The 96,746-nt window shown below is 69.7% G+C and carries 83 protein-coding genes, 1 tRNA gene and 13 pseudogenes; 41 read left to right on the forward strand and 56 right to left on the reverse strand.

Annotated elements, in window-relative coordinates; translation table 11 throughout:
* Nucleotides 1-378: 378 nt before the first annotated feature.
* Both ACFY3J_RS32150 and ACFY3J_RS32155 read right to left on the reverse strand, forming a co-directional pair.
* Nucleotides 379-936, reverse strand: coding sequence for a hypothetical protein (locus tag ACFY3J_RS32150; RefSeq protein WP_390842288.1), 558 nt, complete (start codon nt 934-936; stop codon nt 379-381).
* Between the two features lie 525 nt (nt 937-1,461).
* Nucleotides 1,462-1,593, reverse strand: a complete 132-nt coding sequence (locus tag ACFY3J_RS32155; RefSeq protein WP_384187976.1) for a hypothetical protein — start codon at nt 1,591-1,593, stop codon at nt 1,462-1,464.
* Between the two features lie 775 nt (nt 1,594-2,368).
* Here ACFY3J_RS32155 and ACFY3J_RS32160 point away from each other — a divergent pair.
* Nucleotides 2,369-2,851 (forward strand): annotated as a pseudogene (locus ACFY3J_RS32160) (transposase); the annotation flags it as partial.
* A gap of 681 nt (nt 2,852-3,532) precedes the next feature.
* Here the strand turns inward: ACFY3J_RS32160 and ACFY3J_RS32165 are convergent.
* The 4 genes from ACFY3J_RS32165 to ACFY3J_RS32180 form a co-directional block, all read right to left on the reverse strand.
* Nucleotides 3,533-4,129 carry a hypothetical protein gene (locus ACFY3J_RS32165; protein ID WP_390842289.1) on the reverse strand — a complete coding sequence of 199 codons (597 nt, stop codon included), beginning with the start codon at nt 4,127-4,129 and terminating at the stop codon, nt 3,533-3,535.
* A 1,015-nt stretch (nt 4,130-5,144) separates the two neighbouring features.
* The gene (locus ACFY3J_RS32170; protein ID WP_390842290.1) at nt 5,145-6,461 is read right to left on the reverse strand and encodes an acyltransferase; all 1,317 of its coding nucleotides are present in this window, start codon (nt 6,459-6,461) and stop codon (nt 5,145-5,147) included.
* A gap of 737 nt (nt 6,462-7,198) precedes the next feature.
* Nucleotides 7,199-7,888, reverse strand: coding sequence for a hypothetical protein (locus ACFY3J_RS32175; RefSeq protein ID WP_390842291.1), 690 nt, complete (start codon nt 7,886-7,888; stop codon nt 7,199-7,201).
* A gap of 2 nt (nt 7,889-7,890) precedes the next feature.
* Nucleotides 7,891-8,412, reverse strand: coding sequence for an RNA polymerase sigma factor (locus ACFY3J_RS32180; protein ID WP_384187986.1), 522 nt, complete (start codon nt 8,410-8,412; stop codon nt 7,891-7,893).
* Nucleotides 8,413-8,971: 559 nt separating this feature from the next.
* Here ACFY3J_RS32180 and ACFY3J_RS32185 point away from each other — a divergent pair.
* The gene (locus ACFY3J_RS32185) at nt 8,972-9,232 is read left to right on the forward strand and encodes an alcohol dehydrogenase catalytic domain-containing protein (RefSeq protein WP_384183401.1); all 261 of its coding nucleotides are present in this window, start codon (nt 8,972-8,974) and stop codon (nt 9,230-9,232) included.
* Between the two features lie 609 nt (nt 9,233-9,841).
* On the opposite strand, the gene ACFY3J_RS32190 is transcribed toward ACFY3J_RS32185, so the two are convergent.
* The 5 genes and pseudogenes from ACFY3J_RS32190 to ACFY3J_RS32210 form a co-directional block, all read right to left on the reverse strand.
* Complete coding sequence (locus ACFY3J_RS32190) at nt 9,842-10,507, reverse strand: TioE family transcriptional regulator (RefSeq protein ID WP_384183398.1); 666 nt, start codon at nt 10,505-10,507, stop codon at nt 9,842-9,844.
* Nucleotides 10,483-10,647 (reverse strand): annotated as a pseudogene (locus ACFY3J_RS32195) (amidohydrolase); the annotation flags it as partial. The pseudogene ACFY3J_RS32195 and the gene ACFY3J_RS32190, both read right to left, overlap by 25 nt.
* Before the next feature lie 21 nt (nt 10,648-10,668).
* Nucleotides 10,669-11,463: an amino acid ABC transporter ATP-binding protein gene (locus tag ACFY3J_RS32200; RefSeq protein WP_384183395.1), complete on the reverse strand. Its 795-nt coding sequence runs from the start codon at nt 11,461-11,463 to the stop codon at nt 10,669-10,671.
* Entirely contained in the window at nt 11,460-12,305 is an 846-nt protein-coding gene (locus tag ACFY3J_RS32205) for an amino acid ABC transporter permease (RefSeq protein ID WP_384183392.1), read from the reverse strand. The genes ACFY3J_RS32200 and ACFY3J_RS32205 overlap by 4 nt, the downstream gene beginning before the upstream one ends.
* Nucleotides 12,302-13,150, reverse strand: a complete 849-nt coding sequence (locus ACFY3J_RS32210; protein ID WP_384183430.1) for a transporter substrate-binding domain-containing protein — start codon at nt 13,148-13,150, stop codon at nt 12,302-12,304. The genes ACFY3J_RS32205 and ACFY3J_RS32210 overlap by 4 nt, the downstream gene beginning before the upstream one ends.
* Nucleotides 13,151-13,301: 151 nt before the next feature.
* On the opposite strand from ACFY3J_RS32210, the pseudogene ACFY3J_RS32215 reads away from it, so the two are divergent.
* Together ACFY3J_RS32215 and ACFY3J_RS32220 are read left to right on the forward strand one after the other, a co-directional pair.
* Nucleotides 13,302-13,427, forward strand: a pseudogene (locus ACFY3J_RS32215) (alanine--glyoxylate aminotransferase family protein); the annotation flags it as partial.
* A 461-nt stretch (nt 13,428-13,888) separates the two neighbouring features.
* Entirely contained in the window at nt 13,889-14,878 is a 990-nt protein-coding gene (locus tag ACFY3J_RS32220; RefSeq protein WP_384183389.1) for an NAD(P)-dependent alcohol dehydrogenase, read from the forward strand.
* A 397-nt stretch (nt 14,879-15,275) separates the two neighbouring features.
* On the opposite strand, the gene ACFY3J_RS32225 is transcribed toward ACFY3J_RS32220, so the two are convergent.
* Together ACFY3J_RS32225 and ACFY3J_RS32230 are read right to left on the reverse strand one after the other, a co-directional pair.
* Entirely contained in the window at nt 15,276-15,971 is a 696-nt protein-coding gene (locus ACFY3J_RS32225; RefSeq protein ID WP_390842292.1) for an NAD-dependent epimerase/dehydratase family protein, read from the reverse strand.
* Between the two features lie 253 nt (nt 15,972-16,224).
* Nucleotides 16,225-17,208, reverse strand: coding sequence for an aldo/keto reductase (locus ACFY3J_RS32230; RefSeq protein WP_384183385.1), 984 nt, complete (start codon nt 17,206-17,208; stop codon nt 16,225-16,227).
* Between the two features lie 100 nt (nt 17,209-17,308).
* Here ACFY3J_RS32230 and ACFY3J_RS32235 point away from each other — a divergent pair, with 100 nt between their 5' ends.
* Both ACFY3J_RS32235 and ACFY3J_RS32240 read left to right on the forward strand, forming a co-directional pair.
* A complete protein-coding gene (locus ACFY3J_RS32235; protein ID WP_384183382.1) occupies nt 17,309-17,896 on the forward strand; it encodes a TetR/AcrR family transcriptional regulator in 588 nt (195 codons plus the stop codon).
* 123 nt (nt 17,897-18,019) lie between these two features.
* Nucleotides 18,020-18,634, forward strand: coding sequence for a dihydrofolate reductase family protein (locus tag ACFY3J_RS32240; protein ID WP_390842293.1), 615 nt, complete (start codon nt 18,020-18,022; stop codon nt 18,632-18,634).
* A gap of 163 nt (nt 18,635-18,797) precedes the next feature.
* Here ACFY3J_RS32240 and ACFY3J_RS32245 read toward each other — a convergent pair whose 3' ends face one another.
* The 6 genes and pseudogenes from ACFY3J_RS32245 to ACFY3J_RS32270 all read right to left on the reverse strand — a co-directional run.
* Nucleotides 18,798-20,015, reverse strand: coding sequence for a SpoIIE family protein phosphatase (locus tag ACFY3J_RS32245; RefSeq protein WP_390842294.1), 1,218 nt, complete (start codon nt 20,013-20,015; stop codon nt 18,798-18,800).
* A gap of 305 nt (nt 20,016-20,320) precedes the next feature.
* Nucleotides 20,321-20,618 (reverse strand): annotated as a pseudogene (locus ACFY3J_RS32250) (ATP-binding protein); the annotation flags it as partial.
* 102 nt (nt 20,619-20,720) lie between these two features.
* Nucleotides 20,721-22,286, reverse strand: a complete 1,566-nt coding sequence (locus ACFY3J_RS32255) for a protein kinase (RefSeq protein ID WP_390842295.1) — start codon at nt 22,284-22,286, stop codon at nt 20,721-20,723.
* Nucleotides 22,287-22,530: 244 nt separating this feature from the next.
* Nucleotides 22,531-22,785 carry a hypothetical protein gene (locus ACFY3J_RS32260; RefSeq protein ID WP_384183372.1) on the reverse strand — a complete coding sequence of 85 codons (255 nt, stop codon included), beginning with the start codon at nt 22,783-22,785 and terminating at the stop codon, nt 22,531-22,533.
* 354 nt (nt 22,786-23,139) lie between these two features.
* On the reverse strand, nt 23,140-24,384 hold the full coding sequence (locus tag ACFY3J_RS32265) for an MFS transporter (protein ID WP_390842296.1): 1,245 nt from the start codon (nt 24,382-24,384) through the stop codon (nt 23,140-23,142).
* Between the two features lie 364 nt (nt 24,385-24,748).
* A pseudogene (locus ACFY3J_RS32270) lies at nt 24,749-25,000 on the reverse strand (ABC transporter ATP-binding protein); the annotation flags it as partial.
* A 60-nt stretch (nt 25,001-25,060) separates the two neighbouring features.
* On the opposite strand from ACFY3J_RS32270, the pseudogene ACFY3J_RS32275 reads away from it, so the two are divergent.
* A pseudogene (locus tag ACFY3J_RS32275) lies at nt 25,061-25,567 on the forward strand (ATP-binding cassette domain-containing protein); the annotation flags it as partial.
* Between the two features lie 116 nt (nt 25,568-25,683).
* Here the strand turns inward: ACFY3J_RS32275 and ACFY3J_RS32280 are convergent.
* The 3 genes from ACFY3J_RS32280 to ACFY3J_RS32290 form a co-directional block, all read right to left on the reverse strand.
* Nucleotides 25,684-25,806, reverse strand: a complete 123-nt coding sequence (locus tag ACFY3J_RS32280) for a hypothetical protein (protein WP_390842297.1) — start codon at nt 25,804-25,806, stop codon at nt 25,684-25,686.
* A gap of 153 nt (nt 25,807-25,959) precedes the next feature.
* On the reverse strand, nt 25,960-26,085 hold the full coding sequence (locus ACFY3J_RS32285) for a hypothetical protein (RefSeq protein WP_384183364.1): 126 nt from the start codon (nt 26,083-26,085) through the stop codon (nt 25,960-25,962).
* 424 nt (nt 26,086-26,509) lie between these two features.
* On the reverse strand, nt 26,510-27,466 hold the full coding sequence (locus ACFY3J_RS32290) for a LysR family transcriptional regulator (protein WP_384183361.1): 957 nt from the start codon (nt 27,464-27,466) through the stop codon (nt 26,510-26,512).
* A gap of 107 nt (nt 27,467-27,573) precedes the next feature.
* Here ACFY3J_RS32290 and ACFY3J_RS32295 point away from each other — a divergent pair, with 107 nt between their 5' ends.
* The 6 genes from ACFY3J_RS32295 to ACFY3J_RS32320 are packed head-to-tail and all read left to right on the forward strand — an operon-like array spanning nt 27,574 to nt 34,325.
* A complete protein-coding gene (locus tag ACFY3J_RS32295; RefSeq protein WP_384183358.1) occupies nt 27,574-28,446 on the forward strand; it encodes an FAD binding domain-containing protein in 873 nt (290 codons plus the stop codon).
* A gap of 1 nt (nt 28,447) precedes the next feature.
* On the forward strand, nt 28,448-28,969 hold the full coding sequence (locus ACFY3J_RS32300) for a (2Fe-2S)-binding protein (RefSeq protein ID WP_384183355.1): 522 nt from the start codon (nt 28,448-28,450) through the stop codon (nt 28,967-28,969).
* Nucleotides 28,966-31,338: an aerobic carbon-monoxide dehydrogenase large subunit gene (locus ACFY3J_RS32305; RefSeq protein WP_390842298.1), complete on the forward strand. Its 2,373-nt coding sequence runs from the start codon at nt 28,966-28,968 to the stop codon at nt 31,336-31,338. Before ACFY3J_RS32300 ends, ACFY3J_RS32305 begins: the two co-directional genes overlap by 4 nt.
* A gap of 9 nt (nt 31,339-31,347) precedes the next feature.
* Nucleotides 31,348-32,274, forward strand: coding sequence for an XdhC family protein (locus tag ACFY3J_RS32310; protein ID WP_384183349.1), 927 nt, complete (start codon nt 31,348-31,350; stop codon nt 32,272-32,274).
* Complete coding sequence (locus tag ACFY3J_RS32315; RefSeq protein ID WP_384183346.1) at nt 32,267-33,175, forward strand: AAA family ATPase; 909 nt, start codon at nt 32,267-32,269, stop codon at nt 33,173-33,175. The genes ACFY3J_RS32310 and ACFY3J_RS32315 overlap by 8 nt, the downstream gene beginning before the upstream one ends.
* Nucleotides 33,168-34,325: a VWA domain-containing protein gene (locus ACFY3J_RS32320; RefSeq protein ID WP_390842299.1), complete on the forward strand. Its 1,158-nt coding sequence runs from the start codon at nt 33,168-33,170 to the stop codon at nt 34,323-34,325. Before ACFY3J_RS32315 ends, ACFY3J_RS32320 begins: the two co-directional genes overlap by 8 nt.
* A 178-nt stretch (nt 34,326-34,503) precedes the next feature.
* Here ACFY3J_RS32320 and ACFY3J_RS32325 read toward each other — a convergent pair whose 3' ends face one another.
* From ACFY3J_RS32325 to ACFY3J_RS32340, 4 genes are all read right to left on the reverse strand, one after another.
* Nucleotides 34,504-34,902: an iron chaperone gene (locus ACFY3J_RS32325; protein ID WP_390842332.1), complete on the reverse strand. Its 399-nt coding sequence runs from the start codon at nt 34,900-34,902 to the stop codon at nt 34,504-34,506.
* 142 nt (nt 34,903-35,044) lie between these two features.
* Nucleotides 35,045-35,713 carry a glyoxalase gene (locus tag ACFY3J_RS32330; protein WP_390842300.1) on the reverse strand — a complete coding sequence of 223 codons (669 nt, stop codon included), beginning with the start codon at nt 35,711-35,713 and terminating at the stop codon, nt 35,045-35,047.
* A 5-nt stretch (nt 35,714-35,718) separates the two neighbouring features.
* Nucleotides 35,719-36,249 carry a helix-turn-helix transcriptional regulator gene (locus tag ACFY3J_RS32335; RefSeq protein WP_390842301.1) on the reverse strand — a complete coding sequence of 177 codons (531 nt, stop codon included), beginning with the start codon at nt 36,247-36,249 and terminating at the stop codon, nt 35,719-35,721.
* Nucleotides 36,250-36,483: 234 nt separating this feature from the next.
* Nucleotides 36,484-36,894 (reverse strand): VOC family protein, encoded by a 411-nt coding sequence (locus ACFY3J_RS32340; RefSeq protein ID WP_141367730.1) that lies wholly within the window; start codon nt 36,892-36,894, stop codon nt 36,484-36,486.
* A gap of 472 nt (nt 36,895-37,366) precedes the next feature.
* On the opposite strand from ACFY3J_RS32340, the gene asnB reads away from it, so the two are divergent.
* On the forward strand, nt 37,367-39,208 hold the full coding sequence (gene asnB / locus ACFY3J_RS32345; RefSeq protein ID WP_390842302.1) for an asparagine synthase (glutamine-hydrolyzing): 1,842 nt from the start codon (nt 37,367-37,369) through the stop codon (nt 39,206-39,208).
* A 139-nt stretch (nt 39,209-39,347) separates the two neighbouring features.
* Here asnB and ACFY3J_RS32350 read toward each other — a convergent pair whose 3' ends face one another.
* From ACFY3J_RS32350 to ACFY3J_RS32360, 3 genes are read right to left on the reverse strand one after another with little or no spacing between them, the layout of a single operon-like run.
* Entirely contained in the window at nt 39,348-39,920 is a 573-nt protein-coding gene (locus ACFY3J_RS32350; RefSeq protein ID WP_390842303.1) for a DUF6529 family protein, read from the reverse strand.
* Nucleotides 39,920-40,426, reverse strand: coding sequence for a hypothetical protein (locus ACFY3J_RS32355; protein WP_390842305.1), 507 nt, complete (start codon nt 40,424-40,426; stop codon nt 39,920-39,922). The genes ACFY3J_RS32350 and ACFY3J_RS32355 overlap by 1 nt, the downstream gene beginning before the upstream one ends.
* Nucleotides 40,423-40,683, reverse strand: coding sequence for a plastocyanin/azurin family copper-binding protein (locus tag ACFY3J_RS32360; protein WP_390842306.1), 261 nt, complete (start codon nt 40,681-40,683; stop codon nt 40,423-40,425). The genes ACFY3J_RS32355 and ACFY3J_RS32360 overlap by 4 nt, the downstream gene beginning before the upstream one ends.
* Before the next feature lie 492 nt (nt 40,684-41,175).
* Between ACFY3J_RS32360 and ACFY3J_RS32365 the strand changes: the two genes are divergently transcribed.
* From ACFY3J_RS32365 to ACFY3J_RS32395, 7 genes are all read left to right on the forward strand, one after another.
* A complete protein-coding gene (locus ACFY3J_RS32365; protein ID WP_384183322.1) occupies nt 41,176-41,778 on the forward strand; it encodes a sigma-70 family RNA polymerase sigma factor in 603 nt (200 codons plus the stop codon).
* Between the two features lie 25 nt (nt 41,779-41,803).
* Complete coding sequence (locus ACFY3J_RS32370; protein ID WP_384183319.1) at nt 41,804-42,601, forward strand: anti-sigma factor family protein; 798 nt, start codon at nt 41,804-41,806, stop codon at nt 42,599-42,601.
* Between the two features lie 561 nt (nt 42,602-43,162).
* Complete coding sequence (locus ACFY3J_RS32375; RefSeq protein WP_384183316.1) at nt 43,163-43,585, forward strand: ATP-binding protein; 423 nt, start codon at nt 43,163-43,165, stop codon at nt 43,583-43,585.
* Nucleotides 43,586-44,235: 650 nt separating this feature from the next.
* Nucleotides 44,236-44,661, forward strand: coding sequence for a hypothetical protein (locus ACFY3J_RS32380; protein WP_390842307.1), 426 nt, complete (start codon nt 44,236-44,238; stop codon nt 44,659-44,661).
* A gap of 2 nt (nt 44,662-44,663) precedes the next feature.
* Nucleotides 44,664-44,945, forward strand: a complete 282-nt coding sequence (tatA, locus tag ACFY3J_RS32385) for a Sec-independent protein translocase subunit TatA (protein WP_384183311.1) — start codon at nt 44,664-44,666, stop codon at nt 44,943-44,945.
* Between the two features lie 387 nt (nt 44,946-45,332).
* Complete coding sequence (gene tatC / locus ACFY3J_RS32390; RefSeq protein WP_384183309.1) at nt 45,333-46,271, forward strand: twin-arginine translocase subunit TatC; 939 nt, start codon at nt 45,333-45,335, stop codon at nt 46,269-46,271.
* Between the two features lie 666 nt (nt 46,272-46,937).
* Entirely contained in the window at nt 46,938-49,025 is a 2,088-nt protein-coding gene (locus tag ACFY3J_RS32395) for a copper resistance protein CopC (protein ID WP_390842308.1), read from the forward strand.
* Nucleotides 49,026-49,050: 25 nt separating this feature from the next.
* Here ACFY3J_RS32395 and ACFY3J_RS32400 read toward each other — a convergent pair whose 3' ends face one another.
* The 5 genes from ACFY3J_RS32400 to ACFY3J_RS32420 form a co-directional block, all read right to left on the reverse strand.
* Nucleotides 49,051-49,194: a hypothetical protein gene (locus tag ACFY3J_RS32400; RefSeq protein WP_390842309.1), complete on the reverse strand. Its 144-nt coding sequence runs from the start codon at nt 49,192-49,194 to the stop codon at nt 49,051-49,053.
* 452 nt (nt 49,195-49,646) lie between these two features.
* A tRNA-Met gene (locus tag ACFY3J_RS32405) sits at nt 49,647-49,720 on the reverse strand.
* 733 nt (nt 49,721-50,453) lie between these two features.
* On the reverse strand, nt 50,454-50,660 hold the full coding sequence (locus tag ACFY3J_RS32410; protein ID WP_141367736.1) for a cold-shock protein: 207 nt from the start codon (nt 50,658-50,660) through the stop codon (nt 50,454-50,456).
* A 484-nt stretch (nt 50,661-51,144) separates the two neighbouring features.
* Complete coding sequence (locus ACFY3J_RS32415; RefSeq protein WP_384183300.1) at nt 51,145-52,056, reverse strand: hypothetical protein; 912 nt, start codon at nt 52,054-52,056, stop codon at nt 51,145-51,147.
* Between the two features lie 533 nt (nt 52,057-52,589).
* Nucleotides 52,590-53,531 carry a YcxB family protein gene (locus ACFY3J_RS32420; protein WP_390842310.1) on the reverse strand — a complete coding sequence of 314 codons (942 nt, stop codon included), beginning with the start codon at nt 53,529-53,531 and terminating at the stop codon, nt 52,590-52,592.
* A gap of 68 nt (nt 53,532-53,599) precedes the next feature.
* On the opposite strand from ACFY3J_RS32420, the pseudogene ACFY3J_RS32425 reads away from it, so the two are divergent.
* Nucleotides 53,600-53,887, forward strand: a pseudogene (locus tag ACFY3J_RS32425) (glycosyltransferase); the annotation flags it as partial.
* A 146-nt stretch (nt 53,888-54,033) separates the two neighbouring features.
* Here the strand turns inward: ACFY3J_RS32425 and ACFY3J_RS32430 are convergent.
* From ACFY3J_RS32430 to ACFY3J_RS32455, 6 genes are read right to left on the reverse strand one after another with little or no spacing between them, the layout of a single operon-like run.
* The gene (locus ACFY3J_RS32430) at nt 54,034-56,937 is read right to left on the reverse strand and encodes a glycoside hydrolase family 3 C-terminal domain-containing protein (RefSeq protein WP_390842311.1); all 2,904 of its coding nucleotides are present in this window, start codon (nt 56,935-56,937) and stop codon (nt 54,034-54,036) included.
* A gap of 40 nt (nt 56,938-56,977) precedes the next feature.
* A complete protein-coding gene (locus tag ACFY3J_RS32435) occupies nt 56,978-57,988 on the reverse strand; it encodes a LacI family DNA-binding transcriptional regulator (protein WP_390842312.1) in 1,011 nt (336 codons plus the stop codon).
* A gap of 32 nt (nt 57,989-58,020) precedes the next feature.
* Nucleotides 58,021-60,309, reverse strand: coding sequence for an alpha-xylosidase (yicI, locus tag ACFY3J_RS32440; RefSeq protein ID WP_390842313.1), 2,289 nt, complete (start codon nt 60,307-60,309; stop codon nt 58,021-58,023).
* 11 nt (nt 60,310-60,320) lie between these two features.
* Nucleotides 60,321-61,148 carry a carbohydrate ABC transporter permease gene (locus tag ACFY3J_RS32445; RefSeq protein WP_390842314.1) on the reverse strand — a complete coding sequence of 276 codons (828 nt, stop codon included), beginning with the start codon at nt 61,146-61,148 and terminating at the stop codon, nt 60,321-60,323.
* The gene (locus tag ACFY3J_RS32450; protein ID WP_390842315.1) at nt 61,145-62,113 is read right to left on the reverse strand and encodes a carbohydrate ABC transporter permease; all 969 of its coding nucleotides are present in this window, start codon (nt 62,111-62,113) and stop codon (nt 61,145-61,147) included. The genes ACFY3J_RS32445 and ACFY3J_RS32450 overlap by 4 nt, the downstream gene beginning before the upstream one ends.
* Nucleotides 62,110-63,402, reverse strand: coding sequence for an ABC transporter substrate-binding protein (locus tag ACFY3J_RS32455; RefSeq protein WP_390842316.1), 1,293 nt, complete (start codon nt 63,400-63,402; stop codon nt 62,110-62,112). Before ACFY3J_RS32455 ends, ACFY3J_RS32450 begins: the two co-directional genes overlap by 4 nt.
* A gap of 1,004 nt (nt 63,403-64,406) precedes the next feature.
* On the opposite strand from ACFY3J_RS32455, the gene ACFY3J_RS32460 reads away from it, so the two are divergent.
* From ACFY3J_RS32460 to ACFY3J_RS32470, 3 genes and pseudogenes are all read left to right on the forward strand, one after another.
* On the forward strand, nt 64,407-64,823 hold the full coding sequence (locus ACFY3J_RS32460) for a hypothetical protein (RefSeq protein ID WP_390842317.1): 417 nt from the start codon (nt 64,407-64,409) through the stop codon (nt 64,821-64,823).
* Between the two features lie 484 nt (nt 64,824-65,307).
* The gene (locus ACFY3J_RS32465) at nt 65,308-65,730 is read left to right on the forward strand and encodes an SsgA family sporulation/cell division regulator (protein WP_384183278.1); all 423 of its coding nucleotides are present in this window, start codon (nt 65,308-65,310) and stop codon (nt 65,728-65,730) included.
* 199 nt (nt 65,731-65,929) lie between these two features.
* Nucleotides 65,930-66,145, forward strand: a pseudogene (locus tag ACFY3J_RS32470) (MarR family transcriptional regulator); the annotation flags it as partial.
* A 215-nt stretch (nt 66,146-66,360) separates the two neighbouring features.
* Here ACFY3J_RS32470 and ACFY3J_RS32475 read toward each other — a convergent pair.
* The 4 genes and pseudogenes from ACFY3J_RS32475 to ACFY3J_RS32490 form a co-directional block, all read right to left on the reverse strand.
* Nucleotides 66,361-67,491: a PP2C family protein-serine/threonine phosphatase gene (locus tag ACFY3J_RS32475; RefSeq protein ID WP_384183276.1), complete on the reverse strand. Its 1,131-nt coding sequence runs from the start codon at nt 67,489-67,491 to the stop codon at nt 66,361-66,363.
* 125 nt (nt 67,492-67,616) lie between these two features.
* Nucleotides 67,617-68,867, reverse strand: coding sequence for a hypothetical protein (locus ACFY3J_RS32480; RefSeq protein ID WP_384183435.1), 1,251 nt, complete (start codon nt 68,865-68,867; stop codon nt 67,617-67,619).
* Nucleotides 68,868-69,152: 285 nt separating this feature from the next.
* A pseudogene (locus tag ACFY3J_RS32485) lies at nt 69,153-69,409 on the reverse strand (transposase); the annotation flags it as partial.
* 112 nt (nt 69,410-69,521) lie between these two features.
* Nucleotides 69,522-70,760 carry an IS256 family transposase gene (locus tag ACFY3J_RS32490; protein ID WP_390842318.1) on the reverse strand — a complete coding sequence of 413 codons (1,239 nt, stop codon included), beginning with the start codon at nt 70,758-70,760 and terminating at the stop codon, nt 69,522-69,524.
* Nucleotides 70,761-71,080: 320 nt separating this feature from the next.
* Between ACFY3J_RS32490 and ACFY3J_RS32495 the strand changes: the two genes are divergently transcribed.
* From ACFY3J_RS32495 to ACFY3J_RS32505, 3 genes are read left to right on the forward strand one after another with little or no spacing between them, the layout of a single operon-like run.
* Nucleotides 71,081-71,605 carry a transposase gene (locus ACFY3J_RS32495; RefSeq protein WP_390842319.1) on the forward strand — a complete coding sequence of 175 codons (525 nt, stop codon included), beginning with the start codon at nt 71,081-71,083 and terminating at the stop codon, nt 71,603-71,605.
* Nucleotides 71,497-72,354 (forward strand): phenylacetate--CoA ligase family protein, encoded by an 858-nt coding sequence (locus tag ACFY3J_RS32500; RefSeq protein ID WP_390842321.1) that lies wholly within the window; start codon nt 71,497-71,499, stop codon nt 72,352-72,354. The genes ACFY3J_RS32495 and ACFY3J_RS32500 overlap by 109 nt, the downstream gene beginning before the upstream one ends.
* Nucleotides 72,351-73,319: a hypothetical protein gene (locus ACFY3J_RS32505; protein WP_384183271.1), complete on the forward strand. Its 969-nt coding sequence runs from the start codon at nt 72,351-72,353 to the stop codon at nt 73,317-73,319. Before ACFY3J_RS32500 ends, ACFY3J_RS32505 begins: the two co-directional genes overlap by 4 nt.
* Before the next feature lie 1,190 nt (nt 73,320-74,509).
* On the opposite strand, the pseudogene ACFY3J_RS32510 reads toward ACFY3J_RS32505, so the two are convergent.
* Nucleotides 74,510-74,692 (reverse strand): annotated as a pseudogene (locus tag ACFY3J_RS32510) (transposase); the annotation flags it as partial.
* A gap of 169 nt (nt 74,693-74,861) precedes the next feature.
* A complete protein-coding gene (locus tag ACFY3J_RS32515; RefSeq protein WP_384183269.1) occupies nt 74,862-75,353 on the reverse strand; it encodes a MarR family winged helix-turn-helix transcriptional regulator in 492 nt (163 codons plus the stop codon).
* Nucleotides 75,354-75,461: 108 nt separating this feature from the next.
* On the opposite strand from ACFY3J_RS32515, the gene ACFY3J_RS32520 reads away from it, so the two are divergent.
* Nucleotides 75,462-75,875 carry an organic hydroperoxide resistance protein gene (locus ACFY3J_RS32520; RefSeq protein ID WP_384183266.1) on the forward strand — a complete coding sequence of 138 codons (414 nt, stop codon included), beginning with the start codon at nt 75,462-75,464 and terminating at the stop codon, nt 75,873-75,875.
* 241 nt (nt 75,876-76,116) lie between these two features.
* Nucleotides 76,117-76,788 (forward strand): annotated as a pseudogene (locus tag ACFY3J_RS32525) (DUF2625 family protein); the annotation flags it as partial.
* Here the strand turns inward: ACFY3J_RS32525 and ACFY3J_RS32530 are convergent.
* Nucleotides 76,738-77,415, reverse strand: coding sequence for an IS5 family transposase (locus tag ACFY3J_RS32530; protein ID WP_384183263.1), 678 nt, complete (start codon nt 77,413-77,415; stop codon nt 76,738-76,740). The pseudogene ACFY3J_RS32525 and the gene ACFY3J_RS32530 sit on opposite strands and share 51 nt — an antisense overlap.
* Before the next feature lie 673 nt (nt 77,416-78,088).
* Complete coding sequence (locus ACFY3J_RS32535) at nt 78,089-78,460, reverse strand: winged helix-turn-helix transcriptional regulator (RefSeq protein WP_384183260.1); 372 nt, start codon at nt 78,458-78,460, stop codon at nt 78,089-78,091.
* A gap of 77 nt (nt 78,461-78,537) precedes the next feature.
* Between ACFY3J_RS32535 and ACFY3J_RS32540 the strand changes: the two genes are divergently transcribed.
* Both ACFY3J_RS32540 and ACFY3J_RS32545 read left to right on the forward strand, forming a co-directional pair.
* The gene (locus ACFY3J_RS32540) at nt 78,538-78,948 is read left to right on the forward strand and encodes a RidA family protein (protein ID WP_390842322.1); all 411 of its coding nucleotides are present in this window, start codon (nt 78,538-78,540) and stop codon (nt 78,946-78,948) included.
* 130 nt (nt 78,949-79,078) lie between these two features.
* Nucleotides 79,079-79,498, forward strand: coding sequence for a DUF2809 domain-containing protein (locus ACFY3J_RS32545; RefSeq protein ID WP_384183426.1), 420 nt, complete (start codon nt 79,079-79,081; stop codon nt 79,496-79,498).
* Between the two features lie 1,173 nt (nt 79,499-80,671).
* On the opposite strand, the gene ACFY3J_RS32550 is transcribed toward ACFY3J_RS32545, so the two are convergent.
* Nucleotides 80,672-81,505 (reverse strand): PIG-L family deacetylase, encoded by an 834-nt coding sequence (locus tag ACFY3J_RS32550; protein ID WP_384183254.1) that lies wholly within the window; start codon nt 81,503-81,505, stop codon nt 80,672-80,674.
* Nucleotides 81,506-82,108: 603 nt separating this feature from the next.
* Between ACFY3J_RS32550 and ACFY3J_RS32555 the strand changes: the two genes are divergently transcribed.
* Nucleotides 82,109-82,522, forward strand: coding sequence for a hypothetical protein (locus ACFY3J_RS32555; RefSeq protein WP_390842323.1), 414 nt, complete (start codon nt 82,109-82,111; stop codon nt 82,520-82,522).
* A gap of 33 nt (nt 82,523-82,555) precedes the next feature.
* Here ACFY3J_RS32555 and ACFY3J_RS32560 read toward each other — a convergent pair.
* A pseudogene (locus tag ACFY3J_RS32560) lies at nt 82,556-83,118 on the reverse strand (ATP-binding protein); the annotation flags it as partial.
* 273 nt (nt 83,119-83,391) lie between these two features.
* Here ACFY3J_RS32560 and ACFY3J_RS32565 point away from each other — a divergent pair.
* Together ACFY3J_RS32565 and ACFY3J_RS32570 are read left to right on the forward strand one after the other, a co-directional pair.
* Nucleotides 83,392-83,747, forward strand: a pseudogene (locus ACFY3J_RS32565) (TetR family transcriptional regulator); the annotation flags it as partial.
* Between the two features lie 475 nt (nt 83,748-84,222).
* Nucleotides 84,223-84,483: a hypothetical protein gene (locus ACFY3J_RS32570; RefSeq protein WP_384183249.1), complete on the forward strand. Its 261-nt coding sequence runs from the start codon at nt 84,223-84,225 to the stop codon at nt 84,481-84,483.
* 726 nt (nt 84,484-85,209) lie between these two features.
* On the opposite strand, the gene ACFY3J_RS32575 is transcribed toward ACFY3J_RS32570, so the two are convergent.
* Nucleotides 85,210-87,579, reverse strand: coding sequence for a FlgD immunoglobulin-like domain containing protein (locus tag ACFY3J_RS32575; RefSeq protein WP_390842324.1), 2,370 nt, complete (start codon nt 87,577-87,579; stop codon nt 85,210-85,212).
* 857 nt (nt 87,580-88,436) lie between these two features.
* Nucleotides 88,437-89,717, reverse strand: coding sequence for an MFS transporter (locus ACFY3J_RS32580; protein WP_390842325.1), 1,281 nt, complete (start codon nt 89,715-89,717; stop codon nt 88,437-88,439).
* Between the two features lie 611 nt (nt 89,718-90,328).
* Here ACFY3J_RS32580 and ACFY3J_RS32585 point away from each other — a divergent pair.
* Entirely contained in the window at nt 90,329-90,748 is a 420-nt protein-coding gene (locus ACFY3J_RS32585; protein WP_390842326.1) for a hypothetical protein, read from the forward strand.
* A 304-nt stretch (nt 90,749-91,052) separates the two neighbouring features.
* Here ACFY3J_RS32585 and ACFY3J_RS32590 read toward each other — a convergent pair whose 3' ends face one another.
* The gene (locus ACFY3J_RS32590) at nt 91,053-91,283 is read right to left on the reverse strand and encodes a class I SAM-dependent methyltransferase (RefSeq protein ID WP_390842327.1); all 231 of its coding nucleotides are present in this window, start codon (nt 91,281-91,283) and stop codon (nt 91,053-91,055) included.
* Between the two features lie 227 nt (nt 91,284-91,510).
* Here ACFY3J_RS32590 and ACFY3J_RS32595 point away from each other — a divergent pair, with 227 nt between their 5' ends.
* The 5 genes from ACFY3J_RS32595 to ACFY3J_RS32615 all read left to right on the forward strand — a co-directional run bounded on the left by ACFY3J_RS32595 (nt 91,511) and on the right by ACFY3J_RS32615 (nt 93,958).
* Nucleotides 91,511-91,759, forward strand: coding sequence for a hypothetical protein (locus tag ACFY3J_RS32595; protein ID WP_390842328.1), 249 nt, complete (start codon nt 91,511-91,513; stop codon nt 91,757-91,759).
* 633 nt (nt 91,760-92,392) lie between these two features.
* The gene (locus tag ACFY3J_RS32600; RefSeq protein ID WP_384183232.1) at nt 92,393-92,653 is read left to right on the forward strand and encodes a hypothetical protein; all 261 of its coding nucleotides are present in this window, start codon (nt 92,393-92,395) and stop codon (nt 92,651-92,653) included.
* Nucleotides 92,654-92,797: 144 nt separating this feature from the next.
* Nucleotides 92,798-93,133: a hypothetical protein gene (locus ACFY3J_RS32605; protein WP_390842329.1), complete on the forward strand. Its 336-nt coding sequence runs from the start codon at nt 92,798-92,800 to the stop codon at nt 93,131-93,133.
* Complete coding sequence (locus ACFY3J_RS32610; protein WP_390842330.1) at nt 93,130-93,507, forward strand: hypothetical protein; 378 nt, start codon at nt 93,130-93,132, stop codon at nt 93,505-93,507. The genes ACFY3J_RS32605 and ACFY3J_RS32610 overlap by 4 nt, the downstream gene beginning before the upstream one ends.
* Nucleotides 93,508-93,574: 67 nt before the next feature.
* Nucleotides 93,575-93,958: a hypothetical protein gene (locus ACFY3J_RS32615; protein ID WP_384183225.1), complete on the forward strand. Its 384-nt coding sequence runs from the start codon at nt 93,575-93,577 to the stop codon at nt 93,956-93,958.
* A 299-nt stretch (nt 93,959-94,257) separates the two neighbouring features.
* On the opposite strand, the gene ACFY3J_RS32620 is transcribed toward ACFY3J_RS32615, so the two are convergent.
* The 3 genes from ACFY3J_RS32620 to ACFY3J_RS32630 form a co-directional block, all read right to left on the reverse strand.
* Nucleotides 94,258-94,482, reverse strand: a complete 225-nt coding sequence (locus tag ACFY3J_RS32620; RefSeq protein WP_384183222.1) for a hypothetical protein — start codon at nt 94,480-94,482, stop codon at nt 94,258-94,260.
* A 76-nt stretch (nt 94,483-94,558) separates the two neighbouring features.
* On the reverse strand, nt 94,559-95,587 hold the full coding sequence (locus ACFY3J_RS32625) for a S66 peptidase family protein (protein ID WP_390842331.1): 1,029 nt from the start codon (nt 95,585-95,587) through the stop codon (nt 94,559-94,561).
* 185 nt (nt 95,588-95,772) lie between these two features.
* Nucleotides 95,773-96,177: a hypothetical protein gene (locus tag ACFY3J_RS32630; protein WP_384183217.1), complete on the reverse strand. Its 405-nt coding sequence runs from the start codon at nt 96,175-96,177 to the stop codon at nt 95,773-95,775.
* Between the last annotated feature and the right edge of the window lie 569 nt (nt 96,178-96,746).

The raw sequence follows: 96,746 nt of genomic DNA on the forward strand, positions 1-96,746 counted from the left end.
GCGCCATGTGCTTTGCTTACGGTCACGGGCCAGGTGACGGGAGTCGCACCGGATATGCGGGTTGCGCGCCTTCGTCACTCGTTCGGGCTCACCCGGCCACTGCGGCGGGGCCGGTGGCCGTTGCTGGGGAACGCCGCCAACTGGAGTGCGTTCCAGCGGGAATCCCCTTGGGAGTGAACCGGTGAAGTGGGAGGACGCCGGAGTGGGCGGCCTCGCAGCGCTTTCTGGCGGGTTCTAGGATGGCGTGCAAGGTGCGTGGACCTTGGGGCAAGGGGCAGGTGGGCGCCGCGTACCGGGTGCCCTGGGGGTTTGAGGCCGGAACCCCGGCCCGATTACGGCGGGCCGGGGTTCTATGTGGTGCTCATGGTGCGGTTGGGTTTAGAAGTCGAAGTCTTCACCGTGGTGGCGCTTGACCACCCGGAAGCTGCCCACCACTCCGTCCTTGACGTGGACACCCTTGGTGTGGTGAACCTTGACGCCGTTGGCTTCGCTGTGGGGGCCGACGGTGGCGACGGGGGCGCCGTTGTCGCAGGTCGCGCCGCGGAAGAACTCGACGGTCCGCTTGCTGTCGTTGCGGATGTTGAAGCTCTTGGAGCCCAGGCCGCTCACCACGGTGATGCAGCCGTCGGGGTGGGCGGAGAACGACCGCTCGTTGATGAAGATTCTGCCGATCTCGTGGTGGCGCTTGCCACCCTCGCCGCGCTCGCCGCGCTCGCCACCTTCGCCGCCTTCGCCGCCGCGGCCGCCGCCTTCGTTGCCCTTGCCCTGTCCGGACTCGCCGCCCATCGGGGCGTAGGCCGGGGCGGGGGCCTGCTGGACGACGGCCGGGGCCGCCTCGGGTGCGGGGGCGGCCGTGGCGTAGGTGATGCCGGTCACGGCGAGTGCGGCAGCGGCGGCGACGGCCGCGGTGACGACCTTGGAACGGGTCATGATCATGGTGTCTTGCTCCTTCTCAGAGAGGCCGGCTTTGGAAGCCGGTGTGTGAATGAACGTACTGACCGCCCCCAAGGCTGTCATTTCGGGCATATCGGAATGGCTGGTGAGGGGGAGCCGAATGGGGTACCCAGAGCACCCGCAGACCCGCCTCTCTGACTGCTGACGGCACGTCAATCTGTCGAAAATCCTGGGCAGATTGATGAGGGATTAGGCCTTCAAGGTGATCTCTGATGCCTGATCACCCGTGCGGCAGCGGGTCGGCTGGAAAAGCCGGTGCGAAGGGCTCACCAGATTTCGGGGGCTGGGCCATCGTGCCGTGGTCAGGGGGTGAGGGGCCGAAGGGCCGGAAGGTCGAGCCTATGACGGCCCCTCACCCGGCGGGCGTCGGTGTTCGGCAGGTCCGCCGATGGGAGTGCGGTCACTCCGCCGTGATGCCGCGGGCAGGAGCCGCTTGTCCGTGCGCTGAAGGCAGCAGGTGAGGTCGGGGTGCCGCTGCTCGGCGTCGTTATCCTGCTACGGGCACGTTCATGGAGCGGCGGTCTCTACTGGCCGGGGGCCGACGTCGGGGGTGCTGGTGAGCGTGGCCAGGTCGGCGCCGGTGAACGGGTCCGGCGCGTCGATCTCATGACTGTGCAGCGGTCGGGCGGGCGTGAGCATGCCGGTCCGGGGCGCGGGTCATCAGAGTCCGCCAGTGCTCGGGCTGCAAGGTGGGTCGGCACCAGCACCAGGGTTTCGGTCGTGGGGCGGGCTGCGCAGACCTGCTGCATCCTCCTTCTCCGGAGCGGGTCCGGGTCGAGGAGCGGGGGCTTCGTTCAGCCACACCACGGTATGCGGGGCGATGTCCGCGATTGTCGGCCAGGGTCGCGTCGGATGGCCCACTCGCCCGGCCAGATCCTGCCCCTCTCGTGGGGCCCGGCAGCCTCCGGCGGGACGGCACGGTGGCCACGGGCACGGCGTCCGCCTGCCGGGGGCGGCGAGGACGGGTCGCTGATGCAGGGGTGGACGGTGTCCGTCTCGGTCGGCTCCGGCCAACTCGTCATCATCGAACGGCGTTGTCGGCGGTGGTCTCATCCAGGTTGGAAGCGCCGGCTGCCTGCCTGCCAAGTGCACCTCGCACAGCAAGTCCTTCAGCTCCCGAAGCGCGAGGGAGAAGCGCTCGCATGAGTTGACGGCTTGTCGCAAGGAGTATCTGTTTGAAATGTTGATCAAGGTCGTGGAGTGATTCCGAGGTGGCTCGTGGGGATCTGACAGACGACCAGGAGGAGCGGCTGGAGCCGTTGCTGCCGCCGCCGACGAAGATGGACCGGCGGCCGAGGGACCGCCGCGACGCGATCTGGTGGCGGCCGCGAACGGTCTGGCAGTCGAGTCCGACGATCACGCGCTGGCCGCTCGCGCGGCGGCCTGACCGCCATACTCCATCCGGCCGTAGCTGCTTCCGGGCATGTCGCGCTGCCGCACTCACTACGCCCGCAATCTGCTGAGCCAAGTTCCGAAATCGGCCCAGCCGTGGGTGGCCACCCTGCTGCGGACCGTCTTCGAACAGCCCGACACCGACGCGGTGAAGGCCCAGATGACACACGTCCTGGACGCCTTGGAGGCCAAGTTCCCCAAACCCGCCGCCCAGCATGACCTCCTGGCCTTCACCGCCTTCCCCCGCGGGATCTGGCGGCAGATCTGGTCGAACAATCCGCAGGAGCGGCTGAACAAGGAGATCCGGCGTCGCATCGACGTGGTCGGCATCTTCCCCGACCGCACCGCTGTGATCCGGCTCGTCGGTGCGGTCCTGGCCGAGCAGAACGACGAGTGGACCGAGGCCCGCCGTTACATGGGACGAGAACTCCTCGCCAAAGCCGGCCTCCACCCGATCGAGTCAGAAACCGACGACACCGTCCTGCCCACCGAACTCACCGCATAGCCTCAAAGACGAGATCACCGAGTGGCCATCGATACACCACTCCAGCGGACGTGACATCGGCCCGACGAGATAGGCCTCAAGTAGGGGCAGTTCGGCTTGCACGCCATCATGGTGGACTCTCTCACGGTGGGAGAGTCCAACGCTGTATCCATTGCCCCCAAGGTCCCCTATCCCTCTTCGCCGTCGTCATAGCTTGGGACGTCCGGATCGCGCAGCGGGTGCAGGCCCTGGCCGGGCCGCTGCCTGAAGCCCCAGCCCGCCGGGCGGCTACCGCCGAGTGGTCCGCTCGATCATGACCGGCCCGGGCCGGCTCCCCGGTCGGCGGCGATATGCGGGGGCCGGGGGAGGGGCCCCGGATGTGCGGCTTTCGCCCTACGTCACCCGTTCGGGCTCACCTGGGCGCCGCGGGCAAGACCAGTGGACGCTATTGGAGAACACCGCCAACTGGGGGTGTTTCAGCGGGAGTCTGCTCGGGGGTGAACCGATGAGGTGGGAGGTGGCCGGCGCGGGCAGCCCCGCAGCGCCTTCGGGCCGGTTTTAGTATGCGTGAAAGGCGCGTGGACCGTGAAGCAACGGTCGGGTGTGGGCGCCACGTGCCGGTGCCCGGGGGGACTGAGACCAGAATCCCGGCCCGATTGCGGCGGGCCGGGATTCTAGATGGTTCGCTTGATGAGGCTGGGTTTAGAAGTCGTCGAAGCCGAAGTCGTCGAAGTCGAAGTCGCCCTTGTGGTGACCGACCACCCGGATGCTGGCCACGATTCCGTCCTTGACGTGGACGCCCTTGGTGTGGTGCACCTTGACGCCGTTGGCTTCGCTGCGGGGGCCGACCGTGGCGACGGGGGCGCCGTTGTCGCAGGTCGCGCCGCGGAAGACCTCGACGGTCCGCTTGCTCTCGTTGCGGATGTTGAGGCTCTTGGAGCCCAGGCCGCTGACCACGGTGATGCAGCCGTCCGGGGCGGCGGAGTACGTCCGCTCGTTGATGTGGATCCTGCCGATCTCGTGGTGGCGGCGCTTGCCGTGCTCGCCGCGCTCGCCGCGCTCGCCGTGCTCGCCGCCTTCACCGCCTTCGCCGCCGCGGCCGCCGCCCTCGTTGCCCTTGCCCTGTCCGCCCTCGCCGCCCATCGGGGCGTAGTCCGGAGCGGCTGCCTGCTGGGCGACGGCCGGGGCCGTCTGGGGGACCGATGCGGGAGTGGCGGCGGCGTAGGTGATGCCGGTCGCGGCGAGTGCGGAAGCGGCGGCAATGGCCGCGGTGACTGCGGTGGAACGGGTCATGATCATGATGCCTTGCTCCTCTCTCTGAGGGGCCGGCTGTGACAGCCGACGTGTGATTGAACGTAATGACCGCCCCCAAAGCTGTCATTTCGGGCGCATCGGAAGGGCTGGCGTGGGGGAGCCGAACGGGGTACCCAGAGCACCCCCAGACCCGGCTCTGCAAGTGCTGACGGTCTGTCAATCTTCTTAAAAGGTCGGACAGATTGATGAGGCATTAGGCCTTCAAGGTGATCCCTGACGCCTGCTCACCCATGCGGCAGCGGGTCGCCTGGAAATGCTGCCGCGGACGACTCATCAGATTCCGGGACGGGCGGGCCGCGGACCGGATCACGGCAACCCGCCCTGTCAGGTCCTTGTGCCCAAGCCGGCCGCCATCCGGTTTGGACCGGGCCACCGTTCCAAGGGGGTGAGGGCCCCAAGGCCGGGCCCCATGACGCCCCCTCACCCGGCCCGCGTGCTCGCGCGATCCATCCAGCCCGCAGTATCGGCGCAGGTCACACCGCCATCCAGCTGACGAGCCCGTGCACAAGCGACGGTGACACATCGACAGCCCGGACGAGGCTCGCTTGCCCACGCCAGCACCTCAACTCGAGTTCCCTCACCGCGTACGGCTTGTGACCCCGGGCGAACTGCATGCGTGCGGTGCGCAACGTGCGCACGATCGCACGTTTATGCCGTCCTACCCGGCTCTTGCCGCGGCAGCCCAATGTCCGGCTGGAGCGATGGCACAGCGTGCCGACCTGCCCCCTATAAAACGTCGCAGGCCAGGCAGGCAGTGCGCGGACTGCGCGTTCGCGGAACCGGCGCAGTACCAGCTACGCCCTGTCGGAACGGGCCCCGGGGCACGGGACCTCCTTGGAGTGCCGATCCGGCGGCGGTGCGCGGTCGGCAGGGTGCCCGGCAGGCCCTGGCCCGCAAGGACGTCACGGCGTCCGTGGCCGCCTCCCACTTGCCGTCGTCGACAAAGATCGGGGCAACCACCGGCTGAGACCGCAGATACAGGGGGTCCCCGTGAGCCGGCTCAGGCAGCCTCCTTCAGGGTGTCCTCGTGCTGCGCGGGATGATCGGGTGCTGTCCGGCCCGGCAGCAGCAACAGACCCATGCCCAGGGCCAGGCCCAGCGAGGGCAGGAACGGGAACCGCCCGTCGTACGCGAAACCCCGCACGGCGAAGCGGGACAGTGCGGCGACGCTCACGGCGAGGCCGAGCCACGGCATCCAGGAACTGCGCCGGTCGGCGTCCGGACGGGTCCGTTCGTACAGTGCGGCCAGTTTCCGCTCCAGCGGTCGCAGCGCCGCCACGAAGCCGGCGAGAACGAGCCCGAGCACCAGCAGCCACGGCACCCGCAGCGCCCACCATCCAGCGGACCCGAAGGCGGGCTCAGGTGCGAGGGCGGTCAGGTAGAACGCGGCGGCCACGACCAGCACCGGCAGCATGTGCCACAGATACAGCGTCATGCTCGCGCCACCGACCGGCTGCACCAGACGCCACACCCACTCGCGGTCCAGAAGCCTCCGCGCAGCCGGCGCGACGAGAAGACACACACCGACCTGGGCCACTACCCAGGCCAGCATCGCCACCGACGGTGGGTTGGTGTTGCTGGGTACCTGCCCAGTCACAAAGATCAGACTGACCGGGAACGGCCCGAGAGCGATCAGCGCAGTGAAAGCCGCCCCACCTCCCACCGCCATCACGGCCGGCTGCAGCCGACGACGAGTCAGCAGACCGTCCCGCCAGCAGAAGCCCAACTGATAGGCCACACCCCACACGAGCACATAGTCAGCCAGACCGACATACGGAGCGTGCACCGTCACCACCAGTGCATCAACGGCCGCGGCTACCGCGCCCATGACGACGGCAACGCGCAGACCCCAGCGCCGGTGCGCCGCGTGCAGCAGCGGCGTCAGGGCGCTGAGCAGCAGGTACACCGGAAGGAACCAGAACTGCATGGCCATCGCCCAGCCCACGAGTGCAAGCGTGCCCGGGTCCACACCGACCGCCGCACAGATGCCGACGGCGAGCAGCACAAGACCGCTGTAGGCGCCCGTCGGAAGCAACAGCCGCAAGGCGCGCCGCCCCACCCAGCCAGTCGCGGAACCACCCGCCGCGCGGGCTCGGGACCAGGAGCCTCCCGCGGCGTGGCCGCCGGCCAGGAAAAACAGCGGCATGATCTGAAAGCCGAGAGTCAGCCACTGGGTCCAAGGAACTGTCGCCAACAGCTCAGGCGCGGTGATCCGTCCGTCGCTCTCCCTGACCAAGCCGGTGATCAGCCAGTGGCCGAGCACCACCAGGACGATTGACCACGCGCGCAAGAAGTCGACGTAACGGTCTCTGCCCATGCCTCGCCATGCTGCCGGAAACCCGACGTCCACGCCGCGAGAACTCCAGGCCGCAACCATTCCGTGCCCGATACGACACTCTCCACCACCGAACGACGGCTCGGCACGCACCGCCCAGTGGCTGTGACCAGCCACATCACGATGCCGCCGCACAACAGTACGGGGGTACCGTACGCAGGTCGTCCTCCATCACGACGAACGGCGCCATGTCGGGAGCGGTGTTCTCGTACGACGCCCCGACCGCGGGGAGTTCGATTTCGTGGACATCGGCGAGGGCGCGGGTTTCGCGGATCCGCGAGTGTCTTGATGTTCGGTCTGAGTGTGCTGGCGCTGGCCCGGCGCTGACGGTGGTGTGACGAAGTCGGGTGGGGCGTCACAACCGATGCCCGAGACTTCCGGTACTCGTGCAGGACCCTGCGCTGGGGGCGGTGGTGGTGCGTCGAGCCTCTGGTGGCAAAGCCTTGCCCTGTACGTGAGCCGCGTCGACTACGTGTGTGTCCGCTGGCGTCCTTGTCCGCATGGTGCGGTTCCCGGTCCTGTCCGCCGCGGCGGACAGGACCGGGAACCGGGGGAACATTCTCGGTCATCAGGAGCGTGGAGCTGGAGGCCTCACGGCGGGAGGCGAAACCGGTGTACAAGCCCGGCACCTCGGCGGCGGGTCCCCGGCACATCGCCCAGGCGGCCCTCGGCGGAGCGACCGGCCAGTTGCTCGGCCTGCCGCAGCCGAACGGCCACGGTCATCCGGCGCCGCTGCACTTGAGGCCCCGGGCTTCCGGCATCGCCCGCTCGACGCTCTGGCGTCCTTCCTCGAGGGCGTCGCGGGCGGCCCCGGAAGGGCTCTCGCCGTAGGGCGGATCGCCCGCGCGGTAGGTCTCGGGGCCCTCTCCGGGAATGCTCGACACCAGGACGAGCATGCGCACCCCGGTCTTGTAGTACGCCCGGACGTTCGCGCCCTCGTCGGTGAAGGACAGCTGCCGCTCGCCGCCCGCGGGTTTGTAGTAGCGGTCCACGTCCAGCACGATCCGGTACCGGTCGTGCCCGCCCGCCGACTCGACCCGTTCCACCGTGCCCTCGGCGACGGTGCTGGAGCAGGCGATGATCCCCTCGTACGTGAGCTTGGCGGCGGACTCGCCGTTCATCGTCCCGTTGTGCGCCACGAGGTATGCCGTGCCTGTTCCCAGCAGCGCCACGGCTACGGACGCCACGAGGGCGAACAGCCGTCGGCGACCGCGCCGTCGGCTGCGCACCCGGGAGGATTCCTCCCGTCCGGGAGCCTTTTGGGCCAGCCCGTCCCCGATCCGGCGCAGTTGTTCCCGGACGGCGGCCATGTCGCGTTCCGCGTTCGCGTACCGGTCAGCCGAATCCCCCGCCTGCGCGGGTGAGGGTTCGCCCAGCAGGACCGCCATCAGCTCGTCGTTCTTCTCCACCCTCACATCGCCTCTTCCACGTGCAGCCGCTCACGCAGGAGTTTCGCCGCCGCGTACAGCCTGCTCTTCACCGTTCCCAGGGGGATGCCGAGTTGCTCGGCGATCTGCGGCACCGACAGGTCCGCGTAGTAACGCAGGACCAGAACCTGCCGATGGGCGGCGGGCAGAGCGTCGAGCCCCTCGGCGACAGCCAGAGCCTGCACGCTGTTCTCCGTGCCGTCCTGGACCCGGTCGCCCGGTGCGCTGAGCAGGCCGAGCCGCGCGCTGACACGTTCCTGCCGGTGCCGGGTGCGGTGCCAGTCCACCGCGAGGTTCGAGGCCACCACCGCGGCCCAGGCTCCCACGTCCCGCGGCGGGTCCTCGCCCCGCGCCCGGCGCTCCAGCAGGCGCAGCCGCACCTGCTGGAGGCCGTCCTGCAGGTCGTGCTGCGGAACTCCTCCGAGGGCCAGGACGGCGCGGACCCGGTCGGCCTGCGCCGCGTCCAGCGGGTCCGCCTCCGCGCCCCGCGGTCTCCTGATCGGCAACAGTGCTCTCCCTCAGTCGTGTTTCTCCTAGGACGCGGGAGCATTGCAGATCGTTCGATCGTCACTCGCAGCCGAGTTCGCGCGCCGCGGGCAGTGCCCGCGCGATCCCGGCCCGTTCGCGGGAGATCGGTGCGTCGGGCGACGACCATGTGATCCGGGAACGCCGCCTGCTGCGCAAGAGCGACGCCAGTGCCATGAGGCGGTGAGGACCAGGAGTTCTGCCCTGGGGAAGCCTTGGCGGAGCAGCAGCTCTCCCGGGCGGTGGTTGTCCTGAGCCACCGAGGATCGATCTGCGCCACTGAAGTTGATCAACGGTTGAGTTCGTGTCGTCGAGGTTCGTTCGTAGGATGAGGTGTCCTGACGGGTGCACGGTAGGGAGACTGCTGGCTGCCGTTGCCGGCTCGCCCGGACCGCTCGCCGAGGTCCTGGCCCTACGTGATGTGGACGGGCCTGCGGCTCCTGGCACGGGTGAGGTCGTGGTGCGCATGGTCGCGTCGACCGTCAACCCTCGGACGAGGTCACCGTCTCGGGTGCCTACGGGTCGCGGACTTCGTTTCCCATGGTCCCGGGGTTCGAGGGCGTGGGGGTGATCGACGCTGCCGGTCCGGGGGTGCCCGCTGCGGCGGTGGGCCGGCGTGTCCTGCCGCTGGGGTCTGCCGGGGCCTGGCAGCAGTACAAGCGACTCGATTGTTCCGGGTGTGTTCCTGTGCCGGACGATCTTCCCGATGAGGTCGCCTGCTTCGCCTACATCTATCGTGGTGTCGCACCGGTCGGGGTCGTGCGGGGAACACCGGGGCGGACTGTGGCCGAGCCGTCCTGATGGCGGGCCGTGATCCGGACGAACGAGCCCGGGTGGCGCGAACAACTGCGGTCGGTGATCGGCCCCCACGGCGTCGATGCGGCCTTCGACTGCGTCGGTGGCGGCGTGGGCGAAGAGGTGTTCTCGCTGACGGCCGGCGGCGGCGTGTTCGTCCACTACGGCCTGCTGTCGGGAACGCCGCTCTCGGCGGAGTGCCTCACCGGCCGCAGGGACGTACGCGTGGAGCTCTTCCGGCTGCGCGACATCGTTCAGAAGGACGGCGGCCGGCACCTGTCCGGGCTGTTCGCACCGGTCTTCGAGAGTGCGCCGCGGACGCCTGCGCACGGCCGTAGGGAAACGCATCGGGCTCAGCGAACTCGCCGACCACCTCAAAGACCCGGCAGCCGGACCCGCAGGGAAGATCCTTGTCGAGCCGCAGAGGTGACAACCGCGGCGGACCCGGCCGGCGCCGTTCCCGGCGGAGGCACCCAGGCGGGCAACGCCCGAGAACCTGGGTGGACTTGACCTGCCCAGTTCGAGGATGGAGCGACAGACCAAGACCGTCCCCGCAACGCGGCACTCCTGGATATGTCTGCCCTGGGAGTCTCTCTTCAACTGACGGCCATGGTCTCATCCGCGCTTGCGGAGGTACGCCTCCAGCTCGGCGGCCCCGGTCAGCATCGCCCGCCCGCGGGCGGACAGCCGGCCGTGCCAGTCGCTCAGTGCGGCCTCCAGCGGCTCCAGCCCGCCGGCCGCCCGCACTTGGGCGATCAGCGGGGCGATCTGCTCCAGCAGGTAGCCGCCGCGCCGGAGTTGGTGGGCCAGCCGGGCGTCCCGTACGTCGGCCTCGTCGTAGACGCGGTACCCGGTCCGCGGGTCGCGGCGTGGGCGCACCAGCCCGGCACGCTCCCATGCGCGCAGCGTCGCGGGCCGGATGCCGAGCTTTTCCGCCAGCGGTCCGATGAACGTGCCGCCGGGCCTGGACACCGTGGCCGGCTCGGTCGCCGTGGTGGGCTCCAGGTCACGGAGGGCGCGCTCCACGGCTCGGAGGGTCCGCCGGTCGTCGAGGAGTTGTGCGTGGCTCTCGTCGATGAGTCGGAACGCCTCGTCGGCCGCGCCCTCGTTCACCGCCCGCATGATCGACGTCGCCGTCCGGTGGCCGTGGCCGGGCACCAGGGCAACAAACGCGCGCAGGGCCCCCGCGTGCAGCGAGGTATAGGTGCGGTAGCCGTGGGGTGTGCGACCGGCGGCCGGGAGGATGCCGGCTTCCCGTCGACCAGTCCCGGCAGGGCCCAGTCCTCGACGGTACGGACGTCACGGGCGCCGACGGGCCGGTCGTACGAGATCCGGCCGCCGACCCCCCACAGCTCGTCGCGGACCTCCTGCCGTCCGACGAGCATCCGTCCCTTCACGCGCAGCACCGCGCGATCGCTCATGTACCGCACCTTGATTCGGCGCTATCCGCTCTTGCCCACCCGGTCCGCCTTCTCCTCCTCGACCTGCGCCTTCGCGGGGTCCAGGAGCCGGGACAGAAAATGCCGGGTGCGTTCGTGAGCGGGGTTCCCGATGACCCGGTCCGGTGTGCCGTCCTCGACGATCACCCCGCCGTCCATGAAGACGACCCGGTCGGCGACCTCCCGCGCGAAGCTCATCTCATGGGTGACGACCATCATCGTCATGCCCTCGTCGGCGAGCATGCGCATCACGGCGAGGACGTCGCCCACCAGTTCAGGGTCGAGCGCGGAGGTCGGCTCGTCGAAGAGCATCACCTCGGGGCCCATGGCGAGCGCGCGGGCGATGGCGACGCGCTGCTGCTGACCGCCGGAGAGGGAGGAGGGATAGGCGTCCGCCTTCTCGGACAGGCCCACGCGCTCCAGGTTCTCGGCGGCGACCTCCGCGGCCCGCGCCTTGCCCCGACCGAGGACCCGGCGCTGCGGCAGTGTGAGGTTCTCGGTCACCGTGAGGTGGGGGAAGAGGTTGAACTGCTGGAACACCATGCCGATACGGCGGCGTACGGCGTCGATGTCCACATCGGGGTCGGTCACCTCGGTGCCGCCGACGAAGACCTGGCCCTCGGTGGGCTCCTCCAGGAGGTTCACACAGCGCAGCAGGGTCGACTTGCCGGAGCCGGAGGGGCCGATGACACAGACCACCTCGCCCTGGCCGATCTCCAGGTCGATGCCGCGCAGCACCTCGTTGTCCCCGAAGGACTTGTGCAGGCCGCGGACGAGTATCTCGGGGACAGTGCTCACTTGACGGCTCCCTGGGCCTTGGCCTCCATGCGGCGCACCACGAATCCGAGCGGGATCGTGACCAGTAGATAGCACAGGCCCGCGACCAGGATCGGCGTGGAGTTGGCGGTCTGGCTGGCCAGATCTCGGCCGAACTTGGACAGTTCGCGCTCCTCCAGCGTGACGCCGAGGAACAGCACCAGCGAGGAGTCCTTGAAGAGCAGGACGAGTTCGTTGGTGAGCGGCGGAAGGATGATCCGGAACGCCTGCGGAACGATGATGGAGATCATGGCCCGGGCCGGCGAGAAGCCCAGCGAACGGGCCGCCTCCATCTGTCCCTTGGGCACGGCCTGGATGCCCGCGCGGATCGTCTCCGCCATGTACGCGGCCGAGACCAGTCCGAGCGCGAGGGCCACCTTGCCGTACGTTCCGCCGATGATCTCCGTGCCGGGAAAGGCCAGTGGCACGGCCACACCGACGAAGATGAAGATCAGCAGGGCGGGCAGACCGCGGAAGATCTCGATGTAGACCCCGGCGACCCAGCGGTAGGGGCCCACGGACGACAGCCGCATCAGCGCGATGACCATGCCGAGGACCAGGCCGACGACGAAGCCGGTCAGGGTGAACAGCACGGTGTTCTTCAGCGCCAGGGTGATGACGTCCGGGAACATCCGCCGCGCGATGTCCGCCTGCGCGAACTGGTTCCGCAGCCGGCCCCAGTCGGCCGTGGCCGCGAAGGCGATCACGGCGGCGACGAAGACGGCGTACTGGGCGCCGCGCGAGAGCGTGCGCCGCCGGCTCCGGGTCAGACGCCTTCTGCGGGGCCGGACTTCGGCGTCGGCGGTGCCGGTGGTGTCGCTCATGAGGCGGACGGCGAGGCGGCGGACGGGGTGTACGGGCCGATCCACTGCTCGTACAGCTTCTGGTAGGTGCCGTCGGCCTTCGCGTCCTTGATCGCCTTGTTGACCGCGGCGAGGAGTTCGGAGTTGCCCTTCTTCACCGTGAAGCCGTACTGCTCACCGGTGTCGAGGTTGCCGACCACCTTGAAGGCGTCGGCGTTGGCCTTGTCCTTGAGCCAGCCCTGGACCACCGGGTAGTCGATGACGACCGCCTGGACCTGTCCGGTGCGCAGGCCGTTCAGGACGGCGTCGGAGGACTCGAAGGAGACGGGGTCGAAGCCCTCCTTGCGCACGTAGTCCTCCCCGGTGGTCTGCGCCTGGGCACCGAGCTTCCTGCCCTTGGCCTTTACATCGGCCAGGGACGTGACGCCGCTCTTCTTGTCGACCAGGACGGCCTGGGTCGCGTCGAAGTACGGGTCGGAGAAGTCGACGTTCTTCTTGCGCTCGGCGGTGATGGTCATGCCCGCGGCGGCCAGATCGCACTCGCCGGAGTTGAGGAACGCGCCGGTCTTGAAGTTCTCGAAGGGCGTGTCGAGGATCTGCTGCTTCACCCCGAGGTCCTTGGCGACCAGGTCGATCAGGGAGACGTCGAAGCCCTGGACCTTGCCGTCGATCTCCGACTGGAAGGGCGGGTACGGCAGATGCGTGCAGGTCGTGAGCCGGCCCGCCTTGACGAGGTCGACGCCGCCGTCGGCCGACTTGCCCGTGCCGCCGCTGCCGCTCGACGTGCAGCCTGACACGAGCACCGCCCCGGCCGTCGCGGTGATGGCGGCCAGGATGCGGACCCGGCGTCCGAGGAGCGTGTTCACGGGGGACCTCTCTGTGGGGGACATGCGCATGCAGATTATAAGGAGATCTTTGACCCTCTCAAAAAGAACCTGAGACATAGGTGATTCCGGGCGCGTATCGCCCTCCCGGACGTCACCGGCCGAATGAGGAAAGGGCCCCGCTGGTTACCCTCCATTCCGTCCGTCCTTCGGCGACTGGCTGTGGGACTGCGGGGCCACGGTGGACGGCCTGGCGGTGCCGTTCCGCACGGCGGTCACCGCGGAGCAGGTGCGCGCGGCCCGCGCCGAGCACCCGGACCAATCCGCTGCCGCCGGGGATGTCCCGGCCGGACGCAGCGGTGGACGGCGACCGGACATGGCGTGGCAGCCGGGGAGTGACGCCCGCTTGGTGGTCGATCTCGGGGCCCGGAGTACGGAGCACGGTGCGGTGGGTGGAGGCGGGGTGGAGGACGGGGGCGGCCCCGGCGGCCCGCGTGGAGTTCAGCAGTGACGGCGTCCACTACCAGTGGGCGGGGACCCCGGACGGTCACGGGCGGGTGCGCAGACTCACGCGCACGAACTCGGCCCGCTGCGTCGCGGTGACGGGACGTGGCACGCCACAGACGCGCGACGGACTGGTACGGCTCGCCGTGAGCCGAGCGCCCCGTCCCGCCGGTCGGCGGCCATTGACGGCTGTACCGCGTACGCCTACCTTGCCCTCACCCGCGCGGCGGACATGTGTCGGTCGTGACGGGGCCCGAGGAAATGGGGGGCAGGGCGATGAAGGCAGTGCTCCAGGAGCGGTTCGGGCCGCCGGACATCCTGCGGCTGCAGGAAGTCGACCGGCCCCGGGCCGGGGCCGGCCAGGTGCTGGTTCGTGTGCACGCCGCCGCGCTCAACCCCTACGACTGGCACATGATGCGCGGCGACCCCTATGCGGCGCGGCTGATGGGAGGCATGGGACTGAGCCGTCCGAAGTGCCGGGTGGCCGGCATCGACGCGGCCGGAGTGGTGGAGGCTGTCGGCGCCGGCGTAGAAGGGCCCCGGCCCGGCACTCCGGTACTGGGCTTCTGCGCGGGGGCGTTCGCCGAATACGCCTGCGCCGCAGCGGAGTTGGTGGTGCCCAAACCCGAGCGTCTGTCCTTCGAGCAGGCCGCGGCGGCGCCGATGGGGGCGGTGACCGCACTGCGCGGCATCCGGACGGTGGGCCAGGTCCGGGCCGGGCAGCGGGTGTTGGTCAACGGGGCGGGCGGCGGAGTGGGCACCTTCGCCGTACAGATCGCGGCCGGCCTGGACGCGGAGGTCACCGGGGTGTGCAGCGCCGGCAGCACCGAACTGGTGCGCTCACTGGGCGCCGCGCACGTCATCGACTACGCCCGCGAGGACTTCACCGACGGACGCGCCCGCTACGATGTGATCCTGGACAACGTGGGCAACCTTCCGCCGGGCCGACTGCGTCGGGCGCTCACCCCGACCGGAGTCCTGGTGGCCAACGGCGGCGGCTCACCCGGCCGGGTGTTCGGGGCGATCGGCTCCATGCTGAAACTGGCCGCGGTCAACGCGGTCACTCGGCACAGCCTGCGCCCGATCATCCCGGCGACCCCTGGCGGCCCGGCCCACGAGGACCTGCTCGCCGTGACCGCGCTCATCGAGGCCGGTCAGGTCACTCCCGTGGTCGGCAGGACCTACTCCCTGGCCGATACGGCCGAGGCCATGCGCCATGTGGAGGAGGGGCACTCCCGCGGCAAGACCGTGATCACTGTGCGCTGACGTACGAGCTGCCGGTCCTGCTCGTGCGCTGCCGACGATGCGGTGGTGCGCAGAGCCACGGCCGTGAGGCCGAGGGTGAGCAGGACGAGCGCGAGGGCCACGACGTCCGCACCGGACAGGGCCTGCGCTTCAGCGCGGAGCCGACCAGCAGGACGACGGCGAGGAGCGGCACCAAGTCAGGCGACGGAGGGGGCGCGCCCCGGTCCAGTCGAGCGCCCCGGTCCAGTCGACCATCAGGCCGTGTTCGGCGAACAGCCAGCCGCCCTCCTGCTTGACGAGCTCGCTGACAACAGTCGCGTCGGCGCGATGTTCTGGACATCGGGAAGGGCGTGGCCGCGCGGCCACACCCACCCGTGGATCACGTGAACACCCCCGGGCGCAGTGAAGTGGCGGTCGATCACCCCGTCTTCGTCGCTGTGGCTCCGCTCTCGGCGCCCAGTCGGTTGATCTCCGGGCTGTACAGGACCCGTTGCTCGACCGCTCCGGGCCGGGTGACGGCAAGTATGGCGCGGCCTATGTGCTCGGTGGTTGTGGTGTGCCCGGGAGAGAGGCGGTGCAGCAGCGGGTAGAGCCAGGAGGTGAGGGAGTAGAGCACCCGGTACGCCGGCGTCCTGGAGACGGCTCCGTGGCGGGGGAGGATGTAGCCGGGGCGGAACATGTACGCGTGCATCGGCATGGCCAGCAGAGCGTTTTCGGTGCGGCCCTTGACGCGGGCCCACATGGTCCGGCCGCGTTCGCTGCTGTCGGTGCCCTCTCCTGAGACATAGGTGAAGGTCAGTCCGGGGTTGGACGCGGAGACGGCACGTGCGGCGGCGAGGGTGTAGTCGTAGGTGATGCGGGTGTACTCGGCCTCGCTGCGGCCGGCGGAGGAGATGCCGAGACAGTAGAAGCAGGCGTCGTGACCGGCCAGTTGTCCGTGGATGGCGGACAGATCGGTGAAGTCCTGGTGGATGACTTCCTGCAGCTTGGGATGGCTGATGCCCAGCGGGTTGCGGACCACCACCAGCACACGTGTGACGGCGGGGTCGAGGAGACAGGCGCGCAGTACGCCCTGTCCGATCATGCCGGACGCGCCGAAGATGACGATTTTCACGGGCAGACTCCAGGTAGAGGGTGAAGGTTCAGGTCCGCGATACCGCGGTGGCGATCGACGACGGTGGCCCGCCGGCGCTCACGGTCAAAGCCGGCGCCGGCGGGCGTGAGCGGGGTGTCGCTCAGGGAAAGCACGGGCATGAGGTCACGCAGTTCCCCAGCGGGCAGCGCATCGGAGACGAGGCCGTCTCGATCCGCCCGCCCTCCAGGCAGCCGCGGCGCGTCGTCCAGTTCAGTGGGGCGCTGGTCGGGTCTCAGCCGTTGAGCGTGCCCATGAACTCGGGTGCGTAGCGGTCGCCGATGACCACACCGTGCGGGGCCACCGTCTCGATCGCGGCGACGTCCTCGGCGGAGAGGGTCACATCGGTCGCGGCGATGTTCTCCTCCAGGTAGCGGCGGCGCTTGGTGCCCGGGATGGCGACCGCGCCCTGATGCTGGACCCAGGCGAGGGCCAGTTGGGAGGGCGTGACGTCCTTGGCGGAGGCGATGCGGCGCACCTCGCGGACGACGTCGAGGTTGCGGTCGAAGTTCTTGCCCTGGAAGCGGGGGTCCGTCCGGCGCCAGTCGTCCTCGGCGAAGTCGTCGGGGCTGGTGATGGCGCCGGAGAGGAAGCCACGCCCCAGCGGGGAGTAGGCGACCAGCCCGATTCCCAGTTCTCGCAAGGTGTCGAGCACGCCGTTGTGTTCGATGTCGCGTTCGAAGAGCGAGTACTCGGTCTGGACGGCGGTGAGCGGGTGCACGGCGTGGGCACGCCGGATCGTCTGGGCGGACGCCTCGCACACGCCGATGTGGCGCACCTTGCCCTCGGCAACCAACTCGGCCAGCGTGCCGACAGTCTCCTCGATGGGCACCTTGGGGTCGATGCGGTGCAGGTAGTACAGGTCGACGTGGTCCGTGCCCAGGTGCCGCAGCGAACGATCGAGTGCCCGGCGTACGTACTCGGGCCGGCCGTTCAGGTCGAGCACGTTGCCGTCGTCGGTGATCTCCACGCCGGTCTTGGTGGCGAGGACGGCCGCATCCCGGCGCCCGGCCAGCGCCTTGCCGAGGAGCTGCTCGTTGGCGAAGGGGCCGTAGCTCTCGGCGGTGTCCAGCAGGGTGACGCCCAGCTCCAGCGCGCGGTCGATCGTGGCCAGCGCCTCGGTCTCGTCGATGGCGCCGTAGAACACGCTCATGCCCATACAGCCAAGGCCCTGCATGCCGACGGTCAGCCCCGGGCGGCCCAGTGCGCGGTGTTCCATAAGGGTTCCTCCGATAGGTATCTAACTGGATAGATACATACCGTAGGGCGACCGCTCACTGGTGTCAATAACTAGATAGTTACTTGCTATGGTGGCGAACATGCCACGGAACTCCAGCGCCACCAAGGCCAGGCTGCTCGACGCCGCCTTCACCGAATTCGCCGCCTACGGCATCGCCGGCGCCCGAGTGGACCGGATCGCCGAGGCGGCGGGTGCGAACAAGCGGCTGATCTACGTCTACTTCGGCAACAAGGAGCAGTTGTTCGACGAGGTGCTGCAACGGGCGATGACAGAGGGTGCCGAGTCGGTGCCGTTCGACGTCGAGGACCTGCCCGGATACGCCGGCGCGATCTTCGACCACCTCGTCGCCCGTCCGGACCTGATGCGCCTGCGACTGTGGAGACTACTGGAACGCCCCTCGGTCGCCGGACTCGAACCGGACGCTTTCCGGCGCAAAGCCGCGGAAGTGGCCCACGCGCAGCAGCGTGGCGATCTCGCCCCGGAGATACAGCCGGACGATCTCCTGACCATGGTCCTCGCCATGGCCCAGGCGTGGTTCTGGGCCGCCGAGGACGTCGACCCCGGACAGGTCAGCCAGTCCTGGTCGCCAGAGCGACTGGCCCTGCACCGCTCGGCAGTTGTCGAGGCCGCCCGCCGGATCAGTCAGGGAACTGCTGAGGGCTCGTAACGCGATCCGGTCGTTCGCCGGCAGTCACCCAGCGCTCCACCAGCCCGATGAGACGCTGCGTGTCCATCCTGGACAGCCGCAGGTGAGCGATGAGTTCGGGCGGCGGATCGGGTCTGCCCTGGCATGACTCGAATCATCGCTGACATCTCGGTCTCCCTCGACGGCTTCGTCACCGGGCCCGACCCCGGCCCGGACAACGGTCTGGGTACCGGCGGCGAGGCCCTGCACACCTGGGCGTTTTCCGACGACCCCGACGACCGCCGGTATCTGCGCGAGGGGACCGCCCGCTCGGGCGCCGTCGTCCTGGGCCGCCGGCTCTTCGACGTCGTCGACGGGCCGAACGGCTGGGACGACAAGACCGGCTACGGGGCCGGCGAGGTCGGCAGGCCCGCGTTCGTCGTCGTGACGAACTCGCCGCCGGAGTCGGTGCGGCTCACCGACCTCGACTGGACGTTCGTCACCACCGGTCTGCCCGATGCCGTCACCGCCGCGCGCGAGCGCGCCGAGGCGGCGTCGTCGGCCGGCGGCAACGACCTCGACGTCGTCCTCATGGGCGGCGGCGCCACGATCGGCTCGGCGCTCGACGCCGGCCTGGTCGACACTCTGACGCTGCACCTCATGCCCGTCGTGCTGAGCGCAGGGACGCCACTGTTCACCGGCGGAGCGCCGCGCACGCTGGTGCGGCGAAGCGTGACCCCGACATCGACCGCGACGCACCTGACCTACGACCTCCTCTGACGACGTCGTTGCGGATCTTTACATCGAGTAGTCAACGGCGCCCCCGGTGGGGCACGGTTCGTCATGTGTTCAGTCGCTCCTGACCATGTGCGACTCCGTTCACGGATCGATTCCTCGTGCATGCGGTGCCGGACAGATCGCCGGCTGATCCGCACCGACCCGCTCAACGTGTCATGCCGGGATCGGAGATGGTCTCCGAGTCGGGTGCCTGGTCGCCTTCTCTGGCGGGCCGAGCAGGAGGACGGTCGGCTTCCTCGGCAGACACCGGCCGACGGCTGCGTTGGACGGCAACCATGGCCGCGTCGTCGGCCAGGTGTCCGCCGGCGTGGGCGAGCAAGTCGGTGCGCAGGTGATGGACCAGCGCGGAGGGGCTGTGGTGGCCCCAGGAGCCGGCGCGTTCGGCCAGCGGGTAGAAGACGCCCTGGGCATCCCGTGCCTCGATCACCCCGTCGGTGTGCAGCAGCAGTGTGTCTCCGGGTTCGAGCGCGAAGGTGTCGACGCGGTAGCGGTGGCCGGTCAGTGCGCCCAGTCCCAGCGGTGGCGCGGGGGAGGCGGCGTGCAGTGTGGAGACATTCCGGCCGTGCAGCAGCACGGGGGGCGGATGCCCGCAGGTGACCATGTGCACCTGGGGCAGCGCGTCGGGGATGTCGAGGATGGCGGCGGTGATGAAGGACTCCCCGGCCGCCCCCGCCTCGGTGGAGTCGGTCAGGTTCCAGTACACGCTGTGGTCCAGGTAGGACGCGAGGTCGGGGAGGGTGGCCTGACGGTGTGCGCCTTCACGGAAGGCTCCCAGCAGCAAAGCGGCGTCGCTGATCGCGGTCAGGCCCTTGCCCATCACATCGCCGATGATCAGCCGGGTACCCGTGGGAGTGCGGGCGGCCGCGTACAGGTCGCCGCCGATCAGGGACTCCTCCTGCGCCGCCATGTACACCGATCCCACCCGCAGCGGACCGAGCCGCCGCGGCAGTGGCCGCAGCACCACCCGCTGCGTGGCCTCCGACACCATCCGCACCAGCGCCAGCTCACGGGCGTGCCGCTCGCGCAGATATCGGAAGACGGTCACGATCACCGACACCACCAGCAGGGCGATGAACTGCGAGCCGAAGGACATCGTGCCGCCCAGCAGGTGGCCGCTCTGAAGACCGATGACGAGCATGCCCACCACAGCCAGGGCGGCAATCGCCCCGGTGACGAGGGTGGAGGCGAAGGACGCAGTGAGCGCGGGCGCCACGATCAGTAGCGACGGGCCCAGCGGCAAGCCATCCGGGGTCAGCACGTCGACCAGCACGATCGCCACGATCAAGCCCAGCGGAAGCGCCAGCAGAGCGTCACCAGCCTGCCGTGAGCGAGGGCGGTGTGAAAGCCGCTGCCGCAGGCGCATATTTTCTACTTACACCCTCCCGGGCGGCACCGCAGGTGCATGCAGCACCCACGGACCCGGGTGACCGTTCCCAGACGGCCGGATTCACCCTGCTCGGCGGCCGTGCCGCCGATCTCGGACTGGCCGAGCACCGCCACTGTCACAACGATTGCCGAGAAGACGGCGATCGCGGCAGCGATGGAGAGGACCCGACGCGACGGCCGCCGGTGCCCTCGTGTTGCCCTCGTGTGTAGCCCGTCGCGAACAGGTCCTGGGACGGGCTTCGTGCCCGTCTCACTGCACGGGTGCTGCGTCGGCCAGAAGGGGTCGGCGCCGTCCGGCGCGCCGGGGAGGGCCTGTTCGGTCCAGATGATCTTGCCGCGGGGGGGTGTAGCGGGTTCCCCAGCGCTGGGCGAATTGGGCCACGAGGAACAGGCCGCGTCCGCCCTCGTCGGTGGCGGTGGCCCTGCGCAGGCGGGGAGAGGTGCTGCTGCCGTCGGCAACCTCGCAGATCTGGGTGCGATCGCGCAACAGGCGCAGGCGGATGGGCTCGGTTCCGTAGCGGATCGCGTTGGTGATCAGTTCGCTGATGATCAGCTCGGTGGTGAAGGCGATCTCCTCCAGGGGAACTGCGCTCCGGGAGCACAGGAGGAACGGGGGCGACAGCTATGGGGCGCGGCTGTGAGGGGCCTTGATGGCACCGTCGTAACGGCCTCCCGCATCACACTAGGAACGGGTACAGCGGCCGGTCGGCCGGTCGGCGGGCGGGCGGCACTGGAGGGGGAAGTCGGCCGCGCTCGAGCTCAGGTAGCGGCCGATGCACGCGTTGGCCGTGGTTCTGCCGCGCGCGGCGCAGAAGACCAGTGCGGAGCGTCCGTCGGTGAAGGGGCCCGGGACGTGGATCACCCAGTAGCCCGGGCGTAATGACGCGTAGTCGTCGCTGCGGAGCACCTCCGCTTCGGGCACCGACCGCCGAATCGTGGCGAGCCGTTTGTCACGGTCGGCGATGCCCGCGCTGACGGGATCGGAGTAGAGCTGGGCGATCCAGTGGCCGTCAGGCAGGGGAGGCCGTTCGACCGGGGCGGCCGAATGCGTCGCTTCAGCGGTTGGCTGTCCCGTCGGATCCGTCCTCGCGCCCGATGTCGCGTCCTTTGCCGGGGCCGGCGGCGCTTCGGCAGTCCGCTCGGGCGGGGAACTCGCCGCAGTGGTCGCCGGCTGCGTGGACGTCGTCCTCGGCGAGGTGCCCACCGCACTGCTCGACCCGTCGGTCCCCGGACCGCGAAGTGTGAGCACCAGCGCGGTCGTCACGGCCGTGGCGGCCACCAGCACCGCCGCGGTCACCACGATGACGGCCGGTTTTCGGTTCCGCGGAAGACCGGGCGCGAGGGCGGATCTCGGGGTGTCCACCTGGGTGGGCGGATACCCGCGAGGAAGCGCCGGAGCCGGTGGCACCGACGTGGTGACCGTCGGCTGCTCCCAGTGAGGCGCCGAGCCGGACTCCACCCGCGCGAGCATCGCGTCCAGCTGCTCGGCGTCCGAGCGGGCCGCCGGGTCGCGTACCAGCAGAGCCTGGAGCACGGGGGCAAGGGCGCCGGAGCGCACCGGCGGCGGCACGGGTTCTTCGAGCACCGCGGCGAGGGTGGCGAGTGTCGTGGCACGCCGCAGCGGGCTGACGTCCTCGACGCTCACATACAGCAGCAGGCCGAGCGACCACAGGTCGGACGCGGGATCGTCGTCGCGGCCGCGGATGCGTTCAGGAGCGATGTACTCGGGCGATCCGACGAGTTCGTCCGTCGCTGTCAGCGAGGTCGAGCCCCGCATCCCCGCGATGCCGAAGTCGGTGAGCACGGCCGTTCCGTCGGCGCGCAGCAGAACGTTGGCGGGTTTGACGTCCCGGTGGTGGATGCCGACCGCGTGGGCGGCCCGCAACGCGGACAGCACCTGCCGTCCCAGGCCGGCCGCCTCCACGGGCGTCAGCGGGCCGGCCGAGAGCCGTTCCTGGAGGGAGGGCCCGGGCACCAGCTCCATCACGAGCCACGGGTGGGGATCCGTATCGACGATGTGATGGATGGTCACGACGTTCGGGTGATTGAGCCGGGCCAGCGCCCGCGCCTCGCGCAGCACGCGCTCACGCGAGACGTCCGACACCTCCGCGTCCGACCGAACGGCCTTGAGCGCGACCTCCCGGTGCAGCACCGTGTCTTTCGCCCGCCACACCGTCCCCATTCCGCCGCTGCCGAGCTGTTCGATCAGCTGGAAGCGTCCGCCCACCAGGTCTCCCCCTGCACCCATGCGCAACAGGTTAGGGACGGTGCGAGATTACGGAAGGCGGTTGTACCCGGTATCACGCCGAGGCCCGGCAGTGGGCATCGTCTGGGTCGATCGCGGTGTTGGAGCTCTGCTCCCGCCCGCACCTGGCTGATGAGAGCGGGTGTGACCGAACGGACCGGCCTCCGGCGCGTCTTTGAAGGGACGTGCCGGAGGCCGGTCGGATCGCCGTCGCTCCTATCGGTGGGCGTCGGCGGTGGTTGCGGGGTCAGCGGCGGCAGTCACGGTGGGCGGGCTGCTGCCAGACACGGGTCCAGTAGCCGTCGCGCCCGGCGTGGTGGTGCCGGTCCTGGTATCCCGGGTGCCACAGCCGTGCCCAGTGGCCCGGCGCCTCCACGCAGTGGCGCGATGGCGTCGGCGGCTGGTGGTGTTGCGGCGCGGCCGATGCGGTGCCGACCGTGCCGACGACCGCGCCCGCGGCCAGGGCCACCGTCGCTGCCCCGAGGGCCGCAGCTCTCTTCAACCCGTTGATCATGTTCAGGCCTTTCTGTGCGAGTCGGGGCTGACACCCCGCCACTTCCCGGACCGTTTCAGCCAGGAACGCGCCGATCGTCCACCTTGTGGCACCCGCTAAATACTGAAAAACACTGTCTATTATGAAATGCAAATGAATTTCTCATACGGCTCAAATGTTCATATATGTGTGTCAGGTGTAGTGCGTCATGAGCCGACTCCAGGGCGATCAGCGTGCGCCCGTGCGCCTGAGGGAGCCCTCCCATGCGCGTCATGGAGGCCAGGGCGCGAGCTTTCCCGGGCCGTGGGCTTGATCAGGTCGAGCGTGTGATCGGGACGTGAGCGACAGCGCCGTGGCGGCCCGTCAGGTGCGGCTCGGTGCCGGTTCCGGCTTGGCGAGAGGCGCCGCCGCGCGGCGGGGGAGCAGCAGCGGGGTGGCCAGCAGGAGCACGCCGGCCAGGCCGATGGCTGTGCGCGGGCCGAGGAGGCCGCCCAGCACACCCCATGCGGCTGTCAGGAGCGCGGTTGTGGCTTTGGTCGTTACCGTCCAGGCGGTCAGTGTGCGGGTGACCCGGTCGGTCGCGGTGCGTTCGAGGCGGTAGGTGGCGGAGACGGGGTTGAAGACTCCGCAGCAGAAGATGAGCCCGAGTTCGACGCCCATCACCAGCAGCAGCCCTGCGGTGCCCGGCCCCAGGAAGGCCAGGCCGATGGGCCACAGTGCGCGCAGCGTCCCGGTCACGACCAGGACTTGGCGTTGCCCGTACCGGGTGACGAGTGGTCGGGACAGCCGTGAACCGAGCAGTCCGCCGATCGAGGGTGCGGCGAAGGCGAGGCCGTACTGCCACGGTGCGAACCCGAGTCGGCCGAGCATCAGGACGGCCAGCAGCGGCTGGGCGGCCATCACCAGGGCGTTGAACAAGGCGGTGTTGAAGAACAGCGGGCGCAGCGTCGCGTCGGCGAGGATGTACCGCCAGCCGTCGAGCAGGTCCCCGGGCCGCATGCGCGCGGCCTCCCGGCGTTCGGGCCGCGGCTCGTGCCCGCCCATCGCGCGGATGCCCAGGGCCGAGAGCAGGTAGCTGACCGCGTCGGCCACCACCGTCGCCACCGGGCCGAGGAGCCCGATCGCGGCGCCGCCCAGCGGCGGTCCGATGATCGTGGTCGTCCAGGACGTGGACTCGAATCGGGCGTTGGCGACGAGCAGGTCCTCGGCCGGCAGCAGCGTCTTCAGGTACGCGCCGGAGGCGGCGCGGAAGGTGATGTCGGCCGCCGCGACGACGACCGAGACCAGCAGGAGCTGAAGGACGGTGAGGACGCCGAACGCGAACGCGGTGGGGATCGTCAGCAGCGCCGCGAACCGCACCAGGTCCGTCGCGATCAGCACCGGCCGCTTGCGGCGGAACTCCACCCACGGGCCGAGCGGCACCGCCGCGGCCGCGCCCACCGCAGCACCCACGGAGGAAAGCGCGGCGACTTCGGCCGGTCCGGCGTGCAGCACCCGGATGGCGATCAGCGGGAACGCGCCGAAGGCGAGCCACGTGCCGAGCGCGCTGGTCCCGTACGCTCCCCAGAGCCACCCGAACCGCCGGCCCAGCCGGTGCCCGTTCCTCATGCCCGACGCCCCTCGTCACTCACCCGCACAACCGATCCGTGATCGGAAGTATCAAAGCGAGCACCATGCCCGGGGATCAAACAACCACAGGACGCCTAAGCCACAACCAGCGGTTGTGACCACAGGGTGTCGCCATGGACCTCCGCACCGTCCGGACCTTCGTCGCCACCGCCGACGCGGGGCCGCGGCTCGTGGGGCAGGCTGAACGCCGCCGATCATCGATGTTCACCGTGATCATCGGGGCTGTGTGGACTCCTGAAGATCGTGCGGTCGCGCACCAGCTCGCCCGGCGCGGTGCTGCGCGAGGCGGTCCACGCCGTCCGTATGCCGGGTACGGCCCGCGGATGGTGTGAGGCCACCGTGCTCACACAGCGCGCAAGGCCGGCGTGTCGTCCGTCCGGTCGCCCGCGGTCGGCTCCGGCAGCAGCACCGCCAGCCTCGCGTACGTCCCTTCACGGGCCAGGAGTTCCGTGTGCGTGCCCGCTTCCACCAGGCGCCCGGATTCCACCAGCAGGATGCGGTCCGCGTCCGCCGCCAGACTCAGATCGAGCGTGATCATGATCGTCGTACGGCCTGCCATCAGACGGCGCAGTGGCTGGACGACCCGTCGTCCTGCGCCTGCGGGCGAAGGTCTTCCGCCACGTCCAGGACCTGCCGCCGCTCGGCGGTGACCCACCCGGCCCGACCCGTCGCCCCCTGGCCGGTGCGCGGCCGGGTCACCTCCCACGAGGTGTCCTTCCGCTACGGTGCGGAGCGCGCGTCCCTGCGGGACGTCACGTTCGCCGCGTGCCCCGGCGAACTGGTCCTGGTCACGGGCCCGAGCGGCGCGGGCAAGTCCACGCTCTCCAAACTCCTCACCCGCTTCTACGACCCCACGGCGGGCGTGATCCGCCTGGACGGCGTCCCGCTGACGGACCTGCCGCTGGAGTTCCTGCGCGAGAACGTGACCCTGCTGCCCCAGGAGACCCTGGTCCTCAGCGGCACGATCCGCGAGAACATCGAGGCCGGCCGCGCCGGTGCGAGCCGCGAGGAGATCGAACGCGCGGCCAGGGACGCGGCAGCGCACGACTTCATCGCCGCGCTCCCCGACAGCTACGACACGCACATCGCCCCGGGCACGGCGGCCCTGTCCGGCGGACAGCACCAGCGCATCGCGATCGCCCGCGCGATGCTGCGCTCCGCCCGCATGTCGGGATCAGCTCCTCTTCGGCTCGTGGGGTTGCCGTCGTTCGGTCATCGGTGACATGGCCGAGGCGGGGCCCCGGAGGCGTTCCGGTGACCCCGCCTCGTGGCGAGTCGTCAGCGCTGGTGGCCGACCGGGCGGCACCGCTCGTGCTTCTTCCGGGTGTCCTTCTTGGGGGCGTGCTTCTTCGGGGCCGGCTTCTCGGTCCTCTTGATGGGGGTGATCTTGCGGAAGCTCATGGGATTCTCCCTTTCCGTGAATGGTCGGACAGCGTCCCGGAGTGAATTTCTTGCCGACCGCTTACCAGGTTTGAACTGAATTCGTAACACCGGCGCCGGCCGGTTCTCCCGGTCAGGTTCGGCCCGGCGGGCCGGGTGCCCTGCGAAGGTGACTCAGCCCTGGTGCTCGCGTTCGCGGCCGATGGGGTGCTTCCGCGCGTTCCTCTTCGGGGCCGGCTTCCTGGGCTCCGGTACGGGCTTTCGGTGCTTCTTGACCGGGACGATCTTGTGGAAGCTCATGGGCTTCTCCTCACTTGCCTGCGGGTGGATTCCCTCTGCCGCGAACGGTGTTCGCTTTCGACATGAAAGACATTATGGGATCCGCAGACCGGGAAAGGGTAATTCGGATGAGACCTCGATGAAATGCGCCTGAGTCAATTTTCAGACGATTCGTGGAACTGGAGCGCTACTCACCCAGAATTTATTATCGACCTCAGCTGGAATTTACCGAGGTAATTATTTGAAGAAGATTTGGGCTCGTTGGCAATGTGTGAGTGAGGTGGTGGGGATGCGTGGACCTGCGCCGCCCGGCGCGGGAGGCTGTGCGGCCGCCGGCAGTGCACGCGCTGGTGGAGGGCCGGGACCGGGTAGAGGTCGCGGCCCTGGCCCAGGTGTCGGTCGGAGCCGTGGACAACTTTCCGAGCCCCGCAGGAACCCTGCTCTCTCACGCGCCCCAGAGCGTGACGTACACCGGGGGCCGGAACCGGGAGGGCGGGACGCCCACGCCGGGCGCACGCATGATGCGGGTCGCTGCGGGCGTGTGCAGGAAGTGCAGGAACGCGTCGGTGGCCGGGGAACGATGCTCGGCCTGCAGGACGGTGGCGTGCCAGGTGGCGTCCGACGGCGTGGCCGGGGTCTCCAGTACGCGCAGCTCGTCACGCCGGATGCGGGGCGACACCAGGTGGGCCAACGCCGGTGCCACCCCCGCGCCCTCGGCGGCAGCCGCCCAGGTCGCGGCCTGGTTGGGGAACACCCACACGTGTCCTTCGGCCGCTCCGAGCCGACGTAGCAGCCGCCCGGAGTCCGCGTCCGGATCGGTCCCGGAGGAATCGACCAGCCACGACCACCGCGAAGGCGGACCGGGCGGCCGCGGCGACCTGGCGCCGATCACCACGACCAGCTGGGTGCGGAACAGTGGCTCGCTGACCAGTTCGCCCCCATGGCCGGCGCCGAGATACGGCCCGAGCGCGACATCGACCAGCCGGTTCTCGACCAGCACACGTATCTCGTTGCCGGCGGCCACCCCGAAGGAGGTCTCGGTCCGGTGCCCTGAGCGGCCGGCGAAAGCCTCCACGAGCGAGGGCAGTACGAACTCGGCCAGCGTGCTCGTGGCGACGACCCGCAGCTCGTCGGGCGCACCCCGTGCCGCCCGTACCGCCGCCTCGGCGTCCGCGCTCAGCGCGACCATCTGCGACGCGACCGGCAGCAGCCGCGCGCCCGCGGGCGTCAGACGCATCCCACCGGCGCCGGTGCGCCGGATGAGCGGATCGCTGTAGTGGGTGCGCAGCGCGGTGAGCGCCTGCGATACGGCGGACTCGCTCACGCCCAGGGCTCGCGCCGCGGCGCCGACCGAACCGAGCCTTGCGACCAGCACGAAGGTGCTGAGCTGTGTGACGGTCACTACCCGATTTTCCTGCGTTTGGACAGATAAGTGAATGCTTATCGACCCATTGCTCGGCCGGTGCGGAAGAGCGCAGCCTGAAGGGCACGGCGTTTCAGGAGGGCCCGATGCAGGTTCCAGCTGCCTTCCAGTACGAGACGGCAACCAGCGTTGAGCACGCGATCGAGCTGCTCACACGCTACGGCCCCGAGGCCCGGGTGGTGGCGGGCGGACACAGCCTGCTGCCGATGATGAAGCTGCGGCTGGCTCAGCCCGAAGCCCTGATCGACATCAACGGCCTCGGCGAGCTGGCGCTGATCCGGGTGGACGGGCACGACCTGGCCGTCGGAGCGATGGTCCGCCACGCGGAGCTGCTCGCCTCGCCGGTCGTCGGCGAGCACTTCCCCATCCTGCGGGACGCGGAACGGGTCATCGCCGATCCGCTCGTACGCAACCGCGGTACCGTGGGCGGCTCGCTGTGCCAGGCCGATCCGTCGGAGGACCTGTCCGCGGCGTTCTCGGCCCTGCGGGCGACCCTTGTCGTTCAGGGCCCCGGTGGCAGGCGCACCATCGGGATCAGGGAGTTCTTCCTCGGTCCGTACGAGACCGCGCTGGACGAAGCGGAGCTTCTGGTGGAGATCCGAGTGCCCATCCGTTCGCATGCCAGCGCCTACCGCAAGGTCGAGCGCCGGGTCGGCGACTGGGCCGTCGTCGCCGCGGGAGCGGTGCTGGAGATCTCCGGCGGGGTCATCACCGAGGCCGGGATCGGGCTGACCGCGGTGGGTGCCCCACGGTTCGTGTCCGAGCAGGCCGAGGACTTCCTGCGCGGCGGACGGCCGGACGACGAGGGCTTCGCGCAGGCAGGCCGGATCGCCGCGCGGGAGTGCAGGCCGACGGCCGACCAGCGCGGCCCGGTCGACTACAAGCGGCATCTGGCCGGGGAGCTCACCACGCGGGCGCTGCGCGTCGCCGCCGCACGTGCCCAGGGGGAGGAGGCGTGACATGAGGATCACCGTGACCGTGAACGGCGAGCAGTACACGAGGGACGTGGAGCCCAGGCTGCTGCTCGTGCACTTCCTGCGCGACGAACTCGGACTCACCGGCACCCACTGGGGCTGTGACACCTCCAACTGCGGGGTGTGCACCGTCTGGCTGGACGGGACGCCGGTCAAGTCCTGCACCGTGCTCGCGGTGATGGCCGACGGCCATGAGGTGCGGACCGTCGAGGGACTGGCGGACGGGACCGAACTCGATCCGGTGCAACAGGGATTCATCGCCTGCCACGGGCTGCAGTGCGGCTTCTGCACGCCGGGGATGATGATGACCGCCCGCTGGCTGCTCGACCACAACGCGGATCCGTCCGAGGAGGACATCCGGGAGGCCATCTCCGGACAGATGTGCCGCTGCACCGGTTACGAGAACATCGTGCGTTCCATCCGCTGGGCTGCCGAGCACGGAGGCGGGGCGCGGACCGCGGACGCGGCCACCGAGTCGGCGCCCGGCCGCGAGGAGGTGCGGGCATGACGACCACCGAGCAACGGCCGGTCGGTTTCGGACGGATGCCCCGCAAGGAGGACGCACGGTTCGTCCGCGGCCACGGGACCTACGTCGACGACGTACGGCTGCCCGGGATGCTGTACGGCGCGATCCTGCGCAGCCCGCTGGCGCACGCCCGGATCGTGTCCGTCGACACCAGCGCCGCCGAGGCGCACCCGAAGGTCAAGGCCGTGATCACCGGGGAGACCCTGGCCGGTCTGGGGCTGGCCTGGATGCCCACGCTCTCGTACGACACGCAGGCGGTGCTCGCCACCGACAAGGTGCGCTTCCAGGGCCAGGAGGTCGCCTTCGTCGTCGCCGAGGACCGCTACGCCGCCCGGGACGCCCTCGAGTTGATCGACGTGGAGTACGAACCGCTCCCCGCGGTCGTCGATGCCCGCCGGGCGCTCGACCCGGACGCGCCGGTGATCCGCGACGACAAGGACCAGCAGACCGACAACCACATCTTCGACTGGTCGGCGGGCGACAAGGAGCGAACCGACGAGGTCTTCGCGGCCGCCGACGTCGTGGTGGAGGAGGACATGCTCTACCCGCGGGTGCACCCGGCGCCGCTGGAGACCTGCGGCACCGTGGCGGACATGGACGCCATCACCGGGAAGCTGACGGTGTGGTCCACCACCCAGGCCCCACACGCCCACCGCACGATCTACGCGATGGTGGCGGGCATCCCGGAGCACAAGATCCGAATCATCTCCCCGGACATCGGGGGCGGCTTCGGCAACAAGGTCGGCATCTACCCCGGTTACGTGTGCGCGGTCGTCGGCTCGATCGTCACCGGCAAGCCGGTGAAGTGGGTGGAGGACCGCTCGGAGAACCTGATGAGCACCTCCTTCGCCCGTGACTACCACATGCACGGCGAGATCGCTGCGACGAAGGACGGGAAGATCCTGGGCCTGCGCGTCCATGTCATCGCCGATCACGGCGCGTTCAACGCCACCGCACAGCCCACGCAGTTCCCGGCCGGCTTCTTCGGCGTCTTCACCGGCTCGTACGACCTGGCCGCCGCGCACTGCGCCGTGACCGGCGTCTACACCAACAAGGCCCCCGGCGGCGTCGCCTACGCCTGCTCGTTCCGCGTCACCGAAGCCGTGTACCTGGTCGAACGGATGGTCGACGTGCTCGCGAACACGCTCGGCACGGACCCGGCCGAGCTGCGGATGCGCAACCTGCTGCGGCCCGGGCAGTTCCCGTACAGGACGCAGACGGGGTGGGAGTACGACTCCGGCGACTACCCGCGCGCCCTGCGGCTGGCCATGGACATCGCGCACTACGAGGACCTGCGCCGGGAGCAGACCGAAAAACGCCGGCGCGGCGAGCTGATGGGCATCGGGGTCAGCTTCTTCACCGAGGCTGTCGGCGCGGGCCCGCGCAAGCAGATGGACATCCTGGGACTGGGCATGGCCGACGGTGCCGAGCTGCGGGTCCACCCGACCGGCAAGGCCGTCCTGCGTATCTCCGTGCAGACCCAGGGGCAGGGCCACGAGACGACGTTCGCGCAGATCGTCGCCGAGGAGCTGGGCATCCCGCCCGAGGACGTCGAGGTGGTGCACGGCGACACCGACCAGACCCCGTTCGGGCTCGGCACCTACGGATCCCGCTCGACGCCGGTGTCCGGAGCCGCGGCCGCCTTGGTCGCCCGCAAAGTGCGCGAACGCGCGAAGATCGTCGCCTCCGCGATGCTCGAGGTGAGCCCGGACGACCTGGAATGGGAGAAGGGCCGGTGGTACGTCACGGGCGACCCCGACCAAGGACGGACGATGGCCGAGATCGCGCTCGCCGCACACTCCAACCTGGAACTCCCGGAGGGGGTCGAGGGCCACCTGGACGCGACCTGCGTCTACAACCCGCCGAACCTGACCTTCCCGTTCGGCGCATACATATGTGTCGTCGACGTGGACGCGGACACCGGCCAGGTGAAGGTCCGCCGGTTCATCGCCGTGGACGACTGCGGCAACCGGATCAACCCCATGATCGTCGAAGGTCAGGTGCACGGCGGACTCGCCGACGGCCTCGGCATGGCGCTCATGCAGGTGATCGCCTTTGACGAGGACGGCAACTGCCTCGGCGGGTCGTTCATGGACTACCTCCTGCCCACCTCGGTCGAATGCCCCTCGTGGGAGCTCGGCGAGACCGTCACCCCCTCCCCGCACCACCCCGTCGGGGCAAAGGGCGTCGGCGAGTCCGCAACGGTGGGCTCGCCCGCCGCGGTGGTCAACGCCGTGGTTGACGCGTTGAAGCCGCTTGGCGTACGCCATGTCGACATGCCGCTGACGCCCGCCGCGGTGTGGCGGGCCGCCCAGGGCCGACCGCTGCGCACCGACATGGCCATCACCTGAGGCCCCGTGATGACGAACACCGAACTGCTGACCCGCGCGGACGAGCTCCGGCACGGCCGTACCCCATTCGTCCTGGCCACCGTCGTCCACGTGGAACGGCCCACGAGCGCCAAGCCCGGGGACAGCGCACTCGTGCTGCCCGACGGCACCGTCGAGGGCTTCGTGGGCGGCAGCTGCGCCGAGACGACGGTGCAGCTGCAGGGCCTGCGCGTACTGCGGACCGGCGAGTCGCTGCTGCTGAGAATCACGCCCGGCGCGGACACCGGCGCCGAAGGCCCGCAGGAGCCTGCCGAAGGCCTGGTCACGGTGGCCAATCCCTGCCTGTCGGGCGGGACGCTCGACATCTTCCTGGAGGCCAACCTCCCTCCGGCGCTGGCGTACGTCTACGGACACGCCCCCATCGCCCGCGCTCTGCTCGACCTCGGTCGTGTGCTCGGCCTCGACGCCCGACCGGCCTCGCCCGGGAAGCCGCTGCCGCCTGATCTGGACGTCGTCGTCATCGCCACGCACGGCCGCGACGAGGAGACCGTACTGATCGAGGCCGCACGCGCCGGGGTCCCGTACATCGGGCTCGTGGCCGGCCCGAAGCGCGGCGCGGCGGTGCTCACCGCACTGGATCTCACCGAGGAACAACGCGCGCGCATTCACACCCCGGCCGGACTGGACATCGGTGCGCGGACTCCGGCGGAGATCGCGCTGTCGGTGTACGCCGAGATCATCGCACTGCGGCCGCAGGCGGCCCGAGCCGCGCGCCCCGGAGCCGAATCCGCCGCGCCGCGGACCCCGGCCGAGGACGTGGATCCCGTGTGCGGCATGACCGTGGCGATCACATCGGACACCCTCGCACTGGACCGGGCCGGCAGCAGGGTGTACTTCTGCGGGCCGGGGTGCCGGCACGCCTTCGCCGACGACCCCTTCCGTTACGCGCATGCCTGACCTCGACCCCCTCGTACCCGATGTTCCCGCCCTGCGCTCGCACCTCGACACGGTCGGCTACCTGGCCGACGACGCTCTGGCCACGGCGCTGCTGCTGGCCGTGCGCATGCGGCAACCCATCCTGCTGGAGGGCGAGCCCGGCGTCGGCAAGACCGAGGCGGCCCGCGCGCTCGCCGCCGTGCTCGACACCCCGCTGATCCGGCTTCAGTGCTACGAGGGACTGTCCTCGGCCGAGGCCCTCTACGAGTGGAACTACCCACGGCAACTACTGGCCATCCGGCTGGCCGAGTCCCGCGGGGAGCCCCTGCGGGACGCCGATCTGTTCACCGAGGACTACCTGCTGCCACGGCCGCTGCTTGCCGCGATCTGCCACCCGGGACCACGGCCGGCGGTGCTGCTCGTCGACGAGGTGGACCGCGCCGACGACGAGTTCGAGGCGTTCCTGCTGGAACTGCTCGCGGACGCCGCGGTCACCATCCCCGAACTCGGCACCCGGACGGCTGTGGTGCCGCCGGTGGCGGTACTGACCTCCAACCGCACCCGTGATCTGCACGACGCGCTCAAACGCCGCTGCCTCTACCACTGGATCGACTACCCGGACACCGCACGAGTCGCCGCGATCATCCGCAGACGGGTACCGGAGTCGGCCGAGTGGCTGGCGGAGCGCGTGGCGCGCGGGGTGGCGCGCCTGCGTGCCCGCCAGGAACTCACCAAGCCGCCCGGCATCGCCGAGGCGATCGACTGGGCGGGCGCGCTGCACACGCTGGGCTTCTCCGTTCTCGACGCCGACGCCGCCGACCGCACCCTGGGGGCGGTCCTCAAGTACGCCGAGGACCTGGAGGCCGTGCGCCGGACCGGACTGGCGGAGCTGGTCGACGCGGAGGCCCGCTCCGATGGATGACCTGCCTGAACTGCCTGAACTGGTCGCCTCGTTCACCGCCGCCCTGCACGAGGCGGGGATCGCGGCGGGCCCCGACCGTACCCGGAGTTTCGCTCGGGCGCTCACCCTGCTGGCGCCGTCGACGACGCGCGAACTGCGGCACTGCGCGCTCGCCACCCTGGTGTCGGACCCCGAGCAGATCGAACTGTTCGACAGGGTCTTCCACGAGGTCTTCGGCGGCCCGGCCGACCGCGGGGCACAGCGCGGGCAACCCGGCGACCCGCCCCGATCGCTCCCGAAAACCGTTCCCGGCCGCGTCCCCGGCACCCGGAAGGACACAGCGGACGGACGAGGCCGGGATGCCGACGCACAGCCGCGGACGGCTCCCGTGCCCCTCGCCGCCAGTCCGCTCGACCGTCTCGCGGGCCGCGACTTCGCGGACCTGTCCGCCGAGGAACTGGCGCGGCTCTCCGAGGTGATGCGCACCCTCGTGCTGCGCACTCCGACCCGGCCGTCCCGCCGACGCCGCACAGCGCACCACGGTACGCGCATCGACGTGCGCCGCACTCTCTCCGCCAGCCGGCGAACCGGCGGATACCCGCTGCGGCTGCACCGCTTCGCGCCCCGCGACCGCCCCCGCGACCTCATCGTGCTCTGCGACATCTCCGGATCGATGGAGCCCTATGCCCGCGCGATGCTCCAACTGCTCTACTGTGCCGCCCGTGCCACCCGCGCCGAAGTCTTCACCTTCGCCACCCGGCTCACACGCCTCACGCCCGTCCTGCGGCGGGGCGGGCCGGACGACGCCCTGGCACGGGCCGGACGGGCGGCTCCGGACTGGTCCGGGGGCACCCGGATAGCGGACTGCCTGGCGGAGTTCAACGAGCGGTTCGGCCGGCGCGGCATGGCGTACGGCGCCGTGGTCACCCTCATCTCCGACGGCTGGGACACCGGCGTGCCCGCCGACCTCGCCACCCAGATGGCGCGACTGTCCCGGGTCGCCTACCGCGTCGTATGGGTAAACCCGCGCACGGCAAGCCCGCGCTACCGTCCGCTGGTGGCCGGCATGGCTGCGGCACTGCCCTACTGCGACGCCGTCGTCAGCGCCCACAACCTCGCGGCCCTGGACGACTTCACCGCCGCGCTCTACGCCCGGCGCCGCCGCCGATGACTCCGCACCCTGCCCGTCCCGTGCCCGTTGTCCGCGACGCGGCACGGCGGGACGCGGAAACGGGGACGCCGGCCGCATGCTCGCCGAGCGCGGGGCCCAGGTGGTGGGCGTCGAGCTGACGGATGGCATGGCCTCATTCGCCCGTGGGAAGGAAGCCGCGGTTCCGCCCCGGTTGGCCTCAGCCCACCGCCTTCTTGACGAGCGTCCTGATGCGCTGTTCGTCGGCTGCGGTCAGCTCCGCCAGGGCGTAGGCGGTCGGCCACATGGCGCCGTCGTCGAGAGCCGCCTGGTCGCTGAATCCGAGCGTGGCATACCTCGACTTGAACTTCTGCGCGCTCTGGAAGTGGCAGATGACCTTGCCGTCTCTGGCGTAGGCGGGCATCCCGTACCAGAGCTTGGGTGTGAGGTCCGGAGCGGCGGCCTTGACGACGGCGTGGATCCGCTCGGCGAGGACCCGGTCCGCCTCCGGCATCTCGGCGATCTTCGCAAGCACGTCCCGCTCCGCAGCCGCCTCCTTCTCAGCCCGCGAACCGCGCCGCGACACCGTCCGCTTCTGCTCCTGCGCGTGCTCCTTCATCGCGGCCCGCTCCTCGGCAGTGAACCCGTTGTACCCCTCGGCGTCCGTGCCGGAGTTCTCGGCAGACGACTTCGTGTGCTGCACGGCAGATTTCCTCTCGTTCAGGGATGAGGCAGGTCGTGGCGGGAGTTCAGGTCCGGAGTTAGGCCAGTGCAGACGCCGTGGACGGCGCGGGGGTGCGCGACGTGGCGGCTTCCCAGGCGAATCCGTCAGGGTCGGTGAAGGGGCCGGCGGTGCTGCCGAGGACGATGCGGTGCGAGCCGGCGCCGTCGGCGGGGACGCCGAGGTCCTTGGCCAGGCCGCGGCGCTTGTACAGTGCCAGCTTGACGGGGCTGGTCTCGTCGGAGGCGAACTCGGCGTACTTGCCGCCGAAGCTCCTGGCCACGGTCAGGCCCCGGCCGACGTAGAACTGCTTGCTGACCTTCACGTCCTCGACACCGAGCAGGAGGACGATCTCGTCGATCTCGCGGGTGGCTGGGCCGGTGTCCTTCTTCGCCGAGGTCGCGACCTTCCAGATCGTCCCGTCCGGGGCCTGGACGACGCCGCCGTAGCCCCACAGCGACTTCGCGGCGGGCTTCAGCACCGTGGCGCCGGCGTCCACGGCGGCGCCGAGGAAGCTGTCGACGGTGGCGGGCCGGGACACCGTGAGCGCCAGGGTGAAGCCACGGAATCCGGCGGAGTGCGCCTCGGACGCCCGTAGGCGTACGTGCGTGTCCACTCCGAAGGCCGTGCAGAAGCGGTGGGCGGCCTCCGGGTCGGCCACCTCGAGGGTGACGGATGCGACGGACGTGTGGGATGCGGTGGTTGCCATGGCCATCACGCTAGAGGCAGCTCGGCGGCCGGGGCTTCTCGATTCCTGACCGGTCTCGTCACCTGCTTCGCCACACACGCCGGCATCCCCTCCACGGTGACCGCGGGCCCCGCATCACCGGCCGTACTCGCGGCATCGGCACGGTCGGCCGCCACGCCCGCCGCATCCGCCGCGCGGCGCCGGAAAGCCCCGGGCGACATGCCGACCAGCTCGGTGAAGCGGGTGGTGAACGTGCCCAGCGACGCGCAGCCGACCGCGAAGCAGACCTCGGTGACGCTGAGGTCGCCCCGCCGCAGCAGCGCCGTCGCGCGCTCGATGCGACGCGTCATCAGGTACGCGTACGGCGACTCACCGTAGGCGGCCCGGAACTGCCGGCTGAGGTGCCCGGCGGACATGTTCACCCCGCGGGCCAGCGCCTCCACGTTCAGCGGCTGCGCGTACTCCCTGTCGATCCGGTCGCGGACGCGCCGGAGCCGCGCGAGGTCGGTCAAGCGCTGCGCCTCGACGCGTGCGCGCCGCCACTCGGGATGACACATGGGACAACTCCCCCTTCTTTCCTCTTCCATCGACGCCTGCCGGCGCCTGGGATGCCTGCTGGGGCAGGCACCCCAGGCGCTCGGTGATGCGGGCCGGCCCACTGGCGCCGGCCAAGGCTGCGGACGCGGCCCTGGTGCACGGCCGGCAGCGCGGGCGCCTCTGCGATGGTGCGCCGTGTTCCTGGCAGATGGTCGCGTTGCCGGCCCGCGAGGCCGCGTCGATGGCCGCGCGGCTCAGCGAAGCTCCTGGATGCGAACCAGGTTGCCCGCGGGGTCGCGGAAGGCGCAGTCACGGATGCCGTACGGCTGCTCGGTCGGCTCCTGGACGACCTCGGTGTCACCGGCCTGTACCTTCTCGAACGTGGCGTCGAGGTCAGGGGTGGCCAGCAGGATCCAGCCGTAGGTGCCTTTCGCCATCATCTCGGTGATGGTACGGCGCTCGTCCTCGGTGACTCCCGGGTCGGCGGCCGGCGGCGCCAGGAGGAGGGACGTGTCGGGCTGACCGGCCGGGCCGACCGTGATCCAGCGCATCCTGCCCTGCCCGACGTCGCTGCGGACCTCGAAGCCGAGAACGTCGCGGTAGAAGGCGAGGGACGCGTCCGGGTCGTCGTGCGGCAGGTAACTCGTGTGAATGGTGATGTCCATGGCGAGCAGGCTAGGGCCCGCTCCGTGCCTCGCGCTTCTCGATTCCTGATATCCGGCGGTGGATCCAGGACAAGGGCGAGGGACCGTCGGTGCGGCAGCTTGCCCACGCTGTCTGGATGCGTAACACCACGTTCGTCGCCTATCACCGCGCTCGTCGCTCATCACCTGGCCAACCTGTAACGGTCCGCAGGACAACATCGCGATGGAGACCGCCGTGCAACCCCGGCGGCACCGATGCCAAGGCCTTCACCAAGCTGGACATCCGCGCAGGAATGCCCCGGCGGGGGCTGCGAACACTCGCGGCACGAGCCACCTTGCCGCCTCCCGCATACGTGGCGATACCCAGGGACCGTCCCCGCGCCGCAGCCCGTCCGCCCGTGCGAGCTGCGCCGGTCGGCGGTCCTTGTTACGGTCCTGTAGGGGGTGCCATCCACGGTGCTGGATGCTTCTCCACGGCAAGGAGCGCCACCTCATGTGCGGAATCTCCGGTTGGGTGTCCTACCAGCGCGACCTGCGACCGGAACGCCCCACCGTCGAAGCCATGAACGCCACGATGGCCTGCCGCGGACCGGACGCACAGGGCCTCTGGCTCGACACGCACGCCGCTCTGGGCCACCGTCGGCTCGCCATCATCGACCTGCCCGGCGGCGTCCAGCCGATGAGTGAGCACACCCCGGACGGCGATGTCGTGCTGGTGTACTCGGGAGAGGCGTACAACTACACCGAGTTGCGTGGCGAGCTGCGCCACCGCGGCCATTCCTTCCACACCGACAGCGACACCGAGGTCGTACTGCGGGGCTACCTGGAGTGGGGGGCCGACCTTCCCGAGCACCTCAACGGCATGTTCGCCTTCGCCGTCTGGGACGGACGGACAGACCAGCTGCTGCTGATCCGCGACCGCATGGGTATCAAGCCCCTGTACTACTTCGCCACCGACGACGGCGTACTGTTCGGCTCCGAACCCAAAGCCATCCTGGCCAACCCCGTCGTACCCCGCACCGTCGGCCTCGACGGGCTGCGCGAACTGTTCTCCATGGCCAAGACCCCCGGCCACGCCATCTGGGCGGGAATGCGGGAAGTGGAGCCCGGCACCGTGGTGACCGTCGAGCGCGCCGGCCTGCGCACCCGTCCGTACTGGCAGCTCAGCGCCGCCGAGCACACCGATACCCGGCAGGACACCATCGCGCGGGTGCGCGAGTTGCTGGAGGACACCGTGCGCCGCCAGCTGGTCTCGGACGTGCCGCGGTGCGTCCTGCTCTCGGGCGGCCTGGACTCCAGTGCCATCACCGCACTGGCAGCGCGGCAACTCCGCGGAAAGGAAACCGTCCGCAGCTTCGCCGTCGACTTCGTCGGCCAGAGCGAGAACTTCATCCCCGACGACCTGCGCGCGACGCCGGACACGCCGTACGTCCACGACGTCGTCCGGCACGTGGGCACCGACCATCAGGACATCGTCCTCGATCCCGAGGGCCTCGCGGATCCGAACGTCCGCGCCGCCGCCGTTCGCGCCCGTGACCTGCCCCTGGGCCTGGGCGACATGGACCAGTCACTGCTGCTGCTGTTCCGGGCGATCCGCGAGCACTCCACGGTGGCCCTGTCCGGGGAGTCCGCCGACGAGGTCTTCGGCGGCTACGCGTGGTTCCACGACCCTGCCGCTCGGGACGCCGGCACCTTCCCCTGGCTGGCGGCGATGGAACGCCAGCATGGCCGGGGCGGCAGTTCGCTGCTAGATCCGGAACTGCGGGAACGACTGGACCTGCCCGGCTACCTCGCCCAGCGGTACGAGGAGGCCATGGTCCAGGTACCGCGCCTGGACAGCGAGAAGGACCCCCTCGAACGCCGGATGCGGGAAGTGTGCTATCTCCACCTCACCCGCTTCGTCCGCATGCTCCTGGACCGCAAGGACCGCCTCAGCATGGCCACCGGTCTGGAGGTCCGCGTTCCGTTCTGCGACCACCGCCTGGTCGAGTACGTCTTCAACACCCCGTGGTCGATGAAGACCTTCGACGGCCGAGAGAAGAGCCTCCTGAGGGCGGCCACCTCGGAACTCCTGCCGCGGTCAGTCGCGGAGCGGGTCAAAAGCCCCTATCCCTCCACTCAGGACCCCGCCTACGTGACGGAACTGCAGACCCAGGTCCGCGAACTGCTGACGGCGGACAACAGCCCCGCCCTCGACCTCCTCGACCGCACCCGGCTGCAGCAGATCACCACCGCCGAACCCGGGGACGTCACCACCGGCGAGCGCAACGGCCTCGAACGCACCCTCGACCTCGCCGTCTGGGCCGGCCTCGAAGACCCCACCCTCACCCTCTGAGACCGGCGGACGGCATCCCCGGGACCGTGAGCGGTTCGGTTCAGTCACACCTCCGGCGGTGCCGTCGGAGCTGCCGCAGTCCCTCGCGTTCGGCGCGGCCGGTGCGTCCCAGCTGCCGAGGTGACGCCCGCGGGCACGGTCAGAAGCCGGGGGCGGAGCCGGCGAAGAACCACAAGGCGGCTGTGTACCACATCACCGCGATGGCGGTGACCAGGGCGCCGCCGGCGGCCGGAAGCGCCCAACCGGGCAGTCGGCGGCTGTGTACCACCAGCACCTTGGCGACGAACGCGCCGTACAGGACGCAGCCCGTGATGGAGTGCACCGCCACTCGGCTGCTCGTGAACTCGACTCCGTAGGCGGTGATGCAGTGGTAGGCGATGGGCAGCGAGAGCAGAAAGGCAAGGAGGCCGATGAGCCGGTGTGCGGGGTGCACCCGGTGCGGTGCGGCCCTCACTCCCGGTAGGCGTCGGTACATCCACAGCCCGAGGAGCAGTTGGACGACCGCGAGTGCCATCAGAGCGCTGCCCAAACGCGCCTTGAGATCGTTGACGCCGACGCCGTGCCGTCCGAACAGGCCGCTGGTGTAGTCGGGGGTGTGCGTGCGGCCGAACGCATAGACCCCCACCGCGACCGCGACCGGCAGCAAAGCAGCCAAGAAGCCCGCCACCGTTCGTGCGGGACGCCGGATCCGCGCGCCCGTGGGCCCGGTCATCAGTCCCCAATCAATCGGGTTCGACCTTGCTGCCGGATGCGTGTACGACGTGCCACTGTGGCGCCGGGCGCGCTGTTTTCCCCGCCGTGGGTGTGACCGGCCGTCGTGTTACCCGCGAGGCGGTGCGGCTTTCCGAGCGTGCCCTTCCCGAAGGTCTGCCGGTAGGCGCGTCCCGCGTCGCCCATGGAGTCGTGCTCGCCGGGCACGGTGAAGACGCACTCTGTCATGTTGGCCGGACCCTGGAATCCGAGATGGCTGTCGGAGACCTGCATGAACCGCAGCGCCCCGCTTTCCACGGCCGCGGCCCCGGCGACCCCCGTGGCGTTGCTGTCCCGGAATTCGGCGATGTGGCTGATCACCTCCCCGCTGGCCACGGTCAGCACCACGAGGTCCCCGAACCAGCCTGTGCGCCTCATGAGTTGGCATCGAGTCATACCGTTTTCGGTATCGGGTCGACCGGCGTCGTCGGCCGGTGCTCCGCCGTGACTGTCGTAGTGGTCGCTCATCGGGTCACCTCCACAGTGGTGGTCATGAACGGGTGGATGGTGCAGCGGTAGGAATGGGTGCCGGGCTGTATGAACTGGTGGCTGTAGGCGGCGGGAGTGGCCAGGGCGGCCGAATGGAGCGGGCCGCCCGATCCGGCGCTGGTGACGGTGTGGGCGTCGGTGACCTGGTTGGTCCAGGTCACCGTCGTGCCCGCTTTGACCTTCGGCGTGGCCGGGGAGAACGCGAAGTTCTTGATCTCCGCGGCGTTCCCGGCCACCGGAGCGGCCCCCTTGGCGCCGGGCATCCCTGCCGTCTGGTGATGACCCGGACCGGGTGTGAGGGTGCAAGCTCCGGCGGCCGAGGAATGCGACGACTGGCCGCATGAGCCGAGGAGCCCCAGCGCGCCGGCAGTGGCGATGATGGCGACAGCCAGCCTGCGTGGTGTGTCTCGGTCACCTCTGATCCATCCTTTGCCGCGGGGGGAATCGATGAGGAATTGCGCGTAAGTCGGCTCTCGCCCGGCTCCACGGACGGCGGGGGTCCCACGGTTCGGCGGATACGCACTTTTGTGAGACCTCTTGGTATCACCGCAGATCAGCCGGCCTTCCGGGCGCCGCGCACGCTTGGCCCTGGCGGTGCCGCGCACGCTTGGCCCTGGCGGTGCCGCAAGACCCGGCGGGGACGCCACGCCCACGACGCTCACAGAGCGACACCTGCACCCTTTCGTGCGTTACAGGACAAAGCAGTACATGTGCGCGATGATCGGCCTATGCCCTGGAGTTCCCGAAAACATGGCCCGCGGACCGATCCGGATCGCTCCGCGGACCGTGTCTCTGGTAAAGGGACCCTTTCGACCGCAGATGAGGAACTGCTGCGCACCCTGTACGCGGAGCACGCAGGAGCCCTGTTCCACTACGTACTGCGACTGACCTCGGGAGATTGGCAATGGGCGGAGGACGTGGTGCAGGAGACACTGCTCCGGGCGTGGCAGCATCCCGCCGCGTTCGATCCCGCGCGAGGCCCGGCCCGGGCATGGCTGTGCACGGTCGCCCGGCACCTGGTCATCGATGCCCACCGGGCCCGGCAGGCCAGGCCGGCCGAGGCCGGCGGCGAGGCGCTGGAGCGTGCCGCCGAGCAGAAATCGGGCGAGGACGAGATCGAGCAGGCGCTGCAGAGCTGGGCGGTGGCCGACGCCCTGCGGACGCTGTCCCCGGACCACCGCGCCGTCCTGCTGGAGACGTACTACCGGGGCCGGACCATGACGGAGGCAGCGCGGGTGCTGGGCATTCCGCTGGGCACCGTGAAGTCGCGGACGTACTACGCCCTGCACGCCCTGCGGTTGGCGCTCCAGGAACGGGGGATCGAGCCATGACCGTGGCGTGCAGGAGGTGGCGACCATGAGCGCGAAGCACGAAGACCTCCGGCTGGCGCTCGGAGCATGCGTCCTGGGCACGCTGCCCTTGGCGGAAGCGGAGCGGGTGCGCGCCCACCTCGCGGAATGCGCCGAGTGCCAGGCTGAACACGCCCAGCTGACGAGACTGCCCGCGCTGCTGGCGACGGTGACCCCGGCGGAAGCCGCAGGCCGGACGGTGCCGGCGGCCGACGGTAACCTGGCCGACCGGCTGGTGGCACGGGCAGCCGAGAGCGCGCAGGGCTCCTCGCCCGAACGGCACGCCGTGCCCGCCGTGCCCGCGGTGTCGCGGGCGGCGGAGGGAGGTGTGCTGGAGAAACTGCTCCAGCAGGCCGCGACCCGGCGCCGCAGGACCTGGCGTCTGCAACTGGCCGGCGCAGCCGCCTCACTGGCGTTCGTCGCGGCAGCGGCCAGTGGCACATGGCTGGCGGCCATCGGCACAGTGGGCAGCGTGGCGTCGCCGCCCGGGCCGACCGCGCCCACGACCTGGCGCACCGTCTCCGGAAGCGATCCCACCACCGGGGTCTCCGCCTCGGTGAAGGTCTCACCCTCTGCCTGGGGCAGTGTCCTGCAGGTCTCCGCCAAGGGGGCACCCGCCGGAATCACCTGCCGGCTGCAGGCGGTCGGGCCCGGCGGAGCCAGGGCGGACGGCGCCACCTGGCGGGCAGGCGAGTACCCTCCCGGCACCACGATCCCTGGGGCGGTTGCCATGGACTCCGGGGCCATCGAGCACTTCGAGATCCTCGCAGGCAACGGCCAGAAGCTGGTCACTATCCGGGCGTGAGGCGAGGCCGGGGTCGTCATGTCACTGGGCCGGCCTGGCGGGGAACTTCTTCGTGCCGTCCGCGCCGACCGGGACGACCGGTGTGCGCGGGAAGGACGAGGCGTCCCAGTGACATGACGACAACTGCCGGGTGTGAGCGCACGGCGGCACAAGAGCCAAGAAGACGTCGCCGCCGAAGGGCTGGGACGTCGAAGCGGATGCCACCGGCAGGAAAAAAACCACCTCGCGGTCGGGCTGATCGACGTTCGTCCGGCTCCGCGGTGCGACGTTCCCGCAGGGTCGTCCGGACGACCACGGGCGAAGGAACGAGCCGCTGGGCCCACCCGAGTACGGCATCGAGCTCTGACAGAGGCGAGTGAGCCGGCCAGGCCGCCGGCATGGACGTGACCCGCAAGAAATCGAGCAAAAGCGGCGAATGGCTCGAACCGTTCGGCATGTGTCGCCCGTGGAACCAGATGAGCGCGCCGATGCAGGATCCAGCCTACCGGCACCCGGAAGTTGCTGGTGGTCCTCCCCCTTCCGGTCTCCGCACATCCACAGAAGAGCCAGAAGACCATGTTTGTGACCGACACCCTCAGCCCGAGTTCACTGCTCGGCCAGCCCTGTCGCCACGAGGCGCTGCTCACCCTGCCCGCGCAGGAGGCGCACGTCTCCGCCGCCCGTCACTTCGCGGCTGATCTGCTGGAGGCCTGGAGCGTGCCCGCAAGCGAACGGGACTCAGCCGTTCTCATCGTCGACGAACTCGCCGCCAACGCCGCCCAGTACGGCCGCGAGCGCATGACCCTGAGGCTCGTCCTCGACGACGGCACGCTGCACATTGTGGTCACTGACTCCGGCATGGAAGTGGAGCGCCATCGCCCCGACATCGCCTCCGACGAACACGGCCGCGGCACCGGCATCGTCCAGTACCTCGCCCAGTCGACCGAGGTCCACCAGACACGTAGCGGCCGCGAAGTCCGTGCCTGCCTGAGGTGCTCGCCATGACCGGGCCGGGCGTTCCGCACGACCTGCGGCCCCTTGCCGGGGCCGGCACCGCAGCACAGCGAGGGATCACTGGGGGGCGGCTGCGGCGCCGGGTCACCCGACGACCCCGCCAAGTGGGCCTTCGCGACCCACAAGCCGTGCCCCATCGACAGCTGCCCGGGCCCAGCCCGGGTACCCATGCGGTCCTCGGGACACCGAACAATTCGTCCCGCACGACTGCCGCCATCCCGACCTGGTGGCCGGTCCGCACCACCCCGACGCGATCAAGCTCGCCCCCAGCCGCCGCCTCTACGTCCGCCAGGAGTGCGCCGCCTGGACGGCTGCCGGGCGCCCCGGAATCTGAATCGACCCCGACCCGACAAGGAGAAGGACACATGACCCGCAAGGACATCGACACCCGGCACGCCCCCGCAGCAGCCGGCCAACTCCACTCGCCTCGCCTCCCACGCCCGACAGCCATGCGTGAACATCGCGCCGGCCGACGACAGGAACGGTCACACCGGGGAAGGCCGATGAACGCACCGCGGCCGAACGCGAGGACCCATCGGCTGTTCCAGGTGCCCGAATGTGGTTGCTCCCAGGGGCAGCGGCTGGGCGTCCATCCGGCCCAAACGCCCCCGCACACTCCGCGGGCCGGGCAGCCGGCGCAGGTGGCCATGCAGGTCACAGGCGGCGAACTACGCCTCGCCGTATGCCTGATGCCGTTCGGGCCCCTCGCGGTTGCGGCGGCGACGGGCGACGAATTCACTTGTGAGGCCTGGCTGGACGACGCCGTGGGAATCTCCCGATGGCGCGGGCGGCGGACACCGGTGAAACCGTCGTGCCAAGTGCGCCGGGAAACCTCCTCCCAGGCGCCCGCGCACGAGACCGCGGGCGCGGGCACGGACGCCGACCTGCCCAGCCACCTCCTGCGGATCTCCTTCTGCGACGACGAGTGCCGGCCACCGGTGCATGCTTGGGGCGGCGAGACACGATGCGCCGCGGGTACTCCCGCTCCCACCGCTGCCGCGCAGGAACAAGCGGCACCGATCGCCGAGGCGGATATGAGGGCCGACGCGTTCGAAGGGGTGGTGTGACGATGTTCCGCAATGCGCTGGAGCCCTGGCACCTGCTGATCCTGGTCGCGGTGGTGGTTTTGATCTTCGGCTCGAAGAAACTACCCGACACGGCCCGGGCGCTGGGCAAGTCCATGCGGATCCTCAAGAGCGAGACCAAGGCCATGAAGGACGACGGCGTCTCCAACGAGCCACGCCCCGAGCCTGAGCCTGCACCGGGACCGCGGACGATCTCGGGCACTCCCGGAGACACCGCCACCGCCCGCACCGCGCCCACGGACAGCACGACCAGCCACAGAGACTGAGCCCGGTCCTGCGCGCCCCTGGCTCATCCCCGCACGAGACGCTGCCCGAAGCCACCCCGGCCGGCTCACCTCATGCGCTGTCGGGCCGCCCGCGTCGTTGTCTGCGGTATCGGTCGGCGTCCTGGCCGGAGCAGAGCTGCTTTCCGGTCCGAGCGCGGCGCGCGACAGTGGATGGTCCGAGGACCTCCGTGAGCCGCCCACCCTCGGGCTGGGCAGGGCAGATCAGCCCGCGGTAAGTGGTGCCGACCTGGACCAACTGCCTCCTGGACGCGCTACCGGGCGCAATCGGCGCCGTGGCGAGCTCGCGCCCCACCGGGTGACGGAGACGATCAAGTACTGACGCAGGGCCGGTGGTCTCCGGTCTGCCGCACGAGATGAGGAAGCGGCGTGCCCCAGTCGGCCCGCAACAAGGAGAAGGATCCCGAGGGGCGGATGCCGCTCGGGGAGCACCTTCGTGAGCTCCGCAACCGGCTCGCCAGGGCCGTCCTTGCCATCCTGGCCGTCACGATCGCCGCGGCCTTCAACTACAAAGGCATCATTGACTTCTTCACCAGGCCGGTGCTGGACTCGGTCGGCTGCCCGACGTCCTTCGCCGATCTGGCCAAGCAGACCGCGGACACCACCTGCGCGCGGATCACGATCAACGGTCTGCTCGCGCCCTTCACCCTGGCGCTGAAGGTGTCCCTGATGGCCGGTGTCGTGCTGGCCTCGCCGGTATGGCTGTACCAGCTGTGGGCGTTCGTTGCCCCCGGCCTGCACAAGCACGAGCGGAAATACGCCTACGCGTTCGTCGGCGCGGGCGTCCCGCTGTTCTTCGGCGGCGCCCTCTTCGCCTACAGGGTGCTGCCCACGACCGCGAAGGTGTTGATCCACTTCACCCCGCGCGGGGTGGACAACCTGTTGCCGCTGGACGATCTGCTCGACCTCGTCACCCGCATGGTGGTCGTCTTTGGTCTCTCCTTCGAGATGCCGCTGCTGCTGGTGATGCTGAACCTCACCGGAGTGCTGTCCGGTCGGCGGATGCTCGGCCGGTGGCGCGGCATGATCGTGGGGATCTCGGTCTTTTCTGCTGTGGCCACGCCGAGCACGGACCCGCTGACCATGCTGGCGCTGGCCGCGCCGATCTGGATGCTCTATTTCGCCGCCGTTGTCTCTTCCCTTCTCCATGACCGGCGCAAGGCGCGAAGAGAGGCAGAAGGACTCGGCGACGACGAGACCTCCGACCTCGACCTCACGCCGCAGGACATCGGCGAAGTGGAATCGGTGTCCGCCAGCCAGGCCCTGCCCGCGCAGCCGGACGCCGACGACGACCGCGCCGACGGGTAGGACGACGTGACCTGGGGGACCTTCAGCAGGGCACGGAGCGCGGAAGCCCCGCCGACGCCCAACACCAGCTCCAGGCCGCCCGATCCCCGCCGCGCCGAGGACTGCGACGACGGTGAAGTGTGCTGAGCGTCAGGAGCCGGCCAGGGCGCTGATCAGGTTGCGCGCCGCCGCCTTCGTCGGCCGCTTCGCGGGAGAGATGGCACGAGCCACGGTCGTCGGGTCCTTTCCCATCGAGTGTTGAACGCGGACATCCTGCCAACGGCCTGTCCACTCCGGGGGTTTGCTCCGGCTTCGGGAAGCCCGCACAGATGAACGGCCACCGGCTGATCTTCGAGGTGTCGAAGCTCGAAGGAGATCAGCACGATGACCGCACCCAACAGTCTGCCTCTGCACGCCCTGGCTGAGGGCAATCTCGCCTCGGCGAGCCCCGATCTGCTGCGCGCGATGGTCAAGTGCTGTCGTCGCGGAAGCGTTGCAGGCCGTGTCTGGACGGCGCCGGTTGCCGGGCCGCCCCGCAGTTGGCCGCCGGGATGAACCGCCGGCGTCATCGTGTCCGTGTCGGTCGTAGGAACGATTGCGGAGTTGGCATTGATGCACGTAGTGGACCTAAATGTCAGGCCGCGCCGCGTCCCCTGTGCGTTGGGGCGCCGCGTGTGGGTGGCCGTCGTGGCTGCGTTGTTGATGGTGCTGGCGTCGGCGGTGCCGGCCTTCGCGCACGCGAGCTTGGTATCGGCGAGCCCGGCTCCGGGGACGGGGCTGCCGCAGGCGCCGGCGGCGGTGGTGCTGCGCTTCGACGAGCCGTTGAATCTGCGGTTGAGCCGGGTGGACGTCGTGGACGCCCATGCCCGCGAGGCGGGAATCGGCGCGACGCGGCCGGTGACCGGCGACGGGCTGGCGATGCAGCGTCGACTGGGCTCGCTCGCCACGGGCGTGTACACGGTGCGGTGGACCAGCGTGGCGCTGGACGACGGGCACGTGCTGCACGGCAGCTACCAGTTCGGGGTCGGCACCACCCAGCCCGGCATGGGTTCGGTGTCGGCTGGGCCGTCCGCCAGCGAGGGCTGGGTCGGGCTGGCCGGCCGGTGGGTCGGGCTGCTGGGGCTGCTGGCCTGGACCGGTACCGCGCTGCTGGCGCCGCGAGCGCAGCACGCCGGTGTGCCCGCCCGCCGGGTCGCGGCAGTGGCGAGGGCCGGGCCGGCGGTGGCGCTGGCGGGGCTGCTCGTCGCAGCCGTGGCGGCCGCCGAGGTCGCGACCGGACGGGTTGGCGCGGTGGGCGGCCTGCTGACCGCGGGCGCGTCCAGCAGGTGGCGACTGGCCGGGCTGGTGCTGGCCGCCGTCGGCGTCCTCGTCGGCATCGCGTGGCAGGCCCGGCGCACCCCGGCCCCGCGGTGGCTGGCGGCAGGCGTGGGTGCGGGTGCGCTGTTCACCGAGGCGGCCGGCGGGCATGCGGGCGCGGCGCCGCATCCGATGCCGGCCACGCTTGCGCTGTTCGTGCACCTGCTGGCGGCGGCGGTCTGGGTGGCCGCGATCGCGCTCGGCGTGCTGGCCGGCCGACGAGCGGTCGCGGTGCTGGTCGGGCTGACCCCGGCCGCGGTCGCGGCGGCGGTGGTGGTGGCTGCGACGGGGGTGGGGAACGCGGCCCAGCAGCTGTCTGGCTGGGCTCAGCTCACCGGCACCGGCTACGGGCGTGCGGTGCTCGGAAAGGCTGCCGCGCTGGCCGTGATGGCCGCCGCCGGGCTGATCCACTACTGGCTGCGCAGCCGCCGCGTGCCGAGGCTGCGGGGAGTACGGCTCGCGGTTTCGGGCGAACTGGTCGCGGCGGTCACCGCGGTGGCGGTGGCCGCCGCGCTGGTCGGCTACCCCGCCCCGCCCCGGGCCGCCACCGTGGCGGCCGAGGAGGCTGCCGGGAGGCCGCCGCTGGCGGCACTGGCGAGCGAACCGGCAGCGGCCGTCGCTGCCGGTTCGGGTCCGTTCGTCCTCGGCTGGTCCCTCAGTCCACCGCACCTGGGCCGGGTCCGGGTGCGGCTGACCGTGGTCGGGGCCCAGCCCGGCGATGGGCTGCGGGACGCCGCGTTCTCCGCACGCCGAGCTGATGGTGCGTCGCCCGTGCGCGCAGCGTTGCGCCCGTGTGGATTCGGTTGCTTCACCGGCACCGCTGCCCTGGCTGACACCGGCCGATGGGCGACGACGGTCAGTGTGCGCAGCAACCGCGGCCTCGCCACCGCGACCCGGTCCGTGCCGCTGCCCGCGCCGGATGGTCGGGCCGTCTTCAACCGCATGCTTGCCGCTATGGGGCGGCTGCACAGCCTGGAGATGGAGGAGACGCTGCGCGGGTCGTCAACCGACCCTGCGGTGGTGACCCACTACCGGTTCGCCGCCCCTGATGCGATGGCGTACAGCATCGCCGGCGGCGGCAGCGCGGTGCTGGTCGGCCCGGACAGCTACCGCCGCGACGGGCCGACCAGCCGCTGGCAGCACGACCGCGGCGGCTTCTCGTTCGGCTGGCCGGCGGCCTTCTACCACAGCGAGTTCCAGCCCGCTGCCGCCATCCGCGTCCTGCGCGCCGACACGAACGTCGTCGAGCTGGCCTTCGCCCGGCCGGACATCACCGCCTGGTTCACCCTCGACCTCGACCCGCATACCCTGGTGCTGCGGGCGATGCACATGCGCGCCGAGGGACACCTGATGGACGACACGGTGACCGGGGTCAACGTCCCGGTCACCGTGCGCCCGCCGTCCTCGGGCAGCCGCTGAGTCACGGGTGGGCCTTTCCGATCAGCTACACGGCCGGCACCACCACGGACGTGAACTGGTCCTCTCCCATCCAGCACCCCCGGCTCAACGGCAGCACCTGGCTGCCGCGGCGCTCGGGCGACTGGGTGACCGTCAACGTCCCCGGCTGGGCGACGCCGGTCCGAACCACGCCGGCTTCGCCTGTTCTGACTCAACCTTTGTGAAGCGGCCACTCCGCCACACTGCGCTGGCCATGTGAACCGGATCAAGATGCTCAAGCGCCAGATGTTCGGCCACGCGGGCTTCAGACTGTTACGCAAGGCTCGTCGCCGATGCCGGGCCCCATGAGAGTGACCAGGACGGGCCGCCGTCCGTCGATGCCCCCCGTGTCGGAGATGCCGGGGTTCCCCGCATGAATGTGCAGGTCGTACTCGCCGCCCCGCTTGTCCTGAAGCCGTGCCGAGGTACCTGCGCGAAGACGAGCGCATCCATACGCCCCCTGGAACCCGCTGTGAGTGCCAGGGCTTCCTGCTGCCCGCTGACCCGGTCCGTGGATCACGGAAGCCGCATTGCGGGCGGCAGACCGGGGACGGAAACACCGAGGGCCGGAATCCTGATCGGATTCCGGCCCTCGGCCTTCAGTAGCGGGGACAGGATTTGAACCTGCGACCTCTGGGTTATGAGCCCAGCGAGCTACCGAGCTGCTCCACCCCGCGTCGGTGAACAGAACACTACTTGACCGACAGGGAAAGAAGCGAATCGATTGCGCGGGGCGTGACGCCGACAGCTCCTCCCACAAGACGTCTCTGAGCCGTGCCGCCCACTCGGCGACCTCCCCCGGCCCCAGCGCCATCGCGCGGTCGGCCCACTGCCAGCCCTGCAGACCACCGTCCAGACACTTACGGGGCACCTTGACGTTCGGTGTCGATCACGTCGAAGGACGCCCACTCCGTGACGGAGAGTTTGTGGAGCACTGGCCCGAAGACCTTCTCATCGTCCATGGAGGCGGCCATCTCTACCGGCAGCGTGTCCCGGACGCCTTCGGCGAATTCCCAGTGCGGGGGCCATCTCCTGCCATATCCGCGGTGCCGCCGTGAGGTACAACCGGCGCGCAGCCGGGATGATCGTCTGGTCGTGTGATCAGGAGCGCTATCACCTCACCCTGACTGCTGGTGGCCGGGTGGTGCAGCAGGGCTCGTGGGCCGGCGAGGCGGTCGCGCGTCGGAAGTTCTCCGGCTTGGTCGTCGCGTACGGCCATCTGCACGGCGTCATCATCACACTGGTCGACGAGCGGACGGAGCAGATGCCGGCCGGTCGGCCGTGGTGCCCTCGGCTGCCCCGCGGCGCTGGCACGTCTGGGGCGGCCGGACCCTGGTCGTCGCGCAGTCTCGCCGCACAGGAGAGGCGGGTTGCCTGTTCCGGCAACCCGCCTTGCATCATCGTGAGCAGTCAGCCCCGGACAATGTTTTGTGCCTGCGGGCCCTTCTGCCCCTGGCCGATGTCAAAGGTGACGTGCTCGCCCTCGGTCAGCTCACGGTAGCCGCCTCCGCCCTGGATTTCGGAGTAGTGGGCGAAGACGTCCGGGCCTCCGTCGTCCTGGGCGATGAAGCCATAACCCTTTTCGGAGTTGAACCACTTCACGGTGCCGCTGGCCATACTGCTATTCCTTCGTTCATGCCCGGGAACAGCCCTTGATCATGGGCATGCTCCGGCTCCCGTAACAAAAGAGCCACCAGCCGTTCTACCCCGTGCTGCCTGATCTACCCGGCCGGGACACACGCGCACGAGCGGCTCAAGCGTCGGGAGTATGCCAGGGCAGGTCAAAGCGCACATGGTGCTGACCGTCGTGGGCCGGCTCACTTGAGAGCCGGATGATGGCGCAAGCCTGGGTTATGGCGCAGGGATGGCGCGCGGGCCGCGGGCGGCCTGCGCGCCGATGGCGTTCAGCGGGTCCGATGCGCCTCCCCTTCGACCTGGCTGCGGGGGCGTCGGCCGGCTGACCGGGCACTTCGGTCGTCCCCTGCCCTGGTAGGGGACGATCCGGGACGGGCCGTCGGCAGATGGGGATCTCCCCGTGCTGTTGATGCACGGTGCTGCGGCGAGGGCTGGACGGCTTCGGCGCGGGACCCCTTTAGCCGGCTCAGGGCCGGGCTGGGCTCAGATGCTCGATGGTGTTCAGGACCCCGGGGCGGCCCGCGTGTGCACGTTCGTAGCCCTCGATCACCGACAGCTCCGTCTGGGACAGGTCGCGCAGGCGTTGCTGGATCTCCGTGACGCCGAGCTGGCTGAGGCCGGGGATGGGTAGGGCCTCCTCGCGGGTCATCGCGCCCTGCACCTTCTCGGCCACACGGGTGACGGCGGGCATCTCCCACCAGGCTTCCTCGGCCGTGCCCCTCGCGCGTCTGATGATCCTTTGGAGTAGTGCCCGCAGCCCGGCCATGGCCGCCTGCATCTTGCGCTTGATGGCCTGCGGCAGGAAGCCCCCCTCGGCGGCTTCCTCCCACGGCGGACGGGGACCTTCCGCCACAGCCCTGGTCCGGCGGGCGAGGTTCTCCTCGCTGGTCTCCAGCAGCACCTCGCTCTGCCGGCTGAGCATGGCGAACAGCTCGGCGGTCTCCTGGTCGTAGAGCCGTTCGGCGATGTCCTTGCCCGCCTGGCAGGTCGCCAGGGCCCGTGCTGCGGCCGTGTACTGGTCCTCGGCGGCCCTCAGCAGCCGGCGCTCATCGGCCGGCCTCCTACCGCGCACGATCTCCGTCACGGCCGACACCCCCACCTCCAGTGGAAGTACGCTCGCCCGCACGGCGCCGCGGGTCACCATTCCCATCAGCTGCCCGGAGGCCGACAGCAGCCCACGAGGCGGGCGCATTTCGCGCACCCGGGCCTCGATCCGCCCGAGGTGGTACTCCGCCTCGATCGCTTGGCTTTCGAGTCGCTGCCGGTCGGCGCCCGGCGGGGTGATGGCCGCATCCGTCCGGAATCGGCCGATGACCGCGGTGTGGGCGTCACGGGCGTCCTCCAGTGCTGATATCAGCACATCCGTCTTCGCTGACATGTGGTGCTCCTGAGCTTGGGGCGGCATGGCTGCCGCGCACGACGATGAGCGCCCGCCGTCCCTCGCTTCGGCCGGGCAACCGGAACCCATCCTGCGGAAGGTTGCCGAAGATCGCCTGGCGAGCCGGTCACCCGTGGCTCGTGACCGCCGCGATCCGCCATGTGCACCGCACCTTCAACTTCTCGGCCGACACGGCCGTACAGCGCGCTGTCTTCGGTGGTCCTTCAGCAGGTCGCTTCGGGATCCGGATGCGGCGTACCGGGACTTCGTCGACGGACTGAAGGGCAAGCGGCCCGCGATGGGGGGCGCCCCGCCGCGGAGCAGATTCAGCCGGGGGGCGACTCGCGGTCGCGCTCGCGGATCTGCTCGAGGGTAAGTCTGCGCCAGTGGTCGGCGAGACCACGGGTCTCGGACGAGGTGAGCGTAAGTGCGGCGACGGTGTCGGCTGCAAGCCTCTGTAGGCTCCAGTCCGGGTCTTGGCCGCTCGGCCCGGGATGGTCGGTGGTGCACATCCGGAGCATCACCCGGCCCGTTCAGAAGTCCAGGCAGGCGTAATCGCCGGCGGGGCCGCGGGCGATCTGGGCCGCGTCCCAGCAGTGGAGCATCGGCCCAACGCGGTATACGACGGCGCTGCCGGCCAGCAGGGCGCCGGCGGCGAGCACTGCGGACACGATCCGCATGACCCTCATCCGCCGGACGAGCCGCCACCCTCCGACGACGGCCGGCACACCCAGGAGCAGCAGGACGACCGAGACAGGGGCGTTGTTGTTCTGGATGCCAGGGAAGCGATCCGGGTGCGCGGCCTTCTGGACGGCGGCGAACGCGAACAGGAACAGCAGCAGACCGAGGAGCAGCAGGCCGATGGAGCCGGCTCCGCGGCCGGCGGCCCGGCTCCGGTTCCGCGGGCCGCCGATTGTCTCGGTGACATCCGCGTGTACGAGATTGCGGTCGAGGATCGCCCGCAGCCGTTCCACGTTCTCCGGGTGTGCCACGCCGCGCTTGGGGAGGGCGACGACGCCGACAGCGGTCCTGTCCGCGCTGAGCAGCACGAACAGCCCCGAGGTCTCGACATAGCGCGGGTAGAGGTGCCAGTCGAGGGTGGCGGAGCTGTGCGCGGTAGTGAGGCGAATTCCGGCGTCGTCCACGGCGGCACGCACGTCTCCCTGCCGCTCGCTGAGCCGGTGGACCTGGCGAGCCTGCAGCCACGGCACCGCGGTCATGACGGCGACGAAGACTCCCAGCGCCGAATACAGCCGCCACGGTGTGTCGTGGCGTCCGGCGTCGGCCGTCGACAGCAGGGCGCCGACAACCATGACCGCCAGTATGTAGACCAGCACCCGGCGCCGGAAGCGGCCCGCACTGCTGTTCCTCACCCGTGCCCGCAGTGCGGCTGCGATGTCGGCGACGGTCGGCCGGTAGGTCAGCTCCACCGCTCCCGCCGCAGCCGCGTCCGCGCTCTCCTGGCCCTCGGCCATGTCGCCTCCCCGGTTAGGTGATCAACAGGATCGTAGAGTCAGGCGAGGGAGTCGCTTCTTATGGCTACCAAGCCGGCAGTGCCGGGCTCGCGGCCGACGGCGACGACGTCTTCACCGTAGGGGACCTACCGCACGCCCTACTGCCCCTGGCCGCGGTGGTCCACCACGCAGGGGCCGGCACGTCGGCCGCGGCGTTGCGCGCCGGAGTGCCCGCGTTCACGGTGCCGGTGACCGCCGACCAGCCGTTCTGGGCGGGTCGACTTGCTGACCTCGGCGCCGCCACCGCCCGGATCCCCTTCCGGCCCCTGACTGCTGAACGGCTCGCCGACTCAATCGACCGAGTCGTGAAGCAGCAGACAGGTGAACCTGGACAGGCCGAAGAGCCCACGGTGCGGTCGCGGACCGGAACCAGGACGCAGTCCAGGATCCGCGGCCGCTCGCCGAGTCGAGCGGCCGCCGCCGCGGACGACGACCCCTCCCGCAGTCCTCGCCAGGTGCGGACTCAGCGCAGGCTGAACGCCGACAGACGCAGACCCTTGCTCAGCACCAGGTAGACGTCCGTACGGCCCTTCGATTCCGCCGTCAGCGGGGCCGTCACCGTCCCGTACGCGTACGGGGACGACGTGCCGTCGAAGCGCGCCGTACCGACGAGCCTGCCGTTGGGGGAGCCGAGGCGCACCTCCAGGGTGCCGGAGGTCCCTGCCAGTTGGGCGGTCAACCGCGAAGGCCCGGAGCCGAGTTGTGTGTCAGCGAAACTCAGCCATGCCCCGTCGGCCGTCGCGGCCACCGCCGTTCCCCTCGCCTTCGACTCGTCCACCAAGCTGATCGCGCGGTAGTCGTCGAAGTTCTCGGCCCGTGTCGCCCTCCCGAGGTCCCGGGGCGGGATCGTCTCACCCTGGACCTTCAGCGACGTACGCGCCCGGATGTCCGCCGACGACGTGCCGGCCATCACGTCGTACGTCCCCGTCTCCACCACCCACTTCGAGCGCGTGACGTCCCAGTGCGCGAGATCCGACGTCGCCAGCTTCAGCCGTACCGTCTTCGTCTCGCCCGGCTTCAGGGACATTCGCGCGTACGCCTTCAGCTGCTTCAGCGGCTGCTTGTCGCGGGACGTCCGCTGGTGGACGTACAGCTGGGCCACCTCGTCGCCGGCCCGCGGGCCCGTGTTCGTCACCGCCACCTCGTAGCCGTCCGAGACCCTCTTCAGACCGCCGTAGCGGAACGTCGTGTACGACAGGCCGTAGCCGAAGGGGTACAGCGGCTGACCCTTGAAGTACTGGTAGGTGCGGTCGGACTTGATGATGTCGTAGTCGAGGATGGAGGGGAGGTCGGACGCGGAGCGGTACCAGGTCTGGGTGAGGCGGCCCGCCGGATTCGCGTCGCCGTACAGGAGGTCGGCGAGGGCGTTGCCCGTCTCCTGGCCCGCGTGCGTTGTCCACAGTAGAGCCGGGACCTCCTTCTGCAGGTCCCCGAGGGTGGTGGGGTAGCTGTTCTCGACGACCACCACGGCCCGGGGGTTGGCCCGGTGGACTGCCTTGACCAAGGCTTCCTGGGAGGGAGCCAGGCCCATGTCCGTGCGGTCGTGTGCCTCGCGACCGTTGATCGCGGGCATCGAGCCGACCACGACCACGGCCGTGTCCTTGCCCTTGACCGCGGCGACCGCCTCGTCGACGCCGCTGCGGACCACGTCCTTCGTGTAGTGCGCGGCCCGGTCCTTCGCCACGAGGCCGAGCGTGCCGTCCGCGCCGGTCGGGCCGAGGTAGACCGGGCTCGACCACCAGGACTCGCCGGTCTCGTATCCCGCGTACCGCAGCAGGTACGTCCCGTCGGCCTGCCGCTCCAGCTCGAACTGCTGCTGCACGAACCAGCCGTTGGGCTGTATCTGGTCGTTGACGAAATCCGACCAGTTGTAGCCGACGTACCTGCCGTTGGCCGCCGAGCGCAGGGTGACGATGCCCGAACCCCAGTCGAAGACGTCGAACTGCGTACGCGCACCGGCGTCCGTGGTCTCCTTCAGGGCCGCGCCAGCCTCGCCCGCCCCCGCCGTCACGTACCGCCCGGTCGCCGTGTCCTTCAGCGTGATCCGGTCCACGCCCTCGCTGCTTGCCACCGGAGTGCCGAGCTTGGCCTCGACGCCGTCCTTCGGCGTGACCGCGTAGGGGAGGGTGCCGGAGTACCAGTCGGTGTAGAGGGTGTCGGCGAGCGGGCCGACCACGGCGGCACTGGAGGATCTCTTCAGCGGCAGCGCGCCGTCGTTCTTCAGGAGCACCGCCGCCTCGGTCGCCGCCGTGCGCGCCAGTTTCCGGTGCGCGGGGCTGTCGATGACGGACGCGCCGATCGATCCGTACCTGCCGCCGCCCGGGTCGAACTCGCCGAGCCGGACTCGGATGCTCAGGATGTGACGGACGGCGGTGTCGATGTCCGAGGACTTCAACAGCCCAGTGGACAGTGCTGACTTGATCGCCGTCGTGGTCGGGCCGGGATCGGTGTCGTTGTCGGTGAAGCTGTCGATGCCGGCTTTCAGCGCTGCCGCGTCCGCCTCCGCCTGGGTGCCGTAGTACTTCTGGCTGCCCGTCAGGTTCCCGGGCGCGAAGGCGTCCGTCACGTTCAGCAGATCCCGGGTGGTCCAGGCGCGCACGGTGTCGTTCAGGGCCGGATCCACCGTGTCGGGGCGGCCGTTGACGAGGTTGTAGGAGGACATCACCCCGGTTGCCGCGTCCGCCTCGATCGCGGGCTTGAAGGCCTGCTCGTCGTACTCCTTCAGCACGCGCGGGCGCAGTTCGGAGGACGTGGTGTCACGCTGGTACTCGTTGTTGTTGGCGAGGAAGTGCTTGAGCGTGGGAGCCGTCTTGAGGTGGTCCGGGTCGCCGCCGGTCAGACCGCTGCCGTACGCGGTGGAGATCGAGCCGGTGAGGTGGGGGTCCTCGGAGTAGCCCTCCTCGTTGCGGCCCCAGCGCGGGTCGCGCAGCAGGTTCACCACGGGCGCCCACAGGTTGAGGCCCCAGCCGGCGGGGTGTTCCTGCTGGAAGCCACGCGCCTCGTCGCCGACCGCCGAGCCGACCTGCCGGATCAGCTCCGGGTCCCAGGTGGAGGCGAGCCCGATCGCCTGCGGGAACACGGTCGTCTCGCCGAGCCAGGCCACGCCGTGCAGGGCCTCGGTGCCGGTGCGGAACCCCTGGATGCCGAGGCGGGGGATCGCGGGCTCGTACTGGTGGAGGAGGGAGATCTTCTCGTCGGGCGTCAGTCGGGAGAGCAGGTCGTCGACGCGCCGGTCGACGGGCAGACGCGGGTTCCGGAAGGGGTACCCGGGGTCGTCGGCGTGCGCGGGAACGGTGGCGCAGAGGCCCGCGATCAGGGCGAGCGCCACGGCGAGGGTGGTTCTGCGTCTTCCTCTCGTGCCTTTCATGTCACGGCTCCTTCGGCCAGTGCCTTGCGGGTGAGGAACTTCAGGGGACGTCGCGCGGCACCGTGCTCGCGCGTTCCGTCAGCCGGGGCGGCAGGAGCGCCGCCTCGGGTACGGCCGTGCCGTCCAGCTTCTTCATCAGCAACTCCACGGCCCGCGCCCCCAGCTCGGCGGACGGCAGGGCGACCGAGGTGACGGGGACGCGGAGGGATTCGGCGAGCTCGTCGGGGCAGATCGCGGTGACGGACAGGTCACCGGGGACGCGTAGTCCGAGCTGCTCGAAGGCGTCGATCAGCGGCTCCAGGACCGCCTCGTTGTGCACGACCACCCCGGTCAGCGCGGGCTGCTCGCGCAGCAGCTGCTCGGCGATGTGGCGGGCGGCGGCGGGCGTGGCCTCGCACGGGTGGACGGAGGAGGAGAGCCCGTTGCGGTCGGCGGCGGCCGTGAACCCCTGAACAACCCGCTGGGCGAACGCCGTCTCCCGCACGTACACCTCGGGCGGCGACCCGACCAGTGCGACGACCCGGTGCCCCAGCCCCGCCAGCCGCTCCACGCACAGCTCGCCCGCCGCCCTGAAGTCGAGGTCGACGCAGGTGAGCCCCCCGGGCTCCAGGGGGAACCCGATCATCACGGAGGGCCGGTCGAGCGACCGCAGCAACGGCAGCCGCGGGTCGCGGAGTTGTAGGTCCATGACGATCAGCGCGTCCACGAGAGCCGTGTCCGCGACCCTGCGCAGTCCCTCGTCGCCCTCCTCCTGGGTGAGCAGCAGCACGTCGTGGTCGTGCCTGCGCGCGGTGGTCACCACCGACACCGCGAACTGCATGACCACCGGGACGTGGATACCGGAGCGCAGCGGGACCACCAGCGCCAGGACGTTCGACCTGCTGCTGGCCAGAGCGCGGGCGCCGGCGTGCGGGCGGTAGCCCAACTCGCGGATGGACGCCTCGATGCGCTGCCGGGTCTCCTGGGAGATGGGGCGCTTGCCGCTGAGGGCGTACGAGACGGTGCTCGGGGAGACCCCCGCGTGCCGTGCCACGTCCGTGATCTTCACCATGGTCAGTCCAGCTCCAGTGGGGGGAGGAACCATCAGGCCGACTTCAGCTCCAGCGACAGGAATCCGGTGCCCGCGGGTGCCCGCGCGATCCGCTCCCCGCAGGCCAGCGCCCAGGGTGCGGACGGGTCGCTGCTGGAGGCCCGCAGCGTGTCGCCCTCCCGGACGACGGTGAAGGTCACGTCCCCCACGGGCACGCTCACCTGGGCCCCGCGCTCCAGCCCGTAGGCGCGCAGGGTGACCCCGTCGGCGTACGGATAGTCGGGGCGGGCGTCCACCGCGCCAACCGGGATCACCGTACCCGGCCTGACCAGCAGCGGAACGCTGGAGAATCCGTGCCGCTCGCGCACCCAGCGCGGGCCGGTCACCGTGTGCCCGCTGAGGAAGTGGGTCCAGGTGCCCTCGGGCACGTAGTACGAGACGTCCCCCTCGTCGTTGAAGACCGGAGCGACGAGCAGATCGGGCCCGAGCATGTACTGCCTCTCCAGATGGGCGCACCCGGGGTCGTCCGGGAACTCCAGCACCATCGCCCGCATCATCGGCACCCCCTCCGCGCGGGCGGTGCGGGCGGCCTCGTACAGGTACGGCATGAGGCGCATCTTCAGCCGGGTGAACAGCCTGAGGACGTCCACGGCCTCCTCGTCGAACAGCCAGGGCACGCGGTACGAGGAGGAGCCGTGCAGCCGGCTGTGCGAGGACAGCAGCCCGAAGGCGATCCACCGTTTGAACAGGGCCGGGGTCGGGGTGCCCTCGAAGCCGCCGATGTCGTGGCTCCAGAACCCGAATCCGGACAGACCGAGGCTGAGCCCGCCGCGCAGCGACTCGGCCATCGACTCGTAGGTGGCCTCGCAGTCGCCGCCCCAGTGCACGGGGAAGCGCTGGCTTCCGGCGGTCGCCGAGCGCGCGAAGACGACGGCCTCGTCCTCGCCCCGGTGCTTGCGCAGCACCTCGAAGACGGTGCGGTTGTACAGGTACGTGTAGTAGTTGTGCATCCGTTCGGGGTCCGAGCCGTCCGCGTAGGCCACGTCGACCGGGATCCGCTCACCGAAGTCCGTCTTGAAGCAGTCGACGCCCTGTGCGAGCAGCGCCTCCAGCTTGGACGCGTACCAGTCGCGGGCGGCCGGGCTGGTGAAGTCGACGAGCGCCATGCCCGGCTGCCACAGGTCCCACTGCCACACGCTGCCGTCGCGCTTCCTGAGCAGATGACCCAGGGCCTTTCCCTCGGCGAAGAGGGGCGAGCGCTGCGCGATGTACGGGTTGATCCAGACGCAGATGTGCAGGCCCTTGGCCTTCAGCCGGGCCAGCATGCCCTCCGGGTCGGGGAACACCCGCGGATCCCACCGGAAGTCGCACCAGTTGAACTCGCGCATCCAGAAACAGTCGAAGTGGAAGACGGACAGCGGCAGTTCGCGTTCCCTCATGCCGTCGATGAAGGAGGTGACGGTGGCCTCGTCGTACGAGGTGGTGAAGGAGGTGGACAGCCACAGGCCGAAGGACCAGGCGGGCGGGAGCGCCGGGCGGCCGGTGAGGGCCGTGTACGTGCGCAGGATGTCCTTCGGGGTGGGCCCGTGGATGACGTAGTACGTCAACTGCTGGCTCTCCACGCTGAACTGGACCCGGGACACCGCCTCCGAGCCGACTTCGAAGGACACCTTGCCCGGATGGTCGACGAAGACGCCGTATCCCGCGTTCGTCAGGTAGAACGGGGCGTTCTTGTAAGCCTGTTCGGTCGCCGTGCCGCCGTCGGCGTTCCACATGTCGACGACCTGGCCGTTCTTGACGAGCGGTCCGAAGCGTTCGCCGAGCCCGTACACCGAGGTGCCGATCCCCAGACCCAGCTGCTCGCGCAGGTAGTGGGCGCCGCCGGCGTCGCGCATGATGCCCATGCCCTTGGGGCCGCTGCTGGTGAGGACACGGCCGTGGGCGAGGAAGTCGACGTGCCAGGGGCCGGTGCGGGCGACGCGCACCGACAGGGTCCCGGAGGTGAGGGTGGCGTACTCGTCGTCGTACTCCACCTGCGCCGTACCGCCTTCCGGGGCACGTCCCCCGGGCCCCGGGAGGTCGTCCCGCCGTACCTCGAACCGCGGCCCCCGGGGCTGCTCGCCCTGGAAGTGGGTGATGGTGAGGCCGATGACGTTCGGCATCGGCGCGTGTGCGCTGATCGTCACGACCGGTCCCTTCAGCAGGTCGCCGCGGTGGCGGATGGGCTGGGTCGGCGCGTGGATCTCCAGGGCTCCCGGGGAAGCGGTCACGTCCAGGACCTCGACCGGGTGGGCCGCGGTCACGCCTTCGCGCAGCAGCCAGTAGCCGTCGGTGAACTTCAAGCGTGTACTCCCTACTTGACGGCACCCACGGCGATGCCGCGGGTGAGAGTCCGCTGGAAGGCGAGGAAGAAGACGAGGGCGGGCAGGACACCCAGCAGGGCTGCCGCGTTGGTCATCGTGGCGTCCATCAGGCGCTGACCCTGGAGGACGCCGAGCGCCACCGACACCGTCTGGTTGTCGTTGGAGATCAGCATGACCAGGGGGAGCAGGAACTCGTTCCACGTCCAGATGAAGAAGAAGACGAGCAGCACGCCGATGGTGGGGCGGCTGACGGGGACCACGATCCGCCACAGCACCTGCCACTTGTTCGCCCCGTCGATCCGGGCGGCCTCGATGATCTCGCGCGGGAACCGCCCGAGGACGGAGGAGAGCAGATAGGTGCCGAAGGCGGCCTGGATCACGGTGAAGACGATGATCACGCTCAGCCGGGTGTCGTAGAGGCCGGCCTGCTGGCTCAGGTAGTACAGCGGGTAGACCAGCGCCTCCTGCGGCAGCATGTTGGCGAGGACGAAGAAGGCCAGCACCCAGGTGCGGCCCTTGATGCGGCCGATGCCGATCGCGTACGCGTTGAGGATCGACAGGGCCGCGGCCAGGACCGCCACACAGCCGCTGATCAGGACCGAGTTGGCGAGCTTCTGGCCGTAGTCGACGCGCTGCCAGAAGTCCTTGAGCCCGTCCAGGTACAGGCCCCTCGGCAGGCTCAGCGGTCCGTGCTGGGAGTACTCGGCCGGTGACTTGACCGCGTTGACGGCGACGATGACGAATGGCAGCACCATGAACAGGGCCGCGATGCAGAGGGCCACGAGAACGGGGTAGCGACGCAGGGCGTTCGTCGTCATGCGCGGACCCCTTCCTCGGTGTCCTCGGCGCGGGTCTGGAGTTTCAGGCCGATCAGCGAGAGCAGCATGATGATCACGGTCAGCACGGTGGAGATCGCGGCACCGTAACCGACCTGGGTCTTCTCGAAGAACGTGGTGAAGGAGAAGTACGACGGGACGTCGGTCGCGCCGCCCGGGCCGCCCTTGGTGAGCACGTACACCGCGCCGAAGACCTTGAGTGCGGCGATGCTGCACCAGGTGAGCACGACGGAGATCTCGGGTCGGATCTGCGGCAGCGTGATGTGCCAGAAGCGGCGCCACCAGCCGGCGCCGTCCAGTTCGGCCGCCTCGTACAACTGCGGGTCGACGCGCTGGAGCCCCGCCATGAAGACGACGAGCGGGAAGCCGATCTGCACCCACACCATCACCCCCATGACGCTGTACAGGGCGATGTCCGGGTCACCGAGCCAGTCCTGCTGCCAGGAGCCGAGGCCGACCGCCTGCAACAACGCGTTCAGGGTGCCGTTGTCAGGCGCGAGGATCCAGCTCCAGACAATGCCGGCGACCGCGATGGGAAGCACCTGGGGGAGGTAGAAGCAGGCGCGCAGGACGGTGGCCGTCCTGCTGCCGAAGTGCTTGCCGACGTAGTCGAACAGCGCTGCGGCGAGGACCAGCCCGACCATCGTCGGCAGGACGGCCATGGCGACGACCATGAACAGGCTGTGCCGGAACGACGCCCAGAACTCCGAGTCCTCCATCAGCTCGCGGTAGTTGGCGAGACCGGACCACCGGGGGCTGCCGACCCCCTGCCATTCCGTGAAGCTCACGCCGGTGTTCATCAGGAAAGGGACGACGATGACGGCGAGGAAGGCGAGGACACCGGGGACGAGGAAGAGGGCGTACGACTGGTGCGGGCGGGAGCGGCGCGGGCCGGCGTGCTGGTGCGGGCCGACGGCCCGCGGCTCCCGGTCGACGGTGACCGTCACGGCTTCGGCACACCCTTGTCGTACGCCTTCTGCAGCGCGTCGAGACAGGCGTCCGGTGTAGCGCTGCCCGTGATCAGCTTCTGGGTCTCGGAGACGAGGACGTCGTAGAAGCCGGGGACGGGCCAGTCGGGGTAGAAGGCCAGGCCGTCGCGGCCGGAGAGGGTGTTGAAGTCGGCGATGAGGGTCTTGGCCCGCGGGTCGGTGATGGCGGACGGGTCTGCCGCTACGGGCACGCCGCCCTTGTTGCCCAGCAGGTTCTGGATCTTCTTCGACATGGTGATGTCGATGAAGTCGTACGCGAGGTCCTTGTTCTTGGCGCCCTGGGGGACGACCCAGAGATTGCCGCCGGAGCCGAGGGTGAGGCCGGAACCGGGCCACAGGACGCTGCCCCAGTCGAACTTGTTCTCCGTCGTGAAGCGGCCGTACCACCAACTGCCGCTGAACAGGATCGGGTTCTTGCCCTGGATGAAGGCGACGCCCGCGTCCTCGGCCTTGGTGCCGCTGGACGTCTTGCTGATGTAGCCCTTCTTCACCCAGTCGGCGAAGGTGGTCGCGCCGTATGTCCAGGCGGCGTCGTGGAAGTCGGTCTTGCCCCGGTAGAGCTCGTAGGAGTCGACCCAGGAGCGGTCGGCCTTCGACAGTGCCAATTGGTACAGGTACTGCTGGGCCATGTACTCGGCGCCGGCGTTGGCGAGCGGGGTGACGCCCTTGGCGACGAACTTGTCCATGGCGGCGGTGAGGTCGTCGAACGTCTTCGGCTCGGCGACTCTGTACTTCTTGAAGAGGTCCTTGTTGTAGAAGGCCATGGTGTATTCGGCGTAGTTGGGTATCCCGTACCACTTGCCGGAACCCATGACACCGTTGGTGTCGTACTGGCTGGTGGTCTTCACTCCCGCGCTGAGTTCCTTGTCCCAGCCGCGCTTGGTGACCTCCGGGGTCAGATCGGTGAGGAGACCCTGCTTGGAGAGCAGGCCCGCGGTCGCGTTGCCCTTGTTGTACTCCATGATGTCGGGCGCGTCGGAGGAGTTGAGGACCATGGGCGCGGTCTTCTGGATCTGTTCGAAGCCCTTCTCCTCGAACTTCACCTTCACGCCCGGGTGTTTCGCCTCGAACTCCTTGATGGCCTCGTTCCAGGCGGCGCCCATCGCGCTGTCCGGGCCCTCGTAGTGCCACAGCCGGAGCGTCTTGCCGTCCGAGGAACCGCCGTCCGAGCCACCGCAGGAGGCCAGGAGCAGGGATCCGGTGAGGACCGCCGCCGTCGCCACCACACGCCTTCGTGCCGTCAACATCCAGTGCCTCCAAGGGAGTCGGATGGGGATCAGGGGGCGTCACGCAGCGTTTGTCGAATCGTTTCGATGCGTGACGTCGAAGCGCTTCGACGGTGGAAGGTAGGGGGAGGTGGTGGGCGCGTCAATGGGGTGGGCGTGAATCGGCGGGGATTCGTACCGCCGGGGATGGGTGTCGGGGGAGCGGCGAGCAGTCCGGCCAAGTGTCGCGGGCGGACGAATGGCCAGGTGAAAACGGGCAGTGGGGGGAAGTTCGGGGCGGAGGGCGGCCGGGTTGCGGCCGCTGAGCCGATCGCGACGCTGTCCGGCGACGGTGCGTGGAGGTCGACCATTGGAGCGGTTCGACGGGGCCCGCGTCCCGGCTGACGCGCGGCGCGTTCGCGGCGCCGGCCGATGATCCCGTGACGGACCGTGACCCAGGGCTCCCCGGGGCAGGGACTCCGGTCCCTGCCGGCTCATGGCGCCGCCAGGCGCGGCCGGTGACGCCCTGCTTTGATCGCAGCACACACGGGCCCGGAAGCCGGCAGCGGCCTGAGCGAACTTGACCAGATGGCACGCGCCTGCGGTACTCAGCCCACTGAACTGGCCCGTGCTCTGGGGCGGTTGGCCACGACAGGACTCGTCCTGTCGTGGCCGGCCCAGTCTCGGGAGACCTGTCGTACCGGCCCCCTTCGAGGGGGCGGGATGGCATTCAGCTTTGCGCGCCTGCCATACGCGGGTGACGCTACTCGCGCACCTGCCTCGGCGTTCCGGGTGCTTGCCGGGTTGCTCCCCCTGAAGTGGAACGAGGGGAGCCGGTGTCCCGGCTTGCGGCCCGAAAACCGGCTCCCAACAGCGGCTGTCGCAGAAATATTCCGACGCAACGACCTTTTGCCGCGTGGTGGACCTCACCGCCGGGATAGTTCACTGTTCAACAAACTCGGGCTACTGTCTCAAGCGTCTGGGGGGCAGGTAAACGCCGGCGAAGCCGCCCATTCACACCACGGGGTGAGCAAGGAGAAGGAATCATGGCAAACAGGACTGTGCGTCGGACTGTGGTCGCGATCGCTTCTACCGTCATCGCGGCAGCCGGGCTTCTGGCTACAGGCGGTTCCGCCTCGGCGGCGACGTACCCGAGCGGCAGCCACTCGAGCGCCGTATCCGCCGTCCGAACCGCCGACGACCACCACGGGGACCGGCACAGCGCGTTCAACGGCCGAGGCAGTGACGATCGTGGCCACTGGGACCGGGATCAGGGTGGACGTCGCTACTTGGTCCGGGATCACGACGGTGGTCACTACTGGATCCGCTACGACGACCGCGGCGGCTACCGAGTGCGTATCGACGAAGGTCGCCGTCTGTGGGTCCTCGACCAGCTCCGCTGGGCTGGCGACGACGGATACACCTTTTGGGGCCTGGAATACCACGGTCGTTCGCACCGCTGAGGACCGCGGTCATCAAGGCCGCCACTGCTTGGGCTGCCACACGCCGGTGGGCAAGTGACGCAGTCCGAGCCACCCCGGCCCATGCGGGCGGGCGTCACAGGACAGCGGGGGCGGCGATCGCGGCTGCTTCAGGGACAGCAGCAGCCATGACACCGAACGCCGCCCCCGCGCCCCAAGCGGACGTTCCCAGCCACCGCCCCCACGGGCCGAGCACAACCTCTTCAAAGGGCCGTCATCATGCGTCGTCCTGCTTCGTCACCCGAATCCCAGGAGATGGAGCATGATCCTGGGCCGACAGCACCGCGATTGCCGCTTCCCGCTTCATGAGCACTGCAGCGCACGGAGACCACATCTGGGACGGTCCTCGTGACTGCCGGGCAGACCCGTCTTCCATTGGCCACACGGCCGCGTCGGTGCCGGGCCCGCGCAATGATCCCACTGCCCGGGCCCGACACCACCCCGGCCCCCGAACACCCACAGAGCCATGATCACTTGTGTAGACCACATGCTGGACATGGAGCTCGTGTCGCCCCTGGGCACACGGCTCCGGGTGCCGACTCAACTGCTTTACAGGTCGCAGGACCCCCTTGTGGTGGAGTTCCTCTTCCACGACCCCGTCCGAGGCCCAGTGCCTTGGGTCATCTCACGCGAGCTGCTCGACCGGGGGCTGCGGGCACCCAGCGGAGTGGGGGATGTGCGGGTGTGGCCGACCGGAACCGGCCCGGAAGCACTCCTGCACCTTCACCTGACTCCTCCGGGCGGGTTCGCCCACATCATCGCCGCACTCCCGGCCGTCGAGCACTGGCTGCTTCGCACGTACCAACTGGTGCCCGCCGCTCAGGAGACCGACGCGCTGGACCTGGACCTGGAAAGCCATCTCGACCGGTTCCTGAACGGGCCGTCCTGAAGTCACCCGCCGCCAGGCATCCTCGGGGTGGCTCCCTACCGTAAGAGGACGAGGCCGGACGCCGCCTACGGGTACCTGTCAGTGCCCTGCGAAGATGATGTACGCACAAGCATCCGCGCCGACCGGATGAGGCCCGCGATGTCACGGACCAGGCCCGACCGGCACCAGGGCGTTCAAGGTCGCGGTGTGGCGTACGTTCATGCCGGTGCAGCAAGACGTACTCGGCGAGATCGAGAAGGGACTCGCGGAACGCCACCGCCCCTCCGTCAGCGAGTTCGACACCCTCGTGAACATCCCGCTCGGTGGTATACGACTGCGGGAGCTGAGGAAACAGGTGGTCCTGACGCAGAGCGCGGTCAGCCGCCTGTGCGACAGGCTCACCGACCGCGGACTCCTCAGCCGCTCCCCGGTGGCGGATGACGCGCGCGGTGCGACGATTCGGCTGACCGGGGCCGGCCGGAAGCTGATCCGCAGCGCGGGCCGCACCAACGCCGAGGTGGTGGACCGGATGTTCGCCGACCGGCTGTCGGAGGCGCAGTTGGAATCCCTGCACGAGATCCTGGCCAGCTGCACACCGGGGACCACTCGAAAGGCTGCGAACCCACCTGGTGAACCCGCCGGCTGTCGCGGTCAGCCGCCCTCGGATGTCCGTTCGGCGGACTGGGCGGCGGCACCCTCGCAGGCATCCCGCCGATGGGTGACGGCCAGGAGCGCGGCGTCGTCGTCCAGGTGTCCGTCGGTGTGCCGGGCCAGGTCGGCGAGGAGGATGTCCAGGATCGCGCCGGGGTCCGCGGGGAGGGGGCGGGACAGGTGTGGCACGGGGTCGTAGAAGACGCCGTGACGGTCGCGGGCCTCCACCACGCCGTCGGTGTACAGCACCAGGGTCGCGTCGGAAGGCAGGGGGTGCTGCTCCACCGGCACCCGTATGCGGCCCAGGTCGCCCAAGCCCAGCGGCAGCGTGGGATCGGTCGGGTCCAGTGGGCGCGCCCGGCCCTGATGGATGAGGAGCGGCGCACAGTGCCCCAGGTTGGACAGGCGCAGGACGGAGCCGTCGGCGGGGATCTCGATGACGACGGCGGTGGCGAAGGACTCCGCTCCCTCCGCGTCTTCGGCGTTCAGCTCCCGCATGCGTTCCTCCAGGCGGCCGACCACGCCGGGCAGGTCGGGCACCCGGGTCGCGGCTTCGTGGAAACTGCCCAGCAGCCCGTTGACGGTCCTCACCGCCCCCATCCCCTTGCCGCGCACATCGGCGATCATCAGCCGGACACCGTGGGGGGTGGAGCGGATGGCGTAGAAGTCGCCTCCGATGGCGGCCTCCCGCGCGGCGGCCTCGTACCGGACAGCCACAGCCAGCGGCCCGATGCGGTCGGGCGGCGTGGGGAGCACGGCGAGCTGGACGGCTTCGGCGACCTCGCGGGTGTCCTTCAGCTGTTGCCGGTAGCGGGCCATCAGCCGGTTGAGGACGGCGGCCAGGGCCGTCAGGGCGAAGACGGTGACGAGCTGGACGGGATGGGTGAAGAAAGCTCCCCCGCTTCTGGCGGCCACCTCGAGTTCCCCGATGACGATCCCCACCACCCCGGTGGCGATAGTGCCCCGCAGGGAGAGCACGGGTGCGGCCAGCACCGGCGCGGCCGCCAGCAGGGGGAATGCGCTGACCCCTCGGGTGAACAGACCGAGGACGATCGCGGCCACGATGACTGCGGCAGGAAGAAAGGACGGCCAACGCCTCTGGCCGACCGGATGCGTGCGATTGTCTCTCATCCCCCGTCTCCCTGCTCTCCTGAGCCGGTCGTGGAGAGGCCTCAGGTCCCAGTCTGCGCTGCGCTCCGCACCGCGGCGACCGAAGCCCGGCCGCAGACACGCCGCGGCCGACGGCCTCCTCCCACTCATCCGGAACTGCGACCGACTGTGCTTCTTCGTGCCAGGAGCCCGCGTTGCCACCACGCTCGACGCTGGACGGGACGGAGGCCGAAGCGAGCAGCTGTCGCCGGTGCGGGGATCCGCTTGTGCGGGCCGCGGAGGCCATCCTCGGCCGGGCGGCTCGGGGCGGCCGCGGTCGACCGGTCGGCGTGGTCCAGGTCGGCGAGGAGGCGCTCGACGTCGGTCATCAGTGATCCGTAGACGTGCCAGGCTCCCGGTTCGGCGAGCGCGCCGCGTTCGATCAGGCCAGTCATCGTCTCGTGCCAGGCCGTGGCTTCGCCAATGGCTTTGCGCAGCCGCTCTCGGGTCTCGACTCTGTCGGAGTCGGTGGCCTGCCCGGGAGCGGCGAACGACTCGACCGCCTGCCCCGCTGCCTCCAGGGTCGCCGCGTACCGGTCGGCGAAGAGCTGGCCCAGGCGGTGGTCGGAGTGCCGGTCCTCGACGTTGTCGGCCAGCGTCCGAGCGATGCCGCGGACCTGGAACGACACCCGGTGCAGGGCGCGCAGCGCCTCGCAGTGGGTCGACGGCTCCCGTCCGCCGTGCATCGCGCACCGCGTGTTCCAGCGCAGGCTCTCCTCGCCGCGGTGCACGTCCTCTTGTACCTGCACCACCAGCTCCTCCAGGCGTCGGCCCTGCTCCAGCCACGTGTGCGCGCGGTCGGTGTGTTTCCGTTCCCGCAGTCCGCGGCCCATGTCGTCCAGGAGTGAGCCCATGGCCGTGGCGAGGCCGCGCACCGAGGCGTGGGAGGCGCCCAGATGCAGCGGTGGCAGGATGAGCGCGTTCACCGCGATTCCCACCGCCGCACCGACCAGCGCTTCCAGGGCCAGCGCGGCCACCTGGCCCACCGGGGCGGCGGTGGCCGCGGCCAGGGTGAGCACCGCGGTGGAGGCGACCTGCAGCCGGCTGTCGGAGCTCTGACGGCCGGCGGCGACCAACGCGATCGCGAGGACCGCCACCGTACTTCCCGCGCTGGAGCCGAAGAGCCACACGACGGCCACGGCCAGCGACAGTCCGGCCACGCGGGTGGCCAGGCTGCGGGCGGCCTGCGTCACCGACTGGTAGACGGTAGGGGCATTGACCATGAGCAGCGCGGTGGCCACGGCCAGGTACTGCTGCTGCCCGGGGATGCACCGTGAGGCGACCTCCCAGGACAACAGCGCCGCGATCAGCGCTTTGGCCCCCTGCGCCGACGCGCTGGCTGCCCGCCGGGGACGCATTGTCCGGAGGATCCGCAGCAGTCGCGATGCCCAGTCGGTCGCGGCGTGCCACCGATCGAGAATGGTTGAATGTTGCACGATGTCGATGATGGCATGATGTGCCTTATTGGTCGGAGTGGTGCTGGCCACACCCCCGACGTGGACTGCTTGAAAGCTGGTCCGGTACGGCGGTCCGGCGGTAGCGGAGGCGGTCGGCCGTGGTGATGCCGTGGTGATGCAGGGCTGGTGGGGAGCGGTGAGACGGCCCGCCGCAAGTTCTCGTCGTGGGTGGGGGAGTACGGCAGTGGCTGACGCCTGGACCTGCTGAAGCAGATGTTCCCAAGTTCCATCCGCCGACCACAGACGGTGGCGTTCGTAAACGGTCTTCCATGGATCAAACCGTTCCGGCAGGTCACGCCACTGCACACCCCGGCCCGCACCCAGTGTCGTATCCCATCGATCACCTGCCGGTGGTCCCTCCACCGGCCACAACGCCCGTTGCCGACCGGCAGGAACGGCCGCAGCCGTTCCCACTCGGCATCCGTCAGGTCACCCCGCCCCATGCCTTCACCAACGCCCCGGCAGCGGAGCAGCCACTTGAACGGGCTCTCCCGAGTACGGGTCACGTCCGCTGGAGTGGTGTATCGACGGCCACTCGGTGATCTCGGTTTGAGGTTATGCGGTGAGTTCGGTGGGCAGGACGGTGTCGTCGGTTTCTGACTCGATCGGGTGGAGGCGGGCCTTGGCCAGCAGGTCGCGGCCCATATAGCGGCGGGCCTCGGTCCACTCGTCGTTCTGCTCGGCCAGGACCGCGCCGACCAGCCGGATCACCGCGGTGCGGTCGGGGAAGATGCCGACCACGTCGGTGCGACGCCGGATCTCCTTGTTCAGCCGCTCCTGCGGATTGTTCGACCAGATCTGCCGCCAGATCTCCCGCGGGAAGGCCGTGAAGGCCAGCAAGTCGTGCTGGGCGACGTCCAAGTGGGCCGCCGCCTTGGGGAACTTGGCCTCCAGAGCGTCCAGGACGTGTGCCATCTGGGCCTTCACCGCGTCGGTGTCGGGCTGTTCGAAGACGGTCCGCAGCAGGGTCGCCACCCAGGGCTGGGCCGATTTCGGCACCTGGCTCAGCAGATTTCTCGCGTAGTGGGTGCGGCAGCGCTGCCAGGAGGCGCCGGGCAGGGTGGCACCGATCGCGTCGACCAGGCCGGCGTGGGCGTCGGAGACGACGAGCTGGACGCCGGACAGGCCGCGGGCGATCAGCGAGCGCAGGAAGGCCAGCCAGCCGGCGCCGTCCTCGGCGGTGGCGACGTCCAGGCCGAGGATCTCCCGGTGGCCGTCGGTGTTGACGCCGACCGCGATGAGCGCGTGGACGTTGATGATGCGGCCGCCCTCGCGGACCTTCTGGGTCAAGGCATCGACCCAGACGAAGGCATACGGGCCGGCGTCCAGGGGCCGGTTGCGGAAGGCGGCGACCTGCCCGTCCAGGTGCCGGGCCATCGCGGAGACCTGGGACTTCGACAGCTGGGTGACGCCGAGGGACTCGGCGAGCTTTTCCACTCGGCGGGTGGAGACACCGAGCAGGTAGGCGGTGGCGACCACCGAGATCAGGGCCTGCTCGGCCCGCCGACGTCGTTCCAGCAGCCAGTGCGGGAAGTAGCTGCCGGACCTGAGCTTGGGGATGGCGAGTTCAACCGTGCCAGCCCGGGTGTCCCACTCCCGCGGGCGGTAGCCGTTGCGGTGGTTGACTCGCTCGTCGCTGACCTGCCCGTATTCGGCGTTGCAGAGGGCATCGGCCTCCGCGGACATGAGCGCGTCGGCGAACGTCTTGACCATCGCGCGCAGCAGATCGGGACTCGCCGCGGCGAGGTTCTCCTCCGCGAGGGCGTGCAGGGGCAGACTGTCGGGTGCGGTCATCGTGCTGATCTCCTTCGTGACTCGACATCTCGAAGATCAGCCGGTGGCCGTTCTTGTATCCGGACCCTCACTCCGACGCCGGGCCAAACGCCCGGATCAGGTGGGAGCCCGTACACCACTTCTCTCAATGTCATGCTGCTGGTGGTCCCGGGGGCTCGCTCCACCACTTCCTGCCCGGCCTCGCGGTCGTGGCCTGGTCCCCTTGTGCGGCTCGTGGGACCACACTGGTCGGTGTGGCTTGATAGGAGCACGGCAAAGGCCCAGATTGAGGGGTGCCCACCGGCCGGTCCCGCAACCAATCGACAGCGGAGGACCCGGTGATGGTGGTCTTCGGAATCGACGCACACAAACGGAATCACACTGCCGTTGCCGTGGATGACCGCGGCCGCAAACTCGGCGAGCGCACCACCGGGACCACCAGCGGTGATCACCTGCGCCTACTGACCTGGGCGCAGCGATGGGGTGGCGACCGGCTTTGGGCCATCGAGGACTGCAGGCAATTGTCCCGTCGTCTGGAACGGGACCTACTGGCCGCCGGGGAGCGGATCGTGCGAGTTCCTCCCAAGCTCATGGCCAACTGCCGCAGCTCAGCCCGCACCTATGGCAAGTCCGACCCGATCGACGCCCTTGCCGTGGCCCGAGCTGCACTGCGCGAACCGGACCTGCCCACCGCCAGCCTGGACGGCGACACCGGTTCAACATCAGCTCCCGGGCGACCGGCACGGCGTACGCGGAGATGCAGGTCGCCCGCCTGGCAGGGGCGGCGATCCGCATGGTGGGCCTGGTCCCACCGGCCGAGACGCTGGACCTCATGGCGGGAACCGGCACATCGGCGCCGACCCTGATGGTCACCTACCCGAGCTATCTGGGACAGCTGACCCGCCTGGCCCGCGAACGGGGACTCGGTCCCGCGGACTTCCGGCTGCGCCGTATCAACGTCGGCAGCGAAGTACTCTCGCCCGCCCTCGCGGAGGCCGCCGAAAAGACCTTCGGCGCCCCCGTCCACGACGGCTACGGCATGACCGAGGTGACACCGGTGGCCGGCGCGATCTGCCGACAGCGGCACCTTCACATCGACGCCGGCATCGGCCTCGTGGAGGTGTGCGACCTCGACACCGGGGCACCGGCCGCGCCCGGAGCGCTCGGCACGATCGTCGCCACTCCCTTCTTCCCGTACCGGGAGTGCATGCCGCTCTTCCGCTACGACACCCGAGACCTGGTGCGGCAGTTGCCCGACGCGCCGCGCACCTGCGAGATGGCGAACGTGCCGGCGACCTCGCACATCCTCGGAAAGGCGGACCATGTACTGCGCACCCAGGACGGTCCGGTGACCCCACGCGAGATCATCGAGGTCCTCGACGCGCTGCCCGGCGCATGCTGGCCCGTGCGCCACCGCGCCGACGTGGTGGACGGGCAGCTGCATGTGGAGGTGGCTGCCTCATCCGTGCCGGAGACGAGCGACATCGCGCGTCACTTCGCCAAGGCCGGCCTCGACGCCACCGTCGACGTCGTACCGGGAGAAGGACGTGAGTTGCGGCGCTACCGCTGCGATCTGGTCGAGAACAGCTTCGCCTCCGCCGGGCGGGCCGCATGACCGCCGCACAGAGCGCGTTCTTCGTCCTCGTGACCCTCGCCGTCGCCCTGGGCGTCTCGCTCGCCTCGGTCGCCTACTTCCGGCGGGTCACCCTGCCCCGGCCGGCCGTCGGCGTGTTCAACGGCAACGACATGGTCATCATGATGGGCTTCGTCGTCGTACTGCCCTTCCTGTACCTCTCCCTCCCGGGCTGGCTGCTGCCGCCCGTGCTGGGACTGACCCTGGCCGGTGGTCTCGCGGTCGGCTACGGGCCGGCCGTCCGCCGGGGACCGGTGCGCTGGTCGCTCATCGCCGGTCTGCTGGTCGCCGACTGGCTCACCGCGCGCGGCGCCGAGGACGATCCCACCCATGCCACCCCGTACTGGCTGGTCAACAGCCTGGTCATCATGCTGATGGCGGTCGGCGCCGCCAACCTCAACGCGCAGGGCGGCCTGAAGCTGCGGCACGTCTCCCGGTTCGCGCTGGCGCTCGCCGTGTACGACCTGTTCTTCGCCACCGTCGTCCCCCTCACCCAGAAGCTGTTCGACGCGGTGCAGGGCTACGCCTTCGCACCGTCGGCCGGGCTGCGCGTCGGCGAGTACGGCGCCGTCGTGGGCATGGGCGACCTCCTGGTGTACGCCCTCTTCACCACCGTGGCCTACAAGGCGTACGGACGAGCAGGGCTGACCTGGGCTCTTGGGCTGGTCGCCGTGTTCGGCGCGCTCGTCCCGACGCTGACACCCGTCACGGTCGAGGCGCTCACCGGACACCTTCCGCAGATCGTGCCCGCGCAGATCTTCTTCGGCCCGGCCGCGTTCTGCGGGTACCTCGTGCTGCGGCGGCGCGGCCCGGAGCGGCGCATGGCCGACGTCCGGCCGCCCGCGCGGCTCGTGACAGTCCACGGACAGCAGGAGCCCATGAGCCCTGCCACCGCCGACGAGCCCTGGGAGCGTTCCCCAAGAGAACGCTCCCAGGTCGGTAGCTGACCAGGCCAGGGGGCTTGCGGTGTCGGGATCAGTGGTGGAGCAGCTCCTTGATCGCCGAACGGAGGGGTTCCAGCAACTGGTTGGCCACCTTGATGCCGTCGGGGGAGCCGAGGCCCGCGACCGCTCCCCAAGAACTGTGCCAGAACCGAGTTCTGACAGCGGCCGTGCGTGGCGGACTCTGCCCAGGGCACCCTCACGCTCAGGACCTCAGGCTTCTGGGAGAGCCAGCAGGGGCTCAGCCGGTTCATGCCACCCGCTCCGACCCGGTCTCTCCGCGCCGGGTGGCAGCCGGCGACGGCGGCCACGAGGACCAGAAAGCTGCCCATGATTCATGCGCGCGACTGTGTATACCCAACTGCTTACCGTCTCGTGCTGGCGGGACGGCCCGCCTGGCGGGCGACACGGTAAAGATCTGGTGATGGTCTCCCGCCCGGCGGGAAGCCCCCTGGATCGCGCTTCTCCGCTGGTCGCGGGCGGGTTTCCATGGCCGGATGCTCAGCAAAGCCAAGGTCGGTCCGGGAGGTTGACCGTAATTCTTCCGCAGCGTGATGGTCAGTGACGGCCACCGGCCGACGGGCAAGCCGCTGCGCGCCGCGCAGGACGAGGCCGGTGTCCGGCCTGGGCCGCGGTCGGTCTGGCGGCGGGGGACGTGGTGATCGAGCAGGCCGAACTGCTCCTGGGAGAAGGCCGGCACCCAGATCGAATGCCTGCTGCTGCGCTGTCCAGGGCTTGGGCGAAGGCGGTTGCGGTGACCAGGGACACGGGCAGTTGCACGGCGCGCACGTGGTGCTGTTCTGTGCCGGCAGCTTCGGCAGCCAGTTGGTGCAAAGCGGGGACGCTCAGGGCGCCCGGGCTCAGCAGCCCCGCGACGGCGGGACGTCGACGGCCGTGGTGTGGAGGACCACACCACCACATACACCTATACGCACCTCGGCAACCACACTGACGCCCGCTGACCGTGGGCATGGGAGACTCCCTACGGTCTCGATCAAGTGGGTTGGCGGCCGGGCACCGTCGGGTGCCCCGCTGTCGTCGCACTGGACCTGACATATCGTCGGCCGTATCCAGCCGAGAGCGCCCGCAACTCGACAACCGGGCGAGCCGTTGGCCACCGAACTCGCTGCCCCGGCAACCGAGCAGCCCTACATGTCACCACGCCACTCCGCATCGCCCTACCGCTGTGGCCCGCGTCTTTTTCCTCTCCCGGAGGGCTGTTCGCCGCGGATCGATGAGCCCGAGCTCCCGGTCGCTGGGGCGAGGCCCGCGTAGGCGGCGAGGTGGCCGGTGGTCGGGAAGGTCCTGCCGTCGCCGACCTCGATCAGGATCTGGGCCCCGGTCCTGACGCCGACTCCTGGCATCGAGGTCAGGGCCGGATCCGGTGCCTCCCCCGGATCACCGGCAACAGGAGGGGGAAGTCAAGCCGGACCCGAAGGCCGGAGGCCCCGGTGCGGAGCCACGAAAACCGGTAACGGGGGGCTCGTAGCGCGCAACGGTCCGTACGTCTCCGGTCCCACTCCGCGTCCCTCCCATGTCCGGCAGCTGTCACCCGCAGTCGGGAGCCTCCTCCAGGGCCGCCGCGTCAAGCGCCGTGGTCAGCCGGTCGAGGCGGGCGCGCAGCTCGCGGATCTCGTCGAGGGTGAAGCCGGTCGCCGCGCCGATCCGATGCGGCACCCGGAGCGCGCGCTCGCGCAGCGCCGCGCCCTCCTCGGTGAGCCGCACCTCGACCGACCGCTCGTCACGCGCGCTGCGCTCCCGATGCACCAGACCGGCCGCCTCCAGCCGCTTGAGCAGCGGGGACAGGGTGCCGGAGTCCAGCCGCAGATGCTCCCCGAGCCGCTTCACGGGCGTGTCGCCATGCTCCCAGAGCACCAGCATCACCAGATATTGCGGGTAGGTGAGCCCGAGCTCCTTGAGAACCACGCGGTAGACGCCGTTGAAGGCACGCGAGGCGGCATGCAGCGAGAAGCAGATCTGGCGGTCCAGACGCAGCCACTCCTCGTCCGGCGGGGCGCTGGGCGGAACCTCGGTAGTCATACGGCCAGAATAACCGGACACCGTCATTTGATTGTGCACAACTCAATTGTGTGCTCTACTTTTGTGTGCAACCGATACCCGTATCGCTTCGAGAGGACTTGGTCCCCCATGGACACGCTCTACACCGCCGTCGCCACCGCCACTCACGGCCGGGACGGCCGCGCCGTCAGCTCCGACGGCAAGCTCGACCTGCAACTGGCCGTCCCGGTGGAGATGGGCGGCAACGGGCAGGGCACCAACCCCGAGCAACTGTTCGCCGCGGGGTACGCCGCCTGCTTCGCCAGCGCCCTCGGCGTGGTCGGCCGGCAGGCGAAGGTGGATGTCAGTGATGCCGCGGTGACCGGTGAGGTCGGCATCGGCAAGCAGGGCGAGGGTTTCGCGCTCGCCGTCACCCTCCGCATCGAACTGCCCGACAGCATCGACAAGGCCACCGGCCGCAAGCTGGTCGAGCAGGCCCACCAGGTCTGCCCGTACTCCAACGCCACCCGCGGCAACATCCCGGTGGACCTCGTCATCGAGTGAGAGGTCCCGACAAAGGCGTTGGACGTGTCGGTGGGTGATCAGGAAGGCGGCGGGGCCGAGGAAGGCCTCGTGGATGTCGTCGCTTCTTTCCCGGCGGATGCGTAAGAGGTCATCTCGATAGGTTGTTGGTTCACCGAAGTGCCCTGCCAGTTGGGGCGCACGGTGCGGGTGCGACGATGCCGGCATGCGCGAGTTGAGCGAGTTGATCGACGTCGAGGCACCGGCCTGACCAGAACTCAGGGAGACCCTCGGTGCCGGGCCGGTGTCTGTCGAGGTGCTTCCGCCCGATGGCGGCCTGGGGAGGGCGTCGCTTCTCCAGCTTCAGGTCACGGCCAGGTCGTACCTGGGCGCGATGGTGCTGCACTGCGGCGGTCTGCTGGTGGACGGCGGATGGCTGCGGGTATTCGGCAGCCCCGTGGACGGGGCGGCGCGTGGGGTGCCGAGTCTGGCTCAGGTCAATCAGTTCCCTGGAGCGTTCGACCCTGCGTGGCGAGCGGACACCGGCCTGGTGGTGGCGCACGACGTGATGGGCGGCGTCTTCGCTCTCAACGGCGGGGCTCCGGCCGGCCCAGGTCGTCCTGGGGCCCCTGGCGAGATGGTCTACTTCGCCCCGGATTCGCTTCACTGGGAGGCTTTGGGGGTCGGTCACTCAACGTGGATGGCCTGGCTGGTGTCGGGGGCGCTTGATGAGTTTTACGCGGACCTTCGCTGGCCCGGTTGGAAGGATGAGATCCAGGCACTGAACAGCGATCAGGGCCTGTCACTGTTTCCACCGTTGTGGTCTGCCGAGGCGCGTCAGGACCTCCCCGCGACCAGTCGTCGCGCCGTGCCCATGAGGGAACTGCTCAGCGTCGCCCGGGACTCATGCCGACACTTCGATGGAGTTGATCCGGGCCTTCTCGGCGCCGTGTGAGCGGGACGGGCCCAGGCGGCGGTAGCGGATCAGGTCGGCGGCGATTCCGGCGAAGGCCAGGAAGTGCTCCGCCTTGCGCTCGTAGCGACGGTGCAGGCGGCGGCAGCCGGCCAGCCACGCAACTGTCCGCTCCACGGTCCAACAGTGGCGGCCCAGCCGCTGAGAAGACTCGATGCCCTTGCGGGCGATGCGCGGGGTAATGTTCCGGGACCGGAGCCATCGGCGCAGGCCGTCATAGTCGTACCCCTTGTCGGCGTGGAGCCCGGCGCGCCGTCGCCGACGGGGTCCGCGCCGGGAGCGGACGCGGTTGCCGCCGGTCAGCGACACCGCGAGCGGTATACCCTGTTCCGTCGACAAGGACGTGATGCTTGTTGCCCGGACGTGCGCGGTCGACCGTGCTTCGACCGTTTTTGGGCCCCGCCGGGCCGCCCCCACGTGGGAGGAGTCGATCACCGCCCGCGAGCAGTCCAGCTGCTTCCCCGCCCGCGGCTTCTTCAGCAGCAGAACATGCAGCTGACCCCACACGCCGGCCTCATTCCAAGCGGCCAGGCGTCGCCAGCAGGTCACACCCGAGCCGAAGCCCCGCTCCTGCGGCAGGTACTCCCGCTGGATCCCGCTATGCAGCACGAACAGTGATGGACCGCCAGGACGTGCACCACGGTCGGGGGGATTCCAACCCGACGGGTGTCGCTCGACTTCAGTGCGACCTCGACTGGTTCAGGCCGGAAGATCTCCCAGTCGTGGGCCTCAGGCGCTGGAAGTGCCCTCTGGCCGTTCCACCTGATGTTTTTCACCTGTGAGTCCACTTCCAACCACGGCCACAGTACAGAGATGTAGAAGCGAGAGACCTCGGTGACCGAGGTCTCGGTGAACGGACACTCCAGCTCCAGCACATCAGCCAGGCCGACGACCGCCCAGTCGTAGAACCTCTGTGGCCCGGCGGCGACCTGGCCGAGGGGCAGACCGATCAGACAGGCGGTCACGGTCAGTTGTTCGGTCGACGACGCCGCACGGCCTCCATTCGTGGGCCGTCACGTTTGGTGGGCCATCGATGCGTGGGATCACTGTGTGCGGTGACCGGGCCCCTGTGTCGGTCGCTGCCAGACCCGGTTGCCTGCCTGCTGAGCTGCTCTTCGCTGAGTCCGGCGCTGCTGGGGCCGAACAGGACTCCCGGTCTGGCACGCCCTGGCCGGGGCACTGCAAGGTGACGGGACCGCCCGGGCAAGGCCGCAATTCATCGTGTGAACTGAAGCGGCCGCCGGGTTCTGTTCCTGCGCAGCCGGCCGGGCCGGGGGAAGACTCAGCGGCTTGCTTCTTCCCGCATGTCGAAGGCCTCACGGGCGTGTGTGATAGCGGGCATGTTCTCCGAGGCCCACGCCAGCAACACGTCGATGGGAGGCCGCAGGGTCTTGCCGAGTGGCGTGATCCGATACCTGATCGCCACCGGGCGGGTGGAGACGACCTCGCGCTCGATCACGCCGTTTCGCTCGAGTCGCCGAAGTGTCGCGGTCAGCGACTTCTGCGTGACCTGCGGGATGGCTCGGCGCAACTCGTTGAAGCGGCACGGGCGTTCGCACAGTTCGTTGAGAACGCTGAGCGACCACTTGTCGAGGACCTGGTCGAGCAGTTCGCGATGCGGAGGGCCGATGAGGAATTCGTCCTCGGTATCCATGGAGAAACCTGGTCTCGTTGAAGTGTCCTTTTTTCACTAAGTAGCTTACGGATACCTAGCTCAGAGGGAGAACACTGATGACCGTCCAGCACTTCACGCCGGAAGGCATGCTGCAACCGGCTCCGTATCACCACGTGGCCGTCGGCACCGGCGCGACACACATCCACGTCAGCGGGCAGGTCGCACGCCGGGCCGATGGGACTCCGGTCGCACCCGGCGACCTGGCCGGGCAGGTCGCCCAGGCACTGCGCAACACCTCCGTCGGGCTGGCAGGCGCGGGCGCGTCGTTCGCGGACGTGCTGCGCCTGACGTTCTACGTGACCCAATGGAGCCCGGAGAAAATCGGCGACTTCATGGCCGGTGTGGAGGCCGCCGCCGACGAGATCGGGCTCCAGCTCCCCATGCCGCCGGCCTCCCTGATCGGTGTCGAGTACCTCTTCGAGCCGGATGTGCTCGTAGAAGTCGAAGCCACTGCGCTGCTCGACTGACTCTTGAGGCATGTCTTCCGGCCTCGTCTCCATGCGATTGCCACCGCGGGCGCGCGAGGAGACCGCACCGCCAGCCGTGGCCGAGGGGGAGCAGCTGCTTCGAGCACGGGACATCCGGCAGTATGACCCCGTGCCCTCCCTGCCCGGAACCCAGGACCGCGCCGCAGGCGCCGCCGCCGCGGTACGGATCCGCCTGGCGGCGGCCGCGGCCGCGGTGCTGACCGTCGCCGTGGGGCTGGGACTCAGGTCCGTGACGGTGGGGAGCGCGGGCAAGTACGGCGGAGACGCGCTGTACACCATCCTGCTTGTGACCCTCGTCGTTCTGGTGGCGCCCCGGGTGACTGCCCTGACGGCCGCCGCAATCGCGTTGGCCGTCAGTTGGGGGATCGAGTTCCTGCAGCTCAGCGAGGTGCCGGCGGAGCTCTCCCGGCGTAGTGCCGTCGCCCGCCTCGTACTCGGTTCCACCTTCAACCCGCCCGACCTGCTCTGGTACGCGGTCGGCGCGGCAGCGGGCTGGCTCGTCCTCACCGCGGTGAGGAGGGAGGCGTAGGGCCTACCGGAGGCTCGGCCGATCGGTCATGGCCCAGGAGACGAGCGAGACCGCCCCCGTGGCCGTGAACACGGACGGCCAGGCGTCCATACTGCCGCGCTGCGGCTGGGTCCGTCGTGCTGGACCGTCCGGCGAACTGGGAGACTCGGGCTGTGATCACCCCCCGCCGCCCCTTGGGCACCGGACCCCGACCCGCCGCCGAGCCGGAGCTGTCGCCCATTGGCGACAGCCGCGAGCGAGGCCGTACGGCTGCGGAACGGGCTGCCGCCGAGTCTCCTGCCTCCGGGAACGAGGGGCAGGTGGTGACGCGGTCGTCAGGCCGCCGCCGTCTGGGCACAGGGGCCGACCCGCTCTGGTGTCGTGCGATCCATGTGAGGCCGGATTTTTGAAACTTCCCAGCGAGAGCGAGAGCGAGGCCCAGGCACCTTCAGCACGCCCGGCCCACGCCCTGGCTCTCGCTGGTGTGACGCCGAAGCCGGCGACTGCCTCACCGACGCCTGCAACACCACACCTGTGGCCCTGGTCGCCAACCTGGACGACCCCATCACCAGGACGGTGACGCCGCCGCCGGACTCGGGCTCCGGTCGACAACCGAGGTATGAGCGGTCCCTGACCAGGGCGCGGGCGGGGCCGCCGAGTCCCTGCCGTCCTGTCACAGGCAGGGCACTTCGACGTTGGAGTTCGGTGCCGGTCGGCGCAACTGCCGATGCGTCGCCCAGAGAAGCAAAATCACACCCCCACACGAACCCCAAGTGCCCTTATATTTTGAGTAGTTGCGTAGCGAGTGAACCAGCTATCGATGCGGTACGAGTGCGGTATGTGGTTTGTGCGTCGGATGGGTGGTCACCACGCCGGCGCTGCTGATCTGCGCAGACCCTGAGCCCGCATCTGCTCCGGGGACGGGCTGTGCGGTCGGCCCGCAACTCGGCGTGGACACCGGCCACCAGACCGTCCGGTTGATCCCCGCCCAGCCCTGCCGAACGCTCCTCGCTCAACGGCCCTGCCCAGGTGAGGGACTGGAGTTCTCGTAACCGCCACCCAACTGAGCAGGGCCACCCTGATGATCAGGCGCCGCCGGAGCGGAACCCACGTGAACAAGCCTCCGGGTGTGCGAGCACGCTCGATCGAGCCGTACGGACCATGAGCCTTCTCAGGCCCGGGAAGGCGGGCGGATCAGCGCAGGCCGGCGAAGAGGTCGTTCTCGGGCACGGCCGCGCCGGTGGTGTCCTGGACACGTACGAAGGTCTCGACGCCCATCAATTCGGTGAATCTTTTCTGGCCCATTTTGAGGAAGAAGATGTTCTCGCCCTGGCTGGCGTGCGCGGCCAGCGCATCGAACTTCTGACCGCCGAACGCGGTGGTGTCCACCCAGGTGGTGATCTCCTCGTCGGGGAGTCCGATCTCGGCTATCGCGGCGGCCTCGGCGGGATCCGGCTCCTGCCAGTCCGCACCGAACTCGCGCATGGCCTCCCCGAACCGCTGCATCATCGAGCGGGGCGCCGTCGTCCAGTACACCTTCGGTGTCGCCCTGGTCATCGCCAGCGCCGTCATCGTGATGCGGTTTGCCTGGATGTGGTCGGGGTGGCCGTAGAAGCCGTTCTCGTCGTAGGTGACGACCACATCAGGTTGGTAGCGGCGCAAGAGTTCCGCGAGTCGGGCAGCTCCCTCCTCCACTGGTGTCTGCCAGAAGGATCCGGGGGCGTCGTTGGTCGGCCAGCCCATCATCCCGGAGTCGGCGTAGTCCAGTGTCTCCAGATGACTGACCTTCAGGATGTTGCAGCTCTCCTCAAGCTCTTGACGCCGCATCAAGGCGACGGCTGCCGGATCGTGCCCGGGGTCGTCCGGCTTGACGCCCCCCGGTCCGTCACCGCAACTGCCGTCGGTGCATGTCACGAGGACCGTGCGGATGCCCTCCGCCGCGTACCGTGCGAGGACACCTCCCGTTCCAGTGGCCTCATCGTCGGGGTGGGCGTGCACCGCCATGAGCGTCAAGGGCCGGTCGTTCATCAAACAGTCCTCCTGTGTGCAAAGGCCGCGGTCCGAGTCTGCGGCAGGCGTATAAGGGGTCGCCCCGATATCGGGTGACCGGGCGTACCGCGGACCCGGGAGCCCCCGGATCACGTCGGCCGGACGATCTTTTGGTCTCTCTGTTCCCCGCCCGCGCGGCGCCGGTCCCTCGGCTGGTGCAACAGTGCCGGCCGGATCGGTTGTTCCCGCCGAGCAAGGGAACACTCCTGCGCCATGGCGCTGGCTTCTGTGCACTGCCGTGCGTCGCCGACGTCAGCAAGCTCGACCTGGGCCTCGCCTACGCCCAAGCCGAGGGAATCGAGCCCTGGACGCCGCCGAGGTCCAGGTTCGCCGGCCGCAGGCCGGGATGCCCGCAGGGGAGTTAGGTGTCGGTGGCGGGTGGGGTGGCTTCGTTCGCCGTGAGCGACAGCGTTTGTCGATGAGTCTCAGCAGCAGCCGGACGTCCGACTGTCGGGCAACGTTCACGAGAAGTGATGGCAGCGCTGTGTCTCACGGACGGGCGGGGCGATCGACGTCCGTGACGGGTCTTTTCCGCCTGAATGCAGTTGCTCATGCCCTGGACGAGGGTGCGAAGATGCGTTCGTGGTGACAGCTGCCGAGTGGGCTCGGATTCGGAGGGGGCTGCGCTTCGGGCAAGTTTTCGAGGGCACCGTCGTGAGGGTTCCTCGGCCCGGTGCGATCGGGATCTTCGTGGACATCGGCCCGAGCGTCGGAGGCTTCGTCGACGTCCTGTTGCTTCCGGAACAGAGCGATGACTGGCCGGCGGAAGGCACGGTTGCGGATTTCGAGATCTGGTGGGCCGACAGCCGTCAGCAGATCCGGCTGAAGCCGTCCGACTCTCGGTATCTGCGGAACGACCTCACAGACTTCATGGGACGCGTCCGTCCCAATTGGTCATCCGAGGTCGGTCAGCCCGTTCGTGATCCCGGGCCACCGACCCTCGATGAGGTGCGGTCCGCGCTGCGATCTGATGGACCGCCGGCCAGCTCCCCGTGAGTTCTGGTGAGGTGCCGACTGTCGTGGCGGGAGCTAGCTGGCCTCTGCTTCGGCTCGGGCTCGGGTGCTGGCGAGGCGGTAGGAGTCGCTGCCGGTCTCGATGATGGTGCCGTTGAAGGTGAGCCGGACGACGACAGCTGCGCAGAGCCTCGGGTCGGTGAACGTTTTGGTCCAGCCGCCGAAGGACTTGTTCGAGGCGATGGCGACGCTGTTCTTCTCCTCTCGTTCGGTCAGGACCTGGAAGAGGAGTTCGGCGCCGTGGCGGTCGAGGTGTAGCCGAGTTCGTCGATGCGGAGCAGGCCGAAGCGGCCGTAACGGGCGATCGTTTTGTTCAGCTGCTTCTCGTCCGCGGCCTCGACCAGCTCGTTGACCAGCTTTGTGGCGAGGGTGTAGCGGACGCGATAGCCCTTCATGGCGGCCTCGGTTCCCAGGGCGACGAGCATGTGGGACTTGCCGGTGCCGGAGTCGCCGATCAGGCAGAGGGGCTGACTCTTCTTGATCCACTCGCAGCTGGCGAGGGTGTGGATGGTAGCCGGGTCGAAGTTCGTGTTGGCGTCGAAGTCGGGGCCGCCAAGGAGCCGCGGAGCCCCCGTTGCGGGATCCTGCCCAGGTGGCGGCGAGCTGACCGTGGTCGACCGTTACTACCTCGCGATGCGGACGAGGTCCCCGAGGCGCGGCGGCGGGTGGAGTCGTACGCGTTCACTCTGAAGGAAGCCACCGACAGCCTGGGGCTCCCGGTCAGGCCGGTCGCGAACCCTTGTCTCGCCCATGCTCTTCCGCGGCCGGGGGGAGAGCGATGCGGGCAGGACAGGCCCGCCTGTCGGCCGCTGACGCGAGCCCCACCGGACAGCGCCGCCCAGGCTCGCCCCATGGGTGAGACGGGCCTGCGTGAGCGCAAGAAGCGGCGGATGTACCAGGATGTGTCGGACATCGCCGTGCGGCTGTTCCTGGAGCGGGGCTTCGACGCGGTGTCCGTGGCGGAGGTCGCGGCGGCGGCCGGCATCTCCAAGCCGACCCTCTTCCGGTACTTCCCGGCCAAGGAGGACCTGGTCCTGCACCGGATCGCGGACCACGAGACGGAGGCCGCTCGGGTCGTCGCCGGGGCGGCCAACCCCTATGGACGCGCCGGCACTTCTTCGCCGGGCTGGCGCGCCGCGATCCGGTCACCGGCCTGAACGACCACCCGCAGGTGCTCGCCTTCCATCGCCGTGTCCTCTCCCTGCCCGGTCATCGTCCGGCCCCCTGCTGTGAGGGCGCCGCCGGGTGCCGTAGCACGGATGCGGTGCGTGCCGGTCACCGACAGGCTGGGGGAGACAGATCTGATTCCCTTCGGGGACGAAGTGTCCTGGCGGTTACGGTCTGGTCTGCGGGTGATGGTGGCCCGCAACGGGGTTCGGCTGTATGGGGTTGGTCTGGCATGCGCAATGACCCGGTGGAGCGAGACGAGTTCGTATCCGCCCCCACCGAGCCGGTGGCCGCCTGGTGCCTGGATGGCGGCCGACGCGAGGACCACGCGGGAGCGGACTGTTCCTGGCGCCGATCATTGCAACGGGCCGAAGAGGCGGCTGCCGTCGGTCGGCGAATCGATCTGCCCACCGCGCCAGAAGGTCAAGGCCCGTAGAGAAGGAAGCCGCAGGACACTCGGCCCGCGGGGACGGCGCGGCCGTGAAAAGGAAGCGCACACAGAACGGAGCAAGATCATGCAGACTTTCACCGCGTCAGCCGATCGAGTGTGGGACCGTGCCGCGGAGCATGACTTCCTGCTGGCCCCGCCCGTTCCTGCAGCCCGCATTGCTTGCCGCGTCGCTCCTCGTGACCTGCGGCGGCTGGACCTGCTTGCGGCGCTGACCGCGGCGGGGATCGCCCCCTGGCCAGGAGACCGGGAGGCGATTGAGGAACTCAGTGCACTGCCCGACAGCGTGCACGAAGCCCTGCACCGCTGGTTCAGCTCCGGCAGGTGACGCGCTGGACGCTCCCGTGAAAGCGCTCGGAACGTGGGTCTTTCCCCACGAGAACTCCGGGAAGGCAAGTCCGCGTCCGCGCCGAGCAACAGACGCCTGAGTGGCAGGCCCGTTATGCGGTCCGTTCCGGAGTGGAGGTCTCGGCGACGGTCGAACTCCGGCCCATTGACGACGAACTCACGCGGCCAAAGTGGGTCACGGTTCACCCGAATGGAGTCCGGCTCATCGTTACTGCAGTCATTGGGCCGTTCGCGGGAGTCGGAGCGGCGGGACCGTCAAGGGGGTACGAGCTGTCAGTTGCTTTTGCGCTGATCACGGTGCGGTTCGCCACGGGGGCGGACCGCGGCCCGGCTCCCTGGCCGTCCCGGACGAAAAGGGGGGCGACACACAGGGACGAAAGACGCAGGCCGCCGCAGCCGACGTCGCGCCCGGCGACCCCCAGCGGAACGAGCGGCGACGGCTGCGGCGCCTGCGCAGGTTGGCGCGGTTGGCGCGAGAGGAATACGCCTCATCGCCGGCCACGGCATCGGTCCGGGTAGGCGGACGGCCTACCGGGTCACGGACCTTGCCCTTCTCCAGCACCGAGATGGAGCGGGGGCCAGGCAAACAGCCCCTCCGGCATCTTCCGGAGGGGCTGTTTTCGCCGGGTACGCCAACCCGTACGGCAGCTCCTTCTGCTGTTCGTCGAGGGAGGCGTACGACATGCGTCAGTGCCGCCCCGCCCGGCTAAGTGATGCTCTTGCCCGTGCCTCGGTCGGCGGCCGTCTTCGTAGGCTTGGTGAGCTCGATCGTGCCCGTGACCCTCAGTGCTGCGCCGCTGCCGTCCGCGGGCGTGCCGGTGAGCTCCCAGGTGTAGGTGCCAGCGTTGACGTACCGGCGGTCGCCGTTCCGGCCGTCCCACGAGAAGGCGACGGCGGCGGCGTACTCCTTGGCCGACCCGGTGAACACCGTGTGCCCGGCCTTGTTCCGGATCGTCACCTGGGCGCCGGTTACCGGTTTGGACAGCTGCCAGTCGGCATCCCACACGGCGTCGGTCGCCGATGCGAGGTTCACGGACTGCTCGACCCGCGACTCGATCTCGGCAACAGGGGAGGTGTCGACACCCGAGTCGAGCACGGTGATCTGGGCGTTCTTCTCCTTCGCGTACGCGATGGCGCCGGCGAAGCGGTCGGCCTCCACGAGCGGGCCGCTGTACTGGGAGGTGAACGCCTCGATGATGCGCGGCCCGTCCCCAATCGGGGTGAGGTTGAGTCGGCCGCGGTCCCAGTCGTACGCGACCACGTAGCCGTCGCCGAGCGTACCGCGCGGGGCGTACGACCACTGCTGGGTCTGCGTGTTGTAGACGCCGTGACCGTCGGAGCTGACGGTCCCCGAGGGATAGCAGTCCCAGTACACCCAGGGCCCGACGGCCTGCAACTCTTGCGGCAGACAGCCGCCGGTGATCCGCTCCGTGTCCGTCGTCACGCCGGACTTGAGGTCGACGGCCTGGAGCGTGCCGTCCGTGTCGCCGGGCATCCACAGCTTGGTGCCCCACACCGCGAGCCCGCCCTGGCCCTGACGGACCCGGACCACCTTCGGCCCGCCGGAGGCGTCCAGGTCGACGACGTACTGCCGGTCCTCCACGCCGCGCCCGCTGTCGCCGAACACCACATAGCGGCCGGAGGCCGAGCGCACGACCGAGTAGTGGTCGGAGCCCGTCGGCATCTTCTCGCCGGTCTGCGGGTCCACGGCGGGTACGACCGTTTTCGTGCCGTCCGTCGCCAGCACGACCAGTACCTGGGCGCCGTCCGCGTCGGTGGTGGCGACGACGGTACGGCCGTCTCCGGTGCCGACCGGCTGCCGGTAGTCGTAGACGCGCTGTGCCGTCTCGCCGCTCGTCTGCGCGTCCGGGCGTGCGAGCAGCGATCGCTGGCCCGCCGACGGGGCCGCACCGAGGGTGATGTTCCGCTGGAAGAGCGCAGGCAGGTACGTGGTGTCGGATTCGGCCGTGACGAGATGCCCGGCCGTGAGCGACAGCCTTGTGAGATTGCCTTCCTTGGGTGCCACCTCGCGCACCGTCCGCAGCGCGGGCGCCCCGTCGTCGCCGACGAAGACCCGGCGTACGGCCCAGTCCCGGGACGAGGCGCCGCCGGTGACGGCCAGGCCGCCGCCCGGGACCTGCGTCATACGCCAGCCGGCGTGCGCCAGCAGGGTCTTCGGCTCGCCGCCGGCGATCGGCCGGGCGGTGAGCGGGGTGCCCTCGCGGACGAGGAAGTCGCCCGCAGCCTGCTCGATCTGGCGCGTGGTCACCAGCCAGTCGCCGACGAGCCCGAGCCGCGGGGTGCCCTCGCCGTCCGAGCCGAGCTCGATCTTGGTGTCGGCCGCCTCCGGGGTGGCGCGGGGCAGCACGCGGGCAGTGGTGTTGCCGCCCTCGGGGGAGTACCAGGCGACGTACGCGTCAGAGAACACGACCTGGGCGTTCGTGCCGGTGGCGCCCGGAAGCACCGGGGTGACCTCGGCGGTCGCCAGGTCCAGCAGACCGACGCCGCGGGCCCCGTCGGGGTGCGCGTACCAGATCGCCACTGTGCGGTCGTCGCCACCGAGCGTCATGCCGTCTTCCGCGACCCAGCCGTGCAGACCGGTGACGGGGGTGTCGGTGAGCTGCCCGTCCGCCATGCGCAGCACGTGCAGGACGTTCTTATCGCCGTTCGTGTCCCGAGTGGCGGTGAGCACGGCGGAACCGAAGACGCCCCGGTAGAAGTGGCCGTTCGGCAGCGTGTACTTGGTGGTGATGCCGGACTTCATGTCCGCCAGCTGCACCTTGTTCGAGGAGTCGTAGATCGCGACGACATCCCCGCTGGTGACGGAGACGTGGCTCGTTCCGCCGATCGTGTTGACGTCGTCGTACGGGGACGAGGCGGGGAGGTCGACCGGGGTACCGCCGTCCGGGGTCCAGCGGTAGTGGCCGAGCGCGCTCTGGTCCTTGACCTCCGTGCGCTCAACGACACCGCCTGGCCCCGCCCCGTACACCGGGTTGGCGACCGGCTTGAAGCGGTCGGGGGCCGGGATAGTCAGCGGGGCGGGCTCGGCGTGGGCGTCCGTCAGGAGGATTGGCAAGGTTCCGCTGGTGGCCGCCAGGGCCACTGCGGCGGCGAGTCCACCTCGTACGATCGATCGTTTTCGGTTCGGCTTGTGGCGTGAGGCCACGCAGCACCTCCAAAAGGCGTCGGAGATGAGGCCGTTCGGCGCGGACGCACAGGGATCGACGCGGAACAGCCCCCGGAAGAGGCGGCAACGTAGCACAGTGGATCTACAGAATTCGAACGAATGCGCGAATGGGTTGTGAGCGGTCAAAAGGGATGTTCCCGAGACGCGAAAGGGCTCGGGTCCCTTCGGGTGGCGTGCCGCCGGGCTGTCTCTTGAAGGGCTTCGCGGATGAGGGGCTGCCCAGCGGTTGGACTCACCTCGCCGGGGGGAATCACAGGGGCTGAGCTGGGCCCACTCCGGCCGTCCGGGGACGGTCGGCAGCAACCACGCCGGCTGCTCGTCCCCCACCTCACCGCGCTGACAACGAACTTGCAGCGGCTAACACAATGAGGTGCCGGGGACCCAACGCCTACAGGCACGGCTGCGGCTGGAGCACCTGCCGCCTGGGCCACTGACCGGCATCGGTCAGAGGCCGGATCCGCGCGACAGGGCGGCGTGGACCGGATGGTGGTCCGAGCCTGGCTCGGGCAGTAGTCGCAGGGCTCAAGTGGTAGCGCAATGCTGTGACGGTTTGTGTGCTCGGGGTCGTGGTCGGGCGGTGCGCAGCCGCTGCGCGAAGGGTGGTGAGCAGCGGCTGCACGGGCATGTATAGCTGGGCTTGGCTCCGGACGACAGGGCTGCCGGGGTCCTGGACGGGCCGCTGTAGAGGCCGGAATGGACCGGCGTGCTTGTCGTCGAACTGGCGCTTCGATGGCTGAATGGACGGCTCAGGTTTCGTTGCGGGGTGGCGGTGTCCTGGCTCGGAGGGCGGGGTCGTTGCGTAGTCGTAGGAAGGTGACGAGCAGGGTGAGTGCCTGCAGCAGGGCGCATGCTCCGATGAGGCTGTTCAGGTGTGGCGGCGGGGTGAGGGCGAGCAGGATGCCTGCGATGGGGAAGGGCAGCAGCAGGAGCAGGATGGTCAGGGAGAGGGTCGTGCCGAAGGCCGCGGGTGGGATGACCTGCGAGCGGAGGGTGCGCAGGACGATGGTGAGTCCTCCGTCGGCGGCCATGAAGAGGGCGATGAGGGTGACGTAGCCGGTGTAGGAGGGGGCCTGGGGCACGGCGAGGCAGGCGGCGGCCGCGATGGTTGCGCTGATGACGCCGACCCCCCACAGGCCGAGCCGGTCGAGGCCGGCGCGGCAGCAGGCGACCGCGACCAAGGTGGCGGCCGCGGCGATGGACCAGAGCGCGCCGGCGGCGGCCGCGGAGTGGCCGAAGCGGTCCTCCACGAGGATGGGGCTGGCCGATTGCAGCAGCCCGAGTGTGAGGTTGGAGCAGGCCAGTCCGGCCACGAGCCGTCGCAGGGAGGGCAGGGAGCGCAGGGTCTGCCATCCTTCCCGCAGGCCGCCGCCCGGCGCCGGTCCGCCACGGCGTGCGGTGCGCAGGGGAGTGGGCGGGGTCTGCAGGGCGAGTGCGGCGGAGGCGAAGGACAGCACGCTCAGGCACGCGAGCATGCGTGTCGGGCCGGTGAGCAGCAGGACGCCGCCCAGCGCGGGGCCTATGAGGGTGGCCGTCTGGTCGATGCCGATCAGGACCGACTGCACTTTGTGGGACTGCCCTCGAGTTTGCCGGCTCACGACGGCGCCGACCGCCTCGTTGGCGATGAAGCTGAACTGTGTCAGCGCACCGGTCGCGGCGGCCAGTGCCATGACGGTGACGGTCTCGGCCGTGCCCGGCGGCAGGACGACCAGCACGGCAGCGGCGCCCGCCACCAGCAGGGCGCGGGTCAGTGAGGCGATGAAGCAGACGATCGCCGCGCCGCTGCGGTCCACCAGGGTGCCGGCGAAGCCGAACGCGGCCACCCGGGGTATCCACTCCAGTGCGAAGGCCAGGCCCGTCAGGGACGCGGAGCCGGTGGTGGCCAGCACGACGAGCGGCATGGCATAGGTCGACATGGAGTAGGCGAGCGCGTCGCACGCGCGGGGTGCGTAGACCCGCCGGAACAGGCTGCCTGCGGGGAGGGCAGCATGCCGGCCGGCCGGCTGGACCTCATGTAAGGAGACGGTCACGAAGTGGGGGTCTTTCTTGAGCGGGGGAGGTGGACGGCCAAGGTGTTGACGGCCGCTCACGCCAAGGAGAGCGCCACATTCGCCGAAGCCATGGGCATGACATAACGCTGCACGTGAACTCCACTCGAAACGCTGCGAGGTGAACAGGGGGGCGGGCCCGCCACGGGGATGAAAGGGCCCGCCCCTGTCTTGGTGCCGCCCGCGCACCTCCCCCGGACTGCAGACGGCGTGACCCGCTCAGGGGTCACTGTGTTCAGCGCGTTCCAGGTCCTGAGTGTCACAGGCGGCGGCCCGACCTTACAAGATCACCAATCTTTTGAACTCGAGTCGCCGTGTGTCTGGTGCTCGCGGGTGATCGGCTGGATGTGTGACGCCAGGGACCCTCGGTGCGCTGTAAGCGTGGGACCTACCTCCCGCGCATGCCTGCTCCCCCCAGGGCGGGCTCCTGCGCCGCAGGGGCAGGCCGATGTCGCAGACCGCATCACCCAACCCTGGGCCGCCCGAGCGGAACAGAGAGGCCGAAGTACGATTTCCGTTCGATTGACCGTACGGCTCTGGAAGGACGGGCTTTGAGCGCCCAACTAAGAGACACCGCAGCGCAGTTGGCAGGCATGCTCTGGCGTCAGCACACCGTGTACCGGGACCGGGCCGGGGGTGTGGTCATCCGGGGAGAGCATGTGCAGCGCTGGATCAGTCTCGCCCCCTCGGGTCGCAAGGACGAAGTCCTGCTCCGTGCGGGCCGTATCCTCGACGGCGGCACCACCGCTCCGGCGCGTTCGGAGACGGTCGTCCCGCTCGGTGCCGGCACCGGCGAACTCGCCACGGCCTGCCGCCGCTTGCTCGCCGAGACCGCCGCCGACGCCGCACCGCCCGCCCCAGCGGCTCCCGGCCGCACCAAGCGGTCCGAGAAGCCGAAACGGCCCGGGCGGAAAGGGAAACGGATGAGCCTCGCCTCCTGGACGATCCTCGTCTGCGTGGTCGGCGTCGTCGCCCTGTACGCCTACAGCACTGCGACGACAGGCACGCGCTGAGGAAAGCCCGCAGACCCTGTGGGGCTCGAAAGGCCGTCGCTGCTATTCAGGCCGCGTAACGCCACGCCGCCCCAGAGACGGCCGACAACCGCGTTATTGGGCTCCACGCCTGTTCGGCGGCTGCCCAGGCCATCGCCAAGGCGAAGCCGAGGTCATCGAACCGGGCCCCGGGAAAGACACTCCGCAGAACTCGCGGAACCGTTCGCGCGACAGGTAGCGGTCGCTGAGCAGATGGGCCAGCCACGGTCGGCTGTGCCAGAAGCGCAGCGGGAACCACGCGTCACGAAGCCCCACGCGTCGGATCTCACCGGGGGAAGCTCCACAGCGCAGGCCAAGGCCAGGTATATGCCTTACGCGGCGGCGTCGGGTACAGATCACACACGTTGTCGATCAGCGCGACGGTGCCGCCAGGTCGCACGAGGCTCTTCAAGTGCTCCAAACCTGCGCGGTAGTCCTCCAGGTGGTGCAGCATCGTGTGGCTGTAGACCAGGTCGACGCCGCCTTCGTCTTCCAGGTCGAACAGATCCTCCACCACCTAGCGCACGTTGGGCCGTGCCCTCTTGTCTTTGGCGATCTCGAACAGGGGGGCGCTCAGGTCCAGGCCGATGATTTCCTCTCACCGGGACCGTTGACGGGACGATGCCCCGCCGCCTGCCACAGGGCCGGCCGGGCATCGCCGTTGCCGGGCACGCATGCCCGGGCTGCCTCGCTCGGCAGGTCGTCCCACTTGCGGCCGTCGCGATGCGCTTCGCCGGGCCGGCCATGCTGCCGATCACCTTCGGCGAGGTCGTGGGCGCGGAATCGATCGATGAGCTTGTGGCGCCGTTGTCCGCCACCATCGTGGGCGGCGCGGGTGGTTGTTACTCACTTTCGGGTGCCGGCTGTGTGGCGGGATGGGGTCGCGAAGCAGTGTTCGTGGTGGTGGTGCAGCCTGATAGGGCATCAAAGCGCGGATTTCGCATATTGATGGAGCATGCAGGTAAGAGTCGCAGAATTATGGGTGATCTGTAACATCGCTCGTGTATTGCGCGTACTTGCCGTGTCGGCGGGGAGGGTGTGGTGCGCGGCCAGCCGGCCGTCACCGCCTTCGCGTAAGCCCTGCTCACGGCCTGCGGCCGCGGAGGGTTGCGCCCACGTCCTGCAGGGGGAGCCTGTGTGTGTTTCCGCTTTCGTGCCCGATACCCGTAGAACGCCGACTGCGTGTACGGGCATGCAAGAGGCAACGCGTCGGCGCGGTGACCCCTAGGGCAGGGTGCTCCGCCGACGATCGTCGGCCACTGGGACCTGGCGTTGACTGACGAGGCGAGGGGCCTGCACGGGGGACGCCTCTGGAAGCGTCGGCGTCGCCTCAATCGTGCCCCTCTGGCGACGCCTGGGTTCTTTGCTACCGGTTCACTTTTCAGCCGTCGCCAGCTGGTGGATGCCTACTGTCGATCACGACCCGCGCGAGGACCAGGCGGAAGCGGGTTGTCCCTGGTGTCGATCACTGCAACGGGCCGAAGAGACGGCTGTCGGCAGTCGGCCAAGTGATCCGCCCGCCGCGCCAGGAGGCCAGGGCCGGTAGCGAACCAAGCACACACAGCGCACACGCCCCTTGGGGACGCGAGGTGTGCGAACGAAGCACACGCAGAACGGAGCAAGATCATGCAGACCATCACCGCATCAACCGATCGAGCGTGGGAGCATGCCCCGGCGGATGACTTCCTGCTGGCTCCGCCCAATCCCGTAGATCGCCTTGCCTGCCGCATCGATCCTCGCGACCTGAGGCGCCTGAACCTGTACGCAGTGCTGACCGCGGCGGGGATCGCCCCCTGGCCAGGAGATCGGGAAGCGATCGAGGAGCTCAGTGCATTGCCCGACAGCGTGCACGAAGCCCTGCACCACTGGCTCAGCTCCGGCAGGTGACGCGCTTTGACGCCGGGGGCATGGCAGGTCGGCGTCGAGGCGGTGCAGCCGCGTAAGCCGTGCCGGAGGCTTGCATAGCTGCGAGACAGGCCGTCAGGGTCCCGCCTGCAGGGGGGAGATGACGGGTGCTGGAGGCAGCGCCCGGTGTCGCAGAGCATCGGGGCGGCCTTCACCGCCGTCGCGTTCGGTGCCGGGTTCACCCTCGCCGCTGACCAGAGCGGCAGCGTGGACCCGGACAACATCGTCGTCGAGCACTCGGTCGGTCCCCGCCACGGCACCGGGAACCAGTCCATGACCGGGGACCCGTTGCCCGGCGTGTGCACCGGCTGTTCCGCGACCATGGGGAATGAGGCCGCCATGCGGGAGGAGGCGCTCTCGACCGCTTGCCGGTTCATCTGTGACAGCCGGGCCAAGGACGCCGAAGCCGCGGTCCAGGTGCTACGGGACGCCACCCGTGTTCTGGAACGGGGCCGCCGGTGAACACCCCCCGCCGGGTCACCCCGCGCCGCCTCGGCGCCGCCGCCGCGATCTACGGCGTGTTCGTTGCGGGCTGGTACCTGGGTCAGCCCGTCACCCCTGAATGCCACGTCGACCAGGCCGCCCTCGACCGGATCGCCGAGGAGTACGAAATCGGACCATCCCCCACACCCACTCCGGCGCCGACGGTGTACCCGTCACGGTACGACTCGATGTCCCCCCTCCCGCTCGACCCGACGCCGGACCCGGCCTGCAACCCGCGTGGGGGCGCCGACGCCAGACCGACTCAGACCTTCGCCTCCTGCACCGTCGCCTGCACCAACGACACGACCGAACGCCCCCGCATTCGAGAGTGGTTCGAGGGCCACTGGTGGTAGAGAGGTGGTGTGGCCTGGTGTGTCCGCCGACGCGGGCGCCGGCCTCGTCTCGTGCGACACTCCCCGGATGCCTGCCTGGATAACCCTGCGCCGCCTCGGCGCCGCCACCACTCTGTACGCCGTGTTCCTGGCCGGGTGGTGGCTGGGCCAGCCCGTGCGCTCCGACGGCTGCCTCGAAGACCGGCTCACCGCCGGGGCGGACGGTCGTCCCACACCCGTAGAACCGGCCGAGCCCAACCGGTACCTCGAGAACCTCAACCTCGACTTCGGTCTCCTCGACTGGGCCGACGACATGGACGGCTACCGCGACGGCGAATACGGCCCCAGCGACTACGGGTACGACCTGCAGGGCGGGCCCGAAACGTACGTCACGTCCGGCGCTGTCTACGCTCCTTGCTCCTACAAGAAGCGCGCCCGCCTGCTCGCATGGATCAACGGCGACTGGGGCTGACTACACCTGTGCCCGCCTCACGGGCACGGCCAGACCACGGGGACGGAAATAGGACAGCTTCCCGGAGCGCCGGTTTCAGGAGGTATCACGGCGTGACGAGTCGCAGGCCACGGCCATTCGCACGATGACGCGACCTCAACCGGCTACGCGTAGGAGGTTTCGCGGTTTCAGGCGCGAGGAGCGGGCAGCGCAGGCGCCGCACCCGCGGTGAGGGAGTCCCGCCCCGCGGCCGGCTCCGGCCCTGCCGCTCCCCGCTGTAAAGGGGGCGGATTCGATGGGGCGTCATGCCGGTAGCCGCGTCAGCCGGACCAAGCTGGACGCAGCCTCAGCCCGGTCGGCAAGAGCGACCTGCTCGGCTGAACCAGGCCCGACGGTGCCGCGCCGGTCGAACCAGAGAAGTCGACCGTGGCGCCGTTGTACGTTGCCGCGCGGAAGTCGACGTTGGCGCCGGAGGATCCCGCCATGGCGAAGTTCACGACACCACCGGAGAAGGCCGCTTCGCCGAAACGGACGCCACCGTCCATCGGCTGAACGAAAGTGCGTGGAGGGGAAAACGTCGGAATCGCACTTCCCTGACCACCGGACGCCTGGCCTGGCACGTCAGTCCAACGTCTGCGTCAGTTCGCTCCGGTTCGGTGAGTGAACGATGTGGCCGTGGGCTCCGTTGACGATCGGCATGTAAGGCGGGACGTGGCCGCACTCGATGTCAGCGATGATCGGCATGTTCAGGGAGCCGAGAGCATCCAGGACGGCTTCATGCTGGCTGAGAGAGCTGTGGTCCGGTGCGCTGGTCCGGCCGACGAGAATCGCGTTCGCGCGGTCGAAGAATCCGGCGAGCCTCATGCCGTGCAGGTTTCGGCAGATGGTGAAGGCGTCCTGTTCGGCTGCCTCTACGTACACGAGGAGCCCCTCCGGGGACTCGTTGCGGGCGAAAGTCGTGACATCGAGGTAGGGCGTCCCCGCGAGATTGCACAGCGTCTCGATGCAGCCGCCGATCAGCCTGCCCTCAGCCTCCACGTCGCCACCGTCGTCGAGCCGGGTCCAAGTGCCCTGCGAATCGAGCGTGTACTCGCGGATGTCAGGGAAGGTGGCGAAGTCGTCGAAGCGCGTGGCCCGGTGGCGGCCAGGCGGCGTCTGTGTGAACCGGTGGCCTGAGGGCGCGGCGACGATGTCGAGCCACGACAGCAGTCCCTCGGGCACGTGGTAGGGCGTGTCCATGAGGTTGTTGCCGTGAAGAGTTGCCGTTCCGGTGAGCAGCGTCAGCGGCGTGATGAGGGTCGAGACGTCGGAGAACCCCACGAGCCAAGTCGGCTCCGCCTCGCGCAGCCGGTCCCAGTCGAGCAGTGGGATCAGGTCGATCGCGGTCTCTCCGCCCCGTGGCGGCACGACGGCCCGGATGGTGGGATCAGTCAGCATCGACGTCAGTTCGCTTGCGCGGTCGGCGGCTGAGGCGCTGACGTGTCCGGATCCGCCCATACACTGCCCGACGACGACCTCGTACCCGCGCTCCTGCACGTCACGGACGGCGACATTTAGCCGCTCAAGCAGTTCCTTCGCGACTCCGCTCGACGGAGCGGAAACACCAACACGGTCACCGGGACGCAGGGGGCGCGGGTATCGAACTGGCATGCGCCGGATCCGGGCACAGCTTCGTGCCCGGACGACAGCGAGTTTTCAGCTTCAAGGACACCTGGTCAGTCCCTGACGGGTGACGCCATTTCTCGTGAACATCCGCGACCTCTGCTGTTTGACTTCGTGGAGTGCTCGTGCTTTCGGCCAGGGGGCTCGGGCGCCTGGTTGCGGGCGTCTGTCGGTCACGAGCAGTCGAACCAGTGCCCGATGGGGCGATCAGGGCAGGTGCGGCATTCGAAGATGTAGACGCCGCCAGCGTCGCCGAGGCACAAACCCGCGGGGTTGTCTGCGGCTTCGGTCCAACCGCTGTCGGTCCGGTCCTCTACCGGCAGCCACGTACGCCAGGACTCGCCGTCGAACTCCCAGCTCGCGATGGTAAGAAGGTGTTCCATGCACCCCCCGCACGTTTCGCAGTCAGGCCAGCAGGGCTCTTGTGTCCAGCCGGGGTAGCCGCCCAGCTTGATCCCGGGCGCGTCGGCCAGGTGATACCGGTAATACAGGCCGGTCGTGGCGTGCAGATCCTCGAAGCGGGCCGCCAGTGCGTCACGCATCTCCCAGGAAAGGTCGCTACTGGGGTACTCGGTCACTTGCTCCGGATGGACCACACACGGGTCCGGATACCAGTCCTCCGGAAGCCCTGCCACGGGGGCAGGAGTAGGCAATATGTCTGCGATGGCTGCAGAGTTCCTCCAGTGCACTTGCGGCAGGGGGTAGCAGTACTCGCCGTGCGCGTAGGGACACCACAGCACCTGAAGCAGGTCCGTTCCCTCGGGGAATGGGACGCCGGGTACGTCGCCCTGGTGGACCTGGACGACGGGGACCATAGGCACGGCAGGCTGGAGCTCGCTCACTGTGTCCGTGTCGTAGTGCTCATCTGCACAAACCGGCCACGGCTCGGCCACAGGCCACAGCAGCGGTCCTCCAACGGAACTGTCGCGGCAGGAAGGGGAGCCTGCGCGCGGGTGCAGGCGGACGGATTCACGGCGGAAGGGGATCAGCTCAGGGAAGAGCTTCTCCACGTCCACCGGGCGGGCAGGGGTATGACGGGTCATGCACCGGACTCTAGTAGGGCTTGGTCAGGTCCGTATTGGTGCTGGTATGTCGCGGTGGCAGGTCGGACAGGTGCCGGTCCAGACCGCGAGTAGTGTCTGTAGCT

Origin of the sequence: Streptomyces sp. NPDC001231, assembly GCF_042896885.1 — a bacterium.
Classification (GTDB): Bacteria; Actinomycetota; Actinomycetes; order Streptomycetales; family Streptomycetaceae; genus Streptomyces.

What these genes read in the sequence shown, in the direction of transcription:
- ACFY3J_RS32150 (WP_390842288.1), bottom strand. Translation starts at nt 936, where the DNA reads ATGATCATGACCCGTTCCAAGGTCGTCACCGCGGCCGTCGCCGCCGCT.
- ACFY3J_RS32155 (WP_384187976.1), bottom strand. Translation starts at nt 1,593, where the DNA reads ATGCTCACGCCCGCCCGACCGCTGCACAGTCATGAGATCGACGCGCCG.
- ACFY3J_RS32165 (WP_390842289.1), bottom strand. Translation starts at nt 4,129, where the DNA reads ATGATCATGACCCGTTCCACCGCAGTCACCGCGGCCATTGCCGCCGCT.
- ACFY3J_RS32170 (WP_390842290.1), bottom strand. Translation starts at nt 6,461, where the DNA reads ATGGGCAGAGACCGTTACGTCGACTTCTTGCGCGCGTGGTCAATCGTC.
- ACFY3J_RS32185 (WP_384183401.1), top strand. Translation starts at nt 8,972, where the DNA reads ATGGTCCCGGGGTTCGAGGGCGTGGGGGTGATCGACGCTGCCGGTCCG.
- ACFY3J_RS32205 (WP_384183392.1), bottom strand. Translation starts at nt 12,305, where the DNA reads ATGAGCGACACCACCGGCACCGCCGACGCCGAAGTCCGGCCCCGCAGA.
- ACFY3J_RS32220 (WP_384183389.1), top strand. Translation starts at nt 13,889, where the DNA reads ATGAAGGCAGTGCTCCAGGAGCGGTTCGGGCCGCCGGACATCCTGCGG.
- ACFY3J_RS32230 (WP_384183385.1), bottom strand. Translation starts at nt 17,208, where the DNA reads ATGGAACACCGCGCACTGGGCCGCCCGGGGCTGACCGTCGGCATGCAG.
- ACFY3J_RS32235 (WP_384183382.1), top strand. Translation starts at nt 17,309, where the DNA reads ATGCCACGGAACTCCAGCGCCACCAAGGCCAGGCTGCTCGACGCCGCC.
- ACFY3J_RS32240 (WP_390842293.1), top strand. Translation starts at nt 18,020, where the DNA reads ATGACTCGAATCATCGCTGACATCTCGGTCTCCCTCGACGGCTTCGTC.
- ACFY3J_RS32245 (WP_390842294.1), bottom strand. Translation starts at nt 20,015, where the DNA reads ATGCGCCTGCGGCAGCGGCTTTCACACCGCCCTCGCTCACGGCAGGCT.
- ACFY3J_RS32255 (WP_390842295.1), bottom strand. Translation starts at nt 22,286, where the DNA reads ATGGGTGCAGGGGGAGACCTGGTGGGCGGACGCTTCCAGCTGATCGAA.
- ACFY3J_RS32265 (WP_390842296.1), bottom strand. Translation starts at nt 24,384, where the DNA reads ATGAGGAACGGGCACCGGCTGGGCCGGCGGTTCGGGTGGCTCTGGGGA.
- ACFY3J_RS32280 (WP_390842297.1), bottom strand. Translation starts at nt 25,806, where the DNA reads ATGAGCTTCCGCAAGATCACCCCCATCAAGAGGACCGAGAAGCCGGCC.
- ACFY3J_RS32285 (WP_384183364.1), bottom strand. Translation starts at nt 26,085, where the DNA reads ATGAGCTTCCACAAGATCGTCCCGGTCAAGAAGCACCGAAAGCCCGTA.
- ACFY3J_RS32295 (WP_384183358.1), top strand. Translation starts at nt 27,574, where the DNA reads ATGCAGGTTCCAGCTGCCTTCCAGTACGAGACGGCAACCAGCGTTGAG.
- ACFY3J_RS32300 (WP_384183355.1), top strand. Translation starts at nt 28,448, where the DNA reads ATGAGGATCACCGTGACCGTGAACGGCGAGCAGTACACGAGGGACGTG.
- ACFY3J_RS32305 (WP_390842298.1), top strand. Translation starts at nt 28,966, where the DNA reads ATGACGACCACCGAGCAACGGCCGGTCGGTTTCGGACGGATGCCCCGC.
- ACFY3J_RS32310 (WP_384183349.1), top strand. Translation starts at nt 31,348, where the DNA reads ATGACGAACACCGAACTGCTGACCCGCGCGGACGAGCTCCGGCACGGC.
- ACFY3J_RS32315 (WP_384183346.1), top strand. Translation starts at nt 32,267, where the DNA reads ATGCCTGACCTCGACCCCCTCGTACCCGATGTTCCCGCCCTGCGCTCG.
- ACFY3J_RS32320 (WP_390842299.1), top strand. Translation starts at nt 33,168, where the DNA reads ATGGATGACCTGCCTGAACTGCCTGAACTGGTCGCCTCGTTCACCGCC.
- ACFY3J_RS32325 (WP_390842332.1), bottom strand. Translation starts at nt 34,902, where the DNA reads ATGAAGGAGCACGCGCAGGAGCAGAAGCGGACGGTGTCGCGGCGCGGT.
- ACFY3J_RS32330 (WP_390842300.1), bottom strand. Translation starts at nt 35,713, where the DNA reads ATGGCAACCACCGCATCCCACACGTCCGTCGCATCCGTCACCCTCGAG.
- ACFY3J_RS32335 (WP_390842301.1), bottom strand. Translation starts at nt 36,249, where the DNA reads ATGTGTCATCCCGAGTGGCGGCGCGCACGCGTCGAGGCGCAGCGCTTG.
- ACFY3J_RS32340 (WP_141367730.1), bottom strand. Translation starts at nt 36,894, where the DNA reads ATGGACATCACCATTCACACGAGTTACCTGCCGCACGACGACCCGGAC.
- asnB (WP_390842302.1), top strand. Translation starts at nt 37,367, where the DNA reads ATGTGCGGAATCTCCGGTTGGGTGTCCTACCAGCGCGACCTGCGACCG.
- ACFY3J_RS32350 (WP_390842303.1), bottom strand. Translation starts at nt 39,920, where the DNA reads ATGACCGGGCCCACGGGCGCGCGGATCCGGCGTCCCGCACGAACGGTG.
- ACFY3J_RS32355 (WP_390842305.1), bottom strand. Translation starts at nt 40,426, where the DNA reads ATGAGCGACCACTACGACAGTCACGGCGGAGCACCGGCCGACGACGCC.
- ACFY3J_RS32365 (WP_384183322.1), top strand. Translation starts at nt 41,176, where the DNA reads ATGCCCTGGAGTTCCCGAAAACATGGCCCGCGGACCGATCCGGATCGC.
- ACFY3J_RS32370 (WP_384183319.1), top strand. Translation starts at nt 41,804, where the DNA reads ATGAGCGCGAAGCACGAAGACCTCCGGCTGGCGCTCGGAGCATGCGTC.
- tatA (WP_384183311.1), top strand. Translation starts at nt 44,664, where the DNA reads ATGTTCCGCAATGCGCTGGAGCCCTGGCACCTGCTGATCCTGGTCGCG.
- ACFY3J_RS32410 (WP_141367736.1), bottom strand. Translation starts at nt 50,660, where the DNA reads ATGGCCAGCGGCACCGTGAAGTGGTTCAACTCCGAAAAGGGTTATGGC.
- ACFY3J_RS32415 (WP_384183300.1), bottom strand. Translation starts at nt 52,056, where the DNA reads ATGTCAGCGAAGACGGATGTGCTGATATCAGCACTGGAGGACGCCCGT.
- ACFY3J_RS32420 (WP_390842310.1), bottom strand. Translation starts at nt 53,531, where the DNA reads ATGGCCGAGGGCCAGGAGAGCGCGGACGCGGCTGCGGCGGGAGCGGTG.
- ACFY3J_RS32430 (WP_390842311.1), bottom strand. Translation starts at nt 56,937, where the DNA reads ATGAAAGGCACGAGAGGAAGACGCAGAACCACCCTCGCCGTGGCGCTC.
- ACFY3J_RS32435 (WP_390842312.1), bottom strand. Translation starts at nt 57,988, where the DNA reads ATGGTGAAGATCACGGACGTGGCACGGCACGCGGGGGTCTCCCCGAGC.
- ACFY3J_RS32445 (WP_390842314.1), bottom strand. Translation starts at nt 61,148, where the DNA reads ATGACGACGAACGCCCTGCGTCGCTACCCCGTTCTCGTGGCCCTCTGC.
- ACFY3J_RS32455 (WP_390842316.1), bottom strand. Translation starts at nt 63,402, where the DNA reads ATGTTGACGGCACGAAGGCGTGTGGTGGCGACGGCGGCGGTCCTCACC.
- ACFY3J_RS32460 (WP_390842317.1), top strand. Translation starts at nt 64,407, where the DNA reads ATGGCAAACAGGACTGTGCGTCGGACTGTGGTCGCGATCGCTTCTACC.
- ACFY3J_RS32465 (WP_384183278.1), top strand. Translation starts at nt 65,308, where the DNA reads ATGATCACTTGTGTAGACCACATGCTGGACATGGAGCTCGTGTCGCCC.
- ACFY3J_RS32475 (WP_384183276.1), bottom strand. Translation starts at nt 67,491, where the DNA reads ATGAGAGACAATCGCACGCATCCGGTCGGCCAGAGGCGTTGGCCGTCC.
- ACFY3J_RS32480 (WP_384183435.1), bottom strand. Translation starts at nt 68,867, where the DNA reads ATGCGTCCCCGGCGGGCAGCCAGCGCGTCGGCGCAGGGGGCCAAAGCG.
- ACFY3J_RS32490 (WP_390842318.1), bottom strand. Translation starts at nt 70,760, where the DNA reads ATGACCGCACCCGACAGTCTGCCCCTGCACGCCCTCGCGGAGGAGAAC.
- ACFY3J_RS32495 (WP_390842319.1), top strand. Translation starts at nt 71,081, where the DNA reads ATGGTGGTCTTCGGAATCGACGCACACAAACGGAATCACACTGCCGTT.
- ACFY3J_RS32500 (WP_390842321.1), top strand. Translation starts at nt 71,497, where the DNA reads ATGCAGGTCGCCCGCCTGGCAGGGGCGGCGATCCGCATGGTGGGCCTG.
- ACFY3J_RS32505 (WP_384183271.1), top strand. Translation starts at nt 72,351, where the DNA reads ATGACCGCCGCACAGAGCGCGTTCTTCGTCCTCGTGACCCTCGCCGTC.
- ACFY3J_RS32515 (WP_384183269.1), bottom strand. Translation starts at nt 75,353, where the DNA reads ATGACTACCGAGGTTCCGCCCAGCGCCCCGCCGGACGAGGAGTGGCTG.
- ACFY3J_RS32520 (WP_384183266.1), top strand. Translation starts at nt 75,462, where the DNA reads ATGGACACGCTCTACACCGCCGTCGCCACCGCCACTCACGGCCGGGAC.
- ACFY3J_RS32535 (WP_384183260.1), bottom strand. Translation starts at nt 78,460, where the DNA reads ATGGATACCGAGGACGAATTCCTCATCGGCCCTCCGCATCGCGAACTG.
- ACFY3J_RS32540 (WP_390842322.1), top strand. Translation starts at nt 78,538, where the DNA reads ATGACCGTCCAGCACTTCACGCCGGAAGGCATGCTGCAACCGGCTCCG.
- ACFY3J_RS32550 (WP_384183254.1), bottom strand. Translation starts at nt 81,505, where the DNA reads ATGAACGACCGGCCCTTGACGCTCATGGCGGTGCACGCCCACCCCGAC.
- ACFY3J_RS32570 (WP_384183249.1), top strand. Translation starts at nt 84,223, where the DNA reads ATGCAGACTTTCACCGCGTCAGCCGATCGAGTGTGGGACCGTGCCGCG.
- ACFY3J_RS32585 (WP_390842326.1), top strand. Translation starts at nt 90,329, where the DNA reads ATGCTCTGGCGTCAGCACACCGTGTACCGGGACCGGGCCGGGGGTGTG.
- ACFY3J_RS32595 (WP_390842328.1), top strand. Translation starts at nt 91,511, where the DNA reads ATGCTGCCGATCACCTTCGGCGAGGTCGTGGGCGCGGAATCGATCGAT.
- ACFY3J_RS32600 (WP_384183232.1), top strand. Translation starts at nt 92,393, where the DNA reads ATGCAGACCATCACCGCATCAACCGATCGAGCGTGGGAGCATGCCCCG.
- ACFY3J_RS32615 (WP_384183225.1), top strand. Translation starts at nt 93,575, where the DNA reads ATGCCTGCCTGGATAACCCTGCGCCGCCTCGGCGCCGCCACCACTCTG.
- ACFY3J_RS32620 (WP_384183222.1), bottom strand. Translation starts at nt 94,482, where the DNA reads ATGGACGGTGGCGTCCGTTTCGGCGAAGCGGCCTTCTCCGGTGGTGTC.
- ACFY3J_RS32625 (WP_390842331.1), bottom strand. Translation starts at nt 95,587, where the DNA reads ATGCCAGTTCGATACCCGCGCCCCCTGCGTCCCGGTGACCGTGTTGGT.